This window comes from Stenotrophomonas sp. YJH_SMC_53 (assembly GCF_059369995.1).
The window spans coordinates 114,022-228,182 of record NZ_JCAFTF010000007.1; the positions used below are offsets into that span (position 1 = coordinate 114,022).

The window sequence follows — 114,161 nt, forward strand, 5'->3', positions numbered from 1 at the left end:
AACACGCCCTGGAAATCGCCGTGCATGCGCGCGCCGAGGCGGCCGCCGGCGATGGCACGCAGCATGCTGGAGACCTCGCCCAGGTTCAGCTCGGTAGTCTGCATCAGGCGGTTGAGGCCCTCGACCATCGCATGGAAATCATGCTCGAAGCGCGCACTGTCGCCGCGCTGGCTGAAGTCACCGGCGGCCGCCGCTTCGGCCAGGCGGCGGATTTCGCCGTTGATCGCACCGAGGTTGTGCTTGACCGCATCCAGCGCTTCGGTGATCACTGCCTTCTCGCCGGGCAGGCGTTCCATGTCCTGGCTGAGGTCGCCGACGGCGTAGCGGCCCATGATTGAGATCGCGCGCATCTTCACCCGGATGTGTGCGTCGACCAGCGTGTTGCAGTCGGCCACCATGGTGCCGAACGCGCCGGGGAAGGCAGCGGCGTCCATGCGATGGCTGATGGTGCCGGCCTCGTGCGCCTGGGCCATCGCGGCCTGCGCATCCAGCACGCCGCGCAGCGTGGACTGCAACGCCTGCATCGCCTGGGCGAGGCGTCCGATCTCGTCGCGGCTGCGCACCTGCACCACGTGCTGCAGATCGCCGGCAGCCACTGCGCGTGCAGCGGCTTCCACCGCCAGTACCGGCTGCACCACGGCGCGCCGCAGCCACCAGGCCAGGCCGATCAGCAACAGCACCGCGGCCAGCACCGTCAGTGACGCGCACAGCAGCAGGGTCTGCCGCGCCTGCTGCGCACGTGCCGCCAGCGCCGCTTCGGCCACCTGCGTGGCATGCGCGCTCAGTGCATCCAGAGCGGTCGCCACCGCGCGATCCTTGCCGCGCACCAGGTTGTCGCCGGCGGCCGGATCGTAGCCGGCCGCGGCAAATGCCTGCAGCGCCGCGTGATAGTCCTGCTGCAGCTGCGCGTGCAGGCCAACGAACGCCTGGGCCAGTTCACGCGTGCGCGCGTCCGGGCTGGTCACCAGGCCCTTGGCCAGCCGTTCGACCAGGCGGCCTTCGTTGTCGAAAGCGTCCAGGTGGCGCTGACGCAACGCGTCGTCGTGGCCGCGGAGCAGCACGTTCTTCCATTCCTGCACCTGGCCACGGAACTCACGCTGCAGGCGTTCGGCGTCGCGGCTGTGCGTGACTTCGGGCGGAACCTCGGTGGACAACTTGAACCAGGCGGAGGCCAGGCCAGCCAGCGCGCACAGCAGGACCACGGCCAAGCCAACAGACACCGCGCCGAGCAGCTTGGACTGCAGGCGCGGAGCACGGACAGACGCATTCATGGGGAAGCACTCTCGGGAAGGGGCATTGCGGTATCGACCCGCCAAGCTCCCGCTGAAGTGCGACGGAAATCACATTAGCGTTTCGTTTAGTGATGTGAAGGAACTGTTTCATAGGACAAATGTGTCCGTATGGAACAAATGTGGACCCTGGACAGGGGATATAAATGTAACTATCGTAGTTACATGAAGACCGCGAACCCGCTCTCCGACGCCCTGCACGTGATGGCGCATCTGGTCGGCCAGGACGGCCCGCGCACCTCCGAGCAGCTGGCGTCCTGCCTGCCGACCCATCCGGTGGTGATCCGCCGCCTGCTGGCGCAGCTGCACAGGGCGGGCCTGGTTCGCAGCGCCCGTGGCCATGGCGGTGGCAGCCACCTGGCCCGTGATGCTGCAACGATCACCCTGCATGACATCTATCTGGCCGTGGGCGCACCACCGCTGGTGCAGGTCGGTGCCCGCGATTCCGGCGGCGGCTGCCCGATCCAGCAGCTGGTCAACAGCGCTTTGCTGGAGGGTGCACGCGAAGCACAGCGCCTGCTCGAACAGCGCCTGCGGGCGACCACACTGGACAAGCTCGGCGCCGACTTCGCCCGCCACCTCGCCCATCATCGCTCCCTGGAAGGTCACCATGAATCCTGATGTGCTCATCGTCGGCGGCAGTTATGCCGGCATTGCCGCGGGCCTGATCCTGGCCCGTGCCCGCCGCCCGGTCACCGTCATCGACGCCGGTTTGCCGCGCAATCGTTTCGCCAGCCATTCGCACGGGGTGCTGGGGCTGGATGGCATCAGCGGTGCCGAGCTGCTGAAGGCCGCGCGCCAGCAACTGCTGGACTACCCCAGCGTGCGCTGGGTGCATGCCGAGGCCGTGCAGGCCACCGCCGGCGCAGAGGGTGTGGAAGTGCGAACCGCCGACGGGCAGGTGCTCGCCGCGCGCAAGCTGCTGCTGGCAAGCGGTATCGCCGACCAGCTGCCGGAGCTGCCCGGGCTGGCCGAGCGCTGGGGCAGCACCGTGCTCCACTGCCCCTATTGCCACGGTTACGAAGTGGGCGGTGGCGCCATCGGGCTGCTTGGTGGGCATCCGATGTCCGCCGGCAAGGCGCCGCTGTTTGCCGACTGGGGCAATGTCACCTTCTTCAGCCAGGGCCTGCCGATCACCGATGAGGAACGGGCTGCCATGCAGCAGCGTGGCGTGCGGATCGAGACGTCGCCGGTGCTGGGCGTGCAGGGCGACCAGCCGACCTGGCTGGAAGTGGAGCTGGCCGATGGCCGCCGCATCGCCCAGCGTGCGCTGTTCGTGCCGGCCACCCAGGCGATGGCCACGCCGCTGGTGCAGCAGCTCGGCTGCGTGCTGGCCGAGAGCCCGTTGGGCGTGCTGATCGAGGTCGATGCGATGAAGCAGACCTCGGTGCCGAACGTGTATGCCGCAGGCGATGCGACCACGGTCGGCAACATCACGTTGGCCGCTGCCGAGGGCGTGCGGGCAGGTATCGGCGTGCACCACGCGCTGGTGGCCGAGGACAGCATGCCGCGTTGAATGTCCCGGGGTCAGATCCCTTTCGCAGAAAGGGATCTGACCCCCGACGCAACGTGCTGCTCTGGTAGAGGCCGGCCTTGGCCGGCACCGCTCCATTACCCCTTCACGCACAACACCTGGCGCAGCGTGTGCACCACGTCGACCAGGTCCAGCTGCGCGGCCATCACATCGTCGATCGACTTGTACGCGGCCGGTGACTCGTCCAGCACGCCGCTGTCCTTGCGGCATTCCACATGCGCGGTGGCCTCGCGGTGCTGGGCCAGCGTGATCTGCTGGCGCGCGGCGCCACGGCTCATCACCCGGCCGGCACCGTGGCTGCAGCTGTTGAAGCTGTCCGCGTTGCCCTTGCCACGCACGATGTAACTGCGCGTGCCCATGCTGCCGGGAATGATGCCCAGCTCACCCTTGCGGGCACTGACGGCCCCCTTGCGCGTCACCAGCAGCTCCTGTCCGTGGTGCGTTTCCTTCTGCACGTAGTTGTGGTGGCAGTTCACTGCCATCGCCGCCAGCTGGAACTTCGGCAGCCGGTGGCGCATCTCGGCCAGCACGCGCGACATCATCGCCTCGCGGTTCTGCCGGGCGTAGTCCTGTGCCCACGACACGGCTTCGACGTAGTCATCGAACAGCGGCTCGCCTTCCATGAAGAACGCCAGGTCCTTGTCCGGCAGGTGGAAGCCCAGCACGCGCCGGGCCAGTTCCTCGCGCGCCTTCTCGATGAAGTAGGTACCGATCAGGTTGCCGGTACCGCGCGACCCGCTGTGGAGCATCACCCACACCGTATCCGTCTCGTCCAGGCACAGTTCGATGAAGTGGTTGCCGCCACCCAGCGTACCGAGCTGGCGGTCGAGCTTGTCGGTGCCGATCCTGCGGTGCCTGTCCTTGATCTTCTCCAGGCCGGCGGCCAGCCCGGACTGCACCAGCCGGGTATGGATGCTGTCGGGCATGCGCTGATGCTCGCCGCCGCGCCCGTTGCCGACCGGGATGCTGCGCTCGATGCTGTTGCGCAGCTGCCGCAGGTCATCGGGCAGGTCGTTGGCGCGCAGCGTGGTGCGCACGGCCGCCATGCCGCAGCCGATGTCGACGCCGACCGCCGCCGGGATGATTGCACCGCGGGTCGGGATCACCGAGCCGACGGTCGCGCCCTTGCCCAGGTGCACGTCCGGCATCACCGCCACCCACGGCCCGACGAACGGGATCGCGGCGATGTTGCGCAGCTGCTCATGCGCCTGCGCCTCCAGTGGCACGCCGTTGACCCAGCCCTTGATCGGCGTGCTGCCCTCGGCATGCAGCCATTGATAATTGTGTTGAGTGTCCATGTCTTCGTGTATGTCCTTGATGGGCCGGCGGCGCGTCCCTGCGCCACCGCGACCCCCTACCTGATCGTCACCAGCTGCTTCAGCACGCCGTCCAGGCCGCCGAACACGGTGAGCTTGTCGATCTTCTCGGTGACCTTCTCCAGCGCCTCCAGCTCCTTCAGGCGCATCAACACCGGGTTGTCCTCGATCAGCTTTGCGGTGTTGAGCTGCGAACGGGTGGCATTGGCCTCCTCGCGGCGGCGGATCACGCTGGCCTGGGCCTGCTTCTCGGCCAGCACCACGCCGTTGAGAATCTCCTTCATCTCGCCCGGCAGGATCACGTCCTTGATGCCCACGCCAAGCAGACGTACACCGTGGCCCTCGATCGCGGCCTGCACATGGGCGGCGATCTCACCGTCCAGTGCCGCCTTGTCACCCAGCAGCTCGTCCAGGCTGCGCGCGGCAATCGCCTGGCGCAGGCCGAACTGCAGCTGACGATAGATGAACTCATCAGCATTGCTGAGCGAGCGGTGTGCGCGCACCGGGTCGACCACCTGCACGGTCGCGGCCAGGTTCACCCGCAGGGTCACCTTGTCGCGGCTGAGCAGCTCCTGGCCGGATACGTCCAGCGAACGCGCACGCAGCTCCACACGCTCCACCGACACGTTGCCGTTGAAGTTCCAGAACGCGTGCAGGCCGGCGTCCAGGGTCTGCCGCAGCGTGCCATCGATGAACAGCAGGCCCACCGACTCGCTCGGCACGGTGCTGATCACCGCCACACGCGGCAGCACGCCCAGCTGGCCCAGCCGCTGCTGCACGTCCGCCGGGACGCGCGGCTCGTCACCCAGTGCCATCACGCGCACCTGGGTGTCGACAGAACCGCGCCAGTACAGGCGGCGGCTGCCCGGCGGAAGCACTTCATCGATGCGGCCGTTGCGCAGCACCAGGCCGACCTCGCTGGCGCCGACGTTGGCCAGCACGAAGTGCGTGTCCAACCGCGCGCCCAGTGCCTCGATCAGGCTGTCCTGGTCGCTGCCGGTGTAGGCCGTGCCCTTCGATGCAGTGTGGATGTCCACGTGCGGGCGGCCGCCGAACGGCGACAGGCGGTGCACGCCGGGCAGCAGGATCTGCTGGAAACGACGGTTGCGATACACCAGGCCGCGCTCGCCGTCGCCGATCACGACCTTGATGGTCCAGAACATGGGAGTCTCTCCTTGTATGGCTCTGGTGGTTCGACCCGTTGCAGATGAATCGCCATGACCCGGGTCGATCAGGTCGTGGCGAGGCCGCCTGCACACCACGTGCAGGCAGCGGAAGAGGGCGGCCATCGGCGGACGGTCCGCGCGCGGAGCCTTCGGTGCACCGGCAGTGCTGCCATCGTCGTTCCCGGCAGGCAGCACCGGGGCGGAACGTGGCTGGCAGTGACGGCGGGCCGAGGCCCGGCGTGCGGTCCGTTGCCTTCCACGCCCCGCCCGAGGGCAGTGACCGTGGACGGCGACGATGGCCGCTGGGGCTTGCGCCCCGGGTGTTGCTTCAAGTCATGACGTGACAGGTCATGTGGTTGGAGTGGGAGTCGAACCCACGACAGACGGAATCAGGATCCGTTGCTCTACCCGACTGAGCTATCCAGTGGTGAACCGCGCGGAATCGAACCGCGTGCCGGCGAACCGGCGCCTGCCTCCAGCAGGCGATCCAGGCGATGGCATGTCCGCGACCTCCGGCATACGCCACGGCAACGCCGCGCGCACCAGCCCGTGGTTGAAACGGGACCGTTGGTAGTCGAGGGTGCAGGCCACCGACATTATCGGCGAGCGATAATGTTTGGTTGCGATGCAGATAATGTCCAGGCGTTGCCATGCACGCGGAGAAAATCCTCCGGCACGGCAGAAAAACCTGGATCAGTGAGCGGCGGGTCGCCGCGCGGGGTGCAGTTCTGGCATCGCGGGTCCTTGTGCCGACGCAAACGAAAACGCCCCCGGGACTTGCGTTCCGAGGGCGTCGTCAGGCCTCGGAGATCGGGGTGGCCGATCTCCGCAGGGCGGGCATCAGGCCGTTGTCAGCTGGTCTTCCTTGCCGAACGCACACGCCGGCCGGTCCATGCGCAGGCATGGCAGCAGTTTGGCGATGGCGACGGAATGCGCGTTCAAGGGAAGTTTCCAGTGGGTGTTGAAACGAGGTGCGCACGATAAACCACGATTTAGTCGCGCGCAACCATTTTGTTGAATTATTTTCTTCGATGTACCTGTCAGGCCGGCCAGCGGCCGGCACTGCCGGGTCTCATGATTCCGCGCTGGCGGCATCCAGCTGCGCGACATCCTGCACGCTCAGCGATACGTTCGCTGCGGCCAGCAGGTCGTGCAGCTGTTCGACGCTGGTGGCGCTGACGATCGGCGCGGTGATCGACGGCCGCGCGATCTGCCAGGCCAGTGCGATCTGCGCGGCGCTGGCGCTGTGCTTGCTGGCTACGTCATCCAGCGCCTGCAGGATGCGCAGGCCGCGCGGGTTCAGATAGCGCTTCACTACCGTCTCGCCACGTGCCGGACTCTTGGCCGCATCGGCCGGCGTGCGGTACTTGCCGCTGAGGAAGCCACTGGCCAGCGCGTAGTAGCCGATCACGCCGATCTGCTCGCGCTGCACCAGCGGTTCCAGTTCCTTTTCGTAGCCGGCGCGGTCGTACAGGTTGTACTCCGGCTGCAGGGTTTCGTAACGCGGCAACTTGTAGTCGGTGGACACCTTCAGCGCATCGGCCAAGCGCGTGGCGCTGTAGTTGGAAGCACCGATCGCACGCACCTTGCCGGCCTCGATCAGGCGGCCGAACGCGGCCAGCGTGGCTTCCAGCGGCGTCGACTCGTCATCCTCGTGGGCCTGGTACAGATCGATCACGTCGGTCTGCAGCCGGCGCAGCGAATCCTCGACCGCCGCATTGATGTTGTCCGGGGTCAGGCCGGGGCGTTCGGCCCACTTCGCCACCTTGGTCGCCAGCACCACCTTGTCGCGCTTGCCGCTGCGGGCGAACCACTTGCCGATCAGCGTTTCCGATTCCCCGCCCGAATTGCCCGGCACCCAGGCCGAGTAAACGTCGGCGGTGTCGACCAGGTTGAAGCCGGCATCGACGAAGGCATCGAGCAGGGCGAAGCTGGCCTTCTCATCGGCGCTCCAGCCGAACACGTTGCCACCGAAGGCGAGCGGACGTACATGCAGGCCGGAACGGCCCAGTTCGCGGGTTGCCGTCATGGGCACGGACTCCTTGGGGGAAGTGTTCCAGAATAGAACGCGATGTGTGACCGTGCTGCGGCGACGACCACAAAACAGTGTTCCGCGACGCGCACGCCGCTAACGTTTTGTGAACACCTGGGACGCTGCGACTGCTAGTCTCGCCGCATCTTCCGCTGGAGTCGTCCCGATGATGCCTGCTTCGTCCCTGCGTGGTTGCCGCCTGCTGCTTGCTTCGGCCCTGCTTGCTGCTGTTCCCGCGTTCGCCGCACCGGCCACGGTGGCACCGGCGAAGATCGAGGTCTTGCCGGCCATCGACGCGGCGGTAAAGGCGCCCACCCGCGATGCCAACAACGTCAAGCGCGATGGCTTCCGCCATCCGGCGCAGACGCTGTCATTCTTCAAGGTGGCACCGGAAAAGACCGTCATCGAGATCACCCCCGGCAACGGCTGGTACTCGGAGATCCTGGCGCCGCTGCTGCATGACAAGGGCCATTACGTCGCTGCGGTGGTCGATCCGATGGCGGTGCCCGAGGGTCGCGGCCGTGACTACCAGCAGCGCAGCCGCGACAGCCTGGAAAAGAAGTACGCCGGTGCACCCGCGCAGTTCGGCAGGACCGCCGTGGTCGCCTACGATCCGGCCAAGCCGGTGTTCGGCCCGGCCAATTCAGCCGACGTGGTGCTGACCTTCCGCAACGTGCACAACTGGCGCAAGGCCGGCCAGGCGCAGGGCATGTTCCAGGGCTTCTTCAACGTGCTCAAGCCGGGTGGCGTGCTGGGTGTGGTCGAGCATCGCGCCAAGGCCGACGTGGCCGACGACGATGACACCGGCTATGTCGGCCAGCAGCAGGTGATCGCAATGGCCGAGGCCGCCGGCTTCAAGCTGGACGCGCGCAGCGAGGTCAACGCCAACCCGCGCGACACCAAGGATCACCCCAATGGCGTGTGGACGCTGCCGCCGACCAGCCAGCACGACAAGGCCGATGATGCGAAGTACCAGGCGATCGGTGAAAGCGACCGCATGACCCTGCGCTTCATCAAGCCGTAAGGGGGGCATGCGCTGACCCTGTAGAGCCGAGCCCACGCTCGGCTCATCGCGCGCAGCGCGACAGGGAACAACAGGAGCCGAGCATGGGCTCGGCTCTACAGGGACGTGGCGCGTGGCGAGGCGTGGGACAATGCCTTACCCGCCGCCCGCCGCCCGCCGCCCGCCGTGCCTGCAATGCTGATCGCCTTCAACAAGCCCTTCAACGTGCTCTGCCAGTTCACCGACCGCAGCGTGCCGCCGCGGCCGACCCTGGCCGGGTTCGGCCTGCCGCCGCGCGTGTATGCCGCCGGCCGCCTGGATCATGACAGCGAGGGCCTGCTGCTGCTGACCGACAACGGCACGCTGGCGCACAAGCTCACCGACCCCAGGCACAAGGCCGACAAGACCTACTGGGTGCAGGTGGAAGGCACGCCCGGTGACGAGCAGCTGCAACAGCTGCGCGATGGCGTTGTGCTCAACGATGGGCCGACCCTGCCGGCGAAGATCGAGCGCCTCGACCCAGCGCCGACGCTGTGGACGCGCGATCCGCCGGTACGTTTCCGCAAGACCGTGCCGGACAGCTGGCTGGCGATCACGATCCGCGAGGGCCGCAACCGCCAGGTGCGGCGGATGACTGCAGCGGTGAACCTGCCGACGCTGCGGCTGGTGCGGGTATCGATGGGGCCGTACCGGCTGGACGACCTGCAGCCGGGGCAGTGGCGGCAGATCGGTTGAAACAGAAAGGGCCGGAGGCCTTGCGGCGTCCGACCCTCATGCGGTGCCTCAGGGTCAGATCCCTTCCCGTGGAAGGGAGCCGACCCTGGCACATTCACGCGTCGCTGCCGATATCGCTGTGCTCGTCCACGACGGTGTCGTTGCGGCGGTCACGCGCGCTGATGCGCTGCGCCTGCCCATTCACCACGTGGCCATTGGCGGCCTTCTTCTTCTGCTGCTTGCGGTACAGCGCATAGCCGAGCAGGCCGACACCCACCGCAGCAGCGGCCACGGCCACTGCGGGATTGCGGCGCACGAACTTGGTCGCGGCCTTGCCGCCAGTCTTTACTGCGCCGATGGCGGCGCCGGTCTTGATCCAGTCCGCATTGCGCAGGCTGCCACCGGCGCTCTTCAGGCCATCGCCGGCGGTGTGGGCCAGCTCCAGGGCGCGCTCCAGAGCGCGGTCGGTGATTACGGTCAGCTTGCTCATGCGGGGGTCCTTTGCCTCGGGTCGAAGTCCAGTGTCGCGCGTTGCCCGTAAACGGTATGTCAGCCGGGGACGCACGTGGTGTGACTCTACCGCAGCCATTCAGGATCAGGCAGGGTGGGGGCGGATCCCTTTCTTTTGGGAAAGGGCTCTGACCCCGGCGCGGTGTATGGGGGCAGAGCCCACTGCGATGCAATGGGATCCGACCCCGCCCTCAGGTTCCGCGCGGCTTTGCCCGGTGCGTGGCCGTGGCTGTCCACGGATCATCCGGCCATGGATGGCGCGGGTAACGGCCTTTCATTTCCTTTTTCACTTCGGCGTAAGTGTTTTCCCAGAAGTTGCGCAGGTCCTGGGTGACCTGCAGCGGGCGGCCGCCGGGGGAGAGCAGGTGCAGGGTCAGCGGCACGCGGCCATCGGCGATGCGCGGCGTGTCGGCCAGGCCGAACAGTTCCTGCAGTTTCACCGCCAGCACCGGCGGCAGCGGATCACCACTCTCGCTGTCCAACGCGTAGGTGATCGGCCGCTCCAGCCCGGACGGCACGGTGATGCGGGTCGGCGCATTGCGCTCGACCAGCTGCCGTTGTGACCATTCCAGCGGCGACTTCAGTGCCTCGCCGAAACTGGCCTCATCCAGCGCGTCCAGGCGGCTCTTGCCGGCGAACGCGGGTTGCAGCCACTGCGTGAGATTGGCCAGCAGGGCCGCGTCGCTGCAGTCGGGCAGGTCCAGCTCCGGCATCCAGCGCCGCAGTGACTCGACGCGCGCCTGCCACTGGCGCAGGCCCTCGGTCCACGGCAGCGCCTGCAGACCGAGTTCAGCCACCGCGGCGGTCAGTGCCTGCGCGGCGTGCTGCGGATCGACCCGGCCGGCCGAGCGGCTGTCCAGCACGATGCGGTCGAAACGGGTCTCGCGCAGTGCCACCAGGGCGCGTCGCTCGCTGTCCCAGCGCACTACGTCTTCGGTGACGAAGCGATCCGGCCACGCCTTGCGCAGCCGATCCTCGTCCACCGGTGCGGCACGCAGCAGCAGTGCATCGCGCGCCTCGAAGCGCAGTTCGCTGGCCACCAGCCACGGCTCACCGCGCAGGTCGCTCAGCTCGTGCAGGCGCGCGCTGCGGCCATTGGCCAGCAGGTAGCGCAGAGGATCGCTGGGATGCTGGAAGCCAATTCGATCGGGGAAGGCATGAGCGAGCAGGTCGCCCAGCTCATGGGCCTCGATGCTGGCCGGCGGCGTGGCTTCGCAGCGCAGGCGGCGACGCCAGTGCTTGGCGGCGGCATCGATCGCGGCCAGCCCGCTGCGGTTGGCATCGCCCGGTGTGCGGCCATTGCGGAACGCGGCCAGTGCGCGCCAGCGGGCCGCCAGGGCGTCGCCGCCGTGGCGCAACGGGTCGCGCGCCTCCAGCAGCGCGGCCAGGTCGGCAGCCAGCGCCTGGGCGCGGGCATCGGGCGCTGCCAGCAGCATCGCCGCCATCCGTGGATGCGTGCCCAGCGCCAGCACACGCCGGCCCAGTTCGGTGATCGCGCCACTGCTGGACAGGGCGCCGAGCCGCTGCAGCAGTTCGCGCGCCGCGCCCATCGGACCCGCCGGGGGCGGATCGAGGAAGCGCAGATCGCTGCTGCCCCAGGCCGCCAGTTCCAGTGCCAGTCCGGCCAGTTCCACCTGGTCGATTTCGGCGCGGCGCTGCGGTTCCAGCCGCTGCGACTGTGGCCACAGCCGCCAGGCCACGCCCTCGGCGACGCGGCCGGCGCGGCCCGCGCGCTGGTCGGCCGATGCCTGCGCGATGGCCACCACGTCCAGCCGGGTGAACCCACTGTTGGGGTCGTAGCGCGGTTCGCGTGCCTGGCCGCTGTCGATCACCACGCGCACGCCGGGCAACGTCACCGACGACTCGGCGACGTTGGTCGCCAGCACCACGCGCCGGCGGCCATCGCTGGCCACCTGAAGTACGCGCGCCTGTTGTTCCACGGGCAGTTCACCGTGCAGCGCCAGGACCTCGACATCGCCATTGAGCGATTCCTGCAGGCCCGCCTGCACCCGCGCGATCTCGCGCTGGCCGGGCAGGAACACCAGCAGGTCACCGGGGTGCTCGGCCAGGGCCTGCTGCACCGCGCGGCGCACTTGCAGTTCCAGCGCCTCATCGCGGCGCGCCGGGAAATGGCTGATCGCCACCGGGTAGCTGCGGCCCTCGCTGCTCAGCCGCGGCGCATCGAGAAAGCGTGCCAGCCGCTCGCCGTCCAGCGTGGCCGACATCACCACCAGGCGCAGGTCATCGCGCAGCTGCGCCTGCACATCCAGCGCCAGCGCCAGGCCGAGGTCGCCGCTGAGATGGCGCTCGTGGAATTCGTCGAACAGGATCGCACCGACCTCTTCCAGCATCGGGTCGTCCTGCAGCATGCGGGTCAGGATGCCTTCGGTGACGACCTCGATGCGCGTGCGCGCCGAAACCTTGTTTTCGAAGCGGATGCGGTAGCCGACCGTGCCACCGACCTCCTCGCCCAGCTGCCGCGCCATGAACAGCGCGGCGCTGCGGGCGGCGACCCGCCGTGGTTCCAGCAGGATGATCTTGCGGCCCTGCAGCCACGGTGCGTCGAGCAGTGCCAGTGGCACCTGGGTGGTCTTGCCGGCACCGGGCGGGGCCTCCAGCACCAGTCGCTGCTGCGCGGCCAGGTGTTGCTGGATCTGCGGCAGCAGCGGGGAAATCGGGAAGAGCGAGGCGTTCATGTGCAAAGGATAAGGGGGCACGGCGGGCGCAGGTACAATGCGCGGGCACTTTTCCCCCGCGATGACCATGCACCTGATCGATATCGGCGCCAACCTGACCCACGACTCCTTCGACCGCGACCGCGATGCCGTGCTGGACCGCGCGCGCCAGGCCGGCGTGGTGCAGATGGTCATCACCGGCGCCAGCCGCGAGCACTCGCCGTTGGCGTTGCAGCTGGCCCAGCAGCACCCCGGCTTCCTGTATGCCACCGCCGGCGTGCACCCGCACCACGCGGTGGAATACACCGAGGAATGCGATGCCGAGATGCGCGCGCTGCACGCGCATCCGGAAGTGGTGGCGGTGGGGGAGTGCGGGCTGGACTACTTCCGTGACTTCTCGCCGCGCCCGGCGCAGCACCGTGCGTTCGAGCGCCAGCTGCAGCTGGCCGCGGACAACGGCAAGCCGCTGTTCCTGCACCAGCGCGACGCGCACGCCGATTTCATGGCACAGATGAAGAACTTCGAAGGCCGCATCGGCCCGGCGGTGGTGCATTGCTTCACCGGCGAACGCGATGAGCTGTTCGATTACCTGGACCAGGACTGGTACATCGGCATCACCGGTTGGCTGTGCGACGAACGCCGTGGCGCGCACCTGCGCGAACTGGTGAAGAACATCCCGGCCAACCGCCTGATGATCGAGACCGACGCGCCGTACCTGCTGCCGCGCACGCTGAAGCCGATGCCGAAGGACCGGCGCAACGAGCCGATGTTCCTGTCGCACATCGTGGAAGAGCTGGCACGTGACCGTGGCGAGGACGTTGCGGTGACCGCGGCCAATGCCACGGCCGCCGCCCGCGCGTTCTTCCGCCTGCCCGACGCGGGTTGATCCGTAGAGCCGAGCCCATGCTCGGCTCATCGCGCGCAGCGCGACGGACACGGAGAGCAGCCGAGCATGGGCTCGGCTCTACAAAGCGCTGTCCGGTAGCGCCGTGCCATGCCCGGCGAGCGAAGCGGCAAGGTCCGTCAGCCCTTCCCGATACGTCGGAAACCGTGGCGCCCACCCCAGCGCTTCACGCGTGCCACGGCTGTCGATGCGCTTGTTGCTCTCGTAGAAGCGCCGCAGCGTCGGGCTCAGTGCCGGGTCATCCCAGGCCACGGCGGGCGGCAGCGCAAACCCGCCCAGCTTCGCGGCGAAGGCCAGCACATCCTGCGGCGGTGCAGGCTCGTCGTCGCTGGGCAGGTAGAGACCCTGCCGGGCCGGTCGCCGCATTGCGGCGATGATGACGGTTGCCAGGTCATCCACGTGCAGTCGGTTGAACACCTGGCCCGGGCGAACCACGTGGCGCGCACGCCCCTGCGCCAACTGCACCAGCGCATTGCGACCCGGCCCGTACAGGCCGGGCAGGCGGAACACCGCCGAGGCGATGCTGCGTTGTCCGGCCAGTGCACGCCACTGTGCTTCCGCGAGCAGGCGCTGCACACCAGCCGCTTCAGTGGCGTCGGCCGCGCTGCGCTCGTCGATCCAACCGCCGGCGCGGTCGGCATACACCGAGGTCGACGACAGATAGCCGACCCAGCGCAATGCCGGGCTGGCCTGCAGCGCGGGCAGCAGCAGGCGCAGTGCCGGGTCGCCCTCCGCGTCGGGCGGCACGCTGCACAGCACGGCATCGGCCTGCGCGATCTCATCAAGCAGGGCAGGCGACGGTGGCGTGTCGGCGTGCAGCTGATGCCGTGGCAGGCCATCGTCCGGCGCGAACGAGGGATCGCGCACCGTGCCGGCCACGCCTACGCCGTGCGCCTGCAGCTGCGCGGCCAGCACGCGTCCGCTCCAGCCCAGCCCGAGAATCAGTATCCGCGCGGGCAATGGGCTGGCCTGCAAGGCGGGACTCACGCGACCCGCAGTGCCTGGTAGGCCTGCAGGCTGCTGTAGGCAACCTGCAGCAGCAGGGCTTCCTGATCAGCCCTGCGCGCACGCACCAGCATGTCGCCAACAATCTGTTCGGCCTCCACCTGCTGGCCGGCCTCCAGATCACGCAGCATCGAGGCCTTCAACGCCGAGCCGGCCTGGGTCAGCGTGCCGCGCGCAGTGTCCTGCGCTGCCTCCGGAACCGGTTCACCGGCGGCTTCGGCGACGGCCAGGCACTCGTCGTAAAGGCCACGTACGATCGCCTCGCCATCATCGGTGGCGACGATGGTGCCGATATCCGCACGCAGCAGGCAGGTGGCTGCGGCCAGCGCGGTCAGGAAGGTGTACTTGATCCACTGTTCCTGGCCGATGCGCTCGCTGGCCAGGTGATCAAGGTTGGCCTTCGCGCAGACCGCAGCGAAGGCGCGCACGCGCGCGGAGATCGCGCCGCCGTCGCGCTCGCCGAAGGTGAGCTTGGCCGGCTTGCCCAGATGCAGCACCGCGCCATCGGGCGCCTTGGTGGCGCTGATGAAGCACAGGCCGCCGAGCACGGCGTCGCCGCCAAAGCGCAGATCCAGTGCGTTGTAGTGGTGCAGGCCGTTGAGGATCGGCAGCACGGTGGTGTTCGCGCCGACTGCCGGGGCGATGGCATCGATCGAACTGTCCAGGTCGTAGGCCTTGCAGCTGAGGATGACCAGGTCGAAGGGCTTCTGCGCGGCCAGTGCGGGCAGTGCATCAGCAGTGACGTGCTGAACCGGGAAACGCGCATCACCCAGTGGGCTGCGGATGACCAGGCCATCATGGTCCAGCTGCGCGGCGCGCGCGGGGCGCACGAGGAAGGTCACGTCCACGCCGGCCTGGGCCAGGCGGCCACCGAAGTAACCGCCGGTACCGCCGGCGCCGAGGATCAGGATGCGCATTGCACGTTCACCGTTTTCTGGGGGGAATCAGAACTGCGATTGTGCCGGAGATTGCAGGCAAAAAAGAGCCGAGCATAGGCTCGGCTCTACAGACTGCTGCATCCACGCATGGCGTGGATCCACTTCATCAGCTGCGCATACCCACGCCACGGCGCAGCAGCCACAGGGCCAGCGCCGTCAGCACCACCACGAAACCGATCATCAGGCCGTAGGCCACCGGCAGCGGCACATCGCTGCTACCCAGCAGGCCATAGCGGAACGCGTTGACCATGTAGAAGATCGGGTTCGCGTGCGTGGCCGCTTCGGCCCAGCCCGGCAGCAGCTTCACCGAATAGAACACGCCACCCAGGTAGGTCAGCGGGGTCAGGATGAAGGTCGGCACGATCGCCACGTCATCGAACTTCTTCGCATACACCGCATTGATGAATCCGGCCAGCGAGAAGATCGTCGCGCCGAGGATCACCGTGGTCAGCATCACGATCGGATGCGGGATTCGCACCGGGGTGAAGAACATCGCGATGATCAGCACGATCACGCCGACCATCAGGCCGCGCAGCACGGCACCGGCCACGTAGCCCCACAGGATCACCCAGTTCGGCATCGGGCTGACCAGCAGTTCTTCGACGTGGCGGCCGAACTTGGCACCGAAGAACGAGGAACTGATGTTGCCGTAGCTGTTCTGGATCACGCTCATCATCACCAGGCCCGGCACGATGAACTGCATGTAGGTGTAGCCGCCCATGTCACCCACGCGCGACCCGATCAGGTTGCCGAAGATGAGGAAGTACAGGGTCATGGTGATCGCCGGCGGCACCAGGGTCTGGCCCCAGATGCGCATGATGCGGGCGACTTCGCGGCGCACGATGGTCATCAGCGCGATGCGGTTGCGCTGGCCGTCGGTCAGCTCGGTGGTGCTCATGCAGGCTTCTCCATGTTGCCGGTGAGGCGCACGAACAGCTCCTCCAGGCGGTTGCTCTTGGTACGCATCGAACGCACGCGGATGCCGGACTCGTTCAGCGTAGCGAACACGCGGTTGAGGTCCATCGCGCGTGGCATGTCGATGTCCAGCGTGTGCGGGTCCGGCGCGGTCAGCGTCGTGCCCTCGATCACCGGCAGCTGCGCCGGCAGGTCACCGTCGATGTCCAGCAGGAAGCCTTCCACGTCCAGCTTGGCCAGCAGGGTGCGCATCGGCCCCTGCTCGACGATCTGGCCATGGTTGATGATCGCCAGGTGGCGGCACAGGTACTCGGCTTCTTCCAGGTAGTGCGTGGTGAGGATGATCGTGGTGCCGGCAGCGTTGATCTCCTTCAGCACGCGCCACATGTCGCGGCGGATCTCGATGTCCACGCCGGCGGTCGGCTCATCCAGGATCAGCAGGCGCGGGCGGGTCATCATCGCGCGGGCGATCATCAGCCGGCGCTTCATGCCGCCGGACAGCGTGCGGCTCATCACCTGCGCCTTTTCCCACAGGTGCGCGCGCTTCAGCTCTTCCTCGGCGCGCTGCTCGGCTTCCTCGCGCGGCACGCCGTAGAACCCGGCGTAGTTCACCAGGATGTCGAAGGGCTTTTCGAACAGGTTGAAATTGATCTCCTGCGGCACCAGCCCGATCAGGCGCATGGTGGCGCTGCGGTTGCGCACCAGGTCGCTGCCGAACACCTCCACCTGGCCCTCGCTGAGGTTGACCAGGGAGCTGATGATGCCGATCAGGGTCGACTTGCCCGCCCCGTTGGGGCCGAGCAGGGCGAAGAAGTCGCCCGGGGCCACTTCCAGGGAAACGCCCTTCAGGGCCTGGGTGCCGTTGTCATAGGTCTTGCGCAGGTCGCGCACGCGCAGGGCGGGCGCCGTATCGTTCTGGGATGCCAAGCTCGAAGCCTTCGCGCCCATGGGCTGGCGCTGGAGAGGGGCGGGGAGGGGCTATTATAGAAGACCCCGAGGGCTTGCCCCGGCTACACACTGTCCCGAAAAGTCGTGCCTGTTCAATTCCCCCTCAAGCTGGTCGGCTGCCGCATGCTGGCCCCGACCGTCGGCCACTACCAGTTCGTGCGTGACGATGGGCAGCCGCTGGATTTCCAGCCCGGCCAGTTCATCCAGGTCCATTTCAGCTACGCCGACGGCACCGAAACCAAGCGCAGCTACTCGCTGGCGACCATCCACGACCATGCGCTGGGCCCGGGCGAGGCGGTGGACATCGCGGTCAGTTTCGTGCCCGGTGGCGCCGCCACGGCCCTGTTCGAGGCGCTGGAGCAGGGCAGCCAGATCAGTGCGTCCGGCCCCTATGGCCGGTTCTGCCTGAATCCCGGTGACCACAACGCCCGTTACCTGCTGATCGCCACCGGTACCGGCGTTACCCCGTACCGCTCCATGCTGCCGCTGCTGGAGAAGGCCATGGCCGAACGCGGCGTGCAGATCGTGCTGCTGCAGGGCGCGCGCAGCCCGGGCGAGCTGCTGTACAGCGAAGATTTCTACAGCTTCGCCGAAAAGCACCCGAACTTCCGCTATGTTCCGTGCCTGTCGCGCGAACTGCCGACCGAACCGCACCCGGATGTACAGCACGGCTACGTGCAGCAGGCGCTGGCCGGTTTCACGCCGGACCCGGCCACCGACATCGCCTACCTGTGCGGCAACCCGGACATGGTCGATGCCTGCGCCGAGCTGCTGAAGGCGGCCGGCCTGGGCAACCCGCAGATCCGCCGCGAGAAGTACGTCAGCAGCAAGTAGGCCCGGGTGGTGCCGGCCGTTGGCCGGCAACCCCATGAACCCCGGTAGTGCCGGCCGCTGGCCGGCAACCCCCGCAAACCTGAGGCGGCACCACGCCGCCCCCGGTGCCCGGCCTCAGTACGCGATCCAGGCGTCACGCCAGGCAGAGCCGGTGCCCGGGCGGTAGGGTTCGGCATTGACATTGCACCACGCGCCCTCCGGGAACGGGCGGCAGGCGTAGAGTTTGCCGTCGGCGCCCTTGACCACGGTTTCGCCCGGCATGTAGCTGCCGATACCGTCCGGATACACGAAGTCATGGTCGCCCGGTGGCGGATCGACCGGATCCGGCAGCTGCGTGTCGAGCTGGAAGCGATGGCCCGGCTTCAGGTAGACGCGGTTCTCGGTGGCCGAGGCGATGGGTGTGATGATTCCGTTCTTCAGCACGCCCACCCGGGCATGCTGGGCAGAAGCGTTGACCTGGTGGCCCAGCGCCAGCGGCCATTGCGTGGCGGAGGTCTGCCCGGTGGCGAGGGTGATCTTCGGGCTTTCCAGGTCATTGCCGTTGGCGTTGAACACGCGCAGGGCCAGGGTGGTACCGGTCTCCAGGTCACCCCGCGCGGTGATGGCCCCAGCGTCTTCCCACTCTGGTGGCGGAATGATGTCACCGCCTTCGAAACGTACGTCGGCACAGGTATAGAACGCTTCCTTCGAATCCGAGCGTTGCCAGGTGTTGTAGATGATGTGCTGGCCAGTACGCTTGGGCAGTGGGCAATCGAGTCGGTAGATGCCGTTGGCATCCTCGTCCACGTGACCCAGCGAGCAGAACTGCTCCAGATCGTCCCAACGCAGCGGGCTGCCCGGTTGCCAGCCTTCGCGGGTTACATAGAAGACCCAGTCTCGGGTCTTGTGCGGAGCCGATGCGAGGTACTCGAAGGTGTAGCGGCCGCGGGCGTCGGCGCGGATCGGGCTGGTCGACCAGTCCGTGCGATTGAGGTTCATGCCGCGGTACTTTGCATTGCCGCCGCTGCACAGTTCGCCATCAGGCACGACCTGGCGATGGTTGCCGTCAGCCTCGGCCTGGTTGATGCCGGCCCAGTCGTAGAAGGGCTGCGCGCCACCGATGGCCTTGGCTGCCGCACAGGCCGCATTGGTCGGATTCTCGGGGTTGGCCTGACGGCAGGCGTAGATGCGGCTGATCGGCTTGGAAAGGGTGCCGTGGGCCTGGGCCTCCTGTGAGGCGAAGAGCGCTGCGCACAGGGAGGCAGCAACTGCTGCAAGTAGGTGGGCTTGCATCGATGACGTCCTTTGACGCGTGGAAGACCCGCCGAGTTTCCACGCAGCAAAGAGCGTCCTCCATTCAACGGTTCCTAAAAAAACGAGGCTGGGAACCCATCGCCTTTTTCCATGCGACCTCCATCGCAAGAAACGTCATGCAGGAGGGGTGGCACCGAAGTGCCACCCCCGTCGAGTTCAGTACGCGACCCAGGCATCACGCCAGGCATAGCCGGTGCCCGGGCGATAGGCATCGGCATTGATGTTGCACCACGCGCCTTCCGGGAACGGGCGGCAGGCGTACAGCTTGCCGTCGGTGCCCTTCACCACGGTCTCGCCCGGCGTGTAGCTGCCGAGGCCGGCCGGATACACGAAGTCGAAATCGCCACCCGGCGGGTTGACCGGATCAACCGGGCCCGGCACCTGGGTTTCCAGCTGGAAGCGATTGCCCGGCTTCAGGTACACGCGGTTTTCGGTGGCCGATGCGACCGGCGTGATCACGCCGTTCTTCATCACACCGACGCGGGCGTGCTGCGCACTGGCATTGACCTTGCGGGCCAGCGCCAGCGGCCACTGTGCGGGAGCGGTCTGGCCGGCCGCCAGCGTGGTCTCCACGCGCTCCAGGTCATTGCCGTTGGCATTGAACACACGCAGCGTCACGGTGCTGTCCACGTCCAGTGCACCGTTGGCGGTCACAGCGCCGGCATCCTGCCACTGCGGCGGCGGAACCACGCCATCGCCGCCTTCGAAGCGCACGTCCATGCAGGTATAGAACGCCTCCTGCGAATCCGAGCGCTGCCAGGTGTTGTAGATGATGTGCTGGCCACTGCGCTTGGGCAGCGGGCAGTCCAGCTTGTAGACACCGCCTTCGGACAGCGGTGTGTTGCCCAGCGTGCAGAATTCCTGCAGGTCGGCCCAGCGCAGCGGGCTGCCCGGCTGCCAGCCATCTCGGGTGACGTAGAACTTCCATTCGCGGGTGGCGTGCGGCGCCGGCGCGCGGAACTCGAAGGTGTAACGGCCACGGGCGTCGGCGCGGATCGGCGTGGTCGGCCAGTCCGTGCGGTTCAGGTCGAGCCCGCGGTACTTGGGAATGCTGGCACTGCACAGTTCGCCATCGCGCACCAGTTCGCGATGGTTACCGTTGGCATTGCCGTGGGCAATCGCGCTCCAGTCGTAGAACGGCTGCGAACCGCCGATGGCCTTGGCGGCGGCGCAGGCCGGGTTGGTCGGGTTTTCCGGATTGCCCTCGTGGCACTGCTTCACGCGGCTGAGCGGCTTGGTCATGGTGCCGTGGGCGAAGGCGCTGCCGGACAGGGCCAGGCCGGCAACGACGGACAGTGCGAGGACTGCCCGATGGGACAGGTGCATGCAGAGACTCCTTTGCGAGGTATGGGAAACCCCATCGAGTCTTCACATGCAGACAGGCCGGCAATATCGGACAAGTTTGATTTCAGTGGCTGTCGTGCCTGATCTGCAGCACGCTGCTCAAAGCACTGCGGCCCAGGCAGAAGGCGGCGCGATGCGCACCGCCTTCTACAACGGGTCAGTAGGGCACCCAAGCATCGCGCCATGCACTGCCCACACCGGGGCGATATGCCTCGGCATTGACGTTGCACCACGCCCCTTCCGGGAATGGGCGGCAGGCGTACAGCTTGCCGTCGGTGCCCTTTACCACGGTCTGGCCGGGGACGTAGCTGCCAATGCCTGCGGGGTACACGTGGTCGAAATCACCGCCCGGCGACGGCGTGCCCGCGTCAGGCACCCGGGTGTCGAGCTGGAAGCGGTTGCCGTCCTTCAGGTACACCCGGTTGTCGGTGGCCGAGGCCGCCGGCGTGATCACGCCGTTGCTGAGCACGCCCACGCGTGCGTGCTGCGCACTGGCATTGACCTTGCGTGCCAGCACCAGCGGCCACTGTGCGGCGGCAGTCTGGCCGCTGGCCAGCGTGGCTTCCACGCGTTCGACATCATTGCCGTTGGCATTGAACACGCGCAGCGCCAACGTGGTGCCGACCGGCAGCTCGCCGCGCGCGGTGACCGGGCCGGCATCCTGCCACTGCGTTGCCGGTGCCGTTCCGCCGCCGCCCTGGAAGCGCACATCCATGCAGGTATAGAACGCCTCGGTCGAATCCGAGCGCTGCCAGGTGTTGTAGATCACATGCTGGCCGGTGCGCTGCGGCAACGTGCATTGCAGCTTGTAAGTGCCATCGGCCGACAGCGGTGTATTGCCCAGGGTGCAGAACTCCTGCAGGTCGGCCCAGCGCAGCGGGCTGCCCGGCTGCCAGCCTTCGCGGGTGACGAAGAAGCGCCAGTCACGGGTGGCGTGCGGCGCGGTCGCCTTGAACACGAAGGTGAACCTGCCATTGGCATCGGGCTGGATCGGCGTGGTCTGCCAGTCACTGCGGTTCACGTCCAGGCCGCGGAAGGTCGGGTTGTTGCCGCTGCACAGCTTGCCGTCGGGCACCACGGCCTGGTGGTTGCCGTTGGCATTGGCCTGGTTGATGCCGTTCCAGTCGTAGAACGCCTGCGAACCGCCGATGGCCTTGGCGGCGGCACAGGCCGGGTTGGTCGGGTTCTCGGGGTTGCCCTGGAAACAGGCGTAGACGCGGCTGACAGGCGTGGTCATGGTGCCGTGGGCGAACGCATCGCCGGCCAGCAACAGGCCGGCGGCGGCCCACGAAGTGGCCAGCAGCAGCGGTGTGGATCGGAATGACATGGCGCATCCTTGTGGTCGTCGAAGGGGAACGGTGACCGCAGGCGCTGCGCTGCGCAGTGGACTTCCGGCGGCACCACGGCGAGTATCGAGTCGCGATGCAGGCGACGGAACCCTCGCAGTGCCGATCCGTGACTGCGCATGTGAAGCCCTTCCCGCAGGCTTCACGCAGGGCTGAACGGATGCGCTGGACGTCACGTGACCGGCGTGGCATCGATCACGTCATGGAGATCACGCTACGCAGTCCCGGTACCCACCCGATCTGCCTGGCACGAGAAACAGCCATGCGCCGCATTGTGCAGCTGGACGAACGCCACCGACGGGTCGGCAAACAGTGCATCCAGGTGGTCGGCCACCTCGGTGCCCGCACAGACCTGGGCACCGCACATCAGCGCGGCGTGGTCATAGGCACGCATCGATATCATCCGGCGCTGCACATACGGGGGCACCTCGCCTGGCGGCAGGACGCAACGGGTCACGCCGCGCTGCACGAAGATCGGGCCGGCGGCGCGATACGGTGAATGCAGCGGCAGGTGGACGTGGGACAGCAGGAGCAGCTCGCTGCCAGGCGCGGGATCGCTCAGGCTGATCCGGCAGGGATGGCCGCCGTTGGCGCCGGCCCAGCGACGCTGGATGCCGAGCGCGGCGAGCGCGCTGTCACTCATCTCTAACAGGTGCAGGAAGGGGCGATGGTCGATGCCACCGAGGTACCACGTGTGCATGAGCGTCTCCTGGGTCTGCGGCGGATTCTGCGCGTGCGCCGGCGGCCGTGCCCGCCGTTTTCAGACCCCGCATCGCCGCCGGGCCGGTGCACTGGCCCACGGGGCGCTGCGGGCCGCCGCCGATGCCGCCCTGTGCCGGCCAAGGCCGAGAGGCGGGACCGCCTGGTCTGCGCGCCGTTGGCTGCGGATTCGTCATTGCCCATCGCCGTCGGCGCGCTGCCCGTGTAAGTTGGGTCACATCTTCCGCGGCAGCCCGTCGTGGTCGACAGGAACGTCCTCCAGGGGAAACGAGCACGATGCAAAGACACCACCTCGCGCTGGCCGGGATGCTGGCCAGCCTGATGCTTGCCGGGTGCAGCCAGCCGACGCCGGCCGACGCCGGAAGCGCCAGCGATGCACCCAGCCGCCGCTTCGGCACGATCGACTTCCAGCCCTGCACACTGTCCACCGAAGGTGCCAGCGCCAACGTGGAGGCGCAGTGCGCCACCCTGCAGGTGCCGGAGGACCGGGCCCAGCCTGACGGTCGCCGGATCGGCCTGCGTGTCGCCTGGCTGGAATCGGGCAGCAGCGGCGCCAGCCAGCCCGACCCGGTGTTCTTCCTGGCCGGCGGCCCCGGCCAAGCGGCCAGCGAGGTGGCGGTCATCGTCGATACTGCACTGCGCCAGGTGCGCAAGCAGCGCGATGTGTTCCTGATCGACCAGCGCGGCACCGGCGGCTCCAACCCGCTCAGCTGCCTGGGCGCGGACGGCAAGCCGCTGCAGGTGGACGAGGATGCCGCGCCTTCCGAGGCATCGCTGCGCGATTACGCCCAGCGCTGCGCCGCATCGCTGCAGGGGCGTGCCGATGCGCGCTTCTACACCACCACCGAGGCGATCGCCGATCTGGATGCGGTGCGTGCGGCGCTCGGTGTGGACCAGCTCAACCTGGTTGGCGGCTCCTACGGTACCCGCGTGGCCCAGCGCTATGCCGGGGCCTATCCGCAGCACACCCGCAGCATCGTCATCGATGGCGTGGTACCGAACGAGCTGGTGGTCGGTGGCGACTTCGCGACCACCTTCGAGGATGCGATCGCCCTGCAGTCGGCGCAGTGCCGCAAGGATGCCGCGTGCAGCAAGCGTTTCCCGACCGATACCCGCGCGCAGCTGCGCAGCGTGGTCGACACCCTGCGCCGTGCACCGGTCTCGGTCGAGTATCGCGACCCGGGTACCAACGCACCCCGGCAGGATGTCCTGACCCCGGACAGCGTGGTCGGCCTTGCCTTCGCCTTCTCCTACGTGCCGCAGTATTCCTCGCTGCTGCCACTGGTGCTGGATGAAGCCGCACACGGGCGCTATGCCCCGTTGGCATCGCTGGCGCGCGGCGCGAACCGCAGCATGGATTTCCAGATCAACCGCGGCATGCAGTGGTCGGTGATCTGCAGCGAGGATGCGCCGCGCTACCACGCGCCGGCCGAGGATCCTGAGCGGCTGTTCGGCAACGAAGTGGCCAGTGCGTTCTTCGCGGCCTGCCCGGTATGGCCGCATCGTCCGGCGCCGGCAACCGATGCCGTGCCGCTGCGCAGCGACGTGCCGGCACTGCTGCTGTCTGGTGAGCTGGACCCGGTGACGCCGCCGCGTTACGCCGCACAGGTGCTCAAGGGCCTGCCCAACGGCCGTGCGCTGGTCGCCCGTGGCCAGGGCCATGGCACGTTGACCGCCGGCTGCATGCCGCGGCTGCTCGGCCAGTTCATCGACAAGACCGATGCCAAGGCGCTGGATGCCGGCTGCCTGGATACGCTGAGCTACGTGCCGGCGTTCACCTCGTTCAACGGATGGGAACCATGATCGTCGCCGACAACCTGCACAAGGCCTTCGATACCCGCACGGGCCGCATCCAGGCGGTCGCCAACGTCGGCTTCCGCGCCGGGGATGGGCAGATCACCGGCCTGCTCGGCCCCAACGGTGCCGGCAAGACCACCACCATGCGCATGCTGTACACACTGATGACGCCCGACCAGGGCAGCATCACTGTCGACGGCATCGATGCGGCGCGCAATCCGGTGGAGGTACGTCGCCACCTCGGCGTGCTGCCCGATGCGCGTGGCGTCTACAAGCGCCTGACCGCGCGCGAGAACATCGCCTACTTCGGCGAACTGCATGGCCTGTCGGCCGAGCGCATCCGCGAACGCATCGAGGTGCTGTCGCACGCGCTGGACATGGGGGACATCCTCGACCGGCAGACCGATGGTTTCTCGCAGGGCCAGCGCACCAAGACCGCGATTGCCCGCGCGCTGGTGCACGACCCGCGCAACGTCATCCTCGACGAACCGACCAACGGCCTGGATGTGATGACCACGCGCGCGCTGCGCCGCTTCCTGCTGGGCCTGCGCGAAGAGGGGCGCTGCGTGATCCTGTCCAGCCACATCATGCAGGAGGTGGGCGCGTTGTGTGACCACATCGTGATCATCGCCAAGGGCACGGTGATGGCTGCCGGCAGCGCCGACGAGCTGCGTGCGCAGGCCGGCGAAGCCAATCTTGAGGACGCGTTCGTGAAACTGATCGGCAGCGAAGAGGGCCTGCACGCATGAGCATGATGTCGACCCTGATGACGGTGATGCGCAAGGAACTGCGCGACCTGTCGCGTGACCGCCGCACGCTGCTGCTGACCCTGCTGTTCGGGCCGCTGCTGTACCCGGTGCTGCTGCTGGGCATGGGCAAGCTGGCCGAGAGCCGGGTACGCACCCAGATCGAAGAGCCGTTGCAGATCCCGACCATCGGCGCCGAGAACGCGCCGAACCTGGTGCGCTTCCTCGCCGCACAGGGCCTCAATGCCGCACCGGCACCGAAGGACCTGGCCGAGGCCATCCGCACCCAGGACATCGATGTGGCGCTGCGCATCAGCGATGATTTCGGCAAGGACTGGGCCGAGGGCAAGCCGGCGCTGGTGGAGGTGATCAAGGACAGCACGCGTCGCGCGGCTGAAGTACCCAGTGCGCGCCTGGAGGCGGCGCTGGCCACCTACAACGGCCAGGTCGGTGCACTGCGCCTGATGGCGCGTGGCATCGACGCACAGGTGGCACGCCCGCTGGACGTGGCGCGCCAGGACCTGGCCAGTGCCGAAGCCAAGCGCGGCATGATCCTGTCGATGCTGCTGCCGGTATTGCTGACGCTGACCTCGTTCATCGGTGGTGCCTACCTGGTGATGGACGCCACCGCCGGCGAGCGCGAGCGGCAGTCGCTGGAACCCCTGCTGGCCACGCCGGGTTCGCGCAGCGCGATCGTCAGCGGCAAGATCGCCGCCGCCTGCGTGGTCGGTTTCGTGTCGCTGCTGCTGACCCTGGTCGCGTTCAAGGTGAGCGCGCAGATCGCACCCGGCAACATCGGCCGCCAGTTCAACATGAACGTCGGCTCGATGCTGCAGATGCTGCTGGTGATGTTGCCGATGCTGCTGATCGGCACCTCGCTGCTGACCTTCCTGTCGGCCGCAGCCAAGAGCATGAAGGAAGCGCAAAGCCACATGACCTGGCTGATGCTGCTGCCGATGCTGCCTGGCTATGCACTGGTGGCCTATCCGCTGAAGAGCGAGCTGTGGCAGTACGCCGTGCCGTTCCTGTCGCAGAACCAGATGCTGCTGAAGGTGATCCGCCACGAGATCATCACCCCGGCGGTCTGGGCGATCTACCTCGGCGCCAGCCTCGGCCTCGCCGCCGTGCTGTGGTTCGCCGCCGTGCGCCGCTACCACAACGAGCGCCTGGCGATCTCTGGCTGACCAAAAAGGGGACGGAGGGGATTAAGTCGTTTCTGCCTCTCCCGTCCCCTCCTTGCGCGGACGTCCTCGTCCGCGCATCTCCACCGGGCGCCCCAACGTCTGCTTCACCATCCGCAGGAACGCATCGTTCCCCATCGGGCGTTGTCTGGCGCTGTGGTTGCGGATCGCGGGTACGTCGGCGGACGCATTCACATCGCGCAGGAATTCGGCATACAACGTCGCCCTTCCCAGAGCGGTCGCTGCCAGCGCCTCGAACGCGGGATGTTGCGTCAACATCGGATCATCGCGTCGTTGAAGGTTGCCATGCACGCTGGACCACGGGTGATCTTCAGCGCTGACAGCAATTCCTGCACGGACGGGATTGCGTTCGATATAGCGGTATACGCTGAGAAGATACGCATCGCTGTCGATCATTGAGGAATGGAAGCGGCCCTGCCACAGAGGTCCACTGCGCCCGTGCCGCTGGTTGAAGGCCTGTACGTAGTTGTTGCCCTGCATGCGCATTGCACCAGCCAGACCCTGCTGTGTGGAGGGCGTGGCCAACAGGTGAACGTGGTTTCCCATCAGAACATAGGCATGCAGTGCGACGTGGTGCTTGAGGAAGGCGCTGTGCAACAGATGCAGGAACAGTTGGCGGTCGATGTCGTCGACGAAGATCGCGCCCTTGTTCACACCGCGCTGGATCACGTGATAGGCCTGGCCTGGCAGCATCAGGCGCGCTTGTCGGGGCATCGGATCTGGAGACTGGACGGGGTTTCAGCCTGTCATTGCGGCCGCGAAGCCGGACATCAGGCAACGCCGCGATGCCGTGTCGGAAGAGTCAAAAGCGACTTAATTCCCTCCGTCCCCTTTTGCGTACCGCGCAGGCGTCACCCCCATCTCGCGCTTGAACACGGTGATGAACGCGCTTGGGGTGTCGTAGCCCATCGACAGCGCAACGCTGATCACCGGCTCGCCCGCCGGCAGGCGTGGCAGCGACAGCAGCACGCGCAGGCGCTGCCGCCACTGGCCCAGGGTCATGCCTGTTTCGGCCTGCCAATGGCGGGCGAGGCTGCGGCTGGACAGTCCGCTGGTGGCTGCCCACGCTTCGACGCTGCGAAGGTCGTCCGGCGACCGTGCCAGCGCCGCCGCGATCCGCCGCAACCGGCGATCCCGCGGCTGTGGCAAGGCAAGCGGCAAAGGCGTGCTGGCGGCGATCTCATCGGCGATCACGCCGGCCAGGCGTGCCTGCGCGGCGTCCAGCGCCTGATGTGGCCAACTCAGTGCGCGCATCATCGCGGCCTGCAACAGCACGTTCGGCTGGAAAATGCGCGGCACGGCGGGCAGCTCCAGACAGGCTTCGGCGTTGAAGTACAGGCTCCAGCCATCGAATGCCTCTGCCCCTACCAGGGCGTGAGGCAGCAAGGGCGGTATCCAGGCAACATGCCCCGCCGGCAGCAACCAGTGCAGATCGCCGGCCTCGATCCGCAGCAGGCCGTGGTGGGCACCCAGCACTTGGCCGCGCACGTGCTGGTGGCGCGCGGTGCGGCGCCGTCCGGGCACCCGCAGCTGCGAGGCCAAGACGAGTGGACCACCTTCGGCGTTCGCCAAAGCGGGGTCAATCAACGTGGGTGATGTCTGATCTGCCATATCCAATGGCAGTTATACGGCAGAAGTGCCAACGGCTGGGCGGCACACTGGGCTCCCGATCCCACAGGAGCATCACCCATGCAGCCGCAGGACATCCTTCCCGACCATCAGAACGAGGTGCAGGTGAACGGCCTCACCGTGCGCAAGGGCAGTGTCGGCGCCTTCCTCGCCAGCGTCCGTGACTGGCAGGACCCCGCCAGCGATGACGCCACCCGCGCCATCGCCGAAGCCGACCTGCGTGCGCTGCTGCCGGGCCTGCATGCGCTGGGCCTGTTCCAGGTACTGGCCGCGCGCGATCCAGCACTGCAGCGCCTGATCGACAGCCTCGCCTGAAACGAACACGGCCCGGACATGCCGGGCCGTGTCGTCATTGCGGGGCGGAAACGACTTAATCCCCTCCGTCCCCTTTTCGTGGTCAGCTGCCGCCCGGGGCGAACACCAGGGTGCGGCGGGTGGTGACCGGTGCGCTGACCGGCTCGAAGCGCCAACGCTTGACCGCGTTCATGGCCTCGCGATCGAAGACGCGCGATGGCGTTGCGCGCAGCACACGGGCGTTGGTCACCGAACCGTCGGTGCCGACGGTGATTTCCACCAGCACTTCGCCGGAGGTGCCTGCGCGCAGCGCCTCGGACGGATAGCGCGGCGCCGGGGTGCTGACCGGGCGCAGGTTCGGCGCCGCAGCGGCCGCCGGTGCTGCGGCCTGGCGTGCGGCGCTGGCCTGCTGGGCGGCAGCCTGCTGCTGCTTCTGCTCGGCGTCGCGGCGGGCCGCAGCCTGGCGCTCGGCTTCCTGGCGCTCGTTGTCGCGGCGGGCGGCGTCCTGCTGGGCAGCGATCTGCTTGGCTGCGTCGGCTTCCTTGGCACGCTGCTCGGCCAGGCGCTGCTGTTCGGTCTGCTGCTTGCTGCGGTCCTCGGCGTCCTTCTTCGCCTTCTCGGCTTCGGCCTCGGTGCGCTTGGCCGCGTTCTGCACGCCCTTGGCCAGGCCGTCCTTCAGGCGCGGCAACGCCGGCGCAGAGGCGTCCACCTTCTCGATCAGTGCCACCAGGCGCTGCGCTTCGGTGTAGTCCTCGCGGCCCAGGTGCTGTTCGGCGGCGATCAGGGTGTAGGGCAGCAGGTCGGTCAGCGCGCTCTTCACCGAGGCGTCGTCCGGCGTCTTGTCGCGCAGGGCGAGGTAGTACTCGATGGCGTTGTCGCCAGCCGGCGCGTACATGCGGTTCTCGCGCAGGGCCTGGCTGGCCGACTCACGCAGCTGCTCGGTGCCCATCGACTGCACCTTGGCGGCGACCACCGGTGCGGCCGGTGAAGCGGCGGTGGGTGCGGCGGCCGGGGCCGGTGCGGCGGTTTCCTCCTTGCCCGAGCAGGCAGCCAGTGCCAGTGCCAGGGCAACCGGCAGCCACCGGCGCGCGGCGGTGATCGTTGAGACGTGCGACATCCTGCTCCCCTCTAGAAGACGACGTGACGTAAATCATTGATATGCATGGCCGGGACCAGCGGTCCGGGCGCGGCAGGGTGACGTTTCCCGACGCCACCGCCGGCAACGGCGAGGGTGCAATCTAGCATCCCGGCCACCGCCGCGTACAAGGGCCGTGGCCGGGATGAGCAACGGCGGCCGTGCCGTTGCCGGCGCCGACCTCAGTGGTCGTGCGCCTTGTCGTGCGACTTGCTGTGGCCGTTGGACATCAGCTTGTCGGTCCAGGCGATGCCGATCGCCGACAGGATGAACACGCAGTGGATGATGGTCTGCCACAGCACGCCGTTGGCAGTGAGAGTCGAGCAGGTCTGCTCACCAATGTTGGCAGCTGCGGACGCCATTCGCTCGGGCGGGCACAGCGGGATGCCACCCAGCGCGCCGGTTGCGATGAAGGTCTTCAGCAGGTGGATCGAGGAGATGCCGATGATCGCCATCGCCAGCTTCACTTTCAGCACGCTGGCATTGACGTGGCTCAGCCATTCCGGCTGGTCCGGGTGGCCTTCCAGGCGCAGGCGCGAGACGAAGGTCTCATAGCCGCCGACGATCACCATCACCAGCAGGTTGGAGATCATCACCACGTCGATCAGGCCCAGCACGATCAGCATGATCTGCTGCTCGCCCATCGACACCGAATGCGAGATCAGGTGCCACAGTTCCTTGCCGAACAGGAACACGTAGACGCACTGCGCCACGATCAGGCCCAGGTACAGCGGCAGCTGCAGCCAGCGCGAGGCGAAGATCAGCGTGGACAACGGGGAGAGCGGCGGGCGGTTTGCACTCATGCGGGGGATGCTGCGTTTCGGGGGAGAGGCGAGGTTACCGGCCCGCCATGACGGTGCCAACCCAACTCACGCACTAGACTTCAGGTTCCTTTCCGCACCCCGAGCCGACGCCATGATCGACCTGTATTACTGGCCCACCCCGAACGGCCATAAAGTGACCCTGCTGTTGGAGGAAGCCGGCCTGGAGTACCGCATCCACCCGGTCAACATCGGCTCGGGCGACCAGTTCAAGCCGGAATTCCTCGCCATTTCGCCCAACAACAAGATGCCGGCCATCGTCGACCACGCCCCGGTCGATGGCGGCGCCCCGCAGAGCGTGTTCGAGTCCGGCGCGATCCTGCTGTACCTGGCCGAGAAGACCGGCCGCTTCCTGCCCAGCGACCCGCGCGGCCGCATCACCACCCTGGAGTGGCTGTTCTGGCAGATGGCGGGCCTGGGTCCGATGAGTGGCCAGATGGGGCATTTCAATGTGTATGCCCCGGAAAAGATCCCGTATGCGATCGAGCGCTATGACAACGAGGTGCGCCGCCTGCATGGGGTGATGGACAAGCGCCTGGCCCAGCACGCCTTCCTGGCCGGCGACGCGTACACCATCGCCGACATGGCCAGCTACCCGTGGATCGGCGCCTACGACAAGCTGCCGGTGGACTTCGCCGCGTTCCCGAACCTCAAGCGCTGGCACGAGACCATCGCCGCGCGCCCGGCCACCCAGCGCGCCTATGCGCTGCGCCAGCAGGTGAACCCGAACGCCGGCAAGCCGCTCAGCGACGAAGAGCGCAAGCATCTGTTCGGCCAGCGCTGACTCAGTTCGGTGGGTGCCGACCGTTGGTCGGCACTCCTTACCGGCACTCCTTATGGGCAGAAGGTCATGCTGCCTTCCCGCACGGGCTTGGTTAGGATGGGGGACGACCGTCCCGCGCCCCGCGTGGAGGCGGACCTGCCGTTTGCCGGGATCCTCCATGCGCCACCTGTTCGCTTCGCTTGCCCTCATGCTCGCCACCAGTACCGCCGCCCACGCCGAAAAGCTGACCCTGGAAGCCATCACCGGCCCCCTGCCGTTGTCCGGCCCGACCCTGATGAAGCCCAAGGTGGCGCCGGACGGTTCGCAGGTCAGCTTCCTGCGCGGCAAGGACAGCGACCGCAACCAGCTGGACCTGTGGACCTACGACATCGGCAGCGGCCAGACCCGCCTGCTGGTTGATTCCAAGGTCGTGCTGCCCGGCACCGAGACCCTCAGCGATGAGGAAAAGGCCCGACGCGAGCGCCAGCGCATCGCCGCGATGACCGGCATCGTTGATTACCAGTGGTCGCCGGACGCGCAGCGCCTGCTGTTCCCGTTGGGCGGCGAACTCTACCTGTACGACCTCAAGCAGCATGGCCAGGCGGCCGTGCGCCAGCTGACCCACGGTGAAGGCTTCGCCACCGACGCCAAGCTGTCGCCCCAGGGCGGCTTCGTCAGCTTCATCCGCGGCCGCAACCTGTGGGTGATCGACCTGGCCAGTGGCAAGCAGCTGCAGCTGACCCGCGACGGCAGCACCACCATCGGCAACGGCGTGGCCGAGTTCGTCGCCGATGAGGAAATGGATCGCCACACCGGTTACTGGTGGGCGCCGGATGATTCGGCCATCGCCTTCGCCCGCATCGACGAGGCGCCGGTGCCGGTGCAGAAGCGCTACGAGGTCTACGCCGACCGCACCGATGTGATCGAACAGCGTTACCCGGCCGCCGGCGACGCCAACGTGCGCGTGCAGCTGGGCGTGATCGCACCGGCCGCCGATGCGCAGCCGCGCTGGATCGACCTGGGCAAGGAACAGGACATCTACCTGGCCCGCGTCGATTGGCGCGATGCGCAGCACCTGAGTTTCCAGCGCCAGTCGCGTGACCAGAAGCAGCTGGACCTGGTCGAAGTGGCGCTCGATTCCAACCGCCAGCGCGTGCTCGCCCACGAGACCAGCCCGACCTGGGTGCCGCTGCACAACAGCCTGCGCTTCCTTGAAGATGGCAGCGTGCTGTGGTCGTCCGAGCGCACCGGCTTCCAGCACCTGTACCGCATCGATGGCAAGGGCAAGGCCACTGCGCTGACCCATGGCAACTGGCCGGTGGACGAACTGCTGGCGGTCGATGAGAAGGCTGGCAAGGCCTACTTCCGTGCTGGCATCGAGACCTCGCGCGAAAGCCAGATCTACGCGGTGTCGCTGCAGGGCGGTGAGCCGCAGCGCCTGTCGAAGGCGCCGGGCATGCACAGCGCCAGCTTCGCCCGCAATGCCAGCGTCTACGTGGACAGCTGGTCCAACAGTACCACGCCGCCGCAGATCGAACTGTTCCGCGCCAACGGCGAGAAGATCGCCACGCTGGTCGAGAACGACCTGACCGATCCCAAGCACCCGTATGCGCGCTACCGCGATGCGCAGCGCCCGGTCGAGTTCGGCACGTTGATGGCTGCCGACGGCAAGACCCCGTTGAACTACAGCCTGATCAAGCCGGCCGGCTTCGATCCGTCCAAGCGCTACCCGGTGGCGGTGTACGTCTACGGCGGCCCGGCCAGCCAGACCGTCACCGACAGCTGGCCCGGCCGCGGCGACCATCTGTTCAACCAGTACCTGGCCCAGCAGGGCTACGTGGTGTTCTCGCTGGACAACCGCGGCACTCCGCGCCGTGGCCGCGACTTCGGTGGTGCGCTGTACGGGAAGCAGGGCACGGTGGAAGTGACCGACCAGCTGCGCGGCGTGGCCTGGCTGAAGCAGCAGCCGTGGGTGGACCCGGCGCGCATCGGCGTGCAGGGCTGGTCCAACGGCGGTTACATGACCCTGATGCTGCTGGCCAAGGCATCGAACCAGTACGCCTGTGGCGTGGCCGGCGCACCGGTCACCGATTGGGGCCTGTATGACAGCCACTACACCGAACGCTACATGGACCTGCCGGCGCGCAACGAAGCGGGGTACCGCGAAGCGCGCGTGCTGACCCATATCGAAGGCCTGCGTTCGCCGTTGCTGCTGATCCACGGCATGGCCGATGACAACGTGCTGTTCACCAACTCGACCAGCCTGATGAGCGCGCTGCAGAAGCGCGGCCAGCCGTTCGAGCTGATGACCTATCCGGGTGCCAAGCATGGCCTGTCCGGCGCCGATGCCCTGCATCGCTACCGTGTGGCCGAAGCCTTCCTGGGACGCTGCCTGAAGCCCTGATGCACAAACGGGAAGGAGCCCGCCGATGACACTGCCGCCGCCGATTCCCACCCATGGCGCGAAGCCTGCCGGCTGGTGGTCCCGTCACTGGCGCTGGGCGATGCCGCTGGCCGTGCTGCTGGTGTTGGCCGGTGCCGGTGGCGTGGTGGCCTGGAGCGTGCTGCGCTGGAGCGAGGCCGCACGCGAGAGCCCGCCGATGCGCGAAGCGATGCGCCGCGCTGGATGCAGCATCGAACTGGTGGAAGCCTTCGGCGAGCCGCTGCGTGCCGAGTCGATGCCGCTGGGCAGCATGCAGACCGCGATCAACGGCCAGCGTGACGTCGGCCTGACCGTGGCCCTGGAAGGCCCGCGCGCGCACGGCCGGCTGTTCGTGAAGGGCACCCGCAGCGACGACGTCTGGGACTATCCGGTGATGTATGTGCTGGGCGAGAACAAGCAGACGTTCGACCTGACCGCGCTGGATGATGATGAGGCCGCGCAGGAATGCGAGCTGCAGGCCTGCCGCGAACGCGGCGAATGCCCGCTGGCCGCGGCGTTGTGACCTCCGGCCGATTGTCGCCACAGCGCTAAGCGCGTAGGGTGCGGGCAACCCTGTCCTGGAGTGCACCATGAAGCCGATCGCGTTGGCCGTTGCCCTGGCCCTGACTGCCGCCCCGCTGATGTCCGCACCGCCGGCGCTGGCGGCACCCGCCGCCAAGGCCGCTACTCCGGCCAGCCCGGCCTGGGTGGCCCGCAGCAACGCACTGGCGCAGATCCTGCTTGATGCGCAGGGCCCGTTCCAGCCGGAAGAAACCGGCTTCTTCGGCGTGCCCGGCTATGACGACAAGGTGGCCGACCTCGGTGCGGACAATGGCAAGCGCTACCGCGCCGCGATGGCCAAGGCCCGCGATGAACTGAAAGCCAAGCTGGCCACCGAGCAGGATCCCAACGTCCGCCAGGACCTGGAGATCATGATCCACGCCGCCAACCAGAACATCGAAGGCAGCGAGCTCAACGAGAAGTACCTGCTGCCATGGAGTGACGCGCCGCAGACCATCTTCAGCGGCCTCAACCTGCTGCTGTCCGACCAGGTGCCGGCCGAGCGCCGGGCCAAGGCGATCGACCGCCTCAAGGCCTACGCCGGGCTGCAGCCGGGTGGCACCGCGTTCACCACGCTGGCCCGCCAGCGTTACGAAGAACGCTTGAAGGACGGCAGCCTGCTGCAGCCGACGAAGATCGAAGTGCAGCAATCGCTGGACAATGTCGAGACGTACATCACCGGCATCGAGTCGCTGCTGAAGAAGTACCAGATCGCCGGCGCCGATGAGGCGATGAAGGCCCTGGCCGGGCAGATGAAGGACTACGCCGCCTGGACCCGCAAGGACGTGCTGCCGAAGGCACGCACCGATGCGCGCCTGCCGGCGCCGCTGTACGCCTACCAGCTCAAGCAGGTCGGTATCGATATCGATCCGAAGCTGCTGATGCAGCGCGCGCAGCTGGAGTTCATGGAAACCCGCTCGGCGATGCAGCAGCTGGCGCCGCTGGTGGTGAAGGACAAGGGCCTGAAGGTGGCCGACCCGAGTGACCCGGTGGCGGTGATCCGCGCGCTGAAGGCCGACAAGATCGCCGACGACCATCTGGAAGGGCACTACCGCAAGGTGATCGATGCAATCGATCCGCTGATCCGCGAGCATGCCATCGTCGACGTGCCCAAGCGCGCCATGCAGATGCGCCTGGGTTCGGCCGCCGAGAGCGCGGCCAGCCCGGCCCCGCATTTCCTGCCGGCGCCGCTGGTCAACAACACCGGGCAGCAGGGCACCTTCGTGCTGCCGCTGGGCAACCCGGCGGCGGGCCCGGGCGCACAATACGACGATTTCAACTTCGGTGCGGCGGCATGGACGCTGAGCGCGCATGAAGGCCGCCCCGGCCACGAGCTGCAGTTCACCGCGATGGTCGAGCGTGGTGTCTCGCTGGCACGCACCATGTTCGCGTTCAATTCGGTGAATGTTGAAGGCTGGGCGCTGTATGCCGAGGCCGAGATGGTGCCGTACGAGCCGCTGGACGGGCAGATGATCGCCCTGCAGTTCCGCCTGCTGCGGGCCGCACGCGCAATGCTTGACCCGATGCTCAACCTCGGCCTGACCGACCGCGCCAACGGCGAACGTGTGCTGATGGAGCAGGTCGGCCTGTCCAAGGCGATGGCCACCCAGGAACTGGACCGTTACATGGTGCGTATGCCGGGCCAGGCGGGCAGCTACTTCTATGGCTACACCCGCATCCTCGAACTGCGCATGCAGACCGAGCTGGCACTGGGCGCGAAGTTCGACCGCCTGGCGTTCAACAACTTCCTGCTCGACCAGGGCCTGCTGCCGCCGGACCAGCTGGCCGACGCGGTGAACAAGGTATTCGTGCCGAAGTACAAGCAGAAGTAAGTGGTAGCGCCGGGCCATGCCCGGCGAGCGCAGCGGAAAAGCCGCCGGGCATGGCCCGGCGCTACCAGCGGTGATGCAATCGCATCACCGCTGCGGCTGCGGGGTGATCACCTGGGTCGGCAACCGTGCCGGCGGTTCCGGGTTCGGTACCCAGATCGCCACGCCGGCGGCGCGCTTCTGCGTGGTCGGAATACCGATGCCGACGCCACCGCCCACATGCGAGCCGAAGGTGCCGGCGCCCACCGACATGCCCACCGGTGAGCCGCTGCTGCCCACGCCCATCAGCACCACGCCATTGGCGCCCAGTGCCGCCGCTTCACGCTTCAGGCGTGCCACCGCGGCATCGGTCTGGCCCTGCGTGCCGAAGCCCACGGCAGATGCCGATTCCAGCTGCGCGATTTCCTGCGAGCCGGCCGGTGGCGTGGAATAGATCTGCACCAGTGCCGGATCGATCGGCGCGCGGGCGCGCCCCAGCATGACCTTGGAGGTGCTGGCACAACCGGCGGCGACCAGCAGGATGGCCGCCAGCGCGGCCCAACGGATGTTCATGGCACGACCCCTGTAGGACTGGTTGCGATCTTCGGTGGGCCACTCTGAATCGGCGCCAACACCCGGGCCCGGGCACCCACGGCAGCACGCTAGCACGCGTCGGGTGACAGCCCCGCCAACGGCAGTAGGCGGCGACCGCGTGAACGACTATGGTGGACAGACAGGAACCAACTGCGGGAGAGCGGAATGGGCGTGATCAGTCTTTTGTGGGGCGTATTGGCGCTGTTGTGGATGATCCTGGCGCTGATTCCGCTGCTTGGCTGGGGCAACTGGTTCCTGATCCCGTTCGCCGCCGTCGGCGCGGTGATCGCCGCGCTGGGCATCCTGTTTACCCACCCGACCAAGCGCGGTCGGGCCTGGGCCGGGCTGGTGCTGAATGGCATCGTGGTGGTGGTCGGCATCCTGCGCCTGGGCCTGGGCGGCGGTGTGATCTGAATCCCGCCGCCGGGTGCGACAGGGCGTCGCAGGTACACGGCTGCTGGCCGGGCAGGGGCGTACAATGAGCGGCTGCGCGAGCCCCCCGCGTGCCTGTGATTCCGCGCCTGGCGCGGCTGCCCGATGATCATCCGACCCCGTCCCCACGGCTGGCAACTGCTGTACATCCTGCGCGGCTCGATCGTCAAAGCGATCGCGCCGAAGGTGCTGGCCATCCTGATCCTGTCCATTGCCGTGGCGGCCGTGGTGGAGCTGGCCCCGCCGACCGGCATCGAACGCGTGTCGGTCACGCCGTTCACCCTGCTCGGCCTGGTCCTGTCGATCTTCCTCAGCTTCCGCAACAGCGCCTGCTATGACCGCTGGTGGGAAGGCCGCAAGCTGTGGGGCCAGCTGGTCTACGAATCACGTTCGCTGGCCCGCCAGGTGCACCTGCTGCTGGCCGATGACGGCGGCCGCCGTCGCCGCATCGCGTACCTCACCACCGCCTTCGCCCATGCCCTGGCCGGTCGCCTGCGCGGGCGCATCGTGGCGCTGATGGCCCTGCCGTGGCTGGACAAGCGCCAGCGCGAACAACTTGGGCAGCGCGAGAACGTGCCCGATGCATTGCTGTCGATGATCGCCGCCGAGCTGGCCCAGGCGCTGCGTTCCGGTGACCTCGACCCGATCCTCTACGCCCAGCTGGAAGACCGCCTGCACGCGATGTCGTCGATCCAGGCCGGCTGCGAGCGCATCCTCACCACGCCGCTGCCGTTCGCCTACACCCTGCTGCTGCATCGCTGCGCGTGGATGTTCTGCGTGCTGCTGCCGTTCGGCCTGGCCAGTTCGCTGGGCTGGGGCACGCCGGTGCTGTCGGCGGTGCTGGCCTATGCCTTCTTCGGCCTGGACCAGCTGGGCGAAGAAATGGAAGACCCGTTCGGCCTGGAGCCGAACGACCTGCCGCTGGACGCGCTGGTGCGCACGATCGAGATCGACCAGCTCGACGCGCTCGGCGAACGCCCCTTGCCCGAACCCCTGCTGCCGCAGGGTTACCTGTTGCAATAGCCACTCCTCGGAGCCTGCCATGTCCCATCCGCTTTACCGCCCGCGCCGCATGCGCCACGACGAGTTCTCGCGCCGCCTGATGCGCGAGAACACGCTGACCACCGACGACCTGATCTACCCGGTGTTCGTGCACGAACTGGCGGGCCGCACCGCAGTGCCGTCGATGCCGGGCGTGGAGCGGCTGTCGATCGAAGAGCTGCTGAAGGTGGCCGAAGAAGCGCTGGAACTGGGCATTCCGGTGATCGACCTGTTCCCGGTGATCGACCCGTCGCTGAAGTCGCTGGACGCGTCGGCGGCGTGGGCCGAGGACGGCCTGGCGCAGCGTGCGATCCGCGCGCTGAAGTCGCGCTTCCCGGAACTGGGCGTGATGACCGACGTGGCGCTGGACCCGTACACCACCCACGGCCAGGACGGCATCATCGACGACAAGGGCTATGTGCTGAACGACATCACGGTCGAAGCGCTGGTCAAGCAGTCGGTGTCGCACGCCGAGGCCGGTGTGGACATCGTCTCGCCGTCGGACATGATGGACGGCCGCATTGGCGCGATCCGCCGTGCGCTGGATGCCGACAACCACATCAACGTGCGCATCATGGCCTACTCGGCCAAGTACGCCTCGGCGTTCTACGGCCCGTTCCGTGATGCGGTGGGCAGCGCGGCCAGCCTCGGCAAGGCCGACAAGAAGACCTACCAGATGGACCCGGCCAACGGCGACGAGGCCCTGCGCGAGATCGCGCTGGACCTGGAAGAGGGCGCCGACATGGTGATGGTCAAGCCGGGCATGCCGTACCTGGACCTGGTGCGCCGGGTGAAGGACACGTTCGGCGTGCCGACCTTCGCCTATCAGGTCAGTGGCGAGTACGCGATGATGAAGGCCGCCTTCGCCAACGGCTGGCTGGACGAGCGTGCCTGCGTGCTGGAGTCGCTGCTGGGCTTCAAGCGGGCCGGTGCCGATGGCGTGCTGACCTATTTCGCGCCGCAGGTGGCGCGATGGCTGCGCGAGCGCTGACAATAGCGCCACGATAGACGGAGGACTGCGCGATGGGACCCGAACTGGGATGGATGCAATGGCTGATCTGGGGCACCGGTGTCCTGGTGTTCGGTGCCATCATCGTCGGTGTCTTCATCGCCGCCTGGCGGGCGGGCAAGCGCCCGCCGGAGCAGCTTTCCGCCGCCCGCCACGTAGCCCGTGAGCAGGCCCTGCCGGACAGCGTGCAGGCCGAGCTGGCTGCGTTGAACCAGCGCAAGGACAACGGCCAGCTGAGCGAGATGGAGTACGAGCAGTTGCGCGCCAAGGTGCTGTCGCGCTGACGGGTGGGTGCCAACCTTGGTTGGCACTTTCCCGCATGCCAACCAAGGTTGGCATCTACCAAACGATCATCCACGCGCGGCGTGGATCTACCGCACGCACCCGGCCACCGCCGCCACCCTAGGCACCGCCAACCGGTACACGTCCACGCCACCGGCGCGCGGCGCCTTTGCCGCGCTGCTGGCCACCATCATCTCGCCGGGCCTGGCGTTGTCGATCACCGGCGCGCCGGTCCAGCCGCCGGCCTGGTTGAACGATAGTCCCAGCGGCTGCAGCGCCACACCGCTCCACGCACAGCCGCTGCTCCAGACCTGCGCGGTACTGCCGTGGCCGCGGCTGAACACCACGGCGCCGTCATGGCCCAGCCAGTCGCCGTCGGTCTCGTCGTCGGCGCTGTTCAGCGCGCTCAGTGCGGTGGCCGGGCCACGCAGGCCCTGCGCATCCAGCGTCGCTACGAACAGGTCCCAGCCGGCGCCATGGCCCTGCTGGCGGGCAAACAACAGCTGCTTGCCATCCGCGCTCAGGGCCGGTCCGGGCTCTTCCCGGCGCCCGCCGTCACCGCCCAGCGGCTGCGCTGGGCCCAGCCGGCCATCGGTGGCCAGCGCAGCGCGGTACAGCGCCAGCGCGCCCTCGCGGCCGGCCGCGAACAGCAGCCAGCGGCCATCACGGCTGAAGTAGGGATCACGGGCTTCACCGGCCACGCCGACCGGCAGTGCCTGTGCCTGCTGCCAACGACCGTCGACCACGCGTGCCTCCCAGAGGCCCCAGCCGGCTTCGTCGCGGCGGGCGAAAACGATGCGCTGGCCATCGGCGCTGATCGTGGCGCGGCCCTCGTCGGCGCGGGTCGAGACCACGCCCATGCCTTCGATGCCGTACTCGTTCAACGCCATCGCCACGGGGGCAGAGAGTAGACTGGCGGCAAGCACCAGCAGGGGCGGGGTGATGCGCATCATCCGGTTCCATGCACGAACAGAGCATCAGTCTAGCCAGCTTGAGGATTCCATGACCGACCGTTACGCCGTCTTCGGACACCCCGTCGCCCATTCGAAGTCGCCGCAGATCCATGCGTCGTTCGGTCGCCAGGAAGGCATCGCCATCGACTATCGCGCGATCGACCTGGCCCCGGAGGCGTTCCTGGCCGGCCTGGAGGCCTTCGCTGCCGAGGGCGGTGTCGGTGCGAACGTCACCCTGCCGCACAAGGAAACCGCGTTCTCGGTGTGCACCACGCTGACCGCACGGGCGCGCCGCGCCGGATCGGTCAACACGCTGCTGCGCAAGGGCGACCGTTGGCACGGAGACACCACCGATGGCATCGGCCTGGTGCGCGACCTGACCGACCGCCATGGCCTGGACCTGCGCGGCCGTCGCGTGCTGATGATCGGTGCCGGTGGCTCGGCGCGCAGCGTCGCCCCGGCGCTGCTCGATGCCGGCATCACCGAACTGGTGGTGGTCAACCGCACGCCGGAACGTGCCGACGAGCTGATCGATGCCATGGGCGAACCGGGCCGCGCGATCAGCCGCTACTGGGAGGACCTGCGCGACCTGGGCGACTTTGAACTGATCGTCAACGCCACCTCGGCGGGCCGCGACCGCGACGTCGAGTTCAAGCTGCCGCTGTCGCTGGTCAACTCGATGACCACCGCCGTCGACCTGAACTACGGCGAGGCGGCGATCGCCTTCCTGGCATGGGCACGCGCGGCGGACTGCCGCAACACCGTGGATGGCCTGGGCATGCTGGTCGAACAGGCTGCCGAGAGCTTCCTGCAGTGGCACGGCGTACGCCCGCAGACCGACGAGGTCTACCAGGCGCTGCGCCAGGGCCCGGCTGTGTTGGCCGGCGAGGACTGATCGATGGACGGCACGACCTTGATGGTGACCGTGCTGAGCATGGTCGGTGTGCGCCTGCCGGTGCTGATCGCGCTGTGCGTCGGCCTGGTCTGGGTGGTCGGTGCGCCGCGCGATGCGACCCGCACCGGCGCCCTGGTCGGCCTGCTGCTGTTGCTGTTGACCAGCCTCGGTGGGATGGCGGCGGGCATCCTGCCGATGTGGATGGTCCGCAGTGGTGATTTCAGTGCCGTGTCGAGCCTGAGCGCCATCCTCGGCGTGCTGCATTTCGCGCTGGCAATGGTCGAGGCCATCGGCGTGGTGCTGCTGGTGTGGGCGCTGGTGCGCCTGCTGCGGCTGCGCGGCAACGCGGTGCAGTGACACCGCGGTGACGGCCCAGGGCCGTCGCCAGCAGCGTCCGGCGTGTTCATCCAGCCGCCGGGCGTCGCCGCTGCCCCGTTCAGGCAGCCAGCGGCGGCGGACATGGCCGGCCATGCGACAATGACCGGCCCGATCCAGCCACGGTAATTCCCGGCGTGACCGAAACCGTCGCCGCTCCGCGCACGCTCGATGACCCCTTGAAGGACGCGATCCGCAAGGCGTACACGACGCTGCAGGCCAATACTCCCGGCTTCTCCACCCGCCGCTCGCAGAGCCAGATGATCGGCGTGGTGTCACGCGCGCTGTCGAAGAGCGGCGGCGTTGGCGTGGTCGAGGCGCCGACCGGCGTCGGCAAGAGTCTGGGTTACCTCACTGCGGGCGTACCGATTGCGCTGGCCAGCAAGAAGAAGCTGGTGATCAGCACCGGCACCGTGGCGCTACAGTCGCAACTGGTCGAGCGCGATATCCCGAATTTCCTCAAGGCCACCGGCCTGGAAGCAACCGTGGCGCTGGCCAAGGGCCGTACCCGCTACCTGTGCACGCGTAACGCCGCCGAAGCACAGGGCGAGGGCTCGCAGGGCGGCATGTTCGAGGATGATGCACCACTGTTCGACCGGCCGCTGGCGCCGATCGAGATGGACATCGCCAAGCGCCTGACCGATGCCTTCACCGGCGGCAGCTGGGACGGCGATATCGACAATGCGCCGGAGACCATCAGTCCCGGCCTGCGCAGCCGCATCACCACGCCGGCCTCGGGCTGCGCCGGGCGCCGTTGTGCGTATTCGGCGCAGTGCGCGGTGCTGCGTTCACGCAACACCGTGCGCGATGCGCAGATCGTGGTCACCAACCACGCGCTGCTGCTGTCGGCGCTGTCGATCGGCGACAGCGACAACGGCCAGCCGTTGATCGCGCCGCCGTCGGACATGCTGCTGGTGCTGGACGAAGGCCATCACATCGGCAACGTGGCGATCGACCAGGGCGCGGCCAGCCTGGCGCTGGATGAAATGGCCAAGCGCACCGGGCGCCTGCAGATCCTGATTGCCGGTGCCTACCGCGCGGTCGACAAGGACCGCCTCGGCAACCTGCTGCCGAACGAAGCGATCGAGGTCGCCAGCAACGTCGCCAAGCAGCTGCGCGCGTTCCGCGATCACATCGAGCGGGTGTGGATGCCGGCGCCAGCGGACGAGGAGCCGATGTGGCGCGCGGCCAACGGCCGTTTGCCGGAGGCCTGGCGCGAGCCGATCGAGGCACTGGCCGACGAGACCCGCAGCCTCTACAACTGGGCGCATGCCGCTACCGCGCAGGTGGCCAAGGGCAAGCCGGACGACGCCGCGCGCGAGCGCCTGCAGCGCAACCTGGGCATGGCGCTGGAAATGATCGAGCAACAGTACAACCTGTGGCAGGCCTGGCGCCGCGAGGACAAGGACGGCGCGCCGCCGATGGCGCGCTGGGTCACCGCCACCCGCGACGGCGACCTGGTGCTGCACGGCTCGCCGGTATCGGCCGCGCACGTGCTGCGCAAGCTGCTGTGGGATGAGGTGGACTCGGTGGTGATGACCTCGGCGACGCTGACCGGCGGTGGCGATTTCCAGTCGCTGGCGATCGACAACGGCATTCCGGAAGAGGCCGAGATGGTCTCGCTGTCGTCGCCGTTCGACCTGCCCAACCAGGCCGAGCTGATCGTGCCCAGGTTCCCGGTCACCCCCGACGACCGCGAAGGCCATCCCCGCGAAGTGGCGCGCTACCTCGACACCGAGCTGGATTGGGCCAAGGGCTCGATGGTGCTGTTCACCTCGCGCTGGAAGATGGAAAAGGTGGCCGGGCTGATGCCGGCGGCGCGGCGCAAGCAGGTGCTGGTACAGGGCGAGATGTCCAAGACCCGGCTGATCGAAGAACACCTGCGCCGCGTCGAAGCGGGTGAGGGTTCGGTGCTGTTCGGCCTGAACTCGTTCGGTGAAGGCCTCGACCTGCCCGGTGAAGCGTGCACCACGGTGGTGATCACCCAGGTGCCGTTCGCGGTGCCGACCGATCCGCAGACTGCCACCCTCAGCGAATGGTTCGAGGGCCGCGGGCTCAATGCGTTCAACCTGATCGCCATTCCGCACGCGCTGCGCACGTTGACCCAGTTCGCCGGTCGCCTGATCCGCACCTCCACCGACACCGGCCGCGTGATCATCCTCGATTCGCGGCTGCTGACCCGCCGCTACGGCAAGCGCATCATCGACGCGCTGCCGCCGTTCAAGCGCGTGATCGGCTGAAAAAAGGGGACGGAGGGGATTAAGTCGTTTGTGCCTCAAACGACTTAATCCCCTCCGTCCCCTTTTCCCAGATGCCGGCCAGCGGCCGGCACTACCGCGTAGGGATCAATCGCCCAGCAGGGCGGTGTTGCGCACGGCGCCCTTGTCGGCGCTGGTGGCGAGCAGGGCGTAAGCCTTCAGGGCGCTGGTGACCTTGCGCGGGCGCGGCGCACGCGGTTTCCAGCCGCGTGCATCGGCCTCGCTGCGGCGCTGGACCAGCGTGGCCTCATCCAGCAACAGGTCGATGCGGCGGGCCGGGATGTCGATGCGGATGCGGTCACCGTCTTCCACAAGCCCGATCGCGCCGCCACTGGCCGCTTCCGGCGAAGCGTGGCCGATCGACAACCCCGAGGTGCCACCGGAGAAGCGGCCATCGGTGAGCAGCGCGCACTGCTTGCCCAGTCCCTTCGACTTCAGGTAGCTGGTCGGGTACAGCATCTCCTGCATGCCCGGGCCGCCCTTGGGCCCTTCGTAGCGGATCACCACCACCTCGCCCGGCTGCACCTCGTCGGCGAGGATGCCGGCGACGGCGGCGTCCTGGCTTTCGTAGACGCGTGCGGGGCCTTCGAACACATGGATCGATTCATCCACGCCGGCGGTTTTCACCACGCAGCCATCGACGGCCAGATTGCCGCGCAGCACAGCCAGGCCACCTTCCAGCGAATACGCATGTTGCAGCGAGCGGATGCAGCCCTCGGCGCGGTCCAGGTCCAGCGCGGGCCAGCGCGTGGCCTGGCTGAAGGCCTCCTGGGTGGGGATGCCGGCCGGGCCGGCCTTGAAGAAGGTATGCAGGGTGTCGTTGTCGCTGCGCACCACGTCCCAGCGTTCCAGCGCTTCGGCCAGGCTGGCGCTGTGCACGGTCGGCACTGTGGTATCGAGCAGGCCGGCGCGATCCAGTTCACCGAGGATGCCGAACACGCCGCCGGCGCGGTGCACGTCCTCGATGTGGTACTTCGGTGTGTTCGGCGCCACCTTGCACAGCTGCGGGACGCGTCGCGACAGCGCGTCGATGTGGGTCAGGTCGAAGTCGACCTCCGCTTCCTGCGCTGCGGCCAGCAGATGCAGGATGGTGTTGGTGGAGCCGCCCATGGCGATGTCCAGGGTCATCGCGTTGGCGAACGCGGCCTGGGTGGCGATCCCGCGCGGCAGCGCGCTCGGGTCTTCGCCGCCGTACCAGCGATGGCAGAGCTCGACGATCAGGCGGCCGGCGCGGCGGAACAGCGCCTCGCGGTCGGCATGGGTGGCCAGCGTAGTGCCGTTGCCGGGCAGCGACAGGCCCAGCGCTTCGGTCAGGCAGTTCATCGAGTTGGCGGTGAACATGCCCGAGCAGGAGCCGCAGGTGGGGCAGGCGCTGCGCTCAAAGGCCGCGACCTTCTCGTCGGAGGCGCTGTCATCGGCGGCCACCACCATCGCGTCGACCAGGTCCAGCTTGTGCTCGGACAGCTTGGTCTTGCCCGCTTCCATCGGCCCGCCGGAGACGAACACCACCGGGATGTCCAGGCGCAGCGCAGCCATCAGCATGCCGGGGGTGATCTTGTCGCAGTTGCTGATGCACACCAGCGCGTCGGCGCAGTGCGCGTTGACCATGTACTCCACGGCGTCGGCGATGATCTCGCGGCTGGGCAGCGAATACAGCATCCCGTCGTGGCCCATCGCGATGCCGTCGTCCACGGCGATGGTGTTGAATTCCTTGGCGACGCCACCGACCTGTTCGATTTCGCGCGCGACCAGCTGGCCGAGGTCCTTCAGATGCACGTGGCCGGGCACGAACTGGGTGAAGGAGTTGGCGATGGCAATGATCGGCTTGTGGAAGTCGCCGTCCTTCATGCCGGTGGCACGCCACAGGGCGCGGGCGCCGGCCATGTTGCGGCCGGCGGTGGAGGTGCGGGAACGGTATTCGGGCATGGCTGGCGGAACGGGCGGGCCGTACGACGTGGGGGTCAGCCGATCATGGCCAATTTTTTCGGTTGCTGCTGCAACCACCTTCACCGCTTGCAGCGGCTTGGTGGTCCGCGCATTTCCCATTATCCCCGCGCCTGCGGCGCGCCCCCTTGAACAACAAGGGGGCTTCTCGCCGGAGACTTGGCTGCGCGCGCCGGGCATAGCGCGGCGCCGCGGGGCGTGTGCCAACCAAGGTTGGCACCTACCAGTGCGGTGTGCCGCCCGGGGTCGGATCCCATCGCAGCGCGATGGGCTCTGACCCCAATGCCGACGAAAATGAAAGGCCGTTCATCTTTCCCGCTTTGCCGATTCCGGTTGTTGGTGAGGATTTGGCATCATTGGGCATTGATCCGTATACAGGGCATGAGGCCATGAAACGTTCCCGCACCACCGCGCTGCTGCTGATGAGCGCTGCGCCGCTGCTGTTCACCGCCTGCCAGAAGGAGCCGGAGGTGAAGGTGCAGGAAGGCCTGTACACCTCGGTCGAGGCCTGCACCGAGGCCACCGGTGATCCGTCGTCGTGCCGCAACGCCTTTGCCGAAGCGCAGAAGCAGGCCGCCGATGCGGCGCCGAAGTACGCCAGCAAGGAAGCCTGCGAGAAGGATTACAAGCCGGAGCAGTGCGTGCAGCAGCACACCTCGGCCGGCACCTCGTTCATCGGCCCGATGATGATGGGTTTCTTCATGTCGCAGATGCTGAGCAACCGCGGCGGCCTCGCCCCGCAGGCGCCGGCGTCGGCACCGGCATACCAGGACAAGAACGCTGGCTGGGCGCGCCCGGCACCGGGCGGCACCGGTGGCCTGAACACCGCCAGCGGCATCGGCGCCGGCAAGGCCGGTCTGGCACCGGTCACCAGCGAACCGAACCGTGCGGTCACTGCCAGCCGTGGTGGCTTCGGCAACACCAGCGCACGCCGCAGCACCAGCGGCAGCTACGGCGGCTGATCGACCCATGCAGCGCATCCGGATTGCCGCGCGTGCCCAGTGGCGGGCACGCGCGGAGGAAGCGGGTTTCCGTTTCCATACCATCGATGGCCAGCCCTACTGGGATGAAAGCGCGTACTACGCGTTCACCCTGCGCCAGATCGAACAGGACATCGAAGACCCCAGTGCCGAGCTGCACCAGATGGCGCTGGACCTGGTCGGTGATGTCATCGCCAGTGAACGGTTGATGGACCAGCTGGCGATTCCGTCGCATTACCGCGACTGGATCGCCGACAGCTGGCGCCAGCGCCAGCCGCACCTTTACGGCCGCCTGGACCTGGCCTACGACGGCACCGGCCCGGCCAAGCTGTACGAGCTGAACTACGACACGCCGACCTCGCTGTTCGAGGCCAGCTTCTTCCAGTGGCAGTGGCTGGAAGACCAGCGCAACGCCGGCCGCCTGCCGCAGCATGCCGACCAGTTCAATGCGATCCATGAGGCGCTGGTCGAGCGCTTCGGCGAACTGGCCACGCAGCTGCCGCCGCCGCTGTACTTCAGCGCGGTGGGAAGCTCGGAAGAAGACCGTGGCACGGTCGATTACCTGCGCGACTGCGCGTCGCAGGCCGGCCTGCATGGCCAGGCCATCGCGATCGAGGACATCGGCCTGTCCGAGGACGGCCGCTTCACCGCGCTGGATGATTCGGTGATCGGCACGCTGTTCAAGCTGTACCCGCTGGAAGACCTGATGGCCGAAGAGTTCGGCCGCGCGCTGCCCGGTTCGGGCGTGCAGTTGCTGGAACCGGCGTGGAAGGCAGTGCTGAGCAACAAGGGCATCCTGCCGTTGCTGTGGCAGCGCAACGTAGGCCATCCGAACCTGCTGGAGGCGCACTTCGATGACGGCAGCACGCTGGCCCCGGGCTGGGTGCGCAAGCCGCTGTTCTCGCGCGAAGGTGCCAACATCGAGATGCACCTGGCCGATGGCAGCACCCAGCGCAGCGACGGTCCCTATGACGGCCCGGCGATCATCCAGCGCGCCCATCCGCTGACCCGCTTCGAAGGTGGCTACCCGCTGATCGGCAGCTGGGTGGTGGGTGACCACGCCTGCGGCATCGGCATCCGCGAGGACGACAGCGCGATCACCCGCGACAGTGCGCGGTTCGTGCCGCACGCGATCGTCGACGAGGCGCCGACGCGGATCTACGTCTGATGACGGTGCGGCGTTGGCCTGGCCGGCATGGGCGTGCCGCGCCCGCGCCGGGCCGGCATTTCGATGACGGGCGCAGCCTGCAGGCCTTCGCCGACCGCGTCGCGGTGCGTTGCCACCGCTGCGATGCCCCCGGTTGGGTGATCGCCCGCTGGGAACCCTATCGATGGACCGCGCGTTTCCGCTGCACCGCTTGCAGCGCTGCATTGGACAGCGGCGACTGGCTGGGTGCGGTCCGCATTCTGGGCCGCCAGCCCTGTGGATTCTGCGGGCATCAGTGGCTGCATGTGTGTCGGCCGATTCCCGCCGGCATCCCAGCGCCCGCATCCTTCCCCGCCCGATGCGCACAGTGCGGTCGCAGCACCGAGGTCACGGTGTTGACGCGTCCCCTGCGTGACGCCGAGCCTGCCGATCCGCATTTCGGTCTGCCGCTGCGCCTGGTCGAATCGACCCGCGCGGGCCTGCTATGGGCCTACAACGCCGAACATCTGCAGGCACTGCACGCGTACGCGAGTGCGATGCTGCGCGAGCACCGCGGCCACCACCGATCGATGTTCTCGCGCCTGCCGCAGTGGATGAAGCTGGCCCGCAACCGGGTGCTGCTGCAGCGAGCGGTGGAGCGGTTGCAGCGTCGCTTGCTGCAAGGGTAGTGCCGGCCGCTGGCCGACAGCCGAGCATGGGCTCGGCGCTACAGGAATCAGGTCGTCTGTAGAGCCGAGCCCATGCTCGGCGCCGGTCAATCGCAGGGTTACAGCAACCCTTCGCGCTTCACCGCCAGGTAGCGCTCCACCAGCGCGCCCGGCAGGGCGTCGGCGGTGACGTCCAGCACCATCACCTTCTCGCTGCGCAGCGCTTCGTGCGCCTTCGCGCGCTGCTGCAGGTACAGCGCCGCGGCACCGGCCTGGGTGGCGTCCTCCAGCGTCTGCACGTCCCCCTCCAGTACGCCGTCCAGCTCGCGCTCGCGCAGGCTGGCCACGCACACCAGGTGGCGCCGTTGCAGCAGGCGCACCGCCGCCAGCAGGTCTTCGATGTCCTCGTCGCGCACGTTGCTGACCAGCATCACCAGTGCTCGCCGGCGCTGGCGCAGCGACACCTCGGTGGCAGCGGCCAGGTAATCGGTGGCCACCGCGCGTGGCTGCAGGTCGTAGCTGGCGCGCAGCAGGTGCTCGACCGTGCCCATGCCGCGCTGCGGCGCGACCCAGCGGCGTTCGCCACCGGCAGCGAACAGGCCGGCGGCATCGCCTTGGCGCAGCGCCAGGTAGGCCACCACCAGCGAGGCATTCAAGGCATGGTCGAAGTGCGAGAGACCGCCTTCGCTGGCCAGCATGCGCCGGCCACTGTCGAGCATCAGCAGCAACTGCTGGTTCTTCTCGTCCTGGTACTCGCGCGAGATCAGCTTGCGCGCACGCGCGGTGGCCTTCCAGTCCAGCTGGCGCAGGCTGTCGCCGACGCGGTACTCGCGCATCTGGTGGAAGTCGGTGCCTTCACCACGGCGGCGCTTCACGTGTGCACCGACCAGCCGCGAGGCCTGGTCGGCACTGAACAACGCAAAGCGCGTGAGCGGCACGAAATTCGGATAGACCCGCACGTCCAGTGCGGGCGGCAGCGTGCGTTGCTGCCACCACAGGCGCCACGGCGAGCGCATGCGCAGGTGCACGCCTTCGAAGCGGAAGCGCCCACGCTGCAGCGGCTGCAGGTGGTAGTGCAGCGTGGAGGCGCTACTGGCCCGCAGGCGCACGCGCTGTGGCAGCGATTCCAGCGGCCAGCCGCCGGGGACCAGGTCGAACACCTGCACCGTCATCGATTGCTCGGCCTGCAACCGCAGCGCCGCCTCGCGGCGCACGCCCAGCGCCAGCGCTTCGGGCAGTTCGCGCTGTACCTGCGGCGACGGGCGCTGCGACTGGCGCCACAGGTCGAACAGCGCAGGCAGCGCGATGGCCACGGCGGCCAGCGCCCAGCTCCAGCGCGGCAGCAACCCGCCCAGCACCAGGCCGCCCAGGGCGGCCCAGGCCAGCAGCAGCGCCAGCAGCAGCGGGGCAGGCCTCATCGGCGCGGTGCTTCCACCTTGGCCAGCAGTGCGCCCAGCACGTCGTCGGCGTCCTGGCCTTCGATCTGCAGCTCGGGGGCCAGTGCAATGCGGTGGCGCAGTGCCGGGCGAGCAATGTCGCGCACGTCGTCCGGCGTGACGAAGTCGCGGCCGGCCAGCACCGCCTGCGCACGCGAGGCACGCACCAGCGCGATGCTGCCGCGTGGGCCGGCGCCGACCGCGATGCCCGGCCACTGCCGGGTCGCCGCGACGATGCGTACTGCGTAGTCGATCACTTCGTCATCGACGGTGATCGCCGCGGTGGCGCGCTGCAGTTCCAGCAGTTCGCCGGCACCGAGTACGCGTGGCACCTGGCTCAGGTCGAAATCGCTGGCGGCGCGGCCACTGGTGATCGCGGTCACCATGCGCTTCTCGTCCTCCAGCTGCGGGTAGTCGATCAGCACCTTCAGCAGGAAGCGGTCCAGCTGTGCCTCCGGCAGCGGGTAGGTGCCTTCCTGCTCCAGCGGGTTCTGCGTGGCCAGCGCCATGAACGGCGGCGCCAGGGTGAACGCCTTGCCTTCGATGGTCACCTGGCCTTCCTGCATCACTTCCAGCAGTGCCGACTGGGTCTTGGCCGGCGCACGGTTGATCTCATCGGCCAACAGCAGGTTGGTGAACACCGGGCCACGGCGGATCTTGAAGCTCTCGCTCTTCGGGTCGTACACCGCATGGCCACTGACGTCGCTGGGCATCAGGTCGGGGGTGAACTGCACGCGGCCGTAATCCAGTTCCAGGGCCTGTGCCAGTGCGCGCACCAGCAGGGTCTTGCCCAGCCCGGGCACGCCCTCGATCAGCACGTGGCCACCGGCCAGCAGCGCCACCAGGATCTGGTCCAGTACATCGGCCTGGCCAATGAAGGCGTGGCCGACGGCATCGCGGATGGCATCGACGCGTTCGATCAGGCGGGCGTTGGCGGCCGCCGGCAGCTCGGGGACTTCGGTCATAGCAGGGATCTCATCTGGAGCAGCAAGCGGATGCGCTCGCGCAGGGCGGAGGAATCGTGCGGCGGAGGGGGCGTGAGCGCGCTGGCAACGCGGCCTTGCGGCCAGGACAGCAGTTCGGCGATGGCCTGTTCGCGCGGCGCGCCGTCCAGTGCGGCGGCCACCGGTGCGCGCAGGCGCAGGCGATGCAGGAACAGGGCGAGCACGGCGTCATACAGGCGCGCGCCTTGGCCGAAGCGCAGCAGCAGCTCGCCGCTGGCACGCACGTGTTCCAGCAGCGAGCGGCGTTCCAGCACCGGCGACGGCAGGCGGCTGCCGAAGCGTTGCGAACGGCCCCACAGCCAGCCCAGCAGGGCCAGCAGCAGCGGCGCCCACACCGGCCAGCCCTGGTAGAACAGGCGCGCCCACAGCGATGGCGGGCGGCTGGCGTAGACCAGCCAGAAAGTGCCCTTGCCGTAGTTCGGATCGAGCAGATAGCGGGTCAGGTCGCGGTGCGAGAGATCGTGCAGGCCGTCGCTGGCCTTGCCCGCAGCCGACGCCAGGCGTGCTGCCGGCGAATCCACCTCGCCGCGCATGAACTCCATGTCGGCCAGCACGCTCACCTTGCCCTGCCCGTGGCGCAGTCGCGCGAACACCAGGTTGCGCTCGTTGCCCCAACGCCGTTCGGCGTGTGTACGGGCGGCAAAGCCCAGCGTGAAGCGACGACCACCGCAGAACTCCACATGGCTGGGATCGTCGATGACGTGGAACGGCTGGCAGTCGCTCTGCTGGTACAGGCTGTCCACGCCCAGCTGGTCCAGCAGCGGTCCCTGCGTACTGCTGGCGTCGTCCTCTGCGGGTGGCGGCGTGCGCACCAGCAGATGGCCACCACCATCGACCCAGGCCAGCAGGGCCCTGGCCGCCGGTGCCGGCAGTTCGCTGCTGTCCTGCAGCAGCACCACCGTGTCGCGCGGACCCAGCGCCATCTGCTGCAGGTCCAGCCGCGGCCGCGAGTGCACGTCGATGCCATCGGCACGCAGGGCCTGCCCAAGCACGTACAGCGGGTTGTAGCCGGCTTCGCCCTGCGGCGGCAGCTGCACGGTCTCGGTCACCCGCTCATGCGTGCGCAGGTAGAGGATCGTCAGCGGTACGCCGAGCAGCACCAGCCCGCCCAGCAACAGCGACCAGAACAGGCGCGGGCTCATGCCAGCCACCGGTACTGCTGGCGCAGCGTGTCGGCCAGTGCATCGAAATCGGCGCGGCTGGGCAGGCGGCCACCGTAGGCGGCGTACTGCCACATGCGCACGATGCGCGCGAACAGGTCACGGTCGGTGGCATCGGGCATGCGCCGCGAGGCGCGAAGGCATTGCGCTTCGGTGGCACCGGGCGGAAGCGCGATGCCGCTGCGCTCGCCCACCGTGCGCACGCTGGCGCGGTACAGCAGGGCCAGCGCCTGACGCGGCCGGCCCTGGTCCCACAGCAGGCCGGCCTGGGTGGCCACGTCCGGCGGCAGCACGACCGGCAGCTCCACCTGTTCCTCCACCACCTGCGGTACAGCGTCGGCCTTGCGCCGGCCACTGCCGCGCAGCCACGGCAGCCACAGCCGTGCGGTCAGCAGCAGCACCAGCAGCAGGACGCCCAGCAGGGCCCACAGGCCCCACTCGGCCAGGCGCGCCAGCCAGGCAATGCCGGCCTTGCGGTTGCTGCGCTCGCCCTTGCTGCTGCCGTCGCTCTGCAGCGCCTTGTCTTCCTTCTTTTTTTCCTCGGCCTGTTCGATCGGCTTCCAGCGCGTGACCTGGCGGGTCGGGCGCTGCAGCGGATCTTCATAGGCGCGGTTCACCGCCTGGCGGAAACCGGCGGTGTCCACCGGCGCCGCACCGAAGATCATCGCCGGCGTATTGGCCGGGTCGTTGGCCGCAGTGGCGGGTTCTTCCCCGCTGTCCTCGTCCTCTTCGGCATCGCCGGCCTGCCCAGCGACCGTCTGCGCGTCCTGCGCATGCACTGGCACGGAGGCCAGCGGCAGGGCAAGGCACAGCAGCAGCGCCAGCGTCGATGCTGCCGGCAGCAGCCGCTCGCGCAGGCGGCGCAGGGCGATCTCCACGTCCCACGCTTCCATCTGCGTACGCCGGTTCAAGTACAGGCCGAAGCCGGCGCCGACATAGAACGGTCCGATCAGCACCGATGCCAGCCAGCACGCCAGGTTGAAGCCCAGTTGCGCCCAGGCAGGCGTGTCCTGGCCGATCATGTCCCATGCGGCACGCCATGATTCGGACATCAGCTCCAGTGGCATGAACATGAACACCGCGCCGATCGCACCGGACACCAGCACCCCTTCAAAGGCCATGCAGGCCAGGGTCAGCACGACGGCGGCGCTCGCGGCACCGGCCGCCACGGCGCGGCGGCGTGCACCGCGCTGGGCCGGCGCGTTGCCTTCCAGCAGGTTCACCGGCAGGCACAGGCTGCGCAGCACGCTGAAGCGGCGCCAGCCCAGGTAGCCCCAGAAGCCTGCATTGCCCCAGCTGCGCTGCGCGCGCAGCGCTGCCAGCGCGCCCACCGGCTCACCGAAGATGCCGCGCGACAGCACGTACAGCGGCGCTCGCTCGAACAGTGGCTTGCACCACCACATCGCCAGCCAGGCCCAGCCGAACGCATCCAGCCACCAGCCCAGCGCGTTGAAGATCACGAACAGCGGTGCACTGGCCAGCAGCCAGCTGCCCCATACCGCACGCGCGTGGCGGCGCGACAGGGCGCTGCCCAGCTCCATTGCTTCCCAGCCACTGCGCGCGCGCAGCGCCACGTCCAGGCGGTCAATGCGCATTGCCGCCTCCGCGCCCGCCGCGCCACAGCCACAGCAGCACGCCGGCCCACAGCACGCCGGCCACGCTGAACTTGCCCCACGCTGGCACTTCGGCAATCGACGACCAGAACGCTTCGATGAACGCGGCCACCAGCAGCATGAACGCCACGCCCAGGCACAGCCGGGCCCCGATGCGGCCGCCTTCGACCAGGGCATCCAGGCGGCTGCGCCGGCCGGGGGCCAGCAGTTTCATGCCCAGCTGCAGGCCGGCACCGCCGGCGATCACGATCGCGGTCAGCTCGAACGCACCATGGCCCGCGACGAAGCGCCAGAACGGATCGCCATGGCCGATGCGCTGCAGGTGGCCGGCCACCGAACCGATGATCACGCCGTTGAACAGCAGCACCAGCAGCGTGCCCAGGCCGGCCAGCAGACCACTGGCGAAGGTACGCAGGGCGATGCTGATGTTGTTCAGGATGTAGTGGCCGAACATCATCCAGTCCGTGCCGCTGTCACGCCCGAGGCGCTCGGCCGCTGGATCGTACATGCGCTCCATCTCGGCGATCTGGCGGTTGTCCATCACCATGTGGATCAGGTCCGGGTAGAGCTGCGCCAGCACGAAGCAGGCCACCGCCGGCAGCGCGAACATCGCCAGTGCCACCCACATGCTGCGCGCCTGGCTGCGCACCAGCAGCGGGAAGTCGGCCACCAGGAATTCAAGTGCACCGCGCCAGCGCGTCGGCGGCGTGCGGTACAGCACGCTGTGGCCCTGCTGCATCAACTGCTGCAGGCGCTGCACCAGCTGCGGGCTGTAGCCGCGCTCGCGGGCCAGTGCCAGCTGCTGGCACAGGCGCCGGTAGCGCTGCGGGAAGGCGGCGTCGTCCACTGCCAGCGCGCTGGCCTTGCGCCGCGTGCGGCGCGCAGCACCAGCACGCAGCAGCAGCCAGTGTTCCAGGTCCTGCCATTCCTGCTGGTAGCGGGCGACGAACTGCTCCTGCTTCATCGCCGCCCCAACAGCCAGTTGGCCATGGCATACAAGCGCAGTACGCCGACCTGGCCGTGGGTGCCGGTCAGCGGTTCGGCGATGCCGGCCAGTTCCTGCTGGCGGGCCGCCGACAGCCGTGGCGCGCGCTCGGCGAAGGCCATCAGCGCGGCCTGCTCTTCCGGTCGCAGCGGCTGCGGCGGGGCCAGCACGCTGTCGATGGTGGGCGGAGGCGGCAGGTACAGCACGGGCGCATGCACCACCACGGTGCCGGCCACCAGATCGCCCAGGCGACGGCCATGGGGATCGAACAGGCTGCTGATCAGGCCCAGTGCATAGCCGAACGGCAGCATGTCCACGGTGCGCAGCAGGTTGCGGGTGATGGCAGGCATCCAGCCTACCGGCGCGCCGTCGCGCGCAAGCACGCGCAGGCCCAGCGCGCGCTTGCCGAGGGTACGGCCCCACAGCGCTTCGCAGACGATCGGGTAGGCCCAGTACACCAGGAACATCAGCACCAGGCCGAGCCCGGAGCCGAACGAATCCAGCAGTGCCAGTGGAATCGACATCACCACCAGTACCGCGATGCGCACGCCCAGATCCACCAGCCACGCCATCGCCCGTGGCACCGGGCCGGCTGCCGGCAGCTGCAGCGGCACACCCTCCGGCGTCACCACCTCGCGGTAGGTATCGAGCATCGGTGCGGCCATCAGTGCGATGGCCTTCGTTGTGGGCGCCGGAGTCCTCTCCGGCAGGCAGCCACAGGCATGGGGGTCTCGACAGGTCCTGGTCGGGCCCAGACTTTAGCAGAGCCGCATGGCGGCGTTGGCTGCTCAGCCCAGGTATTCGTCCTTCAGCCGCACGTAGTGGTCGGCCGAGTAGTGCAGCGACTCGATCTCCTTGTCGCTCAGCGTGCGCGCCGGGCGGGCCGGATTGCCCACCCACAGCTCGCCTTCGCCAACCACCTTGCCCGGGCCGACCACCGCACCGGCGCCGACGAAGCCATGGCGCTCGATGCGCGCACCATCGAGGATGCAGGCGCCCATGCCGATCAGGCTGTAGTCGCCGATCGTGCAGGCATGGATGATGCAGCCGTGGCCGACGGTCACGCCTTCGCCGATCAGGGTCGGGTAGCCGGCCTTGTTGTAGGGGCTGTGGTGGCTGACGTGGATGATCGTGCCGTCCTGCACATTGGTGCGCGCCCCGATGCGCACGTAGTTTACGTCGCCGCGGATGATCGTGCCCGGCCACACCGATACGTCCGCGGCCAGCTCCACGTCACCGATGACGGTGCAGGCCGGGTCGATGTACACGCGCTCGCCGAGGATGGGCATCTTGTCGCGGAAGGGGCGCAGCGGGTTCATCGATATCTCCGGAAATCAGGGCGTTCGCGACGATGATACGCGTGCGTCCGCTGGGGGAGGTACCGCCCTGGGCCGCGCGGATACACAGTAGATCCACGCCATGCGTGGATGGTGATCTCGGTGCCGACCAAGGTCGGCAGCTACCAGAAACGGGTGCAACCGCTCAGGACCGCGCGTGCTCGGCCAGCATCCGCCGGAACAGCACGTCCAGCCAGGCGCTGTCGCCCTGTCCGGCCGGCAGCTGCGGGGCCTGCGCCGCGCGAACGGCCATCGCATGGTCAATGTACTCGCTGATGGGCGCGACGCGCGGACGAGCGCTGACCTCGGCGCTGGCGCGCTTGACCACCAGCAATGCGTCGATGGCGTGGCGCACCGGGCCGTCCGGCAGCAACCGGTCCAGCAGATCCTCGAAGGCCATCGGCGGCGGCGTGGGCTCGCTCTCGATCCACTGGCAGGCAAGCAGGGCGCGCAGCACATACAGGTACTTCTTGGTGCTGATGGTGGGCTCACCCAGGTGGCGGCTGTGCGTGGTCCTGGCCATGCTCATGTAGTGCCACCAGCTGCCCAAGGGTGAGTAGAAGCGTTGGGCCGCTTCCCACAGCAGTGCCACCGCAGCGTCATCCTGCCGGTACACGATCGGCGAGCGCAGCCATTCGATCAGTGTCGGATTGGATTTTGAGACCAGCCGCAGTGCCTTGCGCAGGTCCCAGCCGCTGACGTCGAGCTCATCGTCGATCGGCAGCTCGATCACATCGCGCTGCGCATCGCCCGGGCCGGTGCTCTCGTTGACGCTGAGATACCACGGCTGGCGATGCACGTAGATGAAGCGTGCATCGTAGTCGCTGTCCGGCGAAGAGAAGCCCCAGCCACGGCTGCCGGATTCGCAGGCCAGCAGCACACGCACATTGTGGCGCTGTTCGATGTCGGCGAGGCTGGAAAGAATGGCGGCGCGCTTGTCCGGCGCGATCGGGTGGATGTCGTCCATGCAGTTGTGTTCTTAATGTCGAGCGTTCCCGACTGTAGCGCAGGTCTGCATCGCTGCGCTCGCCGGGCATGGCCCGGCGCTACCAGAGGGTGACATTCGTCGACGAGGCATGACGGGGTAGCGCCGGGCCAAGCCCGGCGAACGCGATCACGGCTCGTAGCTGTAGCCCATGCCATACACCGAACGGATCGGTTCGCCTTCCATGCCGGCGTCAGCCAGCTTGCGGCGCAGGTTGCGCACGTGGCTGTCGACGGTGCGGTCGACCACCACGCGGTGGTCCAGATAGAGGCGGTCGAGCAGTTCATCGCGTGCCCAGATCCGGCCGGGCGTGGCCAGCAGCGTGCGCAGCAGGCGGTACTCCACCGGCGTCAGGTCCAGGCCCTTGCCGTTCCAGGTGGCGCGTGCTGCCGGCTCGTCGATATGCAGCCCGCTGTTGGCACGCGCAGCGGGGTCCGGGCGGTAACGGCGCAGCACCGCCATCACCCGTGCGACCACTTCGCGCGGACTGAACGGCTTGCAGATGTAGTCGTCGGCACCGATGTCCAGGCCCAGCAGGCGGTCGATCTCCTCCACCCGTGCGGTGACCATGATCACCGGTACATCGCTGCTGGCGCGCAGTTCGCGGCACAGGTCCACGCCATCGCGCTGCGGCAGCATCAGATCCAGCAGCACCAGGTCGGGCTGGTAGCGCGCGAATGCGTCGATCACCTGGCCGCCATCGTCCACCCATTCGCTGGTCATGCCGGCGGCGGCCAGGTAGTCGCGCAGCACCGAGGCCAGGCGTGGCTCATCCTCGACGATCAGGATCTTCGAGGACGCGGCGGTGGACAGGCTCATGCAGGCTCCGGCAGGGTGATGACCACGCGCAGCCCGCCCAGCGGCGATGGCTCGGCGTGGATGAGGCCGTGGTGGGCGAGGATGATGTTGTGGCTGATGGCCAGGCCCAGCCCGCTGCCGCCGCTGGCCCGGTTGCGCGAGCTCTCCACCCGGTAGAAGCGCTCGAACAGCAGCGCGCACTTGTCCGCCGGCACGCCTGGCGCGGTGTCTTCCACGATCAGCTGCACGCCGGCAGGCACGCGCGCTGCCTGCACGCGTACGCGGCCCCCGGCGTGGGTGTAGCGCAATGCGTTTTCCAGCAGATTGGCCAGCACCTGCTGCAGGCGTCGTTCGTCACCGGATACCTGCAGCGGTGTGGCGGGCAGGTTCTCCTCCAGTGCCAGCCCCGCCGTGGAGAAGCGCACGCGCATGCCATTGAGCTCGCTGCGCAGCAGCGCCGCCAGGTCCAGCGGTGCGAAGCGGTAGGCCAGGCCGCCGGACTGGGTCATCGACAGGTCGTGCAGGTCGTCGATCAACTTGCCCAGTTGGCGGATCTCGCCCTGCAGGGCACCGAGGTTGGCGCGGTCCAGCGGGCGGATGCCGTCCTCGATGGCTTCCAGTTCGGCACGAACCACCGCCAGCGGCGTGCGCAGTTCGTGCGAGATATCGGCGATGAAGGCACGGCGGTTGCGCTCGGTGTCGTCCAGCGCCTGCGCCATCCGGTTGAAGTCGTTGACCAGTGCATCCAGCTCGTCGTCGCTGGTGCGCTCGATGCGGGTGGCGTAGTCGCCAGCGGCGAGCCGGTGGGTGGCCGCCGCCAGTTTGGCAAGGCGCTGGCGCAGCGCGCGCGATACCAGCCAGGCCAGCAGCACCGTCACCAGCAGCAGCGCGATGCCGATCACCCACCACGCACGCATCTGGGTGTTGTAGAAGTTCAGGTCGTTGGTGGCGATGACGGTCTGGAACGGCACCATGCCCAGCCAGCCGACCGTGTGCCCGTCCACCTGCACGGCGTGCGGCTCGTCGTCGCTGGTGGCGTCCGGGTTGCCCGCTACGAACCGATGCTGTGCATCGAACAGGCCCAGGCGGGAGGGAACGCCGGTCTGGTCGGACAGCGGTGGCACGGGCCCCTCGTGCCCATGGGCCAGATCCGGGCGCAGCAGCCGCGCCCAGCGGTCACTGTCGCCGCGCAGGTGCTCCCAGCCGCCGTGCGCACTGTACTCGCGCTGCAGGTGCGGCATCACGCGCTGCATGCGCAGGTCGCCCTGGTCATTGAGGTAGTCCAGGAAGCCGGTCTGGAACGCCACGCGGCTGGCAATACCGTTCACTGCCAGCACCAGCAGGCAGGCGGTGAAGATCGCGAGGAAGGTCTTCGCGGTCAGGCCGAATTTGAGTCGAATCTTCGCCATCGCGGGGCCATTAGCGGCGCATGCGGCGCCGAAAGCAAGCGCCCGCTGAGCCGGTCGCACAATCTCCATATTCTCTGCACAGTTCCACGGCAGCGTGCACGGGTCAACGCAAGGCCCCCACGCCCCCCATGTCACTCCTGCGCCCGCTGTCCCGCTCCCCCCTTCCGCTGTTGCTGCCCCTGCTGCTGGCCCTGGCGGCCTGCTCGGCGGGCAGGCCCGAGGCCCCGGCCACCCCTGAAGTGGGCGTCATCACTGCCAGCGTGCAGCCGCTGGCCCTGCAGCAGACCCTGCCCGGTCGCGCCGTACCGCTCGAGGTGTCCGAGGTGCGCCCGCAGGTCGCTGGGCTGATCCGCCAGCGGTTGTTCACCGAAGGCCAGCAGGTCAAGGCCGGCCAGCTGCTTTACCAGATCGATCCGGCGCCGTACCAGGCCGCCTTCGATACCGCGCGTGGCCAGCTGGCGCAGGCCGAGGCCACTGTGTTGTCGGCGCAGCCGAAGGCCGAGCGCACCCGCACGCTGCTGGGCATGGATGCGGCCAGCAAGCAGGACGCCGACGATGCCACCTCGGCACTGAAGCAGGCCCAGGCCAATGTGATCGCCGCGCGCGCTGCGCTGCAGGCGGCCCGCATCAACCTCGACTACACCCGGGTTACTGCACCGATCGATGGCCGCATCGGCACGTCCAGTGTCACCGCTGGCGCGCTGGTCGCCGCCGGCCAGGACGCGGCGCTGGCAACCATCCAGCGGTTGGACCCGGTCTATCTGGATGTCACCCAGTCCAGCACGCAGATGCTGGCGCTGCGCAAGCAGCTCGATGCCGGCCGGGTGAAAGCCATCGACGGCAAGGCACAGGTGAAGGTGCTGCTGGAGGACGGCAGCACGTACGCGCATGAAGGTACCCTGGAGTTTGTCGGCAGCGCAGTCGACCCGGGCACCGGCAACGTGGTGCTGCGCGCGGTCATTCCGAACCCGGAGGGCCTGCTGCTGCCGGGCATGTACCTGAGGGCGGTGTTGCCGATGGCCACCGATGCGCGCGCCCTGCTGGTGCCGCAGAAGGCGGTGCTGCGCAATGAACGTGGCGAGCCGCTGCTGCGCCTGCTCGACGCAAAGGACCGCGTGGTCGAGCGCCGGGTCAGCACCGGCCAGGTAGTGGGCAACCAGTGGCAGATCACGCAGGGGCTGAAGGCTGGCGATCGGGTGATCGTCAGCAACGGCAGCGCGGTAGCGCTTGGCCAGCAGGTGCAGGCGGTGGCGGCCACCACCGCGCAGCTGGCCGCAATGCCGGCGATCGACCCGACCGGCAACACCGACGAAACGTCGCACTGAGGCCTGCCGCGCATGGTTCGTTTCTTCATCGACCGGCCGATCTTCGCCTGGGTGATCGCCATCGCGGTCAGCCTGCTCGGCCTGCTCGCGATCCTGATCCTGCCGGTGGACCGCTACCCGCAGATCGCCCCACCCACCATCACCATCCGCGCCACCTACACCGGCGCCTCGTCGCAGACCGTGGAAAACGCGGTCACCCAGGTCATCGAGCAGTCCCAGCAGAGCCTGGACCACCTGATGTACATGACCTCCACCAGCGCCTCCGATGGCTCGGCGCAGGTCAACCTGGTGTTTGCCACCGGCACCAATCCGGACACCGCGCAGGTGCAGGTGCAGAACCAGCTGCAGGCGGCGATGGCGACGCTGCCGCAGGCGGTGCAGCAGAACGGCCTGACCATCACCAAGTCCAGTGGTTCGATCTTCGAGGTGCTGTCGTTCACCAGCGAAGACGGCAGCATGGACAACTTCGATGTCGCCAACTTCATGGAAGCGCGCATCGACGACCAGATCAGCCGCGTCAGTGGTGTCGGCAACATCCAGCCGATCGGCCAGGAATACGCCATGCGCATCTGGCTGGACCCGGAGAAGATGCGCCAGTACGCGCTGATGCCGTCGGACATCGAGACCGCACTGCAGGCGCAGAACACCGACGTCTCGGCCGGTGAGTTGGGTGGCCAGCCGGCACTGAAGGGCCAGCAGCTGGACGCCACGGTCACCGCGCGCAGCCGCCTGCACACGCCCGAACAGTTCGCGCGGGTGGTGCTGAAGGCCGATGCCAACGGCAGCGTAGTGCACCTGGGCGACGTGGCGACGATCGGCCTGGGGCCGGAGAGCTACGACAGCATCAGCACCTTCAACGGCAAGCCGTCAGCGTCGCTGGGCATCGAGCTCAATGCCGGCGCCAATGCCATCGCCGTGTCCAAGGCCATCGAGACCCGCCTGCAGCAGTTGCAGAAGTACTGGCCGCACGGCTACACCTACCACGTGGCGTTCACCACCACGCCGTTCGTGACCATCTCGCTGAAGGAAGTGGTGATCACCCTGATCGAGGCGATCATCCTGGTGGTGCTGGTGATGTACCTGTTCCTGCAGAACTGGCGCGCCACCCTGATCCCGACCATCGCGGTGCCGGTGGTGCTGCTGGGCACCTTCGGCGTGCTGGCGGCATTTGGCTATTCGATCAATACCCTGACCATGTTCGCACTGGTGCTGGCCATCGGCCTGCTGGTGGACGATGCCATCGTGGTGGTGGAGAACGTGGAGCGGGTGATGACCTTCGAAGGGCTGGCGCCGAAGCCGGCCACGCTGAAGGCGATGGGCCAGATCACCGGCGCGCTGGTGGGCATCGTGCTGGTGCTGACCGCCGTGTTCCTGCCGATGGCGTTCTTCAGCGGTGTCACCGGCGTGATCTATCGCCAGTTCTCGGTGACGATTGCCGCTGCGATGATCCTGTCGGTGCTGGTGGCGATGACCATCACCCCGGCCCTGTGCGGCAGCATCCTGCACCAGATTCCCAAGGGCGGCCATCCGCATGGCGACCACGGCGGTGAGCCGAGCCTGCTGGGCAAGTGCTTCATCTGGTTCAATCATCGTTTCGAGCGCACCTCCAACGGCCTGCGTCGCCGGGTGGATGGCTTCCTTGGCCGGCGCACGCTGGGCGTGGTGTTCTACCTGGCGCTGAGCGTGGCCACCGGCCTGCTGCTGTGGCACCTGCCGGGCGCGTTCCTGCCCGATGAGGACCAGGGCATGCTCAACGCGCTGGTGAAGCTGCCGGCCGGTGCCACCCTGGAGCAGACCCGCGCGGTGATGGATCGCCTGAGTGCCGCCGCGGTGAAGGACGACGGCGTGCTGTCGATCCAGGCCACCGCCGGTTTCAGTGTCACCGGCAGCGGCCAGAACGTCGGCCAGGCCTTCATCCGCCTGAAGGACTGGGATGACCGCAAGGATGACGCCGACACCATTGCAGCACGGTTGACCGCGGCCATGGCCAGCGTGCCCGATGCGCAGGTGTTCATCACCTCGCCACCGGCCATCCTTGGCCTGGGCGATGCGGGCGGTTTCACCCTGGAACTGCAGGACGAAGGCGGCGCCGGCCATGCCGCCGCCGTGGCCGCACGCAACACGCTGCTGAAGGAGGCCGCCAGGGATCCGAAGCTGGTCAACGTGCGCTACGCCAGCCTGGAAGACGCGCCGGTGTATGCGGTGAAGGTGGACGACGCCAAGGCGCAGGCCATGGGCGTGAATCCGCAGGACATCAATGACACCTTGAATGCGGCCTTGGGGGGCGACTTCGTCAACAACTTCATCTACAAGGGCCGCATCAAGAAGGTGTTCATCCAGGGCACCGCCGAAGCGCGCATGCAGCCGCAGGACATCGAGCGCTGGAGCGTGCGCAACCAGGTCGGCCAGATGGTGCCGCTGTCGTCGCTGGTCAGCGCGCACTGGACCAGCGCGCCGGCCGCGCTGCAGCGCTACAACGGCGTGTCGGCGATGGAGATCACCGGCCAGCCCGCGCCGGGCGTCAGTTCCGGTGAGTCGATGGCCGAGATCGCGCGCCTGGCCGACGCGCTGCCGGAAGGCTTCAGCCATGCCTGGTCGGACATGGCCTACCAGGAACAGCTGTCGGGCAATCAGGCGCCGATGCTGTACGCCATCTCGCTGCTGTTCGTGTTCCTGTGCCTGGCCGCGCTGTATGAAAGCTGGGCGGTGCCGTTCGCGGTGATGCTGGCGGTGCCGGTGGGCGTGTTTGGTGCGGTGCTGATGATGAACCTGCGTGGCCTCAACAACGACGTGTACTTCCAGGTCGGCCTGCTGACCACGATTGGCCTGGCGGCCAAGAACGGCATCCTGATCGTCGAGTTCGCCCGCATCCTTGAACAGCAGGGCAGGAGCACCCGCGAGGCGATCCTGCAGGCCGTCTATCTGCGCCTGCGGCCGATCGTGATGACCTCGCTGGCGTTCCTGATGGGTGTGCTGCCGCTGGTGTTCGCCACCGGCGCTGGCTCGGCCGCGCGCCGCTCGCTGGGTACCGGCGTGGCCGGCGGCACGGTCGCCTCGATGGTGCTGGGCATGTTCTTCGTGCCGTTGTTCTACCTGCTCGTGCGCCGCCTGTTCCCGGGCCGCGCGCCTGCCGAAGCCACTGCCCCGGAGGCAAGCCCATGAAGCCGATGCTGCTGCGCGCCATTGCGGCCGCAACGATGACCACCGTGCTGGGCGGCTGCGTGAGCATGGCGCCGCATTACCAGAGGCCCGAGGCGCCGGTGCCGGCACAATTCGGCAATGCCGCCACGGCCGAGGCCGAGCCAGCACTGGCGGTGCCAGCCTGGCGCGAAGTCTTCCTCGAGCCGCGCCTGCAGCAGGTGATCGCGCTGGCGCTGCAGAACAACCGCGACCTGCGCGTGGCCATGCTGCAGGTGGAGAAGGAACGCGCGCAGTACCGCATCCAGCGCGCGGCGCTGCTGCCGTCGGTGGATGCCAGCGGCAGTGTCACCCGCTCGCGGGTAAGTGATGCCAACAGCGAGACCGGTGCCACCCAGGTAACCGAATCCGATGCCGTGCAGGTGGGTATCAGCAGTTGGGAACTGGATCTGTTCGGACGCATCCGCAGCCTGAAGAACGAGGCCCTGCAGAACTGGCTGGCCAGCGCCGAGAACCAGCGCGCCGCGCGCACCAGCCTGGTGGCCGAAGTGGCCACGGCGTGGCTGGCGTTGGCAGCGGACGAGCAGTCACTGGCGTTCACCCGGCAGACCCTGGACAGCCAGCAGCAGACCCTGCAGCGCACCGAGGCCCGCCACGCCCAAGGCCTGGCCTCGGGCCTGGACCTGTCGCAGGTACAGACCAGCGTCGAAGCCGCGCGCGGTGCGCTGGCCAAGCTGCAGACGCAGCAGGCGCAGGATCGCGATGCATTGCAGTTGCTGGTAGGGGCGCCGCTGGATCCGGCCTTGCTGCCAACCGCGCAGGCGCTGGATGGCAGCGTGGCACTGGCGCCGCTGCCGGCCAACCTGCCGTCCAGCGTGCTGCTGCAGCGCCCGGACGTGTTGTCCGCCGAACACGTACTACAGGCGGCCAATGCCGATATCGGTGCCGCGCGTGCTGCATTTTTCCCGACGCTGACATTGACCGCCAATTACGGCCACAGTTCCACCGCGTTGTCGACGCTGTTCTCGGCCGGCACCCGTGGCTGGTCGTTCGCGCCCAGCATCACCGCGCCGATCTTCCACGCCGGCGCGCTGAAGGCATCGCTGGATGCCTCGAAGATCGGCAGGGACATCGGCATCGGGCAGTACGAGAAGGCGATCCAGCAGGCCTTCAGTGAAGTAGCCGATGCGCTGGCCACGCGCGATCACTTGACCGTGCAGATGGACGCACAGCGCGCGCTGGTGGCCGCCAACCAGCGCAGCTACACGCTGGCCGATGCGCGTTACCGCACCGGGCTGGACGGCTATCTGCAGGCACTGGATGCGCAGCGCAGCCTGTTTGCCGCGCAGCAGGACCTGATCGCGCTGCAGCAGCAGGAGGCGGGCAACCGGGTGACGTTGTTCAAGGTGCTGGGCGGCGGGGCCGACGCACGCTAGCTGCCGACCTTGGTCGCACGAAGGCATGGAATGTCGCGGTCTGATGATTCGTGCCGACCAAGGTCGGCACCCACCAAGGCAGATTCATGTGCCGACCAAGGTCGGCACCCACCAGACGCAGGTGCGACCGCTTACGCCACGCGGCCGCGGCGCGCGCGCTCCAGGTGCACCAGCAGCAGTGAGATCGCTGCCGGGGTCATGCCCGGAATACGCTGCGCCTGGCCGATGGTCTGCGGGCGCACCCGCTCCAGTTTCTGCAGTGCTTCGGCCGACAGCCCGCGCACGGTCGCATAGTCGAACGCCTCGGCGATCGGCGTGGCCTCATGCCGCTGCTGGCGCTCGATCTCCTCGCGCTGGCGGTCCAGGTAGCCGGCGTACTTCACGCCGATCTCCACCTGCTCGGCCACCTTGGCGTCGGCCACGGCCGGGCCCAGCGACGGCACCTGCATCAGCTGCGCGTAATCCAGTTCGGGGCGCTTGATCAGGTCCAGCACGTTGGTCTCGCGGCTGACCGCCACGCCCAGCGTGTCCTGCACTTCGCGGCCCAGCGCATTGGCCGGGGTTGCCCACAGCGCGCCCAGGCGTGCGCGCTCGGCAGCAACAGCGGCCTGCTTGGTCTCGAACGCACCCCAGCGACGATCATCCACCAGGCCCATCTCGCGGCCGGTCGGGGTCAGGCGCTGGTCCGCATTGTCCTCGCGCAGCTGCAGCCGGTACTCGGCGCGGCTGGTGAACATGCGGTACGGCTCGTTGGTGCCGTGGGTGATCAGGTCATCCACCAGCACGCCCAGGTACGCCTCGTCGCGGCGTGGGCACCAACCGTCCAGCCCACGCACCTGGCGCGCGGCGTTGAGGCCGGCCAGCAGGCCCTGCGCGGCGGCCTCCTCATAGCCGGTGGTGCCGTTGATCTGGCCGGCGAAGAACAGGCCGTTGACCAGCTTGGTCTCCAGCGACGCCTTCAGCCCGCGCGGATCGAAGAAGTCGTACTCGATGGCGTAGCCCGGGCGGGTGATGTGCGCGTTCTCGAAGCCACGGATGCTGCGCACCATCTCCAGCTGCACGTCGAACGGCAGCGAGGTGGAAATGCCGTTGGGGTAGATCTCGACGATGCCCAGGCCTTCGGGTTCGACGAAGATCTGGTGGCTGGCCTTTTCGGCGAAGCGCACCACCTTGTCCTCGATGGACGGGCAGTAGCGCGGGCCGATGCCCTCGATCTGGCCGCTGTACAGCGGCGAGCGGTGCAGCGCGTCGCGGATGATCTGGTGGGTCTGCTCGGTGGTGTGGGTGATCCAGCAGCTGACCTGCTGCGGATGCTCGTCCACCGAGCCGAGGAAGGACATCACCGGCCGCGGCGAATCGCCCGGCTGCTCGTCCATCACGCTGTAGTCCAGTGAGCGGCCATCGATGCGCGGCGGCGTGCCGGTCTTCAGGCGGTCCACCTGGAAAGGACGCTCGCGCAGGCGCGCCGCCAGCGTGGTGGCCGGCGGGTCGCCCATGCGGCCGGCGGCGTACTGGGTCGGGCCGACATGGATCTTGCCGGCCAGGAAGGTGCCGGCGGTCAGCACCACGGCCCCGGCGTCGAAGCGCAGGCCGGTCTGGGTCATGACCCCGCGCACGGCGTCGCCTTCAATGACCAGGTCATCGACGGCGGCCTGGAACACGGTCAGGTTGGCCTGGCCTTCGACGATGGCGCGGATCGCCATGCGATACAGGTTGCGGTCGGCCTGGCAGCGGGTCGCGCGCACGGCCGGGCCCTTGGAGGCGTTGAGCGTGCGCCACTGGATGCCGGCGCGGTCGGCGGCATGCGCCATCGCACCGCCCAGGGCGTCGATTTCCTTGACCAGATGGCCCTTGCCGATGCCGCCGATGGCCGGGTTGCAGCTCATCGCGCCCACTGTTTCGATGTTGTGGGTCAGCAGCAGGGTGCGCACGCCGGTACGGGCCGCGGCCAGCGCGGCTTCGGTGCCGGCGTGGCCACCGCCGATGACGATGACGTCGTAACGATGGAAGGACGGGTTCATGGGGGCTGTTCAGCTGGGGGCGGGCGCGGCCGGGGCGGCGCCGGGGTGGCGATTTTAGCGCCATTCGGGGCTGGGACGTCGGCGCCAGCCGGCTCCCGTCGAATTCAGCCCTAAAGTTGGCAGGATTTTTGCAGATAACCCAATAGCACCCACCGTGGCTGGCGCCGCAGGCGCCCGTGACCGGGATTGGAACAGGGGCCGGTACAGGCGCACGGTGGGGGAGCAGGGGGCCGGCAGTCGGGGGACTGTCCGGCCCTGTTTTTTTCTGGAGGCTATCGGGAGAGCTCCATCCACGCATGGCGTGGATCTACTGATGACGGGCCTTGGGTAGATCCACGCCATGCGTGGATGCCGTGGCGGCGGCACCAGAACAACGTGCCCCAAAAACAAACGGCCCCGCACTGCGGGGCCGTCTGCCTTCAGAGGTGCCGACATCCGACAGGGCCGGAACAGGGGGGATCCAGATGTTCCTGTCGGATATCGACGTAGAGCTTTTTGCGGCGGCCCGTGTCGTTTTTGTCACTTTGTGACGCGGGCCGTCACTGGCCCCGTAGAGTGCGGCTTGGACCGTGTGAAATGCAAGACGGTTCAGCGCTCAACTGTGCGCTGCGTCCCACGATCCATGTTGCGCCAGGGGGAACCGTTCATTCTTGGCGCACTCGGCGCCGGAGCCGGACGGGCCGGCGGCGGAGGCGCAGAGGGCTGGATGTTCGATTGCGGCGGCCGGCGCATCGAGTCCATGTTCCGCCACGGCGAACCGCCGTTGTACGACGGCCGCGACGGCGGTGGCGGGCGGTTCTCGCCGCCGTTGCCGGGTGGGCGCGGTGGCGGGCGGTGGTTGTGCGGCGGGCGGTAGATCGGGCGCGAGTAGTACGGATTGCCATAGCCGCCGTAGTAGCCGCCATAGCCGCCGTAGTACGGGTAGCCGTAGTTGTAGGGATAGCCGGCGGGGTAGCGGTACTCCACCGACGGCGCACCGTGGTAGTAGCTGCCGCTGCGGCCACCGCCGACATAGTCGTAGGTGGTGCAGCCGGCCAGGGCCAGCATCAGGCCACCGGCAAGCATCAGGCGCGTTTTCATGGTGGGTCCCCCCAGAGGACGGGTTGTACAGTGAGCTTCGTGCGCAGGCGTTGAATCGGCCCTTAACTTCACTGTCCAGGATGAATGGAGGTGAAGGCTGCCATGCTGGCATGACCTGTGCCGGGGTCGCCAGCAGGGAGCCATACGTTAATCTTGCGTCATGAGCGATTCACTGTTGCCCCGTGCCGATGATGTCCTGGCTGCCGCTGCGCGGATCGCGCCGCACGCCAGCGTGACCCCGGTGCTGCGTTCGCGCACGCTCGATGCGCTGGCCGGCGCGCAGCTGGCGTTCAAGGCCGAGCATCTGCAGCGCGGCGGCGCATTCAAGTTCCGCGGCGCCTGCAATGCGGTGTGGTCGCTGGATGCCGATCGCGCCAGCGCCGGCGTGGTTACCCATTCCTCCGGCAACCACGGCGCCGCCCTGGCTCTGGCCGCGCGCACCCGTGGCATTCCCTGCCACGTGGTGGTGCCCGAAGGTGCAGTGGCGGCCAAGCTGGCCAACATCGCCCGCCATGGCGCCACGCTCTGGCGCTGCCCACCAACCATCGCCGACCGCGAGGCCACCTGCGCCAAAGTGCAGGCTGATACCGGCGCGACCTTGGTCCATCCCTATGCGGACCCGGCGGTGATGGCCGGGCAGGGCACCGCGGCACTGGAGCTGCTGCACAGCGACGGCCCGTTCGACGTGCTGGTGGTGCCGGTGGGCGGCGGTGGCCTGGCCAGCGGCACCGCGCGGGCCCTGCAGCTCGCCAGCCCGCAGACCCGGCTGGTGCTGGCCGAGCCGGCCGGCGCTGACGACACCGCGCGCTCGTTGGCCGCTGGCGAGCGCCAGGCGGCATTCACCCCGGACACGATCTGCGATGGCCTGCGCACCCTGATCGGCGCGTCCAACTTCGAGTTGCTGCGCGCGGCCAACGCCGAGGTGATCGTGGTCGATGACGCGGCGACGATGGCGGCAATGCGCTTGCTGTGGGAGGTTCTCAAGCAGGTGGTCGAGCCGTCATCGGCAACCGTGCTCGCCGCGGTGCTGGCGCAGCCGCAGCGTTTTGCCGGCCTGCGCGTGGGCCTGGTGCTGTCCGGCGGCAACGTCGACCTGCAGGCACTGCGCTGGGGGGCGCCGTGAGCCGCGACCGGCACCGGCATCGCACTGGCCTGCTGGGCTGGCTGTGGCGGTTGTTTGTCCTGCTGGTGATCTGGCTGCTGGGCGTGACTGCCTGGATCGTCTGGGTCGGCGAGCGTGACCAGGCGGCCAAGGCCGATGCCATCATCGTGCTCGGTGCGGCGGCCTATGACGCCAAGCCGTCGCCGGTATTCGAAGAACGCATCCGTCACGGGCTGGATCTCTATGAGGCCCAGTTCGCGCCACTGCTGATCTTCACCGGCGGCTATGGTGGTACCGGCGCGCGCTTTTCCGAGTCACAGGTGGCGCGGCGCTATGCGCTCAAGCACGGCGTGCCGGACGATGCGATCCTGATCGAGACTGCCTCGCGCAACACCGTGCAGAACCTGGTGGAAGCCAAGCGGCTGATGGACCAGCGCAACCTGCACCGGGTGATCATCGTCAGCGATCCGCTGCACATGGCGCGCGCGCTGCGCCTGAGCAAGGCGCTGGGCATCGATGCACTGGCCTCGTCCACGCCCAGCACGCGCTTCCGCAGCTTCCACACCAGTTGGCGCTTCCTGGTGCAGGAAATCTATTTCTTCCACCGCGACCTGGTGCGGCCGCCGCTGAGTTCGCCGGCCAATACCTGAGCGGTTGCCTCTGTGCCCGCCGGGCATGGCCCGGCGCTACCCATATCGCGCGTCCGGCGCGGCCCCTATCGCGCGCCCGGTAGCGCCGGGCCATGCCCGGCGGCTCTCGATCAGGTCTGCTTGCGCCGGATCGGAATCGCCGAAACCGGCACTGAGGCCACGTCATGCCCGCCTTCGCGGATCGGTGCGCCCGGGTCCGGTGCCCAGGCATGGGCATAGATCACTTCCCAGCTGCTGGGCAGCTTGCCGTCGGCGCGCCGCATCGGTTCATACGCCGCTGCCGCCGCAGCGAAACGGCCACGCCCGGTCAGCGTGTGGCGGCGATCCACCCGCGCATTGGTCGCGCCCATCGCGCGCAGCTCGCGCATCAACGAGGGCAGGTCGTCGTAGGTCAGGGTGAACAGATCGCGGTCCAGCACCGGGTCGCGGAAGCCGGCCATCATCAGCGCATCGCCGAACTGGGCGATCTGCGCGAAGCGGCTCACGTGCGGGCGGTCATCGGCGGCCGCGAAGGCCTCGTTGAGTTCGATCAGGGTTTCCGGGCCGAAGGTGGAACACAGCAGCAGGCCACCGGGCTTGAGCACGCGACGGAAGCCTGCGAACACCGCCGGCAGATCGTCCACCCACTGCAGGCACAGGTTGCTGAAGATCACGTCCACGCTGTTGTCGGCCAGCGGCAGCGCGGCGGCGTCGCCGCACAGGCGCTGGAACGGCTTCCACCAGCCGGCCTGGCGCTTGGCCTGGTCCAGCATCGGCAGTGCCACATCCAGCGCGATCACCTGCGCCTTCGGCCAACGCTTCTTCATCAACGCGCTGGCGTGGCCGGTACCTGCGCCGATGTCCAGCACCACCTCGGGCTTGCGTGCCTCCAGGTAGTCCAACGATTCGATCAGCCGCGACTGCACCTCGCGCTGCAGGGCGGCGGCAGCGTCGTAACTGGTGGCGGCACGCGCGAATGCGCGGCGGACATGGCGGGCATCGAAGTGGGACGGCATTGCGAAAGTCTCTTAGAACGTACCGGGGTAGGCGCCGCCGTCGATCAGCAGGTTCTGCCCGGTGAGGTAACCGGTGTGTGCGCTGCACAGGAAGGCGCAGGCGGCGCCGAACTCGTCCGCCGTGCCGAAGCGGCCGGCGGGAATCTGCTGGCGGCGGCGTTCGGCCACTTCGCCGGCATCGCCGTCCTTGCCCGCAGTGTGGGCGAAGTTGGCGCGCAGGCGGTCGGTGTCGAACTGGCCGGGCAGCAGGTTGTTGATCGTGACGTTGTGCGCGACGGTGCGGCGCGACAGGCCGGCGACGAAACCGGTCAGGCCGCTGCGTGCACCGTTGGACAGTGCCAGGATGTCGATCGGCGCTTTCACCGCCGACGAGGTGATGTTGACGATGCGGCCGAAGCCACGCGCAATCATCGCGTCCACGGTGGCGCGGATCAGCGCGATCGGCGCCAGCATGTTGGCGTCGAGCGCGGCGATCCAGTCGTCGCGCTCGAAAGTGCGGAAGTCGCCTGGCGGCGGGCCACCGGCATTGGTGACCAGGATGTCCACCTGCGGGCACGCGGCCAGCGCCGCGGCACGACCGGCGTCGGTGGTGACGTCGGCGGCGACCGCGCGCACCTCAGCGGCACCGGGCAGTGCACGCAGCTCTTCGGCAGCGACCTGCAGTGCAGCCTCGCCACGGGCCACGATCACCACGTTGACGCCCTCGCGCACCAGCGCACGCGCGCAGCCCAGGCCCAAGCCCTTGCTTGCGCCGCAGACCAGTGCCCAGCGGCCGTTGATACCCAGATCCATGCGTCAATCCCGTGGAATGAGGAAGGCGCTCATTGTCCGCCATCGGCCGGTGACAGGCCGGCAACGAAGTGTTGCAGGGCGCTGGCCACCTCGTCGGCATGGCCGAGGAAGGGTGCGTGGCCGCCATGGGCGATGGTCAGCGCCTGCGCACCCGGGGCCAATGCCGCAGCGGCCTGCATCGCCGCCGGAGACACCAGCCGGTCGCGCTGGCCGGCGATCCACAGGCTGGGTTTGCCCAGTGTTGGCAATGCGCCGCGCAGGTCGGTGCTTTCCAGCAGGCGCAGGCCTTCCAGCAGGGCCCGTTCGGTGGGCGCGCCGCGCTCAACCAGGCGTTGGCGCAGCGTGCGCAGCTCCTCGCGGGCGTGCGCCGAGCCCATCACATCCAGCGCCAGGAAGCGTTCCAGGGTGCCACCGAAATCGGTCGCCAGCTCGCGCCCGAACTGCTCGAACACCGCCGGCTCCACCGCATGCGGCCAGTCGTCGCCGCGCACGAAGCGCGGCGTGGCCGCGATCATCGCCAGCCCGCGCACTTTCGGAAGCGTTGCGGCGGCGTGCAGTGCGAACAGGCCGCCCAGTGACCAGCCGCACCACACCGCCGGCGGCGTGGCCGCGGCAATGGCGTTGACCACGAACGGCAGGCGCAACGGCGTGGTGTCTTCGCGGCTGTGGCCATGGCCCGGCAGATCAACCAGATGCAGGGTGAACCGGTCGGCCAGGCGCTGCACCAAGGGTGCGAACACACCGCCCTGCAGGGCCCAGCCATGGATCAGTACCAGGTCCGGCCCCTGGCCGGTGACGTCGATATGCATGGGAAAACGACAGCAGGCTCAGGCAAAGACAGGCAATGGCGGTGGCGCGGCGTCACGCACCGCCAGATCCACGCGATCGCGCGCGCTGGCGATCGCGTCCACCAGGCCACGCACCTGTTCCGGCGTGTGCAGGGCGGACAGGGTCACACGCAGGCGCGCCTTGCCTTCGGGCACCGTGGGCGGACGGATCGCGCCGACCAGCCAACCAGCCTGCTCCAGTGCCTTGGACATCGCCACGGCGCGGTGATCGTCACCACACAGCAGCGGCTGGATCGGCGTTTCCGAAGCCATCAGGTCCAGGCCATGGCGGCGTGCCTCGCTGCGGAACAGCGCGATCAGGTCGGTCAGTTTCGAGCGGCGCCAGTTGTCACGGCGTGCCAGGCGCACCGCTTCCAGTGCAGCGGCGGCCAGCGGTGGCGGCATCGCCGTGGTGTAGATGTAGGGGCGTGCGGTTTCAGCCAGGTGCTCGACCAGATCGTCGCGGCCCAGCACCAGCGCGCCGGAACCGCCCAGTGCCTTGCCCAGCGTGACCAGCTGCAGCGGCACATCGTCCACGCCCAGCCCGGCGGCGGCCACGGCACCACGGCCGTCACCGACCACACCTACGCCGTGCGCATCGTCCACATAGAACAGCGCCTGCTGCAGGCGTGCCACAAGCGACAATGCACGCAGCGGTGCGATGTCGCCATCCATGCTGAAGACACCATCGGTGGCCAGCATCGCCGCGCCGTCGGGCGCGTGCTTGAGCTGGCGCATCGCGCCTTCGGCATCAAGGTGCGGATAACGGCGCAGGCGCGCACCGGCCAGCCGCGTCGCATCCAAGAGGCTGGCGTGGTTGAGCTTGTCCTGCACGCAGACATCACGCTCTTCGCTCAGCAGTGCCTGCTGCACGGCCAGGTTGGCGGCGAAGCCACTACCGAACAGCAGCGCGCGCGGGTAGCCCAGCCACTCCGCCACTTCGCGCTCCAGCGCGTCATGCAGGGCGTGGTGGCCGCAGACCAGATGCGATGCACCGGCGCCGGTGCCTTCGCGTGCGGCGGCATCCTGCAGCGCGTTGACCACGCTGAACTGCTGGGCCAGGCCCAGATAATCATTGCTGCAGAAGCCGGTCAGCCACTGGCCGTCCACTTCCAGGCGGACGCCATCACGACGGTTGACCGTGCGCCGCGTGCGGCGACGGCCTTGGGCATCGCGCAGGGCGCGCTGGGCATGGAGGCGGGCGGTCAGGTCGGGGCGGGCCATGGCGGCTGAATGCGGCGACGGGGCGGCTAGGGTAGCGCGTTGCCGCGACACCTGCTTGTACCCCGTCTCAGGCCGCGTGAGCGCAGCCGCAGCCGGGCGCATCGGCGCTGATGTCGGCGTGCACTGTACCGCCGTGATCGTGGCCCTCGGCATCCACCTGCACCGCCATCGGTTGCAGTCCCAGCCGGGCGAACAGGGCCAGGTCGCGCTCACTCTCCGGGTTGCCGGTGGTCAGCAGCTTGTCGCCGTAGAAGATCGAATTGGCACCGGCCAGGAAGCACAGCGCCTGCAGTTCGTCACTCATGGCTTCGCGCCCGGCCGACAGCCGCACCATCGAGCGCGGCATGGCGATGCGTGCCACCGCGATCATGCGCACGAATTCGAACGGGTCCAGCTCCGCGCTGCCATGCAGCGGGGTGCCCGCCACCTGCACCAGCCTGTTGATCGGCACCGAATCGGGATGCGCCGGCAGCGTGGCCAGCGCCAGCAGCAGGCCAACGCGCTGCGCGCGCGTCTCGCCCATGCCGACAATGCCGCCGCAGCAGGTCTTCAGGCCGGCCTCGCGCACGTGCTCCAGCGTGTCCAGGCGGTCCTGGTACTGGCGCGTGTGGATGATCGAATCGTAGTAGTCCGGTGCGGTGTCGAGGTTGTGGTTGTAGTAGTCCAGGCCGGCGTCCTTCAGCGCGCGTGCCTGTTCGCCACTGAGCATGCCCAGCGTGGCGCAGGTCTCCAGGCCCAGCGCCTTCACCCCGGCGATCATCGCCGCTACCTTCGGGATGTCGCGGTCCTTCGGTGATCGCCACGCGGCACCCATGCAGAAACGCGACGCACCGGCGGCCTTGGCCTGGCGGGCCTTGGCCAGCACCGCATCGGTGTCCATCAGCTTCTGCGCGTTCACCCCGGTGCTGTAGCGCTGCGCCTGAGGGCAGTACGCGCAGTCTTCCGGGCAGCCTCCGGTCTTCACCGACAGCAGCGTGGAGACCTGCACCTGCGCCGGGTCGAAGTGCTCACGGTGGACCGCCGCGGCGCGGAACAGCAGCTCGGGCAACGGCAGGTCGAACAGGGCCTGCAGTTCGTCGTGTTGCCAGTCGTGGCGGATGGCAGCAGCCATGGCGGACCTTGGGTACGAGTGGAGCGAGGGCGGCAGTGTGGGTGGGTTGGTGAAGGCTGTCAACTAACTAGTAATTAATTCGGTTTACAGAAATCGACTGCCAGAAATGCGCGCTACGGTGTAAGTTCATTGCCGCATACGGACGCGCGAGCACGTGCCATGGACAGCTACCAGCCCTACCCGATCCGCCGCCATGCGGTGCTGTGCAGCCTGGCCGAACTGCCTGACGGCGGCCTGCGCGTGGTGATGGATGATCTGCGCCAGGCCGAAGCGCCGGGGCAGTGGAAGAATCACACCTTCGTGACCTTCAAGGACTACGCGGCGGGGGAGCTCGATCCGGCGATGCTGCCGAAGGAGGAACTTGAAGCATTCGGTCACTATGTCTTGGTTCGCTTGTTGGCGATAAACGGTTGCCTGCGTGATACGGAGGAAGGTCCTGACAGCGATGTCCCTCTCACCGACCAGTAGCGGCAAAGCACCGCCGCGCTGACCGATGGAGGCATCGCCCGGATCGATGCGCAACTGCGTTTCCACTGCGATGGACAGTTCCGAACATCGCCTGCATCGTGGGGAACGCGATGTCGCTGGACCCGCAGCGCCACCCCGGCATTGCCGATGTCTTCTACGCCCAGCGTGTGCGCGAACGGGTTGCGCGCGGTGTACTGGAAGCGCGGGGTGAAAAAGCGCCGGTGGCGGGAGCGCCTGCGCGTCCAGCGATGTACGCACGGGGCAGGCAGTCGGGACGACCCGTATCGGGGCATTTCACCGCATCCTGCAAGGCCTTCGGCCACAGTGACCGCTGTCCACCTGCTCCCGCTGCGTCCACACTGCCTCGCATGACCGATCTCCATCGCCTTCGCGGCCGCATCACCGCGCTGGTCCCAAGCGAGGCCTGGCGCCGCCGTGCCGCGCTCTGGGGCGGGGCTGTGGCCGTAGCGCTGGTGGCCATCCTGTTTGCCAAGGCCAGCGACGCGGCCTTCCATCTGTTCCAGCGCATCACCGCGCACTCGCCGTGGTGGGCCCTGCTGCTCACGCCCGGCATCTTCGCGTTGCTGGCCTGGCTGACCAGTGGCGTGCTGAAACCCACGCGGGGCAGCGGCATTCCGCAGGTCATCGCTGCGTTGGACAAGCCCGATGAGCCGTTCCGGAAAACCAACCTGTCGCCCGCGGTCTCGGCGGGCAAGCTGTTGCTGACCTCGCTGTCCCTGCTCGGTGGCGCGTCCGTTGGTCGCGAGGGCCCGACCGTGCATGTGGGTGCCAGCCTGATGTACCTGTTCGGCCGCTGGTTCGGCTTCAAGGATCCGCGCGAACTCTCGCACTTCCTGCTGGCGGGTGGTGCAGCGGGCATCGCCGCGGCATTCAATACACCGCTGGCCGGCATCGTGTTCGCCATCGAGGAGCTCAGTGGCCGTTTCGAACATCGCTTCTCCGGCACCCTGTTGACCGCAGTGATCGTCGGCGGCGTGGTATCGCTCGGTCTGTTGGGCAACTACACCTACTTCGGCCATGTGAGCGCGCGCCTGCCGCTCGGCCAGGGCTGGCTGGCGATCCTGCTGTGCGGCGTAGTGGCCGGATTGCTGGGCGGATTGTTCGCGCGCGCGGTGCTGGCCAGTGCGGCGGGCCGCCCCCGTTGGCTCGGGCAACTACGGCAGCGGCATCCCGTGTTGCTGGCCGCAGGCTGCGGGCTTGTGGTGGTGCTGCTGGCCCTGGCGTTCGGAGAAGGCGCATTCGGCACCGGCTACGAACAGGCGCGCAGCCTGGTGCAGGGGCAGGCGATGGTGGGCCACGAGTTCGGTCTGATGAAGCTGCTGGCGAATCTGGCGTCCTACGTGGCGGGCATCCCCGGCGGCCTGTTCTCGCCGGCGCTGGCGGTCGGTGCCGGCCTTGGCCACAACCTGGCCGTACTGATGCCGGGCGTGGACCCGCGTGCGTTCGTGCTGCTGGGCATGTGCGCCTACCTGACCGGCGTCACCCAGGCCCCGCTGACCTCGGCGGTGATCTCGCTGGAGCTGACCGACAGTGGTGATCTGCTGCTGCCGATCCTGGCCACGGTGCTGATCGCACGCGGCGTGTCCGGGCTGGTGTGCCGCGTGCCGATCTACCGTGGGTTGGCGGAGCTGTTGATGGTGCCGAAAGCAGAGCCAGCTGATAGACCTCACTGATTACCTTGATCAACAGGACCAATCATCTCGAATCTTCACTCCAGCAGTGAAGCTGATTCCGCGCTGCACCGTCTACCCCATGCGCGGCGCGGCGCTGAAGATGCATCGACACCGGGGCTGCACCCGGACCCGCATCGAGAGCACCATGATCAACTGCCGTATCCGCAGCCTGGCGGCTGCCGTCCTGGCCCTGGCCAGTTCCCCCGCGCTGGCGATGTCCGGCGCGCCCATGCTGCCCAGCGAGCGCAGCATCGGTACCCTCGAACCGGTGGCGCGTTTCGAAGGTGCCATGCCCACCAGCGTGGCGGTATCAGAAACCGGGCGCATCTTCGTCAACTTCCCGCGCTGGGGCGATGACGTGAGCTACAGCGTGGCCGAATGGCGCGACGGCCGCGCCGTTCCCTATCCGGATGCGCGCATCAACAGCGCGGACGGAGCCGACCCGGCTGCACACTTCATCAGCGTGCAGAGCGTGGTGGCCGATCGCCAAGGCCGGCTTTGGGTGTTGGACACTGCAGCGCCCGGATTCTCCGCACCGCAGGCCGGTGGCGCCAAGCTGGTGGCGATCGATCTGGCTACCAATACCGTGGCCAGGACACTGGTGTTCCCGGCCAACGTCATCGACGCGCGCACCTACGTCAACGATGTGCGCTTCGACTTCCGGGTCGGCCGCGAGGGCGTGGCCTACGTGACCGACTCGTCGCTGAGCGGTATCGGCGGCATCATCGTGATCGACCTCGCTACTGGCGTCGCGTCCAAGCGACTGGTCGGCCACGTATCAACCTCGGCCGATCCCGCCTTCGTGCCGATCGTGGAAGGGCAGCAGATGCGGCTGCGCAACGCGGATGGTTCGACGCAGCCGTTCACCGTGGCCGCCGATGGCATCGCCCTGTCGCCCGATGGCGCCACGCTGTTCTACACGCCCTTGTCCAGCCGTCATCTGTACAGCGTGCCGACCGCGCTGCTGCGCGATCCGAAGGTGAGTGAAGCGGAACTGGCGGCCGCGGTGGTCGACCACGGCGACAAGGGCGCCTCCGATGGCATGGAGATGGACGCCAACGGGCGGTTGTATGCCAGCGACTACGAGCACAACGCGATCCATGCCCGCGACGCGCAGGGGCGATGGACGACCGTGGTTCACGACCCGCGCATCCTGTGGCCGGATACGTTGTCGATGGGGCCGGACGGCTATCTGTACTTCACCGCCAACCAGCTGCACCGCCAAGCCGGATTCAATGGCGGCGTTGATCGGCGGCAGGCGCCGTACATGGTGTACCGCACGCGGGTGGATGCCGCGCCGGCGCCCACGAGATGAAGTGAGCCGGTAGAGCGGTGAAAGTTCCTACGGCCCACTGGGAACACCGCCGATGGCATCGCGCCATCGAGGTGCTCACGCTGCAACGTATGCCTGCCTTTACCCCCGCCGCCTGGAGCCTGCAGGCCGTGCTTCGCCTGCTGCTGCCATTGCGCTGCCTGGTCTGTGACGACCCAGGCCATGATGGCCTTGACCTATGCCGCGCCTGCCTCGCCGAACTACCCTGGGCCGGCCGCGCCTGCCTGCGTTGCGCGCTGCCGTTGCCGGACACCGCCCTGATCGTCTGCGGCAGCTGCCGCGAGGAAGCGCCACCGCAGACGGCCACCCATGCCAGCCTGTTGTACCTGCCGCCAGTGGACCAGCTGCTGGTGCGCTACAAGTTCCATCAGGACCTGGCGGCTGGCCGCCTGCTGGCGCAGTTGATGCAGCGGGCACCGCCCGCCTGGTCATGCCCACCACTGGCGCCGGTACCCCTGCACCGCCGCCGCCTGCGCCAACGCGGCTACAACCAGGCTGCTGAACTGTGCCGGCTGCTGCCGATGCCGGTCTGGCATGGGCTGTACCGGCGGCGGCATACGGCGCCACAGTCCGAACGCACGGCCGAGCAGCGCAGGGAAAACCTGTTCGATGCGTTCGATGTACGCGGTCCGGTGCCACCCCGATTGACCGTGGTTGACGATGTGATGACCACCGGCAGTACGGTGATGGAGATTGCCGAAACGCTGCGCTGCGTGGGTGCTGAAGAGGTGCGGGTATGGGTGTGCGCGCGGGTGCCGTGATCGCTGTCTTCATCGCCGGGGGCTAGGATGAACCCGGTTCCGGATCGAAGGAGTGGCCATGAATTCCCCCTTGTCTCCCCTGTTGTCGGCAATCGGCCGTAGCTGGTGGATACTCCTGCTGTATGGCCTGGTCGCTCTTGGCTTCGGCATCATCGCCATCGGCTGGCCGCTGTCCGCCGCCATGGCATTGGCGTGGACGCTGGGCGTGATGGCCATCGTTGAAGGCGTCATCAGCCTGTTCGCACTGGTCAGCGGCGGCAGCGGCGCGTCGCGTGGCTGGCTGGCACTGTATGCCATCGCCTCGCTGGGTTTCGGCATCCTGGCGGTCATCAATCCGCTGGCCACCGCCAGCGTGCTGGTGCTGTTCCTGGCGGCGTGGCTGCTGGTGGCAGGCATCTATCGCATCGTATTCGCGATCCGCGTGCGCAAGCAGATCCAGGGTGAGTGGCTGCTGATCCTCAGCGGCGTGCTGGCGGTGGTGCTGGGCCTGCTGTTCGCGGCCAACCCGTACGCGGGCGTGGCGGTGACCACGCTGTGGATCGGCATTGGCAGCCTGCTGTACGGCCTGCTGCAGGTGCTGGTGGCGTTCAAGCTGCGGAAGCTGAAGTGAGAACGGCGCTTGCGTTGTTGCTGGGCGCGGCACTGGCCATGGCCGGATGCACGCCAGGTGCCACGCCCGCGGTGCAGGCGGTCGAGGGACATGTACCGCGCGCGGGTGTGGATGTACGCCTGAGCGCGGTCGATGCGGACGGCAAGGGCAGGCAGGTGCAGTGGCAGGGCGAAACCCTGGCCCTGCACGAGCCACCGATCGCCGGCAGCGCCGACATTGCCGATGTGCGCTACGTGCTGGATCAGGACAAGCAACCTGGCCTGCAGATCCGCTTTCGACACGAAGCGCACCAGCGCATCCACGATGGCACGGAAGCACTGGTGGGCCAGCGAGCGGCAATCAGCGTGGATGGCCGCGTGTTGATGGTGGCGACGGTGCAGGGCCCGTTCGGGGAGTCGATGATGCTGAGCGGGCTGCCGAGCATCGCCGAGGCGCAGGCGTTGGCGAAGCACATCACCGGTCAGTGACGGGCGCGCCAACATCCCCGCGCTACGCGGAGGTCGACCAAGGTCGACCGCTACCGGGCGAACCGTGCCTCGATCTCCTCCAGTGACTTGCCCTTGGTCTCCGGCAGCCAGAATGCGGCTACCAGGAAAAATACGAAGGTGCAGGCCGCCCAGAACACGAACATGCTGGCGTAGCCGTAGTGGCCCACCGTGGGCAGGAAGATGGCGGCGATGGTGGTCGACACGAACTGGTTGATCAGCAGTGCGATGCTCATGCCGTTGGAGCGGATGCGGTTCGGCATCAGTTCCGACAGTGCCAGCCACACGCACACGCCGGGACCGACCGCGAAGAACGCGACGAATACCAGGATGCAGGCGGCCACCGCCCAGCCATGTGCAGGCGGCGGCACCGGGCCGATGCGGGCCTGTTCGACGCGCAGCGGCGCCTGCGCGGCACTGGCGGGGTCGGCGAACGGGTTCAGATGCAACTTGCGGAAGAATGCGCCGATCACGCTGTCTGGCTGTACGGTGCCGGTGCGGTCGATACGCAGTTCGCGATCAATCAGGTTGTCGCTGCGCACGGCGCGCACATTGGTGAAGTCGCCGTAGGCGTACGACACGGTCAGCTGCAGCGGCCGGCCCTCGCTGTCGATGCCAGCACCGAGGCGCTCCCACTGGGCTTCATCCAGCACCAGCTGCAGGCCATCGCCGTTGACCGCCGCCTGCAACTGCGGCTGCACATCAGCGCGACCGCGCTCGGCCTGGAAGAACAGCGTGGCCGCTGCCAGCAGGGCCACGCAGATACCACCGCTGCCGAGCATCAGCAGGAACTTGCGGCCCTTGCGGTCGACCAGCAGCAACGCGACCACGGTCATCACCGCATTGAGCAGCTTGATCGCCACGTCGGCGCCGTTGGCCACTGAACCGGACAGGCCGGCCTGGTTGAGGATGTTCACCGCGTAGGCCAGTACCGAGTTGATGCCGGTGGCCTGGGTGCAGGCCAGCACGACGCAGGCGAGCAGGAACGGCACCACGTAGCGGCGGCTGAGCAGCGGGTCGCGCTTGCTGTCGCTGCTGCTCGATTCCGGCGCCTGGATCTGCGCAAGGGTGGGCTCCACATCGGCAGCAGGCAGAACGCGCTGCAGGCTGCGGCGGGCATCGTTGACACGGCCCCGGCGCACCAGCCAGCGCGGCGATTCGGACAGCCAGAAGATGCCGGCGCAGAACAGCAGGCCCGGCGCCAGGCAGCTCCAGAAGATGGTGCGCCAGGCGTGGTCCTTCACCGTGAACAGCTCCTGCGCCTGCTGTGCCAGCGGCAGCGAGCGCACGGCCTCGGCGGCGGCATCCACCGCATGTGCGTGGTACAGCCCGATCAGCGCGGCCAACACCAGGCCAATGGTCAGCAGCAGCTGGAACATCGCCGCACCCCGGCCACGTCGCTCGGGGCTGAGGACTTCGGCCAGGTACAGCGGTACCACCACGCCGATCAGGCCACCGCTGACGCCCTGCAGCAGGCGGCCCAGCAGCAGGGGTGTATAGCCCGAGGCCAACGCCATGATCGGAATCGAGGCGGTGAACAGCAGGCCGGCCAGCAGCATCGCGCCGCGGCGGCCGATCAGGTCGGCGATCATGCCGGCGAACAGCGAGGACAGCACGCTGCCCAGCAGTACCGCGGCCACCACGAAGCCAAGCTGCTGGCTGCTGAGCTGCCAGGCGTGGCTGGCGGTGGCTTCAAGATAGGGCAGGGCGCCGGCGATGATGCCGATGTCGATGCCGTACAGCAGGCCACCGAGGCCGCCGATGAAGAGCAGGTAACGTACGGGCCAGCGCGGAGCGGTGGAAGCGGGTACGGCGGGTGCGGTGGCTGCGGTCATCGGCGTATTCCTGGAATAGCGGGGATGGTGCGGGGCTGGGGCATTGCGCTTGCGCGCTTCATGTAGAGCCGAGCCATGCTCGGCGCGGACTTCGTCGATGCTGATGCGAAAAGCAGCCGAGCACGGCTATGCCGATCGTCCTGATCGGCACCCTCCGGGCCGTCGCAAGCGACGTTGGCAATGGCTCCTGCCATTGCCTTCGGCTCTACAGACGCGCGTCGCCTAGTGCAGGTCGATCACCCGGCCACCAACCACCACCTGCCGCAGGCGCAGTTCGGTGTCCAGTACCACCAGGTCGGCGCGGGCGTCGGGCGCAATGCGGCCGCGATCGCCCAGGCCCAGATAGTCGGCCGGGAAGGTGGAAACGCGCTGCGAGGCATCGGCCAGCTCCAGGCCCACGCGCACCAGGTTGCGCAGCCCCTGGTCCATGGTCAGCGCGCTGCCGGCCAGTGAACCGGTCGCCAGGCGCACGCAGCCGCCGCACTTGTGCACGCGCTGCTCGCCCAGCGCGTACTCGCCGTCGGGCATGCCGGTGGCGGCCGTCGCGTCGGTCACCGCATACAGGCGCGGGATCGCGCGCGCGGCCAGGCGGATCACGCCGGGATGGATGTGCTGCAGGTCGGGAATGATCTCGGCGTACTGTGCATGCGCCAGCGCCGCTGCGGCGATGCCGGGTCGGTAATGGTCGACACCGGTCATGCCATTGAACAGATGGGTGAAGCCGGAGGCGCCGGCCTGCAGCGCGGCTACGCCTTCCTCGTAGGTGCCGGCGCTGTGGCCGAGCTGCACGCGGATGCCCATCGCCGAAAGCGCGGGAATCAGTGCGGTGTGATCGCCGATTTCCGGTGCCAGCGTCATCACCCGGATCGCCGCCAGTGCGTGCAGTTGCTGCACCAGCGCCAGCGTCGCCTCGATCGTACGGTTGGGCTGTGCACCGAGCCGCTGCGGGCTGATGAACGGTCCTTCCAGATGCACGCCGACGATGCTGGCGGCGTCGGCATCGGGCGCCGCCATCGTCGCAGCCACGCCCTGCAGCGCGTGCTCGATCTCATCCAGGCCGGCGGTCATGGTGGTTGCCAGCAGCGTGGTGGTACCGAAGCGCAGATGGGTGCGCGCGATGGTGCGCGCCACGTCGCCGCCCTGCATCAGGTCCACCCCGGCCGCGCCGTGCACATGCAGGTCGATGAAGCCGGGCAGGATGACCGGCAGCTGCAGGTCGTCAGCACCACTGTGGTCATCCACCTGCAGCTGGCGCACATGTGAATCGAAGTGTACCTGGCCACGCCGCCAGCCCAGCGGGGTGAGGATGCGGCCATGCAGGGAACGGATGTCGGTCATGCGGGAGGCTCGGCAATGATCACTTCGATACCCAGCCGCTGCAGCCCTTCGCGGGTTGCCTCGTCGATGCCGGCGTCGGTGATGATGGCGTGGATCTGGTCGAGGCGGGCGATGCGGTGCAGGCTGACACGGCCGAACTTGGAGGCGTCGGTCAGCACCACGATGCGGCGCGCGCGCTCGACCATGCGGTGGTTGAGGCGGGCTTCGGCCTCGTCGTGGGTGGTCAGGCCGAACTGCAGGTCCAGGCCATCCACGCCAAGGAACAGGGTGTCGAAGCTGTACGAGTTGAGGCTGGCCTCGGCCTGGCTGCCCTGCAGCGACAGCGACTGCTGGCGCAGCAGGCCACCGGTCAGCAGCACGGTGATGCCCGCGGCATTGGCCAGTTCCCAGGCGATGTTCAGGCCATTGGTCATCACCGTCACGTCGCGATGCGCGCGCAGGTGGCGAGCCAGCGTCATCGTGGTCGAGCCGGAATCGATGATGATGTTGTCGCCCGGCTGCACCAGGCGCGCAGCGCGCGCACCGATCGATTCCTTCAACGGCAGGTTCAGCGCGTCCTTCTCATGGATGTCCTGTTCCTGCGGCGGCGTGCGCACCAGGGTGGCGCCGCCGTGGGTGCGGTTGGCCAGGCCCTGCGACTCGAAGTGGGTCAGGTCGGCACGGATGGTCACCGCCGACACGCCGAAACGCTCGACCAGATCGGCCACCTGCACCGAGCCGTGCTCGATCAGCAGCTGCAGGATCTGTTGCCGGCGGGAGCGGGTGTTGCGCATGGCCATTCTCGGTTTCGCGGGGAAAGGTAGAGATTAGCCGTTCGCAGCAACTGCGGCAGCCGAACGTGCGTTCTGCGTGCGGGTTCCGGCCTGGTTGGCGCTGCAGGCGCGCGCGTACTCGCCCAGGCACAGGCCGATGCGGTGCTGCACCAGCGCGGTGGGGGTGTTGGCCAGCGTGCCCTCACGCACGGCGCGGTACTGCTCCGGCAGGTACTGGCTGAGCAGCACCAGTGGCGGCGCGTGCTGTTCCAGGTTGGCGAACAGGGTCTGCACCGCCTGCACCAGCGCGGGCTCGCCCCAGTAGTAACGGCAGCGGTCACTGAAGGAGTAGCTGCGCAGCAGGCGCAGCGCCGTGTCATCGCCCTGGTAGTAGGACTGCCAGTACTTCGGCTGCGCCACCATCACCTCGTCCAGCACCTGCGGCAGGCGCGAGCACTGTGCCGCCGGCAGCAGTTCGGCCTCGATCGCGGCCAGCGCGAACAGCGCTTCGCGGTAGGCGAAGGTGGCCGCGGGCCCGACCTTGAGGATGGCGAAGTGGTCGCGCACCAGCGCGTGCAGGCCGCTCTCGCGCTGGTAGTCGGTGGAGTGCGCTTCGAACACGATGCGTGGCTGCTGTTCGAGGAAATCGGCCAGCGTACTGGCAGCGGCGGCGTCGTACTCGTGCACGCTGCTGTGGTCGAAGTCCACGCCCGGCTGCACCACCATCGCGATCACACGCTGCCACGCATCGCGCAGCTGCGGGGTATCGAAGGCCTGCCGGTGGATGGCCAGGGTCTGCGCGGCGGCGGCCGGCGTGGTCACCTGCAGGCCTTCGGCCAGCGAGGCTTCGCCTCCGGGAATCGGCACTTCGGTACCGATCACGTAGACCGGCGGCGGCAGGCCATGTTCGGCGGCGGTGCGTTCGGCGATTTCGGCCAGCTCGGCCGAGCGCGCAGCGACGATGGCATCGGGCAGCGGCACCGGATCATCGGCGCAGGACATGCTGCAATCCAGATGGATCTTGTGGAAACCGGCGGCGACGTAGGCTTCGATCAGCACGCGCGCGTGGGTCATCGCTTCGGCCGCCGGGCGCTTCTGCCAGGCATTCGGGCCGAGGTGGTCGCCGCCCAGCATCAGCCGCTCGCGCGGGAAGCCTTCTTCATCGGCCAGCGTGCCCACGTAGTCGCGGTACTGCGGCGGGGTCATGCCGGTGTAGCCGCCGAACTGGTCGACCTGGTTGGAGGTGGCCTCGATCAGCAGCACGGTGCCATGCGCCAGGGCGACGTGCATGGCCGCGCGCAGCACCTGCTCGTTGCTGCAACAGACGCTGTACAGGCCGACGTTGGCGCCGGCGCGGTGGGAAGCAAGCAGGGTCTGCAACGGGGACATGGTCAGGCTCCGGAGATCAGGAAAACGAGGGTTGGCAGGCGAGCAGGGCGGCACCACGTGCGCCACCGGCGTCGCCGAACCGTGGCGGCACGATCGGCGGGACCTGCACGCCATTGAACAGATGGGTGGCGATGGCGGCCGGCAGCTGCTGGTACAGCGGCGCGTACTGCGAGAGTCCGCCGCCGAGCACGATCACGTGCGGGTCCAGTGCCAGCACCAGCGCGGCCAGACTGTGGCCGAGCAGGTCACGATGGATGTCCAGCGCCTTGCGCGCGCGGGCATCGCCGGTTTCGGCCAGCGTGATCACCGCACTGGCGTCGACGGCGCTGCCTCCGAGGTGGCGTTCGATCATGGCCAATCCGCTGCCGGACACATAGCGCTCCACGCAGCCCTGCAGGCCGCAGCCGCAGTCCAGCAGCGGCAGGCCATGGCGCTGCAGCAGATGGCCGGGCACGCTCCAGTGGCCCCATTCGCCGGCCAGGCCGTTGAAGCCGGACAGCAGCCGGCCCTGCAGGCAGAAGCCACCGCCGGCACCGGTGCCGAGGATGGCGCCGAACATGCTGGGGTAGCCATCGGCGGCGCCGCCGTGCGCTTCCGACAGGGCAAAGCACTGCAGGTCATTGCCGAAATGCAGCGAGCGTTGAAGCCGCGCCTGCAGATCCTGCGCCACGCATTGGCCGGTCAGTGCGGGCACGTTCGCGCTGAGCTGGCGGCCGCTGCGGCGGTCACGCACGCCGGGCAGGGCAATGCCGATGGCCGCATCATTCCGGCCCAGCGCGGCGTCGGCCTCGGCCACCAGCGTCACCACGGCCTGCAGGAAACCATCGTAGTCGCCCTGCGGCGTGGCCACGCGGCGGCGCCAGGTGACCTGCATCGCCGCATCGCACGCCACCAGCTCGATCTTGGTGCCGCCGATGTCGATGCCATAGCAGGCGTGGGCGATCAGCTCAGCCATGGTGGATGGTGACGCCCTTGACGACGCGGTTGACGGTGCCGTCCGGGAACGGGTTGTCCGGGGTCAGTCCCAGCGCGGCCGAGCGCTGCAGCGCGAACAGCTGCGCGAAGCCCAGCCACACCGGTGCCAGCCACGGATCGTCCAGCGCCGGTACGGTGAGGGTGTAATCGTCATCGGCGCCGATGTCCGAATGTGGACCGATCGCCAGCACCTGCCCGGCTACGCCATCGCGGCGCAGTTCGTCCAGCAGGTCCTGCTCGTAGCGGCGCGCGAGCGGCTGCACGCTGCGCAGCACCACCACCAGGGTGTTGCCATCCAGCGTCGACTTGGGGCCGTGACGGAAGCCCAGCGGCGTGTTGGCCAGCGCCAGAACGCGGCCAGCGGTCAGCTCCAGCACCTTCAGTGCACACTCGCGGGCCAGCGCTTCCAGCGGGCCGCTGCCAAGGTAGATCACGCGGTTGAACGGGCGCTGCGCAAGCGTTGCCACTGGTGCGTCCCACTGCGCCTGCCCTTCGCGGGCCAGCGCGGCGATCTGCTTCAGGCGCGCCACGCGCGCATCCCACGGCGAGCGATCAAACACCGTCAGTGCCGCCAGCAGCATGCAGGTCAGGCTGCTGGTCATGGCGAAGGCACGGTCGCAGCTGGCCGACGGCATCAGCAGGGTGCACGTATCGCCACGGCCGGCGCCACGGCGGGCCAGTTCGCCATCGGCGTTGCAGGTGATGTCGAGGAAGCGCGCGTCGTCCACGTCGCTGCGCACGCGATCCACCGCTGCCACGCTTTCCGGGCTGGAGCCACTGCGGCCGAACGACACCAGCAGGGTCGGGCGGTCACGCTGCAGGTACAGCGCCGGGTGGGTCAGCAGGCTGGTGGTGTGCACCACGCGCACCTCGGCCGCCCACTGTGCGTTGATCGCGTCGGCCACCATCTCGGCGATGAAGCCGGAACTGCCGGCGCCGGTGAACAGCACGCGCTGGTTGGGATCGTTGAGGCTGTCGCCGAGGAAGGCCTGCAGGCGGTCGCGGGCACGCGACAGGTCCTGTGCGAGTGCTTCCCACAGCGCAGGCTGCTGGGCGATTTCGGTTGCGGTATCGGCTCCGCCAAGGCGCTGCCAGGCGGACACATCGGAAAGCAGGGTGACGTCCATTCGGAGGTTCCAGTTGGGCCAGCGCACCATCTGTGTTTTCTTTCGAAATGTCAAACATCGAAAGTAAAAAGAAAGAAAATGGCCGAGTGGCTTTCCCAGTCGCGGCATGACCAGGAAAACGAAAGGACGGCTCAAATGCCGTATCGCACAATGCTTAACAGGCGACTGCAAGCGCTTACACAAAGTATTGCGACGCAACAACTTTCGTTTCAATGGAATATATCTTCCTTTTTCCTTTCAATTTGTTGACATCTTTCGAATCGCTGCCCTAGAGTCGGCCCAATCGCTTTCGAAACGCCCGGTGAACGGGTTGGGAGTCCGCGTGGAAAACTGCGTTCGTCGCTCGCCGCTGATGCTGGCCCTGTTGCCGGCCTTGATGCTGGCGTCCATGACGGCCAGGGCCGAGCCGGTCGGAAACCTGCGATCGGTCAGCGCCAGCGCCAGCCGCGATGGCGTGCAGGGCTGGGACCTGCAGACCGACAAGGGCGCGCGCATCCGCATTGAACTGCCGGCGACCGACATCATCCGCGTGCAGGCCGGCCGCAACGGCACGTTGACCGGCGCCGGCGACAAAGCCGCACCGATCGTGCTGCCGCAGCCCAAGGCGAACGTGCAGGCGCAGCTGGAAGAAGATGCGCAGGAAATCCGCGTGCGTACCGACGCACTGGTCCTGCATGTGCAGCGGGAACCGCTGCGCCTGCGCCTGGAACGCCTGGACAACGGCCAGCCCACCGCGCTGTGGCAGGAACTGCAGCCGCTGGACCTGGAGGCCACGCAGAGCGTGCAGGTGCTGTCCTCGCAGGCCGATGAGGGCTACTTCGGTGGCGGCCAGCAGAACGGCCGCTATCAGTTCAAGGGCCGCGAGCTGGAGGTGTCCTATTCCGGCGGCTGGGAAGAGGGCGACCGCCCCAGCCCGGCACCCATGCTGCTGAGCAGCCGTGGCTGGGGCATGCTGCGCAATACGTGGAGCGATGGCAGCTACGATCTGCGCGAGGCCGACCAGGCCACGCTGCTGCATCGCGAAGACCGCTTCGATGCCTATTACTTCGTCGGCGCCGACCTGCCGAAACTGATCGAGCGCTACACCCAGCTGACCGGCCGCCCGAACATGGTGGCGCGCTGGGCGCTGTCCTATGGCGATGCCGACTGCTACAACGACGGCGACAACAGCAAGAAGCCCGGCACCGTGCCCGAAGGCTGGAGCGACGGCCCGACCGGCACCACGCCGGATGTGATCGACAGCGTGGCCAAGCAGTACCGCGCCCACGACATGCCCGGTGGCTGGATCCTGCCCAATGATGGCTACGGCTGCGGCTACAAGCAGTTGCCGGAAACGGTGAAGGGGCTCGCCGGCTACGGCTTCCGCACCGGCCTGTGGACCGAGAACGGCGTCGACAAGATCGCCTGGGAAGTCGGCAAGGCCGGCAGCCGCGTGCAGAAGCTGGACGTGGCCTGGACCGGCAAGGGCTACCAGTTCGCGATGGATGCCAACCGCCAGGCGTTCAACGGCATCCTCGACAACTCCGATTCGCGCCCGTTCCTGTGGACGGTGATGGGCTGGGCCGGTATCCAGCGCTACGCCGTAGCGTGGACCGGCGATCAGAGCAGCAGCTGGGATTACATCCGCTGGCACGTGCCGACCCTGGTCGGTTCGGGCCTGTCCGGCATGGCCTACGCCAGTGGCGACGTCGATGCAATCTTCGGCGGCAGCGCCGAGACCTTCACCCGCGACCTGCAGTGGAAGGCGTTCACCCCGGTGCTGATGGGCATGAGCGGTTGGTCGTCGAACGCGCGCAAGCACCCGTGGTGGTACGACGAGCCGTACCGCAGCATCAACCGCGATTACCTGAAGTTGAAGATGCGCCTGACCCCGTACATGTACGGGCTGGTGCACGAGGCCGCGCAGACCGGCGCACCGCCGGTGCGGGGGCTGATGTGGGACTACCCGCGCGACCCGCATGCACAGGATGAGACCTACAAGTACCAGTTCCTGCTCGGCCGCGATCTGCTGGTGGCGCCGGTGTACCGCAGCCAGGCCGCCAGCCGTGGCTGGCGCCGCGACATCCACCTGCCGGCCGGCGGCTGGATCGACTACTGGGACGGCCGCCGCGTGCAGGCCGGTGCCGACGGCCGCCAGCTGGACCGCCAGGTGGACCTGGCCACGCTGCCGGTGTTCGTGCGCGCCGGTGCGATCCTGCCGATGTACCCGTCGATGCTGTTCGACGGCGAAAAGCCGCTCGATGAAGTGACCTTCGACCTGTACCCGCAGGGCGACTCGCAGTACACGTTGTACGAAGACGATGGCAACACGCGCCGCTACCAGCAGGGTGAGTCGAGCACGCAGGTAATCCGCGTGCAGGCGCCTGCACTGGGCAGTGGCCCGGTGCAGGTGCAGATCGATGCGGTGCAGGGCCAGTACAACGGCCAGCTGGCGCAGCGTCGTTATGGCCTGCGCGTGCTCAGCCGGCAGGCGCCACGTGCAGTGCAGGCCGGTGGCCGCGCGTTGCCAGCGCTGGCCGATGCGGCGGCGTTCAACGGTGCGGCTGAAGGCTGGTACTTCGATGCCAAGGAGCGCCGTGGCACGCTGCACGTGCGTACCGCTGTCCAGGACATCCGCCAGCCGCTGCAGCTGCAGCTGGACTTCGCGGCGGCCGCTGCGGCCGCCGACGATGCCTATCCGGCCGCGCCGGTACTCGGCCGCGAACTGCCCGCAGACAGCCTGCTGGTGGTCAACCGCCCGGCCGAGGAGCCCGGCCATGCGCTGGAGAACGCCTTCGATGACGATCCCAACACCTGGTTCCGCAGCGTGCGCAACCAGGCCGTGCGCACTGGCGCGCACGAGTGGGTGATCGGCTTCGGCGAGCGCAGGATGATCGATGGCATCGACATCGCACCGCGCAACGACAAGAACTGGAAGCACGGCCAGGTGCGCGATTACGAGGTGTACCTGGGCGACAGCAATGGCGAGTGGGGCGAGCCGATCGCCCGTGGCCGCCTGCAGCTGAAGGAAGGCGTGCAACGCATCGACTTCCCGGCCCATGCCGGCCGCCTGCTGCGCTTCCGCGTACTGAGCGTGCAGAACCCCGAAGGCGACGGCGCCAGCAGCACCGACCCGATGGTGACCGCCGCCCAGGGCAGCGCCCGCGCGTTCGATGCACTGCAGCCGCGCGACGTCGGCCCGATCGCACTGTCCACCTTCCACATCCTCGAACACCAGGAACCGGAGCGACCGGCCCGGCAGCGCTATCTCTCCGAGCTGCCGGTGCCGGCCGCGCTGGCCAGCCAGCTGCGTACCGACCAGTCCTTCCGTGGCGACGCCGGCATGCGCATGAACGGCCTGCAGTTCCGCCGTGGCCTGGGGGTCGGCGCCAACAGCCGCATCGACCTGCGCCTGCTGGGCGGCTGGCACCTGCTGCGTGCCGACCTCGGCATCGACGACGCCTGCCGCAACGCCGGCGGCCTGCAGTTCCAGGTATGGGGCGACAACCGCCTGCTGTACGACAGCGGCCTGGTGAAGGCGCCCGGCGTGGTCAAGCCGGAGCTGGACATCCGTGGCCTTTCCACCCTGAGCCTGCGCACGCTGGGTTCGCAGGGCAGCCAACCCGCCCAGGTCTGTGCCAACTGGGCCAACGCCGTACTGATCGGCCAGGAGGGCGACTCCGCCAGCATCGTCGCCCCATGACCCCCACGTAACACCGCTCCTCCCCCGCCCCATCCCGACTACGGCCCTCATGGCCGTGGCCCGGGAGCGTTTTGCCCGCCGAACGCCCACGCGCTCACTCAGTTGCGCCGCACCCCTGCCAGGAGAGAACCCCGATGTTGCCCGCCCGCCACCACCGCCCCCCCTGCCGCTCGATCGCTCCGCTGACGCTGGCCATTGCCGGCGCGCTGTTCTCGCTTGCTGCTCCTGCCTTCGCCCAGGAGAGCAAGGACAACGCCACCGACCTCGCCCGTATCGAGGTCACCGGCTCCAACATTCGTCGCACCGACGTTGAAACCGCCTCGCCGGTGCAGGTGATCAGCAAGCAGGACATCCAGAACATGGGTGCGCAGCACGCTGCTGCAGGTGCTCGACAACCTGCCGGCCGCTCGCCCCGCGCAGCAGGATGCGCGCTCGCTGTTCACCGGTTCCGATGGTGCCTCACAGGCCAACCTGCGCGGGTTGGGCGCACAGGGCACACTGGTGCTGCTGAACGGTCGCCGCCTGTCGTACTACGGCGCACCGGCCGGGTTCCAGACCCAGTTCGTCAACATCGATGCGATCCCGGCGGCGGCCATCGAGCGCATGGAAGTACTGACCGACGGCGCGTCGGCCGTGTACGGTACCGACGCGGTGGCCGGCGTGATCAACGTGATCACCAAGCGCAACTTCCAGGGTGCCGAGATCAGCTTCACCAACGACACCTCCTCGCGCATCGATTCCTACGGTGAGCGCCAGGCCAGCATCACCGCCGGCTTCGGTGACCTGGCCGAGAACCGCTTCAACATCTACGGCGCGGTCAACATGTACCGTCGCGACGCGATTCCGCTGAGCGATTTCTACGACAAGCGTCCGGACCAGTACTACGTCAACAACCCGAACTACCTCAATAACCTGCGCCTGGGCGTGGGCAGCAGGCCGGGCGAGTTCAACCCGGGCACCTACTTCGCCTTCGATCCGGTCACCGGCCGCCGCGTGCAGGAAGCTGCGCCGGGCTGCAAGAACGTGTTGACCAGTGAAGCGGCCGGCCCGCGTTGCGTCTGGGAAACCTGGATGAACAACGAGATCGATGCCGGCGCCAAGTCCGAGCGCAACACCGCCTACCTCAACGGCACCTTCCTGGTCGGCGACAGCACCGAGATCTTCGCCGAGGCGACCTACACCGACATCGACCTGCGCGCCAACGGCGGCACGCCGCGCACCTACGGCACCACGACCGGCAACCCGACCAGCTGGTTCTCGCGCAACACCGGCAACACCGTCAACCAGTTCCTGTACCCGTTCCTGGGCCCGAACAACGAGTACAACCACGCCAGCCCGCAGTTGAAGGCGATGATGGGCGGCGTGGTCGGCCTGAACTACCTGCTGCAGGATGCCGGCCCGAATTACTTCGGCCAGCGCAATACCGACAAGAGCTATCGTGTGCTGGCGGGCGCACGTGGCAACGTGGGTGACTGGAACTGGGAAACCGCATTCGCCAGCGCGGGTACCCACTCCACCACCTACCAGACGATCAACGTCAACACCAAGGGCTTCGAGAAGGCGTTCGGGCCGTACACGATCGATCCTGGTACCGGTCGGGTGATCATCTCCGACCACCCGGCGTACAAGTTCGGCGAGATCAGCGAGGCCAACGCCGCGTTGATCCGTGAAGCGTTCCCGACCTTCGACATCCAGTCGTGGACCCGCCTGCATACCCTGGACGGCAAGATCGAAGGACCGCTGTTCCAGCTGCCGGCGGGCGAGATGCGCGCCGCGTTCGGCTTCAACGCCAGCCGTGAGACCTTCTACACCCCGGGCAATGCCGATGCGGCCAATGGCCTGATCACCCAGCAGGGCGGCTCGTGGTTCGACGGCAAGCGCAACACCTACGCGCTGTTCGCCGAGACCGTGGCACCGATCACCGACAAGCTGGAACTGGATGCGGCGGTGCGCGTGGACAAGTACCCGAACTTCAGCGCCAACATCGCGCCGAAGATCGGCTTCAAGTACCAGGCGTTCGATCAGCTGATGCTGCGCGGCACCTATTCCACCGGCTTCCGCGCACCGAGCCTGGCCGAGTCCGGCAACGGCGGCGTGTTCGCCCAGCTCGGTGGCTTCCGTGACGAACTGCGCTGCGGCGAGACCAACGCCATCGCCAACCTGCTGCTGAAGTCGCAGCGGCCGGGTGACGTCGACCTCGGCAAGACCCTGCTGAACGTCGACTGCAGCCGCACCGTGGCGCGCATGACCCAGCCGAACAAGGACCTGAAGCCGGAAAAGGCCAAGATCGCCACCCTCGGCTTCGTCTACGAGCCGGCAACCTGGCTGTCGGTTTCGGCCGACTACTGGTTCATCTACCGCAACAATGAAATCGTCGCGCCGGATTATCGCCGCATGGAAGACATCATCTCGATGTCGCGCTCGCCGATCACCGACAGCGACCGCGCCAACCTGGCGCAGCTGGCGGCAATGTGCGCCGATCCGGCCAGCGGCGTGAGCTGCCCGGCCACCCTGCCGGGCTACTCCGCCGGCAACGTGGCCAGCGTGGTCGGCCAGTACAAGAACCGCGGCAAGACGCTGATCGACGGCTTCGACATCGACGCGCGCAGCCGCTTCTCGCTGGGCGACTGGGGCAACCTGAACATCGGCCTGGCCGCCACCATCGCCAACCGCAACCGCTTCTACATGGATGCGGAGAACGGCTGGTACTACGGCGACGTGGTGGGCTACTACAACAACCCGCGCCTGCGCGCCACGCTCAATGCAGACTGGACCTACAAGCAGGTGACCACCAGCATGTTCGTCAACTACGTGGGTGGCACCAAGTGGGCCACCGACCAGATCGACGAAGAGAGCAACAACAAGGAAACCTGCACCGGCGGTTACCTGGCCCTGCAGAAGAGCAAGTGCGATGGTGCACCGTCGTGGTGGACCGCCAACATGAGCGTCACCTGGCGCCCGGACGATGCGTGGAACCTGAGCTTCACCGTCAAGAACCTGTTCAACCGCCTGCCGTTCTACGATCCGAACAGCTTCCTGGGTGACTCCAGTGACTACGCCACCATCTTCGGCCGTGGTTACAGTGTGACCATCGGCTACCGGTTCAAGTAATTCCGTTTGCGTGACCTGGCGTGCCGGCTGCGGCCGGCACGCTGCCAAGAGGAGAGATCTTTGCCATGAAGCGTAGGGAATTCATCGCGGCCAGTGCCGCTGTCGCCGCCAGCAGCCTGCTGCCGCAGACCCCGGCATGGGCACGCGGGCGCAAAGTGCGCCTGGCCATGATCGGTACCGGCATGCGTGGCCTTGTGCTGCTGAAGGAGCTGGTGCGCCGCGACGATGTCGAGGTGGTCGCGCTGTGCGACATCGAACCGATCATGCTCGGCCGTGCCATGGACATGGTGGCCAAGGCCGGCAAGCCGGCCCCGAAGACCTACGGCCAGGACCGCGATACCAACGCCTGGAAGCGCCTGCTGGAACAGAAGGGCATCGATGGCGTGATCATCGCCACGCCGTGGGAGTACCACGCACCAATGGCGATTGCCGCCATGCAGGCCGGCGTGGCCGTCGGCTGTGAAGTGGTGGCCGGCATCACCCTGCAGGACCACTGGGACGTGCTGAAGACCCAGCTCAGCACCGGCACCCCGTACATGCTGCTGGAGAACGTCTGCTACCGCCGCGACGTGATGGCCGCGCTGCAGATGGTGCGCCAGGGCCTGTTCGGCGAACTGGTGCACCTGCAGGCCGGCTACCAGCACGACCTGCGCGGCGTGAAGTTCAATTCCGGCGACCCCAACCAGCCTTACGACAGCGGCGTGGAGTTCGGTCCGAAGGGCTGGAGCGAAGCTCGCTGGCGCACCGAGCATTCGGTGGAACGCAATGGTGAGCTGTACCCCAGCCACGGCATCGGCCCCTGTGCGATGTACACCGGCATCAACCGTGGCAACCGCTTCACCCACATCAACGCCTTCGCGACCAAGGCACGCGGCCTGCACGAATACACCGTGGCCAAGAGTGGCGGCACCACCCACCCCAGCACCCAGGTGAAGTTCAAGCTCGGCGATATCGTCACCACCACGCTGGCGTGCGAGAACGGCGAGACCATTCTGCTGCAGCACGACACCTCGCTGCCGCGCCCGTACTCGATGGGCTTCCGCGTGCAGGGCACCAAGGGCCTGTGGATGGATGTGAACCATTCGATCCACATCGAAGGCCGCAGCCCGCCGCACCAGTGGGAAGAGTTCAAGAAGTACCAGGACGAGTACGAGCACCCGCTGTGGAAGCAGAATGCCGACACCGCCGCCAGCGCCGGCCACGGCGGCATGGACTGGTTCGTCATCCATGCATTTGTTGAAGCGCTCAAAGCCAAGGCACCGATGCCGATCGACATCTACGACGCGGTGACCTGGAGTGCGATCACCCCGTTGAGCGAGCAGTCGATCGCCAACGGTTTCCAGACGCTGGAGTTCCCGGACTTTACTGCTGGTGCGTGGAAGACGCGCAAGCCGATCTTCGCGTTCGACGGTAAGTATTGAGGTTTACACCCTTCCACGCTGTGACGGAGACGCCGGGCACTGCCCGGTGTTTCTGTTTCTGGAGGCATTCGCCTTGTAGAGCCGAGCCCACGCTCGGCTGCTTGTTCGGTCGGCCGCTCGCTTTATCAGAAAGCTCTGAAATCCGACCCACTCCACAGTTTCTGACTTGAATGTGTAAACGACATCGGAGATAACGTCCCCCATGCGGTCAGCCCGCACTCCGGACCAGGGACGATCCGAAGCATGACGTGGTGAGGCAACCGCCCCACGTTCTCGTTCCTGCCGGTGCTGCGTTCGTCCAGGAAGGAGAACAGGGATGTTGGAACGACTGAAGACCATTTCGTGTGCCGCACTGGCGATGATCGCGCTGGGGAGCTTGGCTCCTTGGGCTGCGCAGGCGCAGGAGGTGCAGAAGAAATGGGAGGGCTACCTGTCGATGGGCCAGCCGCGAGCTACCGAAGCGGCGGTGCAGAAGGACATCAAGTCGCTCTTTTCCCAGTACGAAAAGGACAAACCGTTCAATTGGCATGTCAAACGCCAACGCGTCCTTGGAAAGAAGGTCATCTACGATTACCGGGTGAGACCCGAGAAGATCGTTACTACCGACTGGGTCTACATCCACTCAGGGCAGGAGTACTCATCCGAAGATCAGATTCGTAGCGTGATCCTCGCTACCCGCGTCAGCGACCCGCAGTGCCCGGCGACTTCACTCACGGAGGATCCTTGGGTGGAGATCCTTGGACTTGGCAGGGGCGACGACGGTAGCGTCACCAACGAGGAGAAGAATTTCCATTACACCTTGAACTTCTATCATCAGAGCACTCAAGAATGCTCGTCGATAGTGGGGTGGGAGCATGTGCGCCGGGCCAGAACGGCGCTTTGTCCGAATCGACCGTCCCTGACGTGGAATGAGGCCCTGCAGATGTGCTCTCTGGTCCAGCAGGACGAGCCGCACATGTCGCCCATGCTCTCCTACACAAGCGGGCCGCTGCCGCCGCAGCAGTGTCCTGTTGGTAACCCGTGTGATCCGACCACTGGCGATAAATCCCAGCCTGAGCCGGATTTTAACCTTGGATGGGTGAGCTTCCAACGCCACTATCACTCCCTGACGAGCACGGCGGGCGGCGCGTTGGGTACGGGCTGGACCCATTCCCACAATCTGCGGCTTACCGCAGGCGTAGACGATTCCACCTTCCCTCCCAGCTCCGAACTGAAAGTTGGGCTGATCGGCGCCGATGGCGGGCAGATCGCATTCCAGAAAGTGGGGGCAAGCTACGAAGCCATGGACGGAAGCGGTGATCGCGCGGTCCAGCAGGGCACCAACTGGCAACTTTCACGTGCCGGAGAGCGCATTTATTTTGATGCTGATGGCTTGATGCAGCGCCGTGATTTCGAAGACGGTACGTCGCTGACCTATGCACACGACAGCCGCGGCCGCCTGCTCAGCATCACCCATTCAACCGGTCGGCGCGTGGATCTCCAGTACCTCGCGCCGGGCGACGATTCACTGATCTCGGCCCTGGTGATCGCCGGCCAGCCTGTGGTGAGCTACGCCTATTCTCCGGCCGGGGAACTGATCACCGCGACCTATGCCGACGGTGCCAGCCGTACCTATCACTATGAGGACGCCCGCTTCCCGGGCTACCTGACCGGCGTGACCGCCGAAGACAACCAGCGCTACAGCTGGTACGGCTATGACACGCAAGGGCGAGTCACCTGCAGCCGCCATTCCGGCGATTGCAGCCAAGCCGACGTGGGCATTGATGGCGTGCGCCTGGAGTACACCCCGGCAGGCACCACCATCGTCACCGACGCACTGGGCAAGCAGAGCACCTACGCCTTGACCGCCAGCGGTACCAGCGGCCTTCCGCGCAAGGTCAACGGCATCACCGAAAGCAACGGCAGCATCAGTCGCAGCTATCTGCCTGAGGGCACCGATTTCCGGCGTCGGCTTCAGTCGGTGACCGATCGCCGTGGCGTTGTTACCAACTACGCCTATGCGGAGGCCAGCGACGCTGTCGCAGGTGCTGTCAGTGTGATCACCACCACCGAAGCGGCCGGTACTCCGGACCAGCGCATCAGCGAAACGCGCGTGGCCGTGGACAGCAATCGGATGGTCCAGCAGACCGTCGGTAACCGTGAGGTCCGCATCGCACGCAATGCCCGCCTCCAGCCGACCACCATCACCGTGCGCGACAGGGTGACCGATGACACCCGCATTACCACGCAGACCTACTGTGAGGCCGAAGGGCCGGAGTGCCCGCTGGTGGGACTGCTGCGCAGTGTGGACGGCCCGCGAAGCGATGTGGCGGATGTCTCCACCTATGCCTACTACACAGCGGACGACGCGGGATGCGCGACCAGTGGAGCCTGCAGTTATCGCAAGGGCGACCTGCGCAGCGTGACCAATGCGCTGGGCCAGACGGTCGAGACCTTGGCCTACGACGCGTTCGGGCGGCCGTTGTCGGTCAAGGATGCCAACGGCGTGGTCACCGATTACACCTACCATGCGCGCGGCTGGCCGACCTCGGTCACCGTGCGCGGTGCCACCACAGCCGAGGACCGGGTGACCCAGATCAGCTACTGGCCGACCGGCCAGGTGCAACAGATCACCGAGCCTGACGGCAGCAGCGTTACCTATGTCTATGACGCCGCCCAGCGGCTGACGGACATCGCGGACAGTGCGGGCAACACCATTCACTATGCGCTGGACAACGCCGGCAACCGCCTCAAGGAAGACACGCTGGATGCAGGCGGCACCCTGCGCCGTACCCTGGCGCGGACGTTCAACACGCTTGGCCAGCTGACCGCGCTGAAGGATGCGGGCAACCACGCCACCGGCTTTGCCTACGATGCCAACGGCAACCCGCAGACGATCACCGACGCACTGCAGCGCGTGACCAGCCAGCAGTACGACCCGCTGAACCGCTTGGCGCAGACCCTGCAGGACGTCGGCGGCGTCGCGGCGGAGATCCGCAGCCAGTACAACGCGCTGGACCAGGTCACCCAGGTCACCGACCCGAAGGGCCTGCATACGACCTATGCCTATAACGGGTTCGGTGAGCTGACCGGGCAGGTCAGCCCGGACAGTGGCGCCAGCAGCTTCACTGTGGATGCGGCGGGCAACCGCAAGACGGCCACCGATGCGCGCGGCGTCACCGCCACCTATCACTACGATGCGCTCAACCGCCTGATTGGCATTGCCTATCCGGATCCCAATCTGGATGTCGGCTATAGCTATGACGTGGCGCCGGCCGCCTGTGCCGCCGACGAACGCTTTGCCAAGGGACGTCTGGGGCAGGTGCTGCATGCCAATGGCAGCACCCAGTACTGCCACGACCGCTTCGGCCAGGTCACCCGCAAGGTGCAGACCGTCAACGGTGTCGCCAGCACGCTGCGCTATGCCTACAGCAAGTCGGGGCGCCTGACTGCGTTGACCTACCCCGACGGCAGCGTGGCCGACTACGTGCGCGATACCCAGGGCCGCATCAGCCAGATCGGCCTGACCCGGCCCGGCCAGGCACGCCAGATCGTGGTGAACAACGTGACCTATGCGGCCTTCGGCCCGGCGACCGGCTGGACCTACGGCAACGGCCGCCAGCTGCAGCGTCCGCTGGATCTGGATTACCGCCCGCAGGCGGTGCATGACCCCGCGGCAGGCGGCCTGTCGCTGGGCTATGGCTACGATCCCGTCGGTTCGATCACCGAGCTGAAGAACGGCGCAGGCTCGTCGGTGCTGGCCAAGTACGCCTACGACGCGCTGGGTCGCCTGACCCAGACCCAGGACGGGACGACAGGCACGCCGATTGAAACCTATGCCTACGACGCCACCGGCAATCGCACCGCGCTGACCACCTCGGCAGGCACCGCCAGCTACACCTATCCCGCAACCAGCCACCGGCTGACCGCCGTGGACGGCGAAGCGCGCAACCATGACGCGGTGGGCAACACCACCAGCATCGGCAGCAAGGCGTTCACCTACAACGATGCCAACCGCATGAACGCGGTGAAGCAGGGCAATGCCGTGCTGGAAAGCTACGGTTACAACCATCGCGGTGAACGCGTACTGCGTACCCCGGGTAGTGGCGCAGCGCAGATCACCCTGTACGACGAAGCAGGGCAGTGGCTGGGCAACTACTCGGCTACGGGCCAGGCGCAGCAGCAGGCCATCTGGCTGGACAACTATCCGGTAGCGCTGATCAACGTGCCGAGCGCCGGCGTGCCGGAACTGACCTACGTGCAGCCGGATCATCTGGGTACGCCGCGCGTGGTGATTGATCCGGTGCGTGATGTGGCGATCTGGGAGTGGAGCAACAAGAGCGAAGTGTTCGGCAACCAGATCCCAAGTGCCGATCCAGATGGCGATGGTGTGGCGTTTGAACTGGCGCTGCGCTTCCCGGGCCAGCAGGCCACGGATGCGAGTGGGTTGTTCTACAACTATCAGCGCGAGTACGAACCGGCGGCGGGGCGGTATTCGCAGAGTGATCCGATTGGGTTGATGGGAGGGATTGGTACGTACCTGTATGCCTCCGGCAAGCCTCTTTCGAAGATCGATGAAAAGGGGCTGGTCGACGTCTGGGTATGGATGCCGCTCCCCTATGAGGGAGGGCTGCCGAGCTATGGAAAGCTGCATTCCTCTTTCGGGCACATATCGACAACTTCAAATGGTGTCGATTACTCATTTGGCCCTGCGGGCAACTCGATAAGTACAAACTACGTTTCATCTCAGCTTAATTTACGCACTGGCATTAAGCACACAATAGAACTTACACCGCAGCAGGAGTCAAAACTATCGGCATGTCTCGCGAGGCCGCAGGGGGAGTACAGTGCAATAAATAATAACTGCGGGACGCCGTTGCAGAATTGCATGCGGGAGATTGGCAAGGAGCTTCAGCCTGTGAACATGATTCTTCCGGAATCGATAAACCACCTGCTTTGGTGGATGTCTGATGACTCAACCATTCAACGCGGGAAAAGGTGATGAAATTTATTCCTGGAATTTTTCTTATCTGCTCAGTCTTAACTATCACCTCTTGCGAACACAAGGGTAAAGAAGTTGTGCCGGAGGGCGTGATCGAAGTTTATGATTCGGCAGAGGGCGGGGGTGTAATTGGTACGAGTACTACTCCGATTCCGGTTGTTGGATATGTTTATCCGGATAAGACTCGTTACGTGCTGAAGGTCTGCTATCTGGGTCACATAGGATATGTGCGGGATGGAATACGAGAGCTAAGACCAACAGTGGGCCGGAGCTCATCCTGCCCGGAAACCGCGAGAAGCGCGGACTAGAGTTAACTAAGCGAGGCGAAACTGAGATCACCAAGCTGGAGACTGTGGCGAAACAGGACCTGCCACTGCGTGAATTACCTAGTTGGATATGGGCCAGAGCGTACCCAGCGAGGTTGGGAAGACACAGTGATGGCAGGGCACCTTGGTGCGGTGACGTCTGCTGAGGGATGCACGGGGGCTCGGCGCCCCCGCTACACCCTATCCCGCAACCAGCCATCAGCTGACTGCGGTGGATGTCGAGGCGCGCAGCCATGACGCAGCGGGCAACACCACCAGCATCGGCAGCAAGACGTTCACCTACGACGATGCCAACCGCATCTCGGTTGCCAATGGTCGACTTAATCGAGCTGCAGCGCATCCGGGGAACGCCAATCTCTTGCGGGGTGGGTCGAAGATCCTGGGGCCCCTTGGAGCAATCGTGAATTACAGGTCAAACTACAATAAATGCCAATGTCCGGCGAAGTGATTTTCATAAGGTTCATGAAGGGTGCAGCTGCGGCGGGAGCGCTGGGGATCTGTTGCGCGCTGATCGCGTCCATGTTGAGTATGCGCTGTCCAGTCGCCAGGTACTCACCGGAATTTATGTTTGCTCTTTTCTTCGCGTTGCTGATGTTGCTCGTATATTCCAAGTTCGAACTGGCGAGAAGGGGAATTCTGTCGATTGAGGTTGGGCGGGTGCGTTTCGCGTTCGCAATGGCGCTCCTGGTCGAGATGCTGATGATTGGGTTGCTTGTCGCCCGCAATCTCGAATGCGCTAGCTTCGTTCGCGCGATTCCCATTCCTGGTGCACTACTTGTTTTCTATACAGCTGTCGCATTCTCATTTGTATTCGGTGATATCTATCTTGGTGCTGCGCGAAAAATCATCAGGCTTGGAGCTCGGCCGAGGAAATTCTTGAGGGAGGAATAGTTGGCACTGGGTGGATTGGAGTGGAGCAGATTGGGTGGCTTCGCCGCCTTTTCTCACTTGAAGATATGAGGCGAGATAAGGTCGGTGGTGGATCCCTTTCGGTCCCTCCACTGCTTGGAGTTGGGTTTGGCGTCATGTCGGGATCTGGCTACACAGTTCCTGGTCAGATAGCTGCGCCGACTGGAAAAGGATGCGGGTGTCCTTGAGATGAGAAAATACAATCGTTTTTTTTGGCTTACTACATCATGTTCTTCTGGGCGCTCAGGCTGGTTGCTTGCCTTGGAGTTGCCGTAAATTCAGTGCTCCTTGCCTTTGTGCTGGTTGATATTTCTGATGGTGGACGAGACTACGGATTTGCGGGTTTGGCGTTTGTCGCGCTCTCTCTTTGCACAGCGTTTGCCATGTGGAAAATCGGGTCTGTCGGCCTGCTCCGTCTTCGGCAAAGGAGGGCACCATAGATCTTTCCGGGGATGCTCTGAACAACTGCCGGGGTAGTGCCGGCCGTACGCAGGTGGCGTCCCGTTGTATTTGGTAGATCCACCTGGTCTGTCCCCGAGTGAGTGCGTCGACTACTTGGGCGTGACGTTCGGTGTGGCAGACCTCGCCTTTGGAGGCTTGGAAGCTGTGAATGGCAAAGGAGTCACCATTGCCGGTGTTTTGTCTCCGCAGCCCGAAGTTGCAATCCCCGGATTCCTGGTAATGGTGAATGGTCGAGCAACGGCGTACGATGGAGTGTCAGTGATACAAACCGCTCAGGATGCAAAGGAAAGAGAGTCCATCTATACCGAGGTGGCGGGGGGGCAGTTGGCGCGAAGACGGGAGAGCTGTCGTCATTCGGCTTGACGTTCAACGGTCACCTTAAGGCCACACGGAACTGTTGCACTGCGTAGCCCCTGACAAGGATGCGCTGGATGCCATGAAGGCGGTGAAGGATGTTTCGGGTGGGTCTGGGTGCAGTTGCATATAATGGAGGTGATATGCATATGCGCAAGAAAATGCTGAATTGGCTTGGTTTGTTGTTATTTGCGCTAGTTTTTTTGAGGTCCTCGTCCTATCTTGTATTGAAGGTGTATGCTATTGGTCATCTTGAGAGGGGTGATTATTTTGTAATGTTGCCTGTGGCGCTGGGGTCACTCCTGATTTGCGGCATGTTCATGGCAATTGTGATTAAAGGAATGAAATCCAATCAGTAGGCTGCGCCTGGAGCATCACGCGCGACGTATGGTTCCGACAGGTGATTGCATGGGTATCACTATTCACGATTTCCAGCTGGTTGGAATTCGTCTTGATCCGGTGTCAGGTGTGACTGTTTCTCTGTTCGATGAATCTTCGCGGGCATCCTATGATTTGGTCTTTGGCCAAGTCAGGAGAGCAAGCATTGATGGTTTCTCTAGCCAGAATGTCGTGCTCGATCTCAAGGTCTTCAATCGAAAGGATGATTCCTTTGAATTCAAGCGGTGTTGCTTCCTCCTTGGCCTAGATCCAGTGGCTGCCAGGGAAATTGTCGACGGTGACACCTTGGTCTTCATTGAGGCTTCCGCCGGCGCAGAGATTGCACTTCTAGTAGAGGGCACTTGGGATAGCCGGTTGATTCCTGTCAAGTCATGATTCCTGATCTGTCGAGCGCATCGCTCCAAGACGCACGCACCGCTTGGCTTGTAGGTCGACAGGTATCTGACGGAGAGATGGATTGTGGGACGGACCATCATCGGGCCAACGCAAACGGCTCTACCGTGCGTGCAGCCCGATGAACATCATGGATCCTGTACTCAGCGAACTGCTTTCCCGGCTCGGTGTCGGCACTGACTTCGGCGATGCGGCGCTGACTTGTCCGGAGACCCGAGGAGCCTATGAGGACACGCCCCTGCATGTGGTGGCCTATTACAACGATGTGGCTCTCCTCAGCGCATTGATGCCCTTCGTGACCAACATCGATGTGCGTGGTGATCTTGATCTGACGCCGCTGACAAGCGCGGTGGCACATGGCAGCGTCGTGGCTGCGGCCTATCTCCTATGGTGTGGTGCAGACTCACACGCATGGAATGAGCTTGATCGGACACCACTGGAAATGATGTGCCAGGACCCCAGGTTTGATGATGTGGTGCGTATGGTCGACGCCGCAGATGGAGCCTGGTGATGGAAATTTCTGAAAAGAGGTTCTACCGATGCGCGTGATGACCTTCATCTGTCCGCCAGCCCATGATAGGGAAGTCAAGAAATGTCATACCATCTTGGGCGCGAGGTGCAGTCCCTGAATCGTTTTGCAGAACGGGTTGCAGATGGTAATTAACATTTGGCCGGCCCTTTCTGGGGCTCTCATGTCCATGCCGAAGGCTGGCATCTTGCGTGTAGCGATGCTGCTCTTGCCAATGCTGGGGGGCTGCAGCATTCAGCAGTTTCAACATACGAAATGGAGGTCGGACTGGGTCGATGTTTCGTCCGGTGCGATCTTCCCTGGCAATTCAACGACTCTGCCGCTTGACCGCATTTCCACGCTTGATCCTGATAGTGAGGCAGCCATTGCGAAGTGGATGTTGGAGCATTCGCTGGTCGTGGTATCGGCATCAGAGGTTGAAGGGAAGATCGGTCCAATGCCGTTGAGTGACCTGAAGCCAGCGCCCGGGCAGACCGTCTATCTCGTCAGGGCCGCTTCGGATGAAAGTAGGGGCAAGTTCATCGGCTACGTCAACGACAAGGGCCTTCTCATCATGTATGGGGTGATGGGGGGCTGCGGTGAGCAGAAGCAACGGGTGGTTGCCGTGAGCCTTCGGGAGAAGCCCGCCAACGTTTTCGGTCGATGCTCAGCGGCGCTATAGTCGAGCTCCGCCTACTACTTGGCGGATGACGCCAGGTGTGCGACCAATGGCGTGTTCGGCAACCGCAAGGGGGAATTGCGCAGCGCGACCAATGCGTTCGAGCAGATTGTTCTGAGGAGCTAATGGAAAGCAGTCAAATGAAATCGGGGTTGCTCAGGAGTTCTCTCGATGCCAAAGGCTTCTTCCTACGCGCTTTGTCTTTCGCGTCCGTCTGCGTGCTCGCTCTGAGCGGATGCGAGAATGACCGGTTAGGGGAGCTGCAGCTGAAACCCATCTACGCTGAGCTGAGTAGTGCGTACTACGGTGGGATGTGCGAGGGTGCAGCCGGTCCAGACGCCAGACCGCTGTGAGCCTGAAGGAGAAGCCCACCCGTGTCTTCTCAGGATGTTCCGCAGCGCGCTGACAGCTCTGTTCGTTGTCGCCGCTCCAGAGTAATCAGCGCAAAGGCTGGAATGGGGCGGGTCATTCAAATGACTTGGTTGAATGGACGGTGATTTACCATGGAGCTTGAAGCGAAAAGGGTAGTTTTCTTTTCTCAATAGGATGAACGTTCTTCTTCGAGTGGATTGGTCGAATCGGCTGCATCGGTAATGTGGTCGGCAGAGGGGATGTCATCTATCTATCCCTGGATCCAGATGCGGTTCTGGAGGAGGACGTCTGGGAACTGGCCGCATTGTTCAGGAGGTATCGGATTCCACTGGCCCAGCTGCGAACGCTGGAGGCAGGCAGGTACTTTCGAGCGCTGCGCGATGCCTTGCGCGAGTTGGGCGCCAAGCGGGAGGCAAGGTGCATGAGCTCCCGCACTCCTCCACAAAAGAACGCGATCGGGCTGCACGCCCTCGGAGAGGTACAAGATGAAAGCCAGGCAGATTCTTCGGTACGGGCTGGCCTACGCGGTGTCGTGTGGAGCACTCTGGCTGTTCCTGCACTTTGTGGGCAGGGCGCTTTACGCCTTCGACTCACATCGAGTTTTCTTCTGGCTGTATGCCGTCAGCCTTTTGTTGCTGGGAATCTGCGCACGGGTTCCCGCCGCGGGCCGCCTGACGATCAGGCGGCTTGCCAAGGGGGCTGGCTTGGGGCTGCTCGCGGGCCTTCTGGCCCAGGTCGTGGTGCTTGTACTGGAAGCCTATAGATTCAGCGGATTCAGCCCATCGCTGCTCTGGCAGGTACCGGTTTCGCTGACGGTGATGAGCGTCGTGCTGCTCACGCCGCTCTGGGGCGTAGTGCTGGTTGCCCTCACTGCCGAACACCGCCGCGACAACCACCCACGTCAGGCCTCGAAGCCATGAAGCACCTGAACGCCTTTTGCCTCGTGGTTGCACTGACATCCTGTGCGGCGCATCCGAACCGCACCACGAAGTGTCCGCCGGCCCATTTCACCTACGTCGGCACCGAGAGCGTCGACGGACTGACCTACGGGCGCTTCCAGGTCACCCACAATGCTGATCAGCCGCTTCAGCTGTGGGTGGATGAGAGGCGCAGGTTGAACCCAAGGACCGCTCGCGCAGAGATGAGGCGCACAGGCGAGGATGCCTGGCGGCCTTACAACGTGATCCTTGAGGAAATCACACCGGGAGCGATCGGGCTGTCGATCGGGCAGGATGAACAGCAGAGCGTTCTGTTCGATGGTGATGGCCTGTTCCTGCCCGGCGCATCCAGCGCGGGCGCGAATTACTCCATCGTGGTACAGGACGCTGCCGGTTGCGAGCATCGCTCGGCAACGTTCATTCCCTGACATTTCTGGCGGCGCGCCGGCCAGGCAACGAAGGAAAAATGGCGCGCCCGGAGGGATTCGAACCCCCGACCAATGGCTTCGGAAGCCACTACTCTATCCGGCTGAGCTACGGGCGCGTTGTAGAACCGCCGCGCCGTCGGCCAGTGCCGGGGCGGGCATCGCAGCGCCATGAGGCGGTGCGGGACCGGCATTCTATCCAGTTTCGTCGAACAAATCTCCCCCCACCGGCAAAGCCCTGCCAGAGGGGCAGGAGTATCCTATCGCCATGGCTGATACCCCCCTTACTTCGCCGCAGTCGCCGGCGACGCCGCGTTGGCGGCATTACTGGAGTCTGATGCGCGCTGATCGCCCGATCGGCACGTTGCTGCTGCTGTGGCCCACGTGGTGGGCGTTATGGCTGGCTGCCGGCGGCCTGCCGCCGCTGTGGACGCTGTTCGTGTTCACCGCCGGCGTGTGGCTGACCCGCTCGGCCGGTTGCGTCATCAACGACTACGCTGACCGCTGGCTCGACCCGCATGTGGAGCGCACCAAGGCGCGGCCGCTGGCCACCGGCGCGATCAGCGGCCGCGCAGCGCTGGCGCTGTTCGCCGTACTGATGCTGGTGGCCTTCGGCCTGGTGCTGACCCTGAACGGGCTGACCATCGGCCTGAGCTTCATCGGCGTGTTCCTGGCCGCCAGCTATCCGTACCTGAAGCGCTACACCCATCTGCCGCAGGTCTACCTGGGCATGTCGTTCGGCTGGGGCATCCCGATGGCGTTCGCCGCCGTGCAGGGCGAGGTGCCGATGCTGGGCTGGCTGCTGTATGCCGGCAACATCCTGTGGTCCACCGCCTACGACACCTGGTATGCCATGGTCGACCGCGAGGACGACCTGAAGATGGGCTCGCACTCCACCGCGATCCTGTTCGGTGATCTCGATCTGGTCATCCAGGGCGTGCTGTACGCGCTGTTCCTGGCCACCATGGCGCTGGTTGGCGTGCGCGGCGGGCTGGGTGGCTACTACCTGGCCGGCGTGGCCGTGGCCACCGCGCTGGTGGTGTACGAATTCTGGATCTGCCGCAACCGCGAGCGCGGCCCGTGTTTCAAGGCGTTCCTGCACAACAACTGGGTCGGCGCCGCGCTGTTTGCCGGTATCGCCGTGGACCTGGCGCTGCGTTGAACCTACGGCGGGGTAGAGCCGGCCGCTGGCCGGCTGCACCCGTGCGCGATCCCGAGTTTGCCGGCCAGCGGCCGGCACTACCGCCACCTACGACCAATAGGTGGCAGACAGCCCACACCCCACCGCCCAGAATCGGTCCATCGAACCTGGGAGGGTAGGCGATGGCCTCGACGGCAGCAGTACAGGACGGCTGGATGGCGCGCGCAGCGCTGCGCTCGGCCGCCTGGGCGGAAAAGTGGTTCCCCGATGCGTACGTGTTCGCGGTGCTGGGCGTGGTCATCGTCGCACTGGCCGCGATGGGCTTCGGTTCGACCCCTCAGGCCACCGCCAGCGCCTTTGGTGACGGCTTCTGGAGCCTGATCCCCTTCACCATGCAGATGGCCTTCGTGGTCATCGGCGGCTACGCCGTGGCGACCGCGCCGGTGGTCGCACGCTTCATCGACTTCCTGGCCCGGGTGCCGCGCACCGGTCGCGGTGCGGTGGTGTACGTGGGCCTGGTCAGCATGCTCGCCTCGCTGCTCAGCTGGGGCTTCTCGCTGGTGTTCGGTGGCCTGCTGGTCCGCGCGCTGGCCCGTCGCACCGAACTGCGCATGGACTACCGCGCCGCCGGTGCGTCGGCCTATCTCGGCCTGGGCGCAGTGTGGGCGATGGGGCTGAGCTCGTCGGCCGCACAGTTGCAGGCCAACCCGGCCAGCATGCCGCCGGGGCTGGTGGAGATCACCGGCGTATTGCCGTTCACCGAAACCATCTTTCTGTGGCAGTCGATCGCCCTGACCGCAGTGCTGATCCTTGTCTCGCTGCTGATCGCCTGGCTGACCGCGCCTGCAGCCGGCAGTGCGCGTACCGCCGAGGAATTTCCCGGCGCTGCGCAGGCCGAGCCGGAGCCGCTGCAGCGACGCACGCGCCCGGGCGAATGGCTGGAATACAGCCCGCTGCTGACCGTGCTGCTCTCGCTGCTGGCGTTCGGCTGGCTGTTCAACGAGTTCGCCAACAAGCCGGTGGTCACTGCCATCGCCAACCTCAACACCTACAACTTCCTTTTCATTTCGCTGGGCCTGCTGCTGCACTGGCGCCCGCGCAGCTTCCTCAACGCGGTGGCCAAGGCGGTGCCGAGCACCACCGGCGTGCTGATCCAGTTCCCGCTGTACGGCGGTATCGCGATGATCCTCACCCACGCCGCCGGTGGTGACGGGCAGACCCTGGCGCACCGGCTGTCGAGCCTGTTCGTGCACGTGGCCAGCACCGATTCGTTCGCGCTGGTGATGGGCATCTACTCGGCGGTGCTGGGCTTCTTCGTGCCGTCCGGTGGCGGCAAGTGGATCATCGAGGCGCCGTACGTGATGCAGGCCGCCAACGAGCTGAAGGCGCACCTGGGCTGGGCAGTGCAGGTCTACAACGCGGCCGAAGCGCTGCCGAACCTGATCAACCCGTTCTGGATGCTGCCATTGCTGGGCGTGCTGGGGCTGAAGGCACGCGACATCGTGGGCTTCACCTTCATCCAGTTGCTGGTGCACATCCCGCTGGTGCTGGGCCTGTTGTGGCTGCTGGGCATGACCCTGGCGTATGTGCCGCCGGTGATGCCGTGAGTGCAGGGCTGGCGTCCGTGCGCGAGCAGGACGCCAGCTCCGTTCAGCGCGTGTTTCCAGCAGAGCACGCCATGAATGCGCGCAGTCGCGCTGACGGCATGAGCACATGCCGAACCCATATGAATCCTTCATCGGCTTGTGCCGCAAGGGGCTTTGCCCGTTCATTCACGCGCGTACACACCAATGTAGCCGCCCACCAACGCGCGATTAACTCTTCGCTGCAGACGATGGCCCCGTCCACCGCATTCCGCGTGTGGCTTTGGAGATCGGACATGGCACAGCAGAACCAGAACCCGAACCAGAAGCAGCAGGGCCAGCAGAACCAGCAGGATCAGCAGCAGGGGCGTGGCCGCGACCAGCAGCAGCAACAGCAGCAGGAACAGCAGCAGCGCAACCAGCGCAACCAGCAACAGGGTGGGCAGGACGAGGAGGAGTGACTTCGGTACCCACTTCCTGTGATGCGCGAAGCCCCGCCCCGTGCGGGGCTTCGCTTATTCCAGCACGCCAATGCGTTGCAGCACCGGCGCTGCTGACATGTCGTTCGGGTTGGTGCCCGGCTGATCCTGCGGCACCTCCATGCCCATGGCGCGGTAGAGATCGACCCAGTGCTGTGCGATCTGCCCGGTCTTCGGGTTGCGGAAGTTCATCGGCTGCAGTGCGAACACATGGTGCGCACGGAACGCACGTTCGATGAAATCCGAACAGTAGTAGCTGTCCTCATTCAACACATACGACGTGTTGTAGGGCTTGCCCAGCATCATGCGTGCGGTCGCGATCGCATCCTTGATGGCAGCCTGCTGCGATGCGCGCAGCCGATAGACCACGACCTGCCGCTGCTTGCCTCGGGCGTCCTCGCGGAACTGATCCAGCGTCTGCCGGCGCGAGCCTTTCTCATCCGCATGCAGTACCTCCCAGCCGTCTGGCGCCGCAGCGACCAGGGCCACGTGATCGAAGCTGGGTGCGCCCTGCTTGCCGGTGGCATCGTCGATGGCCGAGCTCAGGCCGGCATGGCCGGCGGTGACGAACAGCAGATCGCCTTCCCGGACCTCCAGCGCGGCCGCACCACCAGGCCACAGCGTTGGCAGCAGCAGGGAGAGGGCAAGCAGGAATGCGCGCATGGGGCCAGGGTCGAAGCGTGTGCGGCGTAGTCTAACGGCTGCTGCGATGACGTTGATTTCAGTATTAGTGTGATATTAGTCACAATTCAGCATGTCGGGATATTCCTGACAGCGGATGTTGAAACTGAATTGACCGAGGCATGGCTATCCTTGCCTCCCTACCGCGCCGGAACCGCGCGCGACCGCCCGGAATCAGGAGGATCCCGTGAACCAGCTCCGCCCCGTTGCCCTGCTTGCGCTTGCCCTGGGGCTTGCGCTGTCCGGCTGCAAGCCTGCGCCCCAGGCAGCCCCCGCTGACGCCGCCGCACCGGCTCCAACCAGCACGGCCACTGCCACGATGCCGGCCACGCCGGTTGCCGCGGCCCCGGCAGACGCTTCTGCCAGCTGCCCCCATCCGGTCTTCGACGACTTCCTCAAGCATTTCGGCAACGAGATCGCGCTGCAGGAAACGTCCACTGCCGATCCGCTGCTGGACAGCCACATCGACAGCGAAGCCGAGCCGGAGCCACGCAAGGTGGAGGAGAAGGTGCCGCTTGCCAAGGTCGAATGGCCGGTGATGCCGGACCCGGCCACGCTGCAGCGCCAGGGCCGCGAGATGCAGGTCACCCGCCTGCCCGATGGCCAGGTACAGGTGCAGATGCGCACTCCCGATACCAGCGACCAGCAGATCTACACCTTTGCCCAGAAGCCGTGCTGGCAACTGGTCAAGCGTGAGGACGAATCGATCTGACCCCTGAGCGACCGCCTGCGAGCGGTCGTGTGATTCACCCAAGGAGCCCCGCATGCGTCTGTCTCCCGTTGCCCCCGTACTGGCCCTGATGCTTGCTGCCTGCAGCGGCCCTGAGGCGGCTGCACCGGCGGCCCCTGCTTCCACTGACCCGGCAGCGACGCCGGCCGCACCTGCGGCTGCCGTTGCGGACCATTCCACCTCTCTTACGCGCGACGAGACCGGCATGCATATCGATTGCCAAGGCACCCGCCTGCACCTGGCGGCCCAGCCCACCCAAGACACGGACGCTTCCCGGCTGACCACGCTGGAAATTGAAAAGGACGGCGCACGCCAGGCCATTGCTGCGCCCAAGGAGATGGACGGCTATACCGCCGTTGGCCTGGCCTGCGTGCAGGACCGCAGCGGTACGCCGTACTTCGTCGTGCAGTACGGTGAACTGCCGTTCGGCTGCAGCTTCTGCGAGTGGTACTACCTGTACGACGCCAGTGGCCGCCAGTTGACCCACAGCACACCGCCGCTGCGCGGCGCGGAAGGCGAGGAGCAGGAGCCCAACAACGACGAGTACGAGAAGTTGATCGACTCGCTCGGCATCAAGCACCCGGAGGTGAACTACATCGAAGACTGAGCGCAGCGGCAGGACGTCGCACGCGCGCTGTGAACGCAGCACTGCAGTACCGCAGTACCAGAAGTACCAGAAGTACCAGGAGCAGTACCCCTTAAGGAAATTCCCTTTTTCATAGAATGGATAGCACAGACATGGCAGACATCTACCAGGACATGGTCCAGCCCCGCGGGGCGGCCTACAGCAGTGACCGCATCAAATCGTGGAGCCACTACCGCGAGCCGATCGACCAGAGCGACGGCCGCCTGCATGGCAACTCCCGTCGGTGGGGCGATGCGACCCCGGAAGTACAGTCACGGGTGATCGACACGATCATCGAGTCGGCGCGCGAGAAGGGCCTGACCCCACGCGAAACGGCGCACGTACTGGCCATCGCCCGCGTTGAATCGGGTTTCAACCCCGATGCCGCCGCTGGCACCACCTCGGCCTCGGGCCTGGGCCAGTTCATCGACAAGACCGGCAACCACTACCACCTCAACAACCGCAACCGCTTCGACGTCGGCGCACAGTCCGATGCACTGGTTGACCATTACATCGATAACCGCACGCTGGCGCACAAGCGCGGCCAGGGTGAGGAGTACATCTACAAGTACCATCACGACGGCCCGACCCGCGATTACGGCGGCCTCACCCTGTCTGAAAAGAAGGTGATGCCGTACGTGGACAAGTACGAGCGGTTCGTGGAGCAGCGCCTGGGACTGACCCACGGCCAGCCCCAGGGCAGCCACGCGGCCCCCGCCGTAGCTGCGGCCACGCACGCGCAGGCCAAGCCGGCAGCGGCGCATGCCGAAGCCCAGACCCGCAACTTCGAGCAGACGATGCAGGTGATGCTGCCCCCGCAGAACGGGGTCAAGCCGCACATTACCGGTGAGTTCGGCGAACACCGCGCGCACAAGCCGCACGGTGGCACCGACTTCAACTATGTCGGCGGCCAGCACGGCCGTAATCTGCAGCACCCGACCGTCAACGCGCCGATCTCCGGAACGGTGACGTTCGTCGGTGGCGACTACGGTACGGTGAAGATCAGGGATGCACAGGGCAACTCGCACGAGATCCTGCACCTGCAGTCGACCCAGGTGAAGGAAGGCCAGCCGATCAAGGCGGGCGAGCCGATCGGCACCATGGGCGGGCGTGGCCCGGGCGGTGCGGGTCAGTATGCCCAGCACGTGCATTACCAGTTGAAGGATCCGCACGGCAAGCTGCTCAGCCCGCAGGACTTCTGGGACCACGGCAAGCTGAAGGAAACCGGCAAGGGTGGCCATTCGCATGATGCCGACCACAACGGTGTGCTGCGCCAGGGGGCCAAGGGCGAGGAAGTGACTGCGCTGCAGAAGGAACTCAACCGCCTGGGCGTGCGCGACGGCCAAGGCAATCCGCTGAGCGAGGACGGCAAGTTCGGTGCCAATACCAGGGACGCACTGATCGCCTACCAGAAGCAGCACGGGCTCTCCGCCGACGGCGTGGCGGGTCCGGCGACGCTGGGCAAGCTGGCCGAAGGCCGCAGCCATGCCGAGGCGGCGCCGAAGGGGCCGCAGCTGGGCGACAAGGCGCATCCGGATACGCCGCTGCACAATGCGATCCGTGGCCACATGCCGGGCATGATCTCCAACGAGATGAGCGCGCATGTGACCGCCCAGGCCAAGGCCGCCGGCATCGATTCGCCGGAAAAGCTGCAGGGCGTCACCGTGCAGGATGGCAAGGCCTTCGTCGTGGGCACCGTTCCCGGCTTCCGTACTGCGGTGGACATGACCCAGGCGGCACCGAGCCTGCAGGAGACCAGCGCTGCAATGCTGGCCAAGCATGAGCCTTCGCAGCAACACGTGCAGGACGAGCAGCAGCGGGTGGCCATGGGCCGTTGACCGCTGCGTGTGAAGAAGTGTGTGGTAAAGGAGGCCGGCCGGGGTAATCCGGCCGGCTTTTCCGTTCATGGGGCAAGGACATACACGGATGCCGTTTCGCATGATGCGCAGCACCGCCATTGCAAGGCACGGCGTCCACATGAGCCGGGTGCTGCCGTGGCGCAACGCATGGCAGTGGGTAGGGCTGGCACTGCTGCTCTGCCTGCTGCCGCTGCCAGTGCTGGCGGCGGCCCCGATTCCGGCACTGGACGACCCGGTGGTGGACACCGCCAACGCGCTGTCCGCCAGCACCCGCGCCACGCTGCGCGAGCAGGCATTGCAGCTGCAGGCACGCAAAGGCGCGCAACTGCAGGTGCTGGTGGTGCCCAGTGTTGGCGATGACGGCATCGAAGCCTATGCACAGCGTGTCTTCGACCAGTGGCAGCTGGGCCGCGCCGGTGTCGATGACGGGGTGTTGCTGCTGGTGGCGGTGCAGGACAGGCGCGTACGCATCCAGACAGGCTATGGCCTGGAAGGCACCATTCCCGATGCCTATGCCGCGCGCATCATCGACAAGGCGATCGTGCCGCGCCTGCGCGAAGGAGACCTGGACCAGGGCATGCTGGACGGCAGCAGGGTGCTGGTGGCGCTGATCGATGGCGAGCCGCTGCCGCCCGAGCAGGATTCATCCGCACGCAACCTGTTGCCAGCGGATTGGCGTACAGGGGA

General features: G+C 67.0%; 97 protein-coding genes, 2 tRNA genes and 1 pseudogene (2 of these 100 only partly in view). 53 read left to right on the plus strand and 47 right to left on the minus strand.

From position 1 onward, the window contains the following. A protein-coding gene (locus AC5P7X_RS12860; protein ID WP_005420264.1) for a methyl-accepting chemotaxis protein crosses the window boundary here: on the minus strand, window positions 1-1,271 show its 5' portion. The gene continues 850 nt to the left of window position 1, outside the view; only the first 1,271 of its 2,121 coding nucleotides appear in the window; the start codon lies at window positions 1,269-1,271; the stop codon falls past the left edge of the window. Between the two features lie 183 nt (window positions 1,272-1,454). Here AC5P7X_RS12860 and AC5P7X_RS12865 point away from each other — a divergent pair, with 183 nt between their 5' ends. Both AC5P7X_RS12865 and AC5P7X_RS12870 read left to right on the plus strand, forming a co-directional pair. Next, window positions 1,455-1,910 (plus strand): Rrf2 family transcriptional regulator, encoded by a 456-nt coding sequence (locus AC5P7X_RS12865; protein WP_065177851.1) that lies wholly within the window; start codon window positions 1,455-1,457, stop codon window positions 1,908-1,910. Continuing rightward, on the plus strand, window positions 1,900-2,805 hold the full coding sequence (locus AC5P7X_RS12870) for an NAD(P)/FAD-dependent oxidoreductase (RefSeq protein WP_164263191.1): 906 nt from the start codon (window positions 1,900-1,902) through the stop codon (window positions 2,803-2,805). Before AC5P7X_RS12865 ends, AC5P7X_RS12870 begins: the two co-directional genes overlap by 11 nt. A gap of 95 nt (window positions 2,806-2,900) precedes the next feature. Here AC5P7X_RS12870 and AC5P7X_RS12875 read toward each other — a convergent pair whose 3' ends face one another. The 4 genes from AC5P7X_RS12875 to AC5P7X_RS12890 form a co-directional block, all read right to left on the minus strand. Continuing rightward, entirely contained in the window at window positions 2,901-4,121 is a 1,221-nt protein-coding gene (locus AC5P7X_RS12875; RefSeq protein ID WP_495214943.1) for an RtcB family protein, read from the minus strand. 56 nt (window positions 4,122-4,177) lie between these two features. Continuing rightward, window positions 4,178-5,302: a slipin family protein gene (locus AC5P7X_RS12880; protein ID WP_346607852.1), complete on the minus strand. Its 1,125-nt coding sequence runs from the start codon at window positions 5,300-5,302 to the stop codon at window positions 4,178-4,180. Between the two features lie 356 nt (window positions 5,303-5,658). Then, window positions 5,659-5,729: transfer RNA gene (locus AC5P7X_RS12885), tRNA-Gln, on the minus strand. A gap of 648 nt (window positions 5,730-6,377) precedes the next feature. After that, the gene (locus AC5P7X_RS12890) at window positions 6,378-7,334 is read right to left on the minus strand and encodes an aldo/keto reductase (RefSeq protein ID WP_053496774.1); all 957 of its coding nucleotides are present in this window, start codon (window positions 7,332-7,334) and stop codon (window positions 6,378-6,380) included. 169 nt (window positions 7,335-7,503) lie between these two features. Between AC5P7X_RS12890 and AC5P7X_RS12895 the strand changes: the two genes are divergently transcribed. Together AC5P7X_RS12895 and AC5P7X_RS12900 are read left to right on the plus strand one after the other, a co-directional pair. Beyond that, window positions 7,504-8,361, plus strand: a complete 858-nt coding sequence (locus AC5P7X_RS12895) for a class I SAM-dependent methyltransferase (protein WP_188248123.1) — start codon at window positions 7,504-7,506, stop codon at window positions 8,359-8,361. A 174-nt stretch (window positions 8,362-8,535) separates the two neighbouring features. After that, window positions 8,536-9,075, plus strand: a complete 540-nt coding sequence (locus AC5P7X_RS12900) for a pseudouridine synthase (protein ID WP_053496776.1) — start codon at window positions 8,536-8,538, stop codon at window positions 9,073-9,075. Window positions 9,076-9,169: 94 nt separating this feature from the next. Here AC5P7X_RS12900 and AC5P7X_RS12905 read toward each other — a convergent pair whose 3' ends face one another. Continuing rightward, window positions 9,170-9,544 (minus strand): hypothetical protein, encoded by a 375-nt coding sequence (locus AC5P7X_RS12905; RefSeq protein ID WP_005420251.1) that lies wholly within the window; start codon window positions 9,542-9,544, stop codon window positions 9,170-9,172. A gap of 211 nt (window positions 9,545-9,755) precedes the next feature. Further along, window positions 9,756-12,260 (minus strand): ATP-dependent helicase HrpB, encoded by a 2,505-nt coding sequence (gene hrpB, locus AC5P7X_RS12910; RefSeq protein WP_053496777.1) that lies wholly within the window; start codon window positions 12,258-12,260, stop codon window positions 9,756-9,758. A gap of 67 nt (window positions 12,261-12,327) precedes the next feature. Between hrpB and AC5P7X_RS12915 the strand changes: the two genes are divergently transcribed. Beyond that, on the plus strand, window positions 12,328-13,125 hold the full coding sequence (locus AC5P7X_RS12915) for a TatD family hydrolase (RefSeq protein WP_005420232.1): 798 nt from the start codon (window positions 12,328-12,330) through the stop codon (window positions 13,123-13,125). A gap of 78 nt (window positions 13,126-13,203) precedes the next feature. On the opposite strand, the gene AC5P7X_RS12920 is transcribed toward AC5P7X_RS12915, so the two are convergent. The 4 genes from AC5P7X_RS12920 to AC5P7X_RS12935 form a co-directional block, all read right to left on the minus strand. Then, window positions 13,204-14,130: an NAD-dependent epimerase/dehydratase family protein gene (locus tag AC5P7X_RS12920; RefSeq protein WP_206620047.1), complete on the minus strand. Its 927-nt coding sequence runs from the start codon at window positions 14,128-14,130 to the stop codon at window positions 13,204-13,206. Then, a complete protein-coding gene (gene panE / locus AC5P7X_RS12925; protein ID WP_329841983.1) occupies window positions 14,127-15,065 on the minus strand; it encodes a 2-dehydropantoate 2-reductase in 939 nt (312 codons plus the stop codon). Before panE ends, AC5P7X_RS12920 begins: the two co-directional genes overlap by 4 nt. Before the next feature lie 127 nt (window positions 15,066-15,192). Further along, on the minus strand, window positions 15,193-15,984 hold the full coding sequence (locus AC5P7X_RS12930) for an ABC transporter permease (protein WP_005420226.1): 792 nt from the start codon (window positions 15,982-15,984) through the stop codon (window positions 15,193-15,195). Next, on the minus strand, window positions 15,981-16,949 hold the full coding sequence (locus AC5P7X_RS12935) for an ABC transporter ATP-binding protein (protein ID WP_053496779.1): 969 nt from the start codon (window positions 16,947-16,949) through the stop codon (window positions 15,981-15,983). Before AC5P7X_RS12935 ends, AC5P7X_RS12930 begins: the two co-directional genes overlap by 4 nt. An 84-nt stretch (window positions 16,950-17,033) precedes the next feature. On the opposite strand from AC5P7X_RS12935, the gene AC5P7X_RS12940 reads away from it, so the two are divergent. Beyond that, entirely contained in the window at window positions 17,034-17,783 is a 750-nt protein-coding gene (locus AC5P7X_RS12940; protein WP_080104359.1) for a ferredoxin--NADP reductase, read from the plus strand. Between the two features lie 114 nt (window positions 17,784-17,897). Here the strand turns inward: AC5P7X_RS12940 and AC5P7X_RS12945 are convergent, their stop codons facing one another. From AC5P7X_RS12945 to AC5P7X_RS12960, 4 genes are all read right to left on the minus strand, one after another. Further along, on the minus strand, window positions 17,898-19,055 hold the full coding sequence (locus tag AC5P7X_RS12945; RefSeq protein WP_253134584.1) for a lytic polysaccharide monooxygenase: 1,158 nt from the start codon (window positions 19,053-19,055) through the stop codon (window positions 17,898-17,900). A 177-nt stretch (window positions 19,056-19,232) separates the two neighbouring features. Next, window positions 19,233-20,402 (minus strand): lytic polysaccharide monooxygenase, encoded by a 1,170-nt coding sequence (locus AC5P7X_RS12950; RefSeq protein ID WP_053496781.1) that lies wholly within the window; start codon window positions 20,400-20,402, stop codon window positions 19,233-19,235. A gap of 175 nt (window positions 20,403-20,577) precedes the next feature. Then, window positions 20,578-21,747 carry a lytic polysaccharide monooxygenase gene (locus tag AC5P7X_RS12955; protein WP_171957698.1) on the minus strand — a complete coding sequence of 390 codons (1,170 nt, stop codon included), beginning with the start codon at window positions 21,745-21,747 and terminating at the stop codon, window positions 20,578-20,580. 233 nt (window positions 21,748-21,980) lie between these two features. Further along, window positions 21,981-22,466 (minus strand): DUF1203 domain-containing protein, encoded by a 486-nt coding sequence (locus AC5P7X_RS12960; protein ID WP_495214944.1) that lies wholly within the window; start codon window positions 22,464-22,466, stop codon window positions 21,981-21,983. A gap of 296 nt (window positions 22,467-22,762) precedes the next feature. On the opposite strand from AC5P7X_RS12960, the gene AC5P7X_RS12965 reads away from it, so the two are divergent. Genes AC5P7X_RS12965 through AC5P7X_RS12975 form a run of 3 tightly spaced genes read left to right on the plus strand, consistent with a single transcriptional unit; the run spans window position 22,763 to window position 26,213 of the window. Next, window positions 22,763-24,289, plus strand: a complete 1,527-nt coding sequence (locus tag AC5P7X_RS12965; protein WP_053496784.1) for an alpha/beta hydrolase — start codon at window positions 22,763-22,765, stop codon at window positions 24,287-24,289. Further along, window positions 24,286-25,032 (plus strand): ABC transporter ATP-binding protein, encoded by a 747-nt coding sequence (locus AC5P7X_RS12970; RefSeq protein ID WP_053496785.1) that lies wholly within the window; start codon window positions 24,286-24,288, stop codon window positions 25,030-25,032. The genes AC5P7X_RS12965 and AC5P7X_RS12970 overlap by 4 nt, the downstream gene beginning before the upstream one ends. Further along, entirely contained in the window at window positions 25,029-26,213 is a 1,185-nt protein-coding gene (locus AC5P7X_RS12975; RefSeq protein WP_053496786.1) for an ABC transporter permease, read from the plus strand. The genes AC5P7X_RS12970 and AC5P7X_RS12975 overlap by 4 nt, the downstream gene beginning before the upstream one ends. A 21-nt stretch (window positions 26,214-26,234) precedes the next feature. Here AC5P7X_RS12975 and AC5P7X_RS12980 read toward each other — a convergent pair whose 3' ends face one another. Together AC5P7X_RS12980 and AC5P7X_RS12985 are read right to left on the minus strand one after the other, a co-directional pair. Next, window positions 26,235-26,945, minus strand: a complete 711-nt coding sequence (locus tag AC5P7X_RS12980) for a transposase (protein ID WP_070489867.1) — start codon at window positions 26,943-26,945, stop codon at window positions 26,235-26,237. 99 nt (window positions 26,946-27,044) lie between these two features. Beyond that, complete coding sequence (locus AC5P7X_RS12985; RefSeq protein ID WP_495214946.1) at window positions 27,045-27,842, minus strand: AraC family transcriptional regulator; 798 nt, start codon at window positions 27,840-27,842, stop codon at window positions 27,045-27,047. Between the two features lie 78 nt (window positions 27,843-27,920). On the opposite strand from AC5P7X_RS12985, the gene AC5P7X_RS12990 reads away from it, so the two are divergent. Further along, window positions 27,921-28,175, plus strand: a complete 255-nt coding sequence (locus AC5P7X_RS12990; protein ID WP_495214948.1) for a hypothetical protein — start codon at window positions 27,921-27,923, stop codon at window positions 28,173-28,175. Between the two features lie 82 nt (window positions 28,176-28,257). On the opposite strand, the gene AC5P7X_RS12995 is transcribed toward AC5P7X_RS12990, so the two are convergent. Further along, window positions 28,258-29,271, minus strand: coding sequence for an energy transducer TonB (locus tag AC5P7X_RS12995; protein WP_372484833.1), 1,014 nt, complete (start codon window positions 29,269-29,271; stop codon window positions 28,258-28,260). Between the two features lie 200 nt (window positions 29,272-29,471). Continuing rightward, window positions 29,472-30,092: a TIGR00645 family protein gene (locus AC5P7X_RS13000; RefSeq protein ID WP_053496791.1), complete on the minus strand. Its 621-nt coding sequence runs from the start codon at window positions 30,090-30,092 to the stop codon at window positions 29,472-29,474. 112 nt (window positions 30,093-30,204) lie between these two features. On the opposite strand from AC5P7X_RS13000, the gene AC5P7X_RS13005 reads away from it, so the two are divergent. The 4 genes from AC5P7X_RS13005 (at window position 30,205) to AC5P7X_RS13020 (ending at window position 35,688) form a co-directional block, all read left to right on the plus strand. After that, on the plus strand, window positions 30,205-30,894 hold the full coding sequence (locus AC5P7X_RS13005) for a glutathione binding-like protein (RefSeq protein ID WP_053496792.1): 690 nt from the start codon (window positions 30,205-30,207) through the stop codon (window positions 30,892-30,894). Between the two features lie 157 nt (window positions 30,895-31,051). Continuing rightward, window positions 31,052-33,277, plus strand: a complete 2,226-nt coding sequence (locus tag AC5P7X_RS13010) for a S9 family peptidase (RefSeq protein ID WP_053496793.1) — start codon at window positions 31,052-31,054, stop codon at window positions 33,275-33,277. Between the two features lie 25 nt (window positions 33,278-33,302). After that, the gene (locus AC5P7X_RS13015; protein ID WP_053496794.1) at window positions 33,303-33,818 is read left to right on the plus strand and encodes a cytochrome c oxidase assembly factor Coa1 family protein; all 516 of its coding nucleotides are present in this window, start codon (window positions 33,303-33,305) and stop codon (window positions 33,816-33,818) included. 67 nt (window positions 33,819-33,885) lie between these two features. Then, on the plus strand, window positions 33,886-35,688 hold the full coding sequence (locus AC5P7X_RS13020; protein ID WP_346607859.1) for a DUF885 domain-containing protein: 1,803 nt from the start codon (window positions 33,886-33,888) through the stop codon (window positions 35,686-35,688). An 84-nt stretch (window positions 35,689-35,772) separates the two neighbouring features. Here AC5P7X_RS13020 and AC5P7X_RS13025 read toward each other — a convergent pair whose 3' ends face one another. Then, complete coding sequence (locus tag AC5P7X_RS13025; RefSeq protein WP_049439393.1) at window positions 35,773-36,237, minus strand: hypothetical protein; 465 nt, start codon at window positions 36,235-36,237, stop codon at window positions 35,773-35,775. A gap of 186 nt (window positions 36,238-36,423) precedes the next feature. Between AC5P7X_RS13025 and AC5P7X_RS13030 the strand changes: the two genes are divergently transcribed. The 4 genes from AC5P7X_RS13030 to AC5P7X_RS13045 all read left to right on the plus strand — a co-directional run bounded on the left by AC5P7X_RS13030 (window position 36,424) and on the right by AC5P7X_RS13045 (window position 39,024). Then, on the plus strand, window positions 36,424-36,672 hold the full coding sequence (locus AC5P7X_RS13030; RefSeq protein ID WP_005420185.1) for a hypothetical protein: 249 nt from the start codon (window positions 36,424-36,426) through the stop codon (window positions 36,670-36,672). A gap of 123 nt (window positions 36,673-36,795) precedes the next feature. Next, complete coding sequence (locus AC5P7X_RS13035) at window positions 36,796-37,713, plus strand: bestrophin family protein (RefSeq protein ID WP_053496796.1); 918 nt, start codon at window positions 36,796-36,798, stop codon at window positions 37,711-37,713. 19 nt (window positions 37,714-37,732) lie between these two features. Continuing rightward, on the plus strand, window positions 37,733-38,722 hold the full coding sequence (hemB, locus tag AC5P7X_RS13040; RefSeq protein WP_005420181.1) for a porphobilinogen synthase: 990 nt from the start codon (window positions 37,733-37,735) through the stop codon (window positions 38,720-38,722). 32 nt (window positions 38,723-38,754) lie between these two features. Continuing rightward, a complete protein-coding gene (locus AC5P7X_RS13045; RefSeq protein WP_005420179.1) occupies window positions 38,755-39,024 on the plus strand; it encodes a hypothetical protein in 270 nt (89 codons plus the stop codon). A gap of 87 nt (window positions 39,025-39,111) precedes the next feature. Here the strand turns inward: AC5P7X_RS13045 and AC5P7X_RS13050 are convergent, their stop codons facing one another. Continuing rightward, window positions 39,112-39,975 carry a TolB family protein gene (locus tag AC5P7X_RS13050; protein WP_495214949.1) on the minus strand — a complete coding sequence of 288 codons (864 nt, stop codon included), beginning with the start codon at window positions 39,973-39,975 and terminating at the stop codon, window positions 39,112-39,114. Between the two features lie 49 nt (window positions 39,976-40,024). On the opposite strand from AC5P7X_RS13050, the gene aroE reads away from it, so the two are divergent. The 3 genes from aroE (at window position 40,025) to dinG (ending at window position 43,485) form a co-directional block, all read left to right on the plus strand. After that, entirely contained in the window at window positions 40,025-40,870 is an 846-nt protein-coding gene (aroE, locus tag AC5P7X_RS13055) for a shikimate dehydrogenase (RefSeq protein WP_253134563.1), read from the plus strand. A 3-nt stretch (window positions 40,871-40,873) separates the two neighbouring features. Next, window positions 40,874-41,227, plus strand: coding sequence for a hypothetical protein (locus AC5P7X_RS13060; RefSeq protein WP_005420176.1), 354 nt, complete (start codon window positions 40,874-40,876; stop codon window positions 41,225-41,227). Between the two features lie 155 nt (window positions 41,228-41,382). After that, entirely contained in the window at window positions 41,383-43,485 is a 2,103-nt protein-coding gene (dinG, locus tag AC5P7X_RS13065) for an ATP-dependent DNA helicase DinG (RefSeq protein WP_053496799.1), read from the plus strand. A gap of 105 nt (window positions 43,486-43,590) precedes the next feature. Here dinG and ilvD read toward each other — a convergent pair whose 3' ends face one another. Beyond that, window positions 43,591-45,429, minus strand: coding sequence for a dihydroxy-acid dehydratase (ilvD, locus tag AC5P7X_RS13070; protein ID WP_206620037.1), 1,839 nt, complete (start codon window positions 45,427-45,429; stop codon window positions 43,591-43,593). A gap of 407 nt (window positions 45,430-45,836) precedes the next feature. On the opposite strand from ilvD, the gene AC5P7X_RS13075 reads away from it, so the two are divergent. Genes AC5P7X_RS13075 through AC5P7X_RS13085 form a run of 3 tightly spaced genes read left to right on the plus strand, consistent with a single transcriptional unit; the run spans window position 45,837 to window position 48,242 of the window. Then, on the plus strand, window positions 45,837-46,409 hold the full coding sequence (locus tag AC5P7X_RS13075) for a DUF1190 domain-containing protein (RefSeq protein ID WP_005420172.1): 573 nt from the start codon (window positions 45,837-45,839) through the stop codon (window positions 46,407-46,409). Window positions 46,410-46,416: 7 nt separating this feature from the next. Further along, window positions 46,417-47,595: a glutathionylspermidine synthase family protein gene (locus tag AC5P7X_RS13080; protein ID WP_253134562.1), complete on the plus strand. Its 1,179-nt coding sequence runs from the start codon at window positions 46,417-46,419 to the stop codon at window positions 47,593-47,595. Further along, window positions 47,595-48,242, plus strand: a complete 648-nt coding sequence (locus AC5P7X_RS13085) for a hypothetical protein (RefSeq protein WP_495214953.1) — start codon at window positions 47,595-47,597, stop codon at window positions 48,240-48,242. The genes AC5P7X_RS13080 and AC5P7X_RS13085 overlap by 1 nt, the downstream gene beginning before the upstream one ends. Window positions 48,243-48,340: 98 nt before the next feature. Here the strand turns inward: AC5P7X_RS13085 and AC5P7X_RS13090 are convergent, their stop codons facing one another. The 10 genes from AC5P7X_RS13090 to baeS form a co-directional block, all read right to left on the minus strand. After that, window positions 48,341-49,639 (minus strand): DUF58 domain-containing protein, encoded by a 1,299-nt coding sequence (locus AC5P7X_RS13090; protein ID WP_070489963.1) that lies wholly within the window; start codon window positions 49,637-49,639, stop codon window positions 48,341-48,343. After that, window positions 49,636-50,622 (minus strand): AAA family ATPase, encoded by a 987-nt coding sequence (locus tag AC5P7X_RS13095; protein ID WP_005411535.1) that lies wholly within the window; start codon window positions 50,620-50,622, stop codon window positions 49,636-49,638. The genes AC5P7X_RS13090 and AC5P7X_RS13095 overlap by 4 nt, the downstream gene beginning before the upstream one ends. Next, window positions 50,619-51,803: a DUF4350 domain-containing protein gene (locus AC5P7X_RS13100; protein WP_005420168.1), complete on the minus strand. Its 1,185-nt coding sequence runs from the start codon at window positions 51,801-51,803 to the stop codon at window positions 50,619-50,621. The genes AC5P7X_RS13095 and AC5P7X_RS13100 overlap by 4 nt, the downstream gene beginning before the upstream one ends. After that, window positions 51,800-53,416 carry a DUF4129 domain-containing protein gene (locus AC5P7X_RS13105; RefSeq protein WP_495214954.1) on the minus strand — a complete coding sequence of 539 codons (1,617 nt, stop codon included), beginning with the start codon at window positions 53,414-53,416 and terminating at the stop codon, window positions 51,800-51,802. Before AC5P7X_RS13105 ends, AC5P7X_RS13100 begins: the two co-directional genes overlap by 4 nt. After that, window positions 53,406-54,398, minus strand: coding sequence for a stage II sporulation protein M (locus tag AC5P7X_RS13110; RefSeq protein ID WP_495214955.1), 993 nt, complete (start codon window positions 54,396-54,398; stop codon window positions 53,406-53,408). Before AC5P7X_RS13110 ends, AC5P7X_RS13105 begins: the two co-directional genes overlap by 11 nt. After that, the gene (locus AC5P7X_RS13115; protein ID WP_005420157.1) at window positions 54,395-55,084 is read right to left on the minus strand and encodes an RDD family protein; all 690 of its coding nucleotides are present in this window, start codon (window positions 55,082-55,084) and stop codon (window positions 54,395-54,397) included. Before AC5P7X_RS13115 ends, AC5P7X_RS13110 begins: the two co-directional genes overlap by 4 nt. Window positions 55,085-55,207: 123 nt before the next feature. Continuing rightward, complete coding sequence (locus AC5P7X_RS13120; protein WP_495214956.1) at window positions 55,208-55,738, minus strand: gamma carbonic anhydrase family protein; 531 nt, start codon at window positions 55,736-55,738, stop codon at window positions 55,208-55,210. A 163-nt stretch (window positions 55,739-55,901) separates the two neighbouring features. Continuing rightward, window positions 55,902-56,723 carry a nucleotidyltransferase domain-containing protein gene (locus AC5P7X_RS13125; RefSeq protein WP_495214957.1) on the minus strand — a complete coding sequence of 274 codons (822 nt, stop codon included), beginning with the start codon at window positions 56,721-56,723 and terminating at the stop codon, window positions 55,902-55,904. Window positions 56,724-56,870: 147 nt separating this feature from the next. Further along, complete coding sequence (locus AC5P7X_RS13130) at window positions 56,871-57,560, minus strand: response regulator (RefSeq protein WP_005420147.1); 690 nt, start codon at window positions 57,558-57,560, stop codon at window positions 56,871-56,873. After that, window positions 57,557-58,948, minus strand: coding sequence for a sensor histidine kinase efflux regulator BaeS (baeS, locus tag AC5P7X_RS13135; protein ID WP_053496809.1), 1,392 nt, complete (start codon window positions 58,946-58,948; stop codon window positions 57,557-57,559). Before baeS ends, AC5P7X_RS13130 begins: the two co-directional genes overlap by 4 nt. Before the next feature lie 128 nt (window positions 58,949-59,076). Here baeS and smeA point away from each other — a divergent pair, with 128 nt between their 5' ends. From smeA to smeC, 3 genes are read left to right on the plus strand one after another with little or no spacing between them, the layout of a single operon-like run. After that, entirely contained in the window at window positions 59,077-60,273 is a 1,197-nt protein-coding gene (gene smeA, locus AC5P7X_RS13140) for a multidrug efflux RND transporter periplasmic adaptor subunit SmeA (protein WP_495214958.1), read from the plus strand. Between the two features lie 12 nt (window positions 60,274-60,285). Continuing rightward, window positions 60,286-63,435, plus strand: coding sequence for a multidrug efflux RND transporter permease subunit SmeB (gene smeB / locus AC5P7X_RS13145; RefSeq protein WP_495214959.1), 3,150 nt, complete (start codon window positions 60,286-60,288; stop codon window positions 63,433-63,435). Next, window positions 63,432-64,847, plus strand: a complete 1,416-nt coding sequence (gene smeC / locus AC5P7X_RS13150) for a multidrug efflux transporter outer membrane subunit SmeC (RefSeq protein WP_329841956.1) — start codon at window positions 63,432-63,434, stop codon at window positions 64,845-64,847. The genes smeB and smeC overlap by 4 nt, the downstream gene beginning before the upstream one ends. Window positions 64,848-64,978: 131 nt before the next feature. Here smeC and mnmG read toward each other — a convergent pair whose 3' ends face one another. Next, a complete protein-coding gene (gene mnmG, locus AC5P7X_RS13155; protein WP_005420137.1) occupies window positions 64,979-66,868 on the minus strand; it encodes a tRNA uridine-5-carboxymethylaminomethyl(34) synthesis enzyme MnmG in 1,890 nt (629 codons plus the stop codon). A gap of 588 nt (window positions 66,869-67,456) precedes the next feature. Continuing rightward, window positions 67,457-67,948: a hypothetical protein gene (locus AC5P7X_RS13160; RefSeq protein ID WP_053496813.1), complete on the minus strand. Its 492-nt coding sequence runs from the start codon at window positions 67,946-67,948 to the stop codon at window positions 67,457-67,459. A gap of 160 nt (window positions 67,949-68,108) precedes the next feature. Here AC5P7X_RS13160 and AC5P7X_RS13165 point away from each other — a divergent pair, with 160 nt between their 5' ends. Together AC5P7X_RS13165 and AC5P7X_RS13170 are read left to right on the plus strand one after the other, a co-directional pair. Next, window positions 68,109-69,071, plus strand: coding sequence for a pyridoxal-phosphate dependent enzyme (locus AC5P7X_RS13165; RefSeq protein ID WP_053496814.1), 963 nt, complete (start codon window positions 68,109-68,111; stop codon window positions 69,069-69,071). Next, complete coding sequence (locus AC5P7X_RS13170; RefSeq protein ID WP_194442065.1) at window positions 69,056-69,700, plus strand: YdcF family protein; 645 nt, start codon at window positions 69,056-69,058, stop codon at window positions 69,698-69,700. The genes AC5P7X_RS13165 and AC5P7X_RS13170 overlap by 16 nt, the downstream gene beginning before the upstream one ends. A 110-nt stretch (window positions 69,701-69,810) precedes the next feature. On the opposite strand, the gene bioC is transcribed toward AC5P7X_RS13170, so the two are convergent. The 5 genes from bioC to bioB all read right to left on the minus strand — a co-directional run bounded on the left by bioC (window position 69,811) and on the right by bioB (window position 74,649). Then, window positions 69,811-70,695, minus strand: a complete 885-nt coding sequence (bioC, locus tag AC5P7X_RS13175) for a malonyl-ACP O-methyltransferase BioC (protein ID WP_005420131.1) — start codon at window positions 70,693-70,695, stop codon at window positions 69,811-69,813. Window positions 70,696-70,707: 12 nt separating this feature from the next. Continuing rightward, window positions 70,708-71,487, minus strand: a complete 780-nt coding sequence (locus AC5P7X_RS13180; protein WP_005420130.1) for an SDR family oxidoreductase — start codon at window positions 71,485-71,487, stop codon at window positions 70,708-70,710. Window positions 71,488-71,516: 29 nt separating this feature from the next. Further along, window positions 71,517-72,296, minus strand: coding sequence for a pimeloyl-ACP methyl ester esterase BioH (bioH, locus tag AC5P7X_RS13185; protein WP_053496815.1), 780 nt, complete (start codon window positions 72,294-72,296; stop codon window positions 71,517-71,519). Between the two features lie 18 nt (window positions 72,297-72,314). Then, window positions 72,315-73,538 (minus strand): 8-amino-7-oxononanoate synthase, encoded by a 1,224-nt coding sequence (gene bioF, locus AC5P7X_RS13190; protein WP_346607423.1) that lies wholly within the window; start codon window positions 73,536-73,538, stop codon window positions 72,315-72,317. Window positions 73,539-73,605: 67 nt separating this feature from the next. Further along, window positions 73,606-74,649 carry a biotin synthase BioB gene (bioB, locus tag AC5P7X_RS13195; protein ID WP_005420125.1) on the minus strand — a complete coding sequence of 348 codons (1,044 nt, stop codon included), beginning with the start codon at window positions 74,647-74,649 and terminating at the stop codon, window positions 73,606-73,608. A gap of 159 nt (window positions 74,650-74,808) precedes the next feature. On the opposite strand from bioB, the gene AC5P7X_RS13200 reads away from it, so the two are divergent. The 6 genes from AC5P7X_RS13200 to AC5P7X_RS13225 all read left to right on the plus strand — a co-directional run bounded on the left by AC5P7X_RS13200 (window position 74,809) and on the right by AC5P7X_RS13225 (window position 79,982). Further along, a complete protein-coding gene (locus tag AC5P7X_RS13200; RefSeq protein WP_346607422.1) occupies window positions 74,809-75,117 on the plus strand; it encodes a hypothetical protein in 309 nt (102 codons plus the stop codon). A gap of 368 nt (window positions 75,118-75,485) precedes the next feature. After that, the gene (locus tag AC5P7X_RS13205; RefSeq protein WP_053496818.1) at window positions 75,486-76,811 is read left to right on the plus strand and encodes a chloride channel protein; all 1,326 of its coding nucleotides are present in this window, start codon (window positions 75,486-75,488) and stop codon (window positions 76,809-76,811) included. A gap of 145 nt (window positions 76,812-76,956) precedes the next feature. Then, complete coding sequence (locus AC5P7X_RS13210) at window positions 76,957-78,126, plus strand: L-dopachrome tautomerase-related protein (RefSeq protein WP_206621008.1); 1,170 nt, start codon at window positions 76,957-76,959, stop codon at window positions 78,124-78,126. A gap of 89 nt (window positions 78,127-78,215) precedes the next feature. Further along, the gene (locus AC5P7X_RS13215) at window positions 78,216-78,905 is read left to right on the plus strand and encodes a ComF family protein (RefSeq protein ID WP_495214962.1); all 690 of its coding nucleotides are present in this window, start codon (window positions 78,216-78,218) and stop codon (window positions 78,903-78,905) included. Between the two features lie 58 nt (window positions 78,906-78,963). Next, on the plus strand, window positions 78,964-79,515 hold the full coding sequence (locus AC5P7X_RS13220) for an HdeD family acid-resistance protein (RefSeq protein WP_346607419.1): 552 nt from the start codon (window positions 78,964-78,966) through the stop codon (window positions 79,513-79,515). A 38-nt stretch (window positions 79,516-79,553) separates the two neighbouring features. Further along, window positions 79,554-79,982 carry a SecDF P1 head subdomain-containing protein gene (locus tag AC5P7X_RS13225; protein ID WP_141750830.1) on the plus strand — a complete coding sequence of 143 codons (429 nt, stop codon included), beginning with the start codon at window positions 79,554-79,556 and terminating at the stop codon, window positions 79,980-79,982. A 50-nt stretch (window positions 79,983-80,032) separates the two neighbouring features. Here the strand turns inward: AC5P7X_RS13225 and AC5P7X_RS13230 are convergent, their stop codons facing one another. The 6 genes from AC5P7X_RS13230 to AC5P7X_RS13255 form a co-directional block, all read right to left on the minus strand. Then, complete coding sequence (locus tag AC5P7X_RS13230; RefSeq protein WP_053496821.1) at window positions 80,033-81,835, minus strand: MFS transporter; 1,803 nt, start codon at window positions 81,833-81,835, stop codon at window positions 80,033-80,035. A 222-nt stretch (window positions 81,836-82,057) separates the two neighbouring features. After that, window positions 82,058-83,173, minus strand: a complete 1,116-nt coding sequence (nagA, locus tag AC5P7X_RS13235) for an N-acetylglucosamine-6-phosphate deacetylase (protein WP_346607418.1) — start codon at window positions 83,171-83,173, stop codon at window positions 82,058-82,060. After that, the gene (locus tag AC5P7X_RS13240; protein WP_005420109.1) at window positions 83,170-83,946 is read right to left on the minus strand and encodes a DeoR family transcriptional regulator; all 777 of its coding nucleotides are present in this window, start codon (window positions 83,944-83,946) and stop codon (window positions 83,170-83,172) included. The genes nagA and AC5P7X_RS13240 overlap by 4 nt, the downstream gene beginning before the upstream one ends. A 33-nt stretch (window positions 83,947-83,979) precedes the next feature. Continuing rightward, window positions 83,980-85,314: a D-tagatose-bisphosphate aldolase, class II, non-catalytic subunit gene (locus AC5P7X_RS13245; RefSeq protein WP_111129508.1), complete on the minus strand. Its 1,335-nt coding sequence runs from the start codon at window positions 85,312-85,314 to the stop codon at window positions 83,980-83,982. Window positions 85,315-85,330: 16 nt separating this feature from the next. Further along, complete coding sequence (locus AC5P7X_RS13250; RefSeq protein ID WP_053496824.1) at window positions 85,331-86,269, minus strand: ROK family protein; 939 nt, start codon at window positions 86,267-86,269, stop codon at window positions 85,331-85,333. Next, window positions 86,262-87,416, minus strand: a complete 1,155-nt coding sequence (locus AC5P7X_RS13255) for an SIS domain-containing protein (protein ID WP_065177898.1) — start codon at window positions 87,414-87,416, stop codon at window positions 86,262-86,264. Before AC5P7X_RS13255 ends, AC5P7X_RS13250 begins: the two co-directional genes overlap by 8 nt. A gap of 322 nt (window positions 87,417-87,738) precedes the next feature. Here AC5P7X_RS13255 and AC5P7X_RS13260 point away from each other — a divergent pair, with 322 nt between their 5' ends. The 11 genes and pseudogenes from AC5P7X_RS13260 (at window position 87,739) to AC5P7X_RS13310 (ending at window position 106,379) form a co-directional block, all read left to right on the plus strand. Then, window positions 87,739-91,098 (plus strand): TIM-barrel domain-containing protein, encoded by a 3,360-nt coding sequence (locus AC5P7X_RS13260; RefSeq protein WP_495214964.1) that lies wholly within the window; start codon window positions 87,739-87,741, stop codon window positions 91,096-91,098. A 134-nt stretch (window positions 91,099-91,232) separates the two neighbouring features. Next, window positions 91,233-94,209: pseudogene (locus tag AC5P7X_RS13265) on the plus strand (TonB-dependent receptor domain-containing protein). A 65-nt stretch (window positions 94,210-94,274) separates the two neighbouring features. Then, window positions 94,275-95,630: a Gfo/Idh/MocA family protein gene (locus AC5P7X_RS13270; RefSeq protein WP_065197216.1), complete on the plus strand. Its 1,356-nt coding sequence runs from the start codon at window positions 94,275-94,277 to the stop codon at window positions 95,628-95,630. A gap of 316 nt (window positions 95,631-95,946) precedes the next feature. Further along, the gene (locus AC5P7X_RS13275) at window positions 95,947-100,611 is read left to right on the plus strand and encodes an RHS repeat-associated core domain-containing protein (RefSeq protein WP_495214965.1); all 4,665 of its coding nucleotides are present in this window, start codon (window positions 95,947-95,949) and stop codon (window positions 100,609-100,611) included. Between the two features lie 758 nt (window positions 100,612-101,369). After that, window positions 101,370-101,828 (plus strand): hypothetical protein, encoded by a 459-nt coding sequence (locus AC5P7X_RS13280; protein ID WP_495214967.1) that lies wholly within the window; start codon window positions 101,370-101,372, stop codon window positions 101,826-101,828. Window positions 101,829-102,805: 977 nt separating this feature from the next. Further along, on the plus strand, window positions 102,806-103,021 hold the full coding sequence (locus tag AC5P7X_RS13285) for a hypothetical protein (protein WP_005420087.1): 216 nt from the start codon (window positions 102,806-102,808) through the stop codon (window positions 103,019-103,021). A 49-nt stretch (window positions 103,022-103,070) separates the two neighbouring features. Beyond that, entirely contained in the window at window positions 103,071-103,436 is a 366-nt protein-coding gene (locus tag AC5P7X_RS13290) for a hypothetical protein (RefSeq protein ID WP_146256746.1), read from the plus strand. Between the two features lie 148 nt (window positions 103,437-103,584). Beyond that, a complete protein-coding gene (locus AC5P7X_RS13295) occupies window positions 103,585-103,965 on the plus strand; it encodes an ankyrin repeat domain-containing protein (RefSeq protein WP_329841933.1) in 381 nt (126 codons plus the stop codon). A gap of 181 nt (window positions 103,966-104,146) precedes the next feature. Then, window positions 104,147-104,644, plus strand: coding sequence for a hypothetical protein (locus AC5P7X_RS13300; protein WP_329841931.1), 498 nt, complete (start codon window positions 104,147-104,149; stop codon window positions 104,642-104,644). Between the two features lie 854 nt (window positions 104,645-105,498). Next, the gene (locus tag AC5P7X_RS13305) at window positions 105,499-105,933 is read left to right on the plus strand and encodes a hypothetical protein (protein ID WP_206620740.1); all 435 of its coding nucleotides are present in this window, start codon (window positions 105,499-105,501) and stop codon (window positions 105,931-105,933) included. Further along, window positions 105,930-106,379 carry a Rossmann-fold NAD(P)-binding domain-containing protein gene (locus AC5P7X_RS13310; RefSeq protein WP_111097111.1) on the plus strand — a complete coding sequence of 150 codons (450 nt, stop codon included), beginning with the start codon at window positions 105,930-105,932 and terminating at the stop codon, window positions 106,377-106,379. The genes AC5P7X_RS13305 and AC5P7X_RS13310 overlap by 4 nt, the downstream gene beginning before the upstream one ends. Window positions 106,380-106,418: 39 nt before the next feature. On the opposite strand, the gene AC5P7X_RS13315 is transcribed toward AC5P7X_RS13310, so the two are convergent. Continuing rightward, window positions 106,419-106,495: transfer RNA gene (locus tag AC5P7X_RS13315), tRNA-Arg, on the minus strand. Window positions 106,496-106,644: 149 nt separating this feature from the next. Between AC5P7X_RS13315 and ubiA the strand changes: the two genes are divergently transcribed. The 3 genes from ubiA (at window position 106,645) to AC5P7X_RS13330 (ending at window position 109,561) form a co-directional block, all read left to right on the plus strand. Then, window positions 106,645-107,538 (plus strand): 4-hydroxybenzoate octaprenyltransferase, encoded by an 894-nt coding sequence (ubiA, locus tag AC5P7X_RS13320; protein ID WP_005411493.1) that lies wholly within the window; start codon window positions 106,645-106,647, stop codon window positions 107,536-107,538. A gap of 161 nt (window positions 107,539-107,699) precedes the next feature. Next, on the plus strand, window positions 107,700-109,124 hold the full coding sequence (locus AC5P7X_RS13325) for a short-chain fatty acid transporter (protein ID WP_170944951.1): 1,425 nt from the start codon (window positions 107,700-107,702) through the stop codon (window positions 109,122-109,124). Window positions 109,125-109,396: 272 nt separating this feature from the next. Then, window positions 109,397-109,561: a hypothetical protein gene (locus AC5P7X_RS13330; protein ID WP_005414774.1), complete on the plus strand. Its 165-nt coding sequence runs from the start codon at window positions 109,397-109,399 to the stop codon at window positions 109,559-109,561. A 54-nt stretch (window positions 109,562-109,615) separates the two neighbouring features. Here AC5P7X_RS13330 and AC5P7X_RS13335 read toward each other — a convergent pair whose 3' ends face one another. Continuing rightward, window positions 109,616-110,242: a YiiX/YebB-like N1pC/P60 family cysteine hydrolase gene (locus tag AC5P7X_RS13335; RefSeq protein ID WP_495214969.1), complete on the minus strand. Its 627-nt coding sequence runs from the start codon at window positions 110,240-110,242 to the stop codon at window positions 109,616-109,618. A 205-nt stretch (window positions 110,243-110,447) separates the two neighbouring features. Here AC5P7X_RS13335 and AC5P7X_RS13340 point away from each other — a divergent pair, with 205 nt between their 5' ends. From AC5P7X_RS13340 to AC5P7X_RS13355, 4 genes are all read left to right on the plus strand, one after another. After that, a complete protein-coding gene (locus tag AC5P7X_RS13340) occupies window positions 110,448-110,972 on the plus strand; it encodes a hypothetical protein (protein ID WP_171957666.1) in 525 nt (174 codons plus the stop codon). Between the two features lie 52 nt (window positions 110,973-111,024). Continuing rightward, window positions 111,025-111,597 carry a hypothetical protein gene (locus tag AC5P7X_RS13345; protein WP_227836791.1) on the plus strand — a complete coding sequence of 191 codons (573 nt, stop codon included), beginning with the start codon at window positions 111,025-111,027 and terminating at the stop codon, window positions 111,595-111,597. A 131-nt stretch (window positions 111,598-111,728) separates the two neighbouring features. Further along, a complete protein-coding gene (locus AC5P7X_RS13350) occupies window positions 111,729-113,453 on the plus strand; it encodes a peptidoglycan-binding protein (RefSeq protein WP_053497357.1) in 1,725 nt (574 codons plus the stop codon). A 139-nt stretch (window positions 113,454-113,592) separates the two neighbouring features. Next, on the plus strand, window positions 113,593-114,161 hold the start of the coding sequence (locus AC5P7X_RS13355) for a TPM domain-containing protein (RefSeq protein ID WP_346607428.1). Its footprint extends 844 nt past the window's final position; 569 of the gene's 1,413 nt are visible here — the first part of the coding sequence; its start codon is at window positions 113,593-113,595; the stop codon falls past the right edge of the window.

Coding starts and splice junctions, on each gene's coding strand:
- AC5P7X_RS12865 (WP_065177851.1), top strand. CDS start 1,455: ATGAAGACCGCGAACCCGCTCTCCGACGCCCTGCACGTGATGGCGCAT.
- AC5P7X_RS12870 (WP_164263191.1), top strand. CDS start 1,900: ATGAATCCTGATGTGCTCATCGTCGGCGGCAGTTATGCCGGCATTGCC.
- AC5P7X_RS12875 (WP_495214943.1), bottom strand. CDS start 4,121: ATGGACACTCAACACAATTATCAATGGCTGCATGCCGAGGGCAGCACG.
- AC5P7X_RS12880 (WP_346607852.1), bottom strand. CDS start 5,302: ATGTTCTGGACCATCAAGGTCGTGATCGGCGACGGCGAGCGCGGCCTG.
- AC5P7X_RS12890 (WP_053496774.1), bottom strand. CDS start 7,334: ATGACGGCAACCCGCGAACTGGGCCGTTCCGGCCTGCATGTACGTCCG.
- AC5P7X_RS12895 (WP_188248123.1), top strand. CDS start 7,504: ATGATGCCTGCTTCGTCCCTGCGTGGTTGCCGCCTGCTGCTTGCTTCG.
- AC5P7X_RS12900 (WP_053496776.1), top strand. CDS start 8,536: ATGCTGATCGCCTTCAACAAGCCCTTCAACGTGCTCTGCCAGTTCACC.
- AC5P7X_RS12905 (WP_005420251.1), bottom strand. CDS start 9,544: ATGAGCAAGCTGACCGTAATCACCGACCGCGCTCTGGAGCGCGCCCTG.
- hrpB (WP_053496777.1), bottom strand. CDS start 12,260: ATGAACGCCTCGCTCTTCCCGATTTCCCCGCTGCTGCCGCAGATCCAG.
- AC5P7X_RS12915 (WP_005420232.1), top strand. CDS start 12,328: ATGCACCTGATCGATATCGGCGCCAACCTGACCCACGACTCCTTCGAC.
- panE (WP_329841983.1), bottom strand. CDS start 15,065: ATGCGCATCCTGATCCTCGGCGCCGGCGGTACCGGCGGTTACTTCGGT.
- AC5P7X_RS12930 (WP_005420226.1), bottom strand. CDS start 15,984: ATGAGCACCACCGAGCTGACCGACGGCCAGCGCAACCGCATCGCGCTG.
- AC5P7X_RS12935 (WP_053496779.1), bottom strand. CDS start 16,949: ATGGGCGCGAAGGCTTCGAGCTTGGCATCCCAGAACGATACGGCGCCC.
- AC5P7X_RS12945 (WP_253134584.1), bottom strand. CDS start 19,055: ATGCAAGCCCACCTACTTGCAGCAGTTGCTGCCTCCCTGTGCGCAGCG.
- AC5P7X_RS12950 (WP_053496781.1), bottom strand. CDS start 20,402: ATGCACCTGTCCCATCGGGCAGTCCTCGCACTGTCCGTCGTTGCCGGC.
- AC5P7X_RS12955 (WP_171957698.1), bottom strand. CDS start 21,747: ATGTCATTCCGATCCACACCGCTGCTGCTGGCCACTTCGTGGGCCGCC.
- AC5P7X_RS12960 (WP_495214944.1), bottom strand. CDS start 22,466: ATGCACACGTGGTACCTCGGTGGCATCGACCATCGCCCCTTCCTGCAC.
- AC5P7X_RS12965 (WP_053496784.1), top strand. CDS start 22,763: ATGCAAAGACACCACCTCGCGCTGGCCGGGATGCTGGCCAGCCTGATG.
- AC5P7X_RS12970 (WP_053496785.1), top strand. CDS start 24,286: ATGATCGTCGCCGACAACCTGCACAAGGCCTTCGATACCCGCACGGGC.
- AC5P7X_RS12975 (WP_053496786.1), top strand. CDS start 25,029: ATGAGCATGATGTCGACCCTGATGACGGTGATGCGCAAGGAACTGCGC.
- AC5P7X_RS12980 (WP_070489867.1), bottom strand. CDS start 26,945: ATGCCCCGACAAGCGCGCCTGATGCTGCCAGGCCAGGCCTATCACGTG.
- AC5P7X_RS12985 (WP_495214946.1), bottom strand. CDS start 27,842: ATGGCAGATCAGACATCACCCACGTTGATTGACCCCGCTTTGGCGAAC.
- AC5P7X_RS12990 (WP_495214948.1), top strand. CDS start 27,921: ATGCAGCCGCAGGACATCCTTCCCGACCATCAGAACGAGGTGCAGGTG.
- AC5P7X_RS12995 (WP_372484833.1), bottom strand. CDS start 29,271: ATGTCGCACGTCTCAACGATCACCGCCGCGCGCCGGTGGCTGCCGGTT.
- AC5P7X_RS13000 (WP_053496791.1), bottom strand. CDS start 30,092: ATGAGTGCAAACCGCCCGCCGCTCTCCCCGTTGTCCACGCTGATCTTC.
- AC5P7X_RS13005 (WP_053496792.1), top strand. CDS start 30,205: ATGATCGACCTGTATTACTGGCCCACCCCGAACGGCCATAAAGTGACC.
- AC5P7X_RS13010 (WP_053496793.1), top strand. CDS start 31,052: ATGCGCCACCTGTTCGCTTCGCTTGCCCTCATGCTCGCCACCAGTACC.
- AC5P7X_RS13015 (WP_053496794.1), top strand. CDS start 33,303: ATGACACTGCCGCCGCCGATTCCCACCCATGGCGCGAAGCCTGCCGGC.
- AC5P7X_RS13020 (WP_346607859.1), top strand. CDS start 33,886: ATGAAGCCGATCGCGTTGGCCGTTGCCCTGGCCCTGACTGCCGCCCCG.
- AC5P7X_RS13025 (WP_049439393.1), bottom strand. CDS start 36,237: ATGAACATCCGTTGGGCCGCGCTGGCGGCCATCCTGCTGGTCGCCGCC.
- AC5P7X_RS13030 (WP_005420185.1), top strand. CDS start 36,424: ATGGGCGTGATCAGTCTTTTGTGGGGCGTATTGGCGCTGTTGTGGATG.
- AC5P7X_RS13035 (WP_053496796.1), top strand. CDS start 36,796: ATGATCATCCGACCCCGTCCCCACGGCTGGCAACTGCTGTACATCCTG.
- hemB (WP_005420181.1), top strand. CDS start 37,733: ATGTCCCATCCGCTTTACCGCCCGCGCCGCATGCGCCACGACGAGTTC.
- AC5P7X_RS13045 (WP_005420179.1), top strand. CDS start 38,755: ATGGGACCCGAACTGGGATGGATGCAATGGCTGATCTGGGGCACCGGT.
- AC5P7X_RS13050 (WP_495214949.1), bottom strand. CDS start 39,975: ATGATGCGCATCACCCCGCCCCTGCTGGTGCTTGCCGCCAGTCTACTC.
- aroE (WP_253134563.1), top strand. CDS start 40,025: ATGACCGACCGTTACGCCGTCTTCGGACACCCCGTCGCCCATTCGAAG.
- AC5P7X_RS13060 (WP_005420176.1), top strand. CDS start 40,874: ATGGACGGCACGACCTTGATGGTGACCGTGCTGAGCATGGTCGGTGTG.
- ilvD (WP_206620037.1), bottom strand. CDS start 45,429: ATGCCCGAATACCGTTCCCGCACCTCCACCGCCGGCCGCAACATGGCC.
- AC5P7X_RS13075 (WP_005420172.1), top strand. CDS start 45,837: ATGAAACGTTCCCGCACCACCGCGCTGCTGCTGATGAGCGCTGCGCCG.
- AC5P7X_RS13080 (WP_253134562.1), top strand. CDS start 46,417: ATGCAGCGCATCCGGATTGCCGCGCGTGCCCAGTGGCGGGCACGCGCG.
- AC5P7X_RS13085 (WP_495214953.1), top strand. CDS start 47,595: ATGACGGTGCGGCGTTGGCCTGGCCGGCATGGGCGTGCCGCGCCCGCG.
- AC5P7X_RS13090 (WP_070489963.1), bottom strand. CDS start 49,639: ATGAGGCCTGCCCCGCTGCTGCTGGCGCTGCTGCTGGCCTGGGCCGCC.
- AC5P7X_RS13095 (WP_005411535.1), bottom strand. CDS start 50,622: ATGACCGAAGTCCCCGAGCTGCCGGCGGCCGCCAACGCCCGCCTGATC.
- AC5P7X_RS13100 (WP_005420168.1), bottom strand. CDS start 51,803: ATGAGCCCGCGCCTGTTCTGGTCGCTGTTGCTGGGCGGGCTGGTGCTG.
- AC5P7X_RS13105 (WP_495214954.1), bottom strand. CDS start 53,416: ATGCGCATTGACCGCCTGGACGTGGCGCTGCGCGCGCGCAGTGGCTGG.
- AC5P7X_RS13110 (WP_495214955.1), bottom strand. CDS start 54,398: ATGAAGCAGGAGCAGTTCGTCGCCCGCTACCAGCAGGAATGGCAGGAC.
- AC5P7X_RS13115 (WP_005420157.1), bottom strand. CDS start 55,084: ATGGCCGCACCGATGCTCGATACCTACCGCGAGGTGGTGACGCCGGAG.
- AC5P7X_RS13120 (WP_495214956.1), bottom strand. CDS start 55,738: ATGAACCCGCTGCGCCCCTTCCGCGACAAGATGCCCATCCTCGGCGAG.
- AC5P7X_RS13125 (WP_495214957.1), bottom strand. CDS start 56,723: ATGGACGACATCCACCCGATCGCGCCGGACAAGCGCGCCGCCATTCTT.
- AC5P7X_RS13130 (WP_005420147.1), bottom strand. CDS start 57,560: ATGAGCCTGTCCACCGCCGCGTCCTCGAAGATCCTGATCGTCGAGGAT.
- baeS (WP_053496809.1), bottom strand. CDS start 58,948: ATGGCGAAGATTCGACTCAAATTCGGCCTGACCGCGAAGACCTTCCTC.
- smeA (WP_495214958.1), top strand. CDS start 59,077: ATGTCACTCCTGCGCCCGCTGTCCCGCTCCCCCCTTCCGCTGTTGCTG.
- smeB (WP_495214959.1), top strand. CDS start 60,286: ATGGTTCGTTTCTTCATCGACCGGCCGATCTTCGCCTGGGTGATCGCC.
- smeC (WP_329841956.1), top strand. CDS start 63,432: ATGAAGCCGATGCTGCTGCGCGCCATTGCGGCCGCAACGATGACCACC.
- mnmG (WP_005420137.1), bottom strand. CDS start 66,868: ATGAACCCGTCCTTCCATCGTTACGACGTCATCGTCATCGGCGGTGGC.
- AC5P7X_RS13160 (WP_053496813.1), bottom strand. CDS start 67,948: ATGAAAACGCGCCTGATGCTTGCCGGTGGCCTGATGCTGGCCCTGGCC.
- AC5P7X_RS13165 (WP_053496814.1), top strand. CDS start 68,109: ATGAGCGATTCACTGTTGCCCCGTGCCGATGATGTCCTGGCTGCCGCT.
- bioC (WP_005420131.1), bottom strand. CDS start 70,695: ATGCCGTCCCACTTCGATGCCCGCCATGTCCGCCGCGCATTCGCGCGT.
- AC5P7X_RS13180 (WP_005420130.1), bottom strand. CDS start 71,487: ATGGATCTGGGTATCAACGGCCGCTGGGCACTGGTCTGCGGCGCAAGC.
- bioH (WP_053496815.1), bottom strand. CDS start 72,296: ATGCATATCGACGTCACCGGCCAGGGGCCGGACCTGGTACTGATCCAT.
- bioF (WP_346607423.1), bottom strand. CDS start 73,538: ATGGCCCGCCCCGACCTGACCGCCCGCCTCCATGCCCAGCGCGCCCTG.
- bioB (WP_005420125.1), bottom strand. CDS start 74,649: ATGGCTGCTGCCATCCGCCACGACTGGCAACACGACGAACTGCAGGCC.
- AC5P7X_RS13200 (WP_346607422.1), top strand. CDS start 74,809: ATGGACAGCTACCAGCCCTACCCGATCCGCCGCCATGCGGTGCTGTGC.
- AC5P7X_RS13205 (WP_053496818.1), top strand. CDS start 75,486: ATGACCGATCTCCATCGCCTTCGCGGCCGCATCACCGCGCTGGTCCCA.
- AC5P7X_RS13210 (WP_206621008.1), top strand. CDS start 76,957: ATGATCAACTGCCGTATCCGCAGCCTGGCGGCTGCCGTCCTGGCCCTG.
- AC5P7X_RS13215 (WP_495214962.1), top strand. CDS start 78,216: ATGCCTGCCTTTACCCCCGCCGCCTGGAGCCTGCAGGCCGTGCTTCGC.
- AC5P7X_RS13220 (WP_346607419.1), top strand. CDS start 78,964: ATGAATTCCCCCTTGTCTCCCCTGTTGTCGGCAATCGGCCGTAGCTGG.
- AC5P7X_RS13225 (WP_141750830.1), top strand. CDS start 79,554: ATGGCCGGATGCACGCCAGGTGCCACGCCCGCGGTGCAGGCGGTCGAG.
- AC5P7X_RS13230 (WP_053496821.1), bottom strand. CDS start 81,835: ATGACCGCAGCCACCGCACCCGCCGTACCCGCTTCCACCGCTCCGCGC.
- nagA (WP_346607418.1), bottom strand. CDS start 83,173: ATGACCGACATCCGTTCCCTGCATGGCCGCATCCTCACCCCGCTGGGC.
- AC5P7X_RS13240 (WP_005420109.1), bottom strand. CDS start 83,946: ATGCGCAACACCCGCTCCCGCCGGCAACAGATCCTGCAGCTGCTGATC.
- AC5P7X_RS13245 (WP_111129508.1), bottom strand. CDS start 85,314: ATGTCCCCGTTGCAGACCCTGCTTGCTTCCCACCGCGCCGGCGCCAAC.
- AC5P7X_RS13250 (WP_053496824.1), bottom strand. CDS start 86,269: ATGGCTGAGCTGATCGCCCACGCCTGCTATGGCATCGACATCGGCGGC.
- AC5P7X_RS13255 (WP_065177898.1), bottom strand. CDS start 87,416: ATGGACGTCACCCTGCTTTCCGATGTGTCCGCCTGGCAGCGCCTTGGC.
- AC5P7X_RS13270 (WP_065197216.1), top strand. CDS start 94,275: ATGAAGCGTAGGGAATTCATCGCGGCCAGTGCCGCTGTCGCCGCCAGC.
- AC5P7X_RS13275 (WP_495214965.1), top strand. CDS start 95,947: ATGTTGGAACGACTGAAGACCATTTCGTGTGCCGCACTGGCGATGATC.
- AC5P7X_RS13280 (WP_495214967.1), top strand. CDS start 101,370: ATGTCCGGCGAAGTGATTTTCATAAGGTTCATGAAGGGTGCAGCTGCG.
- AC5P7X_RS13285 (WP_005420087.1), top strand. CDS start 102,806: ATGCATATGCGCAAGAAAATGCTGAATTGGCTTGGTTTGTTGTTATTT.
- AC5P7X_RS13290 (WP_146256746.1), top strand. CDS start 103,071: ATGGGTATCACTATTCACGATTTCCAGCTGGTTGGAATTCGTCTTGAT.
- AC5P7X_RS13295 (WP_329841933.1), top strand. CDS start 103,585: ATGGATCCTGTACTCAGCGAACTGCTTTCCCGGCTCGGTGTCGGCACT.
- AC5P7X_RS13300 (WP_329841931.1), top strand. CDS start 104,147: ATGTCCATGCCGAAGGCTGGCATCTTGCGTGTAGCGATGCTGCTCTTG.
- AC5P7X_RS13305 (WP_206620740.1), top strand. CDS start 105,499: ATGAAAGCCAGGCAGATTCTTCGGTACGGGCTGGCCTACGCGGTGTCG.
- AC5P7X_RS13310 (WP_111097111.1), top strand. CDS start 105,930: ATGAAGCACCTGAACGCCTTTTGCCTCGTGGTTGCACTGACATCCTGT.
- ubiA (WP_005411493.1), top strand. CDS start 106,645: ATGGCTGATACCCCCCTTACTTCGCCGCAGTCGCCGGCGACGCCGCGT.
- AC5P7X_RS13325 (WP_170944951.1), top strand. CDS start 107,700: ATGGCCTCGACGGCAGCAGTACAGGACGGCTGGATGGCGCGCGCAGCG.
- AC5P7X_RS13330 (WP_005414774.1), top strand. CDS start 109,397: ATGGCACAGCAGAACCAGAACCCGAACCAGAAGCAGCAGGGCCAGCAG.
- AC5P7X_RS13335 (WP_495214969.1), bottom strand. CDS start 110,242: ATGCGCGCATTCCTGCTTGCCCTCTCCCTGCTGCTGCCAACGCTGTGG.
- AC5P7X_RS13345 (WP_227836791.1), top strand. CDS start 111,025: ATGCGTCTGTCTCCCGTTGCCCCCGTACTGGCCCTGATGCTTGCTGCC.
- AC5P7X_RS13350 (WP_053497357.1), top strand. CDS start 111,729: ATGGCAGACATCTACCAGGACATGGTCCAGCCCCGCGGGGCGGCCTAC.